Annotated in this window: 106 protein-coding genes and 1 pseudogene (1 of these 107 running past the window's edge); 29 read left to right on the top strand and 78 right to left on the bottom strand. The window is 34.5% G+C overall.

Annotation, left to right across the window (positions count from 1 at the left end; all coding sequences use genetic code 11):
* Nucleotides 1–1,574, top strand: partial view of a Na+/H+ antiporter gene (locus LAB100_RS10065; RefSeq protein WP_119327400.1) — the 3' portion only. Its footprint begins 451 nt before the window's first position; 1,574 of the gene's 2,025 nt are visible here — the last part of the coding sequence; its start codon lies off the left edge, out of view; the stop codon is at nucleotides 1,572–1,574.
* A 115-nt stretch (nucleotides 1,575–1,689) separates the two neighbouring features.
* On the opposite strand, the gene uvrA is transcribed toward LAB100_RS10065, so the two are convergent.
* From uvrA to LAB100_RS09945, 24 genes are all read right to left on the bottom strand, one after another.
* Complete coding sequence (uvrA, locus tag LAB100_RS10060) at nucleotides 1,690–4,542, bottom strand: excinuclease ABC subunit UvrA (protein WP_119327399.1); 2,853 nt, start codon at nucleotides 4,540–4,542, stop codon at nucleotides 1,690–1,692.
* 2 nt (nucleotides 4,543–4,544) lie between these two features.
* Nucleotides 4,545–6,554 (bottom strand): excinuclease ABC subunit UvrB, encoded by a 2,010-nt coding sequence (gene uvrB / locus LAB100_RS10055; RefSeq protein ID WP_119327398.1) that lies wholly within the window; start codon nucleotides 6,552–6,554, stop codon nucleotides 4,545–4,547.
* 123 nt (nucleotides 6,555–6,677) lie between these two features.
* Entirely contained in the window at nucleotides 6,678–7,922 is a 1,245-nt protein-coding gene (locus LAB100_RS10050) for an MFS transporter (protein WP_119327397.1), read from the bottom strand.
* A 15-nt stretch (nucleotides 7,923–7,937) separates the two neighbouring features.
* Nucleotides 7,938–9,230 carry an alkaline phosphatase family protein gene (locus tag LAB100_RS10045; protein ID WP_119327396.1) on the bottom strand — a complete coding sequence of 431 codons (1,293 nt, stop codon included), beginning with the start codon at nucleotides 9,228–9,230 and terminating at the stop codon, nucleotides 7,938–7,940.
* Between the two features lie 373 nt (nucleotides 9,231–9,603).
* Entirely contained in the window at nucleotides 9,604–11,322 is a 1,719-nt protein-coding gene (locus LAB100_RS10040; protein WP_119327395.1) for a phospho-sugar mutase, read from the bottom strand.
* 132 nt (nucleotides 11,323–11,454) lie between these two features.
* Nucleotides 11,455–11,709 (bottom strand): helix-turn-helix domain-containing protein, encoded by a 255-nt coding sequence (locus LAB100_RS10035; protein WP_119327394.1) that lies wholly within the window; start codon nucleotides 11,707–11,709, stop codon nucleotides 11,455–11,457.
* 187 nt (nucleotides 11,710–11,896) lie between these two features.
* Entirely contained in the window at nucleotides 11,897–12,838 is a 942-nt protein-coding gene (gene trxB / locus LAB100_RS10030) for a thioredoxin-disulfide reductase (protein ID WP_119327393.1), read from the bottom strand.
* A 64-nt stretch (nucleotides 12,839–12,902) separates the two neighbouring features.
* Nucleotides 12,903–13,718, bottom strand: coding sequence for a prolipoprotein diacylglyceryl transferase (gene lgt / locus LAB100_RS10025; protein WP_119327392.1), 816 nt, complete (start codon nucleotides 13,716–13,718; stop codon nucleotides 12,903–12,905).
* Nucleotides 13,718–14,677: an HPr(Ser) kinase/phosphatase gene (gene hprK, locus LAB100_RS10020; RefSeq protein ID WP_119327391.1), complete on the bottom strand. Its 960-nt coding sequence runs from the start codon at nucleotides 14,675–14,677 to the stop codon at nucleotides 13,718–13,720. The genes lgt and hprK overlap by 1 nt, the downstream gene beginning before the upstream one ends.
* Nucleotides 14,678–14,741: 64 nt before the next feature.
* Nucleotides 14,742–15,107 (bottom strand): phage holin family protein, encoded by a 366-nt coding sequence (locus LAB100_RS10015; RefSeq protein ID WP_119327390.1) that lies wholly within the window; start codon nucleotides 15,105–15,107, stop codon nucleotides 14,742–14,744.
* A 30-nt stretch (nucleotides 15,108–15,137) separates the two neighbouring features.
* Nucleotides 15,138–15,389, bottom strand: coding sequence for a PspC domain-containing protein (locus tag LAB100_RS10010; protein ID WP_119327389.1), 252 nt, complete (start codon nucleotides 15,387–15,389; stop codon nucleotides 15,138–15,140).
* Nucleotides 15,390–15,444: 55 nt separating this feature from the next.
* Nucleotides 15,445–16,125: a phosphate signaling complex protein PhoU gene (gene phoU, locus LAB100_RS10005; protein ID WP_119327388.1), complete on the bottom strand. Its 681-nt coding sequence runs from the start codon at nucleotides 16,123–16,125 to the stop codon at nucleotides 15,445–15,447.
* Between the two features lie 12 nt (nucleotides 16,126–16,137).
* Nucleotides 16,138–16,896 (bottom strand): phosphate ABC transporter ATP-binding protein PstB, encoded by a 759-nt coding sequence (gene pstB / locus LAB100_RS10000; RefSeq protein WP_119327387.1) that lies wholly within the window; start codon nucleotides 16,894–16,896, stop codon nucleotides 16,138–16,140.
* An 11-nt stretch (nucleotides 16,897–16,907) separates the two neighbouring features.
* Nucleotides 16,908–17,714 (bottom strand): phosphate ABC transporter ATP-binding protein PstB, encoded by an 807-nt coding sequence (gene pstB, locus LAB100_RS09995; RefSeq protein ID WP_119327386.1) that lies wholly within the window; start codon nucleotides 17,712–17,714, stop codon nucleotides 16,908–16,910.
* A 1-nt stretch (nucleotide 17,715) separates the two neighbouring features.
* A complete protein-coding gene (gene pstA / locus LAB100_RS09990; RefSeq protein ID WP_119327385.1) occupies nucleotides 17,716–18,603 on the bottom strand; it encodes a phosphate ABC transporter permease PstA in 888 nt (295 codons plus the stop codon).
* Nucleotides 18,603–19,523, bottom strand: coding sequence for a phosphate ABC transporter permease subunit PstC (pstC, locus tag LAB100_RS09985; RefSeq protein WP_119327384.1), 921 nt, complete (start codon nucleotides 19,521–19,523; stop codon nucleotides 18,603–18,605). Before pstC ends, pstA begins: the two co-directional genes overlap by 1 nt.
* Before the next feature lies 1 nt (nucleotide 19,524).
* Nucleotides 19,525–20,367, bottom strand: a complete 843-nt coding sequence (locus LAB100_RS09980) for a phosphate ABC transporter substrate-binding protein (RefSeq protein ID WP_371851220.1) — start codon at nucleotides 20,365–20,367, stop codon at nucleotides 19,525–19,527.
* Between the two features lie 131 nt (nucleotides 20,368–20,498).
* Entirely contained in the window at nucleotides 20,499–22,148 is a 1,650-nt protein-coding gene (locus LAB100_RS09975; protein WP_119327382.1) for a sensor histidine kinase, read from the bottom strand.
* Nucleotides 22,149–22,150: 2 nt separating this feature from the next.
* A complete protein-coding gene (locus tag LAB100_RS09970; protein ID WP_119327381.1) occupies nucleotides 22,151–22,816 on the bottom strand; it encodes a response regulator transcription factor in 666 nt (221 codons plus the stop codon).
* Nucleotides 22,816–23,926 (bottom strand): peptide chain release factor 2 gene (gene prfB, locus LAB100_RS09965; protein ID WP_119327380.1). Its coding sequence is split into 2 segments (ribosomal slippage): nucleotides 22,816–23,853 and nucleotides 23,855–23,926, totalling 1,110 coding nucleotides; the frame shifts between segments, so codons are not numbered across the junction. The genes LAB100_RS09970 and prfB overlap by 1 nt, the downstream gene beginning before the upstream one ends.
* 41 nt (nucleotides 23,927–23,967) lie before the next feature.
* Nucleotides 23,968–26,328 (bottom strand): preprotein translocase subunit SecA, encoded by a 2,361-nt coding sequence (gene secA / locus LAB100_RS09960; protein WP_119327379.1) that lies wholly within the window; start codon nucleotides 26,326–26,328, stop codon nucleotides 23,968–23,970.
* Between the two features lie 772 nt (nucleotides 26,329–27,100).
* The gene (gene hpf, locus LAB100_RS09955; protein WP_119327377.1) at nucleotides 27,101–27,649 is read right to left on the bottom strand and encodes a ribosome hibernation-promoting factor, HPF/YfiA family; all 549 of its coding nucleotides are present in this window, start codon (nucleotides 27,647–27,649) and stop codon (nucleotides 27,101–27,103) included.
* A gap of 97 nt (nucleotides 27,650–27,746) precedes the next feature.
* The gene (locus LAB100_RS11720; RefSeq protein ID WP_246001334.1) at nucleotides 27,747–28,130 is read right to left on the bottom strand and encodes a ComF family protein; all 384 of its coding nucleotides are present in this window, start codon (nucleotides 28,128–28,130) and stop codon (nucleotides 27,747–27,749) included.
* Nucleotides 28,131–28,423: 293 nt separating this feature from the next.
* The gene (locus tag LAB100_RS09945; RefSeq protein WP_119327375.1) at nucleotides 28,424–29,734 is read right to left on the bottom strand and encodes a DEAD/DEAH box helicase family protein; all 1,311 of its coding nucleotides are present in this window, start codon (nucleotides 29,732–29,734) and stop codon (nucleotides 28,424–28,426) included.
* A gap of 29 nt (nucleotides 29,735–29,763) precedes the next feature.
* Here LAB100_RS09945 and LAB100_RS09940 point away from each other — a divergent pair, with 29 nt between their 5' ends.
* A complete protein-coding gene (locus tag LAB100_RS09940; protein ID WP_119327374.1) occupies nucleotides 29,764–30,402 on the top strand; it encodes a YigZ family protein in 639 nt (212 codons plus the stop codon).
* Nucleotides 30,403–30,438: 36 nt separating this feature from the next.
* Here the strand turns inward: LAB100_RS09940 and LAB100_RS09935 are convergent, their stop codons facing one another.
* The 14 genes from LAB100_RS09935 to LAB100_RS09870 form a co-directional block, all read right to left on the bottom strand.
* A complete protein-coding gene (locus LAB100_RS09935; RefSeq protein WP_119327373.1) occupies nucleotides 30,439–31,212 on the bottom strand; it encodes a helix-turn-helix transcriptional regulator in 774 nt (257 codons plus the stop codon).
* Between the two features lie 141 nt (nucleotides 31,213–31,353).
* The gene (locus LAB100_RS09930) at nucleotides 31,354–32,439 is read right to left on the bottom strand and encodes a glycosyltransferase family 4 protein (protein WP_162894269.1); all 1,086 of its coding nucleotides are present in this window, start codon (nucleotides 32,437–32,439) and stop codon (nucleotides 31,354–31,356) included.
* 117 nt (nucleotides 32,440–32,556) lie between these two features.
* Nucleotides 32,557–34,122, bottom strand: coding sequence for a ribonuclease Y (rny, locus tag LAB100_RS09925; protein ID WP_119327371.1), 1,566 nt, complete (start codon nucleotides 34,120–34,122; stop codon nucleotides 32,557–32,559).
* Between the two features lie 149 nt (nucleotides 34,123–34,271).
* Nucleotides 34,272–35,378: a recombinase RecA gene (recA, locus tag LAB100_RS09920; protein WP_119327370.1), complete on the bottom strand. Its 1,107-nt coding sequence runs from the start codon at nucleotides 35,376–35,378 to the stop codon at nucleotides 34,272–34,274.
* A gap of 88 nt (nucleotides 35,379–35,466) precedes the next feature.
* Complete coding sequence (locus LAB100_RS09915; RefSeq protein ID WP_119327369.1) at nucleotides 35,467–36,009, bottom strand: CinA family protein; 543 nt, start codon at nucleotides 36,007–36,009, stop codon at nucleotides 35,467–35,469.
* 23 nt (nucleotides 36,010–36,032) lie between these two features.
* Nucleotides 36,033–36,617: a CDP-diacylglycerol--glycerol-3-phosphate 3-phosphatidyltransferase gene (pgsA, locus tag LAB100_RS09910; protein ID WP_119327368.1), complete on the bottom strand. Its 585-nt coding sequence runs from the start codon at nucleotides 36,615–36,617 to the stop codon at nucleotides 36,033–36,035.
* Nucleotides 36,618–36,698: 81 nt separating this feature from the next.
* Entirely contained in the window at nucleotides 36,699–37,544 is an 846-nt protein-coding gene (locus LAB100_RS09905) for a helix-turn-helix domain-containing protein (RefSeq protein ID WP_119327367.1), read from the bottom strand.
* 65 nt (nucleotides 37,545–37,609) lie between these two features.
* Nucleotides 37,610–38,332, bottom strand: a complete 723-nt coding sequence (gene ymfI / locus LAB100_RS09900; RefSeq protein ID WP_119327366.1) for an elongation factor P 5-aminopentanone reductase — start codon at nucleotides 38,330–38,332, stop codon at nucleotides 37,610–37,612.
* A gap of 3 nt (nucleotides 38,333–38,335) precedes the next feature.
* On the bottom strand, nucleotides 38,336–39,574 hold the full coding sequence (yfmH, locus tag LAB100_RS09895; protein ID WP_119327365.1) for an EF-P 5-aminopentanol modification-associated protein YfmH: 1,239 nt from the start codon (nucleotides 39,572–39,574) through the stop codon (nucleotides 38,336–38,338).
* Nucleotide 39,575: 1 nt separating this feature from the next.
* Complete coding sequence (yfmF, locus tag LAB100_RS09890) at nucleotides 39,576–40,850, bottom strand: EF-P 5-aminopentanol modification-associated protein YfmF (RefSeq protein ID WP_119327364.1); 1,275 nt, start codon at nucleotides 40,848–40,850, stop codon at nucleotides 39,576–39,578.
* On the bottom strand, nucleotides 40,847–43,234 hold the full coding sequence (locus tag LAB100_RS09885; RefSeq protein ID WP_119327363.1) for a DNA translocase FtsK: 2,388 nt from the start codon (nucleotides 43,232–43,234) through the stop codon (nucleotides 40,847–40,849). The genes yfmF and LAB100_RS09885 overlap by 4 nt, the downstream gene beginning before the upstream one ends.
* Nucleotides 43,235–43,316: 82 nt before the next feature.
* Complete coding sequence (locus LAB100_RS09880; RefSeq protein WP_119327362.1) at nucleotides 43,317–43,760, bottom strand: DUF1149 family protein; 444 nt, start codon at nucleotides 43,758–43,760, stop codon at nucleotides 43,317–43,319.
* A gap of 10 nt (nucleotides 43,761–43,770) precedes the next feature.
* Complete coding sequence (gene trmL, locus LAB100_RS09875; protein ID WP_119327361.1) at nucleotides 43,771–44,280, bottom strand: tRNA (uridine(34)/cytosine(34)/5-carboxymethylaminomethyluridine(34)-2'-O)-methyltransferase TrmL; 510 nt, start codon at nucleotides 44,278–44,280, stop codon at nucleotides 43,771–43,773.
* 186 nt (nucleotides 44,281–44,466) lie between these two features.
* Nucleotides 44,467–45,675: an AI-2E family transporter gene (locus LAB100_RS09870; protein ID WP_119327360.1), complete on the bottom strand. Its 1,209-nt coding sequence runs from the start codon at nucleotides 45,673–45,675 to the stop codon at nucleotides 44,467–44,469.
* A 75-nt stretch (nucleotides 45,676–45,750) separates the two neighbouring features.
* On the opposite strand from LAB100_RS09870, the gene LAB100_RS09865 reads away from it, so the two are divergent.
* From LAB100_RS09865 to LAB100_RS09855, 3 genes are all read left to right on the top strand, one after another.
* Nucleotides 45,751–46,770 carry a lactonase family protein gene (locus tag LAB100_RS09865; RefSeq protein WP_119327359.1) on the top strand — a complete coding sequence of 340 codons (1,020 nt, stop codon included), beginning with the start codon at nucleotides 45,751–45,753 and terminating at the stop codon, nucleotides 46,768–46,770.
* Between the two features lie 33 nt (nucleotides 46,771–46,803).
* Nucleotides 46,804–47,643: an undecaprenyl-diphosphate phosphatase gene (locus LAB100_RS09860; protein WP_119327358.1), complete on the top strand. Its 840-nt coding sequence runs from the start codon at nucleotides 46,804–46,806 to the stop codon at nucleotides 47,641–47,643.
* A 230-nt stretch (nucleotides 47,644–47,873) separates the two neighbouring features.
* Nucleotides 47,874–48,518, top strand: coding sequence for a copper homeostasis protein CutC (locus LAB100_RS09855; RefSeq protein WP_119327432.1), 645 nt, complete (start codon nucleotides 47,874–47,876; stop codon nucleotides 48,516–48,518).
* A gap of 52 nt (nucleotides 48,519–48,570) precedes the next feature.
* Here the strand turns inward: LAB100_RS09855 and LAB100_RS09850 are convergent, their stop codons facing one another.
* On the bottom strand, nucleotides 48,571–49,680 hold the full coding sequence (locus LAB100_RS09850; RefSeq protein WP_119327357.1) for an alpha/beta fold hydrolase: 1,110 nt from the start codon (nucleotides 49,678–49,680) through the stop codon (nucleotides 48,571–48,573).
* A 106-nt stretch (nucleotides 49,681–49,786) separates the two neighbouring features.
* On the opposite strand from LAB100_RS09850, the gene LAB100_RS09845 reads away from it, so the two are divergent.
* On the top strand, nucleotides 49,787–50,314 hold the full coding sequence (locus tag LAB100_RS09845; RefSeq protein ID WP_119327356.1) for a TetR/AcrR family transcriptional regulator: 528 nt from the start codon (nucleotides 49,787–49,789) through the stop codon (nucleotides 50,312–50,314).
* 91 nt (nucleotides 50,315–50,405) lie between these two features.
* Here the strand turns inward: LAB100_RS09845 and mgtE are convergent, their stop codons facing one another.
* From mgtE to yjbM, 4 genes are read right to left on the bottom strand one after another with little or no spacing between them, the layout of a single operon-like run.
* The gene (mgtE, locus tag LAB100_RS09840; protein WP_119327355.1) at nucleotides 50,406–51,779 is read right to left on the bottom strand and encodes a magnesium transporter; all 1,374 of its coding nucleotides are present in this window, start codon (nucleotides 51,777–51,779) and stop codon (nucleotides 50,406–50,408) included.
* Nucleotides 51,772–52,692, bottom strand: a complete 921-nt coding sequence (locus LAB100_RS09835) for an RluA family pseudouridine synthase (protein WP_119327354.1) — start codon at nucleotides 52,690–52,692, stop codon at nucleotides 51,772–51,774. The genes mgtE and LAB100_RS09835 overlap by 8 nt, the downstream gene beginning before the upstream one ends.
* Nucleotides 52,679–53,491 (bottom strand): NAD kinase, encoded by an 813-nt coding sequence (locus tag LAB100_RS09830; RefSeq protein ID WP_119327353.1) that lies wholly within the window; start codon nucleotides 53,489–53,491, stop codon nucleotides 52,679–52,681. The genes LAB100_RS09835 and LAB100_RS09830 overlap by 14 nt, the downstream gene beginning before the upstream one ends.
* Nucleotides 53,491–54,144 (bottom strand): GTP diphosphokinase, encoded by a 654-nt coding sequence (yjbM, locus tag LAB100_RS09825; RefSeq protein ID WP_119327352.1) that lies wholly within the window; start codon nucleotides 54,142–54,144, stop codon nucleotides 53,491–53,493. The genes LAB100_RS09830 and yjbM overlap by 1 nt, the downstream gene beginning before the upstream one ends.
* Nucleotides 54,145–54,346: 202 nt before the next feature.
* Here yjbM and LAB100_RS09820 point away from each other — a divergent pair, with 202 nt between their 5' ends.
* A complete protein-coding gene (locus LAB100_RS09820) occupies nucleotides 54,347–54,994 on the top strand; it encodes a DsbA family protein (protein ID WP_119327351.1) in 648 nt (215 codons plus the stop codon).
* Nucleotides 54,995–55,353: 359 nt separating this feature from the next.
* On the opposite strand, the pseudogene LAB100_RS11810 reads toward LAB100_RS09820, so the two are convergent.
* The 5 genes and pseudogenes from LAB100_RS11810 to LAB100_RS09795 form a co-directional block, all read right to left on the bottom strand.
* Nucleotides 55,354–55,914 (bottom strand): annotated as a pseudogene (locus LAB100_RS11810) (competence protein CoiA); the annotation flags it as partial.
* A 44-nt stretch (nucleotides 55,915–55,958) separates the two neighbouring features.
* Entirely contained in the window at nucleotides 55,959–56,243 is a 285-nt protein-coding gene (locus tag LAB100_RS09810; RefSeq protein WP_119327349.1) for a hypothetical protein, read from the bottom strand.
* A gap of 177 nt (nucleotides 56,244–56,420) precedes the next feature.
* A complete protein-coding gene (locus LAB100_RS09805) occupies nucleotides 56,421–57,095 on the bottom strand; it encodes an adaptor protein MecA (protein WP_119327348.1) in 675 nt (224 codons plus the stop codon).
* A 227-nt stretch (nucleotides 57,096–57,322) separates the two neighbouring features.
* Complete coding sequence (gene spxA / locus LAB100_RS09800) at nucleotides 57,323–57,721, bottom strand: transcriptional regulator SpxA (RefSeq protein WP_057892338.1); 399 nt, start codon at nucleotides 57,719–57,721, stop codon at nucleotides 57,323–57,325.
* Nucleotides 57,722–57,979: 258 nt separating this feature from the next.
* Nucleotides 57,980–58,705, bottom strand: coding sequence for an MBL fold metallo-hydrolase (locus LAB100_RS09795; protein WP_119327347.1), 726 nt, complete (start codon nucleotides 58,703–58,705; stop codon nucleotides 57,980–57,982).
* A gap of 44 nt (nucleotides 58,706–58,749) precedes the next feature.
* Between LAB100_RS09795 and LAB100_RS09790 the strand changes: the two genes are divergently transcribed.
* A complete protein-coding gene (locus LAB100_RS09790; protein WP_119327346.1) occupies nucleotides 58,750–59,202 on the top strand; it encodes a hypothetical protein in 453 nt (150 codons plus the stop codon).
* Here the strand turns inward: LAB100_RS09790 and LAB100_RS09785 are convergent.
* A complete protein-coding gene (locus LAB100_RS09785) occupies nucleotides 59,192–61,192 on the bottom strand; it encodes an ABC transporter permease (RefSeq protein WP_119327345.1) in 2,001 nt (666 codons plus the stop codon). The two genes, LAB100_RS09790 and LAB100_RS09785, sit on opposite strands and share 11 nt — an antisense overlap.
* Nucleotides 61,173–61,943 carry an ABC transporter ATP-binding protein gene (locus tag LAB100_RS09780; RefSeq protein ID WP_371851219.1) on the bottom strand — a complete coding sequence of 257 codons (771 nt, stop codon included), beginning with the start codon at nucleotides 61,941–61,943 and terminating at the stop codon, nucleotides 61,173–61,175. Before LAB100_RS09780 ends, LAB100_RS09785 begins: the two co-directional genes overlap by 20 nt.
* A 78-nt stretch (nucleotides 61,944–62,021) precedes the next feature.
* Here LAB100_RS09780 and LAB100_RS09775 point away from each other — a divergent pair, with 78 nt between their 5' ends.
* Both LAB100_RS09775 and LAB100_RS09770 read left to right on the top strand, forming a co-directional pair.
* A complete protein-coding gene (locus tag LAB100_RS09775; RefSeq protein WP_119327343.1) occupies nucleotides 62,022–62,696 on the top strand; it encodes a response regulator transcription factor in 675 nt (224 codons plus the stop codon).
* A gap of 11 nt (nucleotides 62,697–62,707) precedes the next feature.
* Nucleotides 62,708–63,700: a sensor histidine kinase gene (locus LAB100_RS09770; RefSeq protein ID WP_119327342.1), complete on the top strand. Its 993-nt coding sequence runs from the start codon at nucleotides 62,708–62,710 to the stop codon at nucleotides 63,698–63,700.
* Between the two features lie 64 nt (nucleotides 63,701–63,764).
* Here LAB100_RS09770 and relB read toward each other — a convergent pair whose 3' ends face one another.
* From relB to LAB100_RS09745, 5 genes are all read right to left on the bottom strand, one after another.
* A complete protein-coding gene (relB, locus tag LAB100_RS09765; protein WP_119327341.1) occupies nucleotides 63,765–63,992 on the bottom strand; it encodes a type II toxin-antitoxin system RelB family antitoxin in 228 nt (75 codons plus the stop codon).
* Nucleotides 63,993–64,279: 287 nt separating this feature from the next.
* A complete protein-coding gene (locus LAB100_RS09760; protein ID WP_119327340.1) occupies nucleotides 64,280–66,334 on the bottom strand; it encodes a heavy metal translocating P-type ATPase in 2,055 nt (684 codons plus the stop codon).
* Nucleotides 66,331–66,753 carry a CopY/TcrY family copper transport repressor gene (locus LAB100_RS09755; RefSeq protein WP_119327339.1) on the bottom strand — a complete coding sequence of 141 codons (423 nt, stop codon included), beginning with the start codon at nucleotides 66,751–66,753 and terminating at the stop codon, nucleotides 66,331–66,333. Before LAB100_RS09755 ends, LAB100_RS09760 begins: the two co-directional genes overlap by 4 nt.
* A 167-nt stretch (nucleotides 66,754–66,920) precedes the next feature.
* Entirely contained in the window at nucleotides 66,921–69,161 is a 2,241-nt protein-coding gene (nrdJ, locus tag LAB100_RS09750; RefSeq protein WP_119327338.1) for a ribonucleoside-triphosphate reductase, adenosylcobalamin-dependent, read from the bottom strand.
* A 440-nt stretch (nucleotides 69,162–69,601) separates the two neighbouring features.
* A complete protein-coding gene (locus tag LAB100_RS09745; RefSeq protein ID WP_119327337.1) occupies nucleotides 69,602–69,898 on the bottom strand; it encodes a hypothetical protein in 297 nt (98 codons plus the stop codon).
* 410 nt (nucleotides 69,899–70,308) lie between these two features.
* On the opposite strand from LAB100_RS09745, the gene LAB100_RS09740 reads away from it, so the two are divergent.
* A complete protein-coding gene (locus LAB100_RS09740) occupies nucleotides 70,309–71,571 on the top strand; it encodes an ArnT family glycosyltransferase (protein ID WP_246001332.1) in 1,263 nt (420 codons plus the stop codon).
* Between the two features lie 145 nt (nucleotides 71,572–71,716).
* Here the strand turns inward: LAB100_RS09740 and LAB100_RS09735 are convergent, their stop codons facing one another.
* Nucleotides 71,717–73,024, bottom strand: a complete 1,308-nt coding sequence (locus tag LAB100_RS09735; protein ID WP_246001330.1) for an SLAP domain-containing protein — start codon at nucleotides 73,022–73,024, stop codon at nucleotides 71,717–71,719.
* Between the two features lie 126 nt (nucleotides 73,025–73,150).
* Between LAB100_RS09735 and LAB100_RS09730 the strand changes: the two genes are divergently transcribed.
* The gene (locus tag LAB100_RS09730) at nucleotides 73,151–74,083 is read left to right on the top strand and encodes a peptidoglycan recognition protein family protein (protein WP_119327334.1); all 933 of its coding nucleotides are present in this window, start codon (nucleotides 73,151–73,153) and stop codon (nucleotides 74,081–74,083) included.
* Between the two features lie 130 nt (nucleotides 74,084–74,213).
* Here the strand turns inward: LAB100_RS09730 and LAB100_RS09725 are convergent, their stop codons facing one another.
* Entirely contained in the window at nucleotides 74,214–74,738 is a 525-nt protein-coding gene (locus tag LAB100_RS09725; protein WP_119327333.1) for a MarR family winged helix-turn-helix transcriptional regulator, read from the bottom strand.
* A gap of 142 nt (nucleotides 74,739–74,880) precedes the next feature.
* On the opposite strand from LAB100_RS09725, the gene LAB100_RS09720 reads away from it, so the two are divergent.
* On the top strand, nucleotides 74,881–75,816 hold the full coding sequence (locus LAB100_RS09720; protein WP_119327332.1) for an ATP-binding cassette domain-containing protein: 936 nt from the start codon (nucleotides 74,881–74,883) through the stop codon (nucleotides 75,814–75,816).
* A gap of 18 nt (nucleotides 75,817–75,834) precedes the next feature.
* Entirely contained in the window at nucleotides 75,835–76,605 is a 771-nt protein-coding gene (locus LAB100_RS09715; protein ID WP_119327331.1) for an ABC transporter permease, read from the top strand.
* Between the two features lie 122 nt (nucleotides 76,606–76,727).
* Here the strand turns inward: LAB100_RS09715 and LAB100_RS09710 are convergent, their stop codons facing one another.
* From LAB100_RS09710 to LAB100_RS09680, 8 genes are all read right to left on the bottom strand, one after another.
* Nucleotides 76,728–77,504 (bottom strand): hypothetical protein, encoded by a 777-nt coding sequence (locus LAB100_RS09710; RefSeq protein WP_164715448.1) that lies wholly within the window; start codon nucleotides 77,502–77,504, stop codon nucleotides 76,728–76,730.
* Between the two features lie 4 nt (nucleotides 77,505–77,508).
* Nucleotides 77,509–77,778 (bottom strand): DUF2976 domain-containing protein, encoded by a 270-nt coding sequence (locus LAB100_RS09705; RefSeq protein WP_119327329.1) that lies wholly within the window; start codon nucleotides 77,776–77,778, stop codon nucleotides 77,509–77,511.
* Nucleotides 77,775–78,110, bottom strand: coding sequence for a hypothetical protein (locus LAB100_RS09700; RefSeq protein ID WP_119327328.1), 336 nt, complete (start codon nucleotides 78,108–78,110; stop codon nucleotides 77,775–77,777). Before LAB100_RS09700 ends, LAB100_RS09705 begins: the two co-directional genes overlap by 4 nt.
* 43 nt (nucleotides 78,111–78,153) lie before the next feature.
* Nucleotides 78,154–78,489, bottom strand: a complete 336-nt coding sequence (locus LAB100_RS09695; RefSeq protein ID WP_119327327.1) for a hypothetical protein — start codon at nucleotides 78,487–78,489, stop codon at nucleotides 78,154–78,156.
* 181 nt (nucleotides 78,490–78,670) lie between these two features.
* A complete protein-coding gene (locus LAB100_RS09690) occupies nucleotides 78,671–78,868 on the bottom strand; it encodes a hypothetical protein (RefSeq protein ID WP_371851218.1) in 198 nt (65 codons plus the stop codon).
* Nucleotides 78,869–78,914: 46 nt separating this feature from the next.
* Nucleotides 78,915–79,070 carry a hypothetical protein gene (locus LAB100_RS11590; protein ID WP_162894267.1) on the bottom strand — a complete coding sequence of 52 codons (156 nt, stop codon included), beginning with the start codon at nucleotides 79,068–79,070 and terminating at the stop codon, nucleotides 78,915–78,917.
* Between the two features lie 223 nt (nucleotides 79,071–79,293).
* Complete coding sequence (gene ptsP, locus LAB100_RS09685; protein ID WP_119327325.1) at nucleotides 79,294–81,015, bottom strand: phosphoenolpyruvate--protein phosphotransferase; 1,722 nt, start codon at nucleotides 81,013–81,015, stop codon at nucleotides 79,294–79,296.
* A complete protein-coding gene (locus LAB100_RS09680; protein WP_057892306.1) occupies nucleotides 81,015–81,281 on the bottom strand; it encodes a phosphocarrier protein HPr in 267 nt (88 codons plus the stop codon). The genes ptsP and LAB100_RS09680 overlap by 1 nt, the downstream gene beginning before the upstream one ends.
* 326 nt (nucleotides 81,282–81,607) lie before the next feature.
* Here LAB100_RS09680 and LAB100_RS09675 point away from each other — a divergent pair, with 326 nt between their 5' ends.
* Nucleotides 81,608–83,806, top strand: coding sequence for an ATP-dependent Clp protease ATP-binding subunit (locus LAB100_RS09675; protein ID WP_119327324.1), 2,199 nt, complete (start codon nucleotides 81,608–81,610; stop codon nucleotides 83,804–83,806).
* 97 nt (nucleotides 83,807–83,903) lie between these two features.
* Here LAB100_RS09675 and LAB100_RS09670 read toward each other — a convergent pair whose 3' ends face one another.
* Nucleotides 83,904–84,455 carry a PepSY domain-containing protein gene (locus tag LAB100_RS09670; protein WP_119327323.1) on the bottom strand — a complete coding sequence of 184 codons (552 nt, stop codon included), beginning with the start codon at nucleotides 84,453–84,455 and terminating at the stop codon, nucleotides 83,904–83,906.
* Between the two features lie 73 nt (nucleotides 84,456–84,528).
* Nucleotides 84,529–86,496 carry a hypothetical protein gene (locus tag LAB100_RS09665; protein ID WP_119327322.1) on the bottom strand — a complete coding sequence of 656 codons (1,968 nt, stop codon included), beginning with the start codon at nucleotides 86,494–86,496 and terminating at the stop codon, nucleotides 84,529–84,531.
* Nucleotides 86,497–86,789: 293 nt separating this feature from the next.
* Here LAB100_RS09665 and LAB100_RS09660 point away from each other — a divergent pair, with 293 nt between their 5' ends.
* The 3 genes from LAB100_RS09660 to LAB100_RS09650 all read left to right on the top strand — a co-directional run bounded on the left by LAB100_RS09660 (nucleotide 86,790) and on the right by LAB100_RS09650 (nucleotide 88,886).
* Nucleotides 86,790–87,764, top strand: coding sequence for a MucBP domain-containing protein (locus LAB100_RS09660; RefSeq protein ID WP_246001327.1), 975 nt, complete (start codon nucleotides 86,790–86,792; stop codon nucleotides 87,762–87,764).
* Between the two features lie 169 nt (nucleotides 87,765–87,933).
* Entirely contained in the window at nucleotides 87,934–88,494 is a 561-nt protein-coding gene (locus LAB100_RS09655) for a cadmium resistance transporter (protein ID WP_119327320.1), read from the top strand.
* A 56-nt stretch (nucleotides 88,495–88,550) separates the two neighbouring features.
* Nucleotides 88,551–88,886: an ArsR/SmtB family transcription factor gene (locus LAB100_RS09650; protein ID WP_119327319.1), complete on the top strand. Its 336-nt coding sequence runs from the start codon at nucleotides 88,551–88,553 to the stop codon at nucleotides 88,884–88,886.
* A gap of 4 nt (nucleotides 88,887–88,890) precedes the next feature.
* Here LAB100_RS09650 and LAB100_RS09645 read toward each other — a convergent pair whose 3' ends face one another.
* The 3 genes from LAB100_RS09645 to LAB100_RS09635 form a co-directional block, all read right to left on the bottom strand.
* Nucleotides 88,891–89,823 carry an AEC family transporter gene (locus tag LAB100_RS09645; protein ID WP_119327318.1) on the bottom strand — a complete coding sequence of 311 codons (933 nt, stop codon included), beginning with the start codon at nucleotides 89,821–89,823 and terminating at the stop codon, nucleotides 88,891–88,893.
* Between the two features lie 114 nt (nucleotides 89,824–89,937).
* On the bottom strand, nucleotides 89,938–91,218 hold the full coding sequence (gene rpoN / locus LAB100_RS09640) for an RNA polymerase factor sigma-54 (RefSeq protein WP_119327317.1): 1,281 nt from the start codon (nucleotides 91,216–91,218) through the stop codon (nucleotides 89,938–89,940).
* Nucleotides 91,219–91,349: 131 nt separating this feature from the next.
* Complete coding sequence (locus LAB100_RS09635) at nucleotides 91,350–91,940, bottom strand: TetR/AcrR family transcriptional regulator (protein ID WP_119327316.1); 591 nt, start codon at nucleotides 91,938–91,940, stop codon at nucleotides 91,350–91,352.
* Between the two features lie 151 nt (nucleotides 91,941–92,091).
* Between LAB100_RS09635 and LAB100_RS09630 the strand changes: the two genes are divergently transcribed.
* The 5 genes from LAB100_RS09630 to LAB100_RS09610 all read left to right on the top strand — a co-directional run bounded on the left by LAB100_RS09630 (nucleotide 92,092) and on the right by LAB100_RS09610 (nucleotide 99,539).
* Nucleotides 92,092–94,650: a YhgE/Pip domain-containing protein gene (locus LAB100_RS09630; protein ID WP_119327315.1), complete on the top strand. Its 2,559-nt coding sequence runs from the start codon at nucleotides 92,092–92,094 to the stop codon at nucleotides 94,648–94,650.
* Nucleotides 94,651–94,924: 274 nt separating this feature from the next.
* On the top strand, nucleotides 94,925–97,507 hold the full coding sequence (locus LAB100_RS09625; protein ID WP_162894266.1) for a SpaA isopeptide-forming pilin-related protein: 2,583 nt from the start codon (nucleotides 94,925–94,927) through the stop codon (nucleotides 97,505–97,507).
* A 201-nt stretch (nucleotides 97,508–97,708) separates the two neighbouring features.
* Nucleotides 97,709–98,137 (top strand): hypothetical protein, encoded by a 429-nt coding sequence (locus tag LAB100_RS09620; protein WP_162894265.1) that lies wholly within the window; start codon nucleotides 97,709–97,711, stop codon nucleotides 98,135–98,137.
* A gap of 41 nt (nucleotides 98,138–98,178) precedes the next feature.
* Complete coding sequence (locus tag LAB100_RS09615) at nucleotides 98,179–98,478, top strand: SLAP domain-containing protein (protein WP_162894264.1); 300 nt, start codon at nucleotides 98,179–98,181, stop codon at nucleotides 98,476–98,478.
* A gap of 116 nt (nucleotides 98,479–98,594) precedes the next feature.
* Nucleotides 98,595–99,539, top strand: a complete 945-nt coding sequence (locus LAB100_RS09610; protein WP_119327311.1) for a sugar-binding transcriptional regulator — start codon at nucleotides 98,595–98,597, stop codon at nucleotides 99,537–99,539.
* A gap of 94 nt (nucleotides 99,540–99,633) precedes the next feature.
* Here LAB100_RS09610 and LAB100_RS09605 read toward each other — a convergent pair whose 3' ends face one another.
* The 6 genes from LAB100_RS09605 to LAB100_RS09580 form a co-directional block, all read right to left on the bottom strand.
* Nucleotides 99,634–100,383, bottom strand: a complete 750-nt coding sequence (locus LAB100_RS09605) for an HAD-IIB family hydrolase (protein WP_119327310.1) — start codon at nucleotides 100,381–100,383, stop codon at nucleotides 99,634–99,636.
* 9 nt (nucleotides 100,384–100,392) lie between these two features.
* Complete coding sequence (gene brnQ, locus LAB100_RS09600; RefSeq protein WP_119327309.1) at nucleotides 100,393–101,727, bottom strand: branched-chain amino acid transport system II carrier protein; 1,335 nt, start codon at nucleotides 101,725–101,727, stop codon at nucleotides 100,393–100,395.
* A 136-nt stretch (nucleotides 101,728–101,863) separates the two neighbouring features.
* Complete coding sequence (locus tag LAB100_RS09595; RefSeq protein ID WP_119327308.1) at nucleotides 101,864–104,365, bottom strand: lectin-like domain-containing protein; 2,502 nt, start codon at nucleotides 104,363–104,365, stop codon at nucleotides 101,864–101,866.
* 188 nt (nucleotides 104,366–104,553) lie between these two features.
* Nucleotides 104,554–105,558 carry a glycoside hydrolase family 73 protein gene (locus tag LAB100_RS09590; RefSeq protein WP_119327307.1) on the bottom strand — a complete coding sequence of 335 codons (1,005 nt, stop codon included), beginning with the start codon at nucleotides 105,556–105,558 and terminating at the stop codon, nucleotides 104,554–104,556.
* A gap of 407 nt (nucleotides 105,559–105,965) precedes the next feature.
* Complete coding sequence (locus LAB100_RS09585) at nucleotides 105,966–107,543, bottom strand: peptide chain release factor 3 (RefSeq protein ID WP_119327306.1); 1,578 nt, start codon at nucleotides 107,541–107,543, stop codon at nucleotides 105,966–105,968.
* Nucleotides 107,544–107,689: 146 nt separating this feature from the next.
* A complete protein-coding gene (locus LAB100_RS09580; RefSeq protein ID WP_119327305.1) occupies nucleotides 107,690–109,045 on the bottom strand; it encodes a hemolysin family protein in 1,356 nt (451 codons plus the stop codon).
* A gap of 130 nt (nucleotides 109,046–109,175) precedes the next feature.
* On the opposite strand from LAB100_RS09580, the gene LAB100_RS09575 reads away from it, so the two are divergent.
* From LAB100_RS09575 to LAB100_RS09550, 6 genes are all read left to right on the top strand, one after another.
* The gene (locus tag LAB100_RS09575; RefSeq protein ID WP_119327304.1) at nucleotides 109,176–109,637 is read left to right on the top strand and encodes a hypothetical protein; all 462 of its coding nucleotides are present in this window, start codon (nucleotides 109,176–109,178) and stop codon (nucleotides 109,635–109,637) included.
* A 256-nt stretch (nucleotides 109,638–109,893) separates the two neighbouring features.
* Nucleotides 109,894–110,688 (top strand): homoserine O-acetyltransferase/O-succinyltransferase family protein, encoded by a 795-nt coding sequence (locus LAB100_RS09570; protein ID WP_119327303.1) that lies wholly within the window; start codon nucleotides 109,894–109,896, stop codon nucleotides 110,686–110,688.
* Between the two features lie 13 nt (nucleotides 110,689–110,701).
* On the top strand, nucleotides 110,702–111,625 hold the full coding sequence (gene cysK / locus LAB100_RS09565; RefSeq protein ID WP_119327302.1) for a cysteine synthase A: 924 nt from the start codon (nucleotides 110,702–110,704) through the stop codon (nucleotides 111,623–111,625).
* 75 nt (nucleotides 111,626–111,700) lie between these two features.
* Nucleotides 111,701–112,483 (top strand): transporter substrate-binding domain-containing protein, encoded by a 783-nt coding sequence (locus LAB100_RS09560; RefSeq protein WP_119327301.1) that lies wholly within the window; start codon nucleotides 111,701–111,703, stop codon nucleotides 112,481–112,483.
* A gap of 33 nt (nucleotides 112,484–112,516) precedes the next feature.
* On the top strand, nucleotides 112,517–113,212 hold the full coding sequence (locus LAB100_RS09555; protein WP_119327300.1) for an amino acid ABC transporter permease: 696 nt from the start codon (nucleotides 112,517–112,519) through the stop codon (nucleotides 113,210–113,212).
* A complete protein-coding gene (locus LAB100_RS09550; protein WP_119327299.1) occupies nucleotides 113,212–113,967 on the top strand; it encodes an amino acid ABC transporter ATP-binding protein in 756 nt (251 codons plus the stop codon). The genes LAB100_RS09555 and LAB100_RS09550 overlap by 1 nt, the downstream gene beginning before the upstream one ends.
* 39 nt (nucleotides 113,968–114,006) lie before the next feature.
* Here LAB100_RS09550 and LAB100_RS09545 read toward each other — a convergent pair whose 3' ends face one another.
* Complete coding sequence (locus LAB100_RS09545) at nucleotides 114,007–114,339, bottom strand: hypothetical protein (RefSeq protein ID WP_126322037.1); 333 nt, start codon at nucleotides 114,337–114,339, stop codon at nucleotides 114,007–114,009.
* Nucleotides 114,340–114,629: 290 nt separating this feature from the next.
* On the bottom strand, nucleotides 114,630–115,163 hold the full coding sequence (gene ntdP, locus LAB100_RS09540) for a nucleoside tri-diphosphate phosphatase (protein WP_119327297.1): 534 nt from the start codon (nucleotides 115,161–115,163) through the stop codon (nucleotides 114,630–114,632).
* Nucleotides 115,164–115,343: the final 180 nt, after the last annotated feature.

Genomic DNA, 115,343 nt, shown 5'->3' with positions numbered 1-115,343 from the left:
CGCTTTTTAATGATGCTTCTGGAATCGTCGCTTTAAATCTAGCAATTGCTGCAGCAGTTACAGGTCAATTCTCTTTAATCAGTGGCATTGGCAATTTCTTATATGTTTTCTTTGGTGGCATTATTGTCGGAGGAATACTGGGTTCGATCATCGTATCGCTTCGACTACGCTTAATAAATATGCACGTTGATGCTCCATCAGTCATGGTGCCTTTTACACTTTTAACACCCTTTGTAGTTTATTTAATATCTGAAGCAATTGGTGTTTCTGGAATCTTGGCCGTAGTTGTAACTGGTCTGATCCATGGTATTCAACAAGATCGTCTACGTCTAACCAGTTCAAGACTACAAATTGTTATGACAAGTACTTGGTCAGTAGTTTCCAGTTTACTAAACGGAATTGTGTTCGTCCTACTAGGACTATCTTTACCATCAGTGATTATTAATCTACATAAACACGATACTAGTTCCGTTTTCATTCTCTTTGGCGTGGGAATTCTACTTTACATAGTCATGACCGTTATGCGATATCTTTGGACCAACTGGGATTTTGCCAGAATCAGGGCTTGGGACAAAAAAGAAAAACACGTTAATAGTACCGTAATGGCTTACAGTGGCGTGCATGGAACTATCACTTTAGCAATGGCCTTTTCATTGCCTCTAACTCTTAACGGTCAGGCTTTTCCTTATCGAAATGATATTATCTTTGTGGCTACTATTGTTATCCTAACCAGTTTATTAGTTCCTACTTTGATTTTACCTCGGCTCTTGCCACATCAAGTTTCTAAGTATACTGAAGCTGAACTTGCCGCTGCCAAAGCGAAAATGGTCGATGACGCTATTGTCACTTTACAAACTAGACATGGCAATTCTCCTAGTGCCAGTCAAGTCATCAATATCTTGGATGGACAAAGAACTGTTGAGGGTCACGTAAACAAAGCTAAATTGAATATTATCTTTGAAAATTGTTTTGAATTAGAGCAACAAACAGTTGACTCAATGCTAAAAAATAACGAAATTTCCGATCTCAACGCTGATCTTTATATGCGAGTTGCTCAAAGAACTACCTTACAATATCAACAAAATAACTGGCAAAGAATTTTATTATTCTTTCGTTTTAATGTCGTAGGTAAATTTTCTTTGACCAAACAAGCCCGTCAACGCCGTAAGACTTTTCATGATATGTCCCGTCATACAGGTGCCACAAAAAATGAAATGATTCAAAGAAACCGCCAAATGTGGCAAGAAATGGCTAAAGTCGAAAAGAAACCCTATCAAAAAATTATTAGTTATTTAAATCAAAGCTTAATCAACGATAGTAAAAATAATCGTGAAATCAATATTGTTAGACGTTCTTATGATGAAAGACACCGTCGTTTAACTCGTAGCTTTAAGGAACACGAAAATATTGAATCCGAGCAAAATGAACTGCTTATTGAAGCCTTTCAACAAGAAAATACTTATATTCAATCACGTATCACTTCTAAAGAATTCAGTACTGAGTTAGGTGGAGCTTTATATGAACAGATTTCTACCGATCAATTAGTATACTTACAATCAATAAATGAAGAATAATAAAAAAGAGCAGTATCTATTAAGAAATTCAGGCATATTTTCATACCTCGAATACTTAATAATAGATACTGTTCTTTTTTTATACTTAAAATTTAAAATTAAGCTATAGTTATTATTACTTTTCTGCTTCTTTAGTACGTTTAGTATCACGTTCCAAAATTGGTTTCAGATATTGTCCAGTATAACTTTCTTTGATTTTGGCAATTTCTTCAGGTGTTCCAGTGCCGACGATCTTACCACCGCCTTCTCCACCTTCAGGTCCAAGATCAATCAACCAGTCAGCTGATTTTACAACATCCAAATTATGTTCAATAACTAAAACTGTATTTCCTTCGTCTACTAAACGTTGCAAAACCCCTAAAAGACGTTTGATATCGTCAGTATGCAATCCGGTTGTTGGTTCATCAAGAATATAAAAGTTCTTACCATTCGACTTCTTATACAATTCAGAAGCCAATTTCATTCGTTGTGCTTCACCACCAGATAATTGTGTGGCTGATTGTCCCAAAGAAACATATCCCAAACCAACATCAACAATAGTTTGTAACTTACGTTTGATCTTAGGGATATTACTAAAGAATTCCAAAGCCTCTTTAACTTTCATATCCAAAACTTGGGCAATATTTTTGCCTTTATAAGTTACTTCTAAGGTTTCTGAATTATAACGTGTTCCATGACAAACTTCACAAGGAACATAAACATCAGGTAAAAAATTCATTTCAATCTTAATGATTCCATCACCACGGCAATTTTCGCAGCGACCACCTTTTACATTGAATGAAAATCTGCCTTTCTTATATCCACGTAACTTTGCTTCATTAGTTTGCGCAAAAAGATCACGTACATCATCAAAAACACCAGTATATGTTGCTGGATTACTTCTTGGTGTTCGGCCAATTGGACTTTGATCAATAGCAATCATTTTTTCCAAGTTCTCATAACCAGTTATCTTACGATATTTACCTGGCTTTTCAGAATTATGATTCATCTTTTGAGCCAAAGCTCGTTTTAAAATCATATTGACCAAAGTGGACTTCCCAGAGCCAGAAACTCCAGTTACAACAATAAATTTGCCTAAAGGAAATTTAACATTGAGCTTCTTTAAATTATTTTCAGCAGCTCCATAAACTTCAACAAAATCACCATTGCCCTTACGACGTTCTAAAGGAACTGGCACAAATTTTTTACCAGCCAAATATTGACCAGTTAACGATTTAGAATTTTTTTCAACTTCTTCTGGTGTACCAGCAGCAACGATTCTACCACCGGCTTCACCTGCTCCTGGACCCACATCAATCAAATAATCAGCAGAACGCATTGTATCTTCATCATGTTCAACCACAATCAAAGTATTACCGAGGTCACGCATCTTTTTCAAAGAATTGATCAAACGATCATTATCCCTTTGATGTAATCCAATTGAAGGTTCATCAAGAATATACATTACTCCTGACAAATTAGAACCAATTTGAGTAGCCAAACGAATTCTTTGTGCTTCACCACCAGAAAGCGTACCAGCTGATCTAGAAAGTGACAAATATTCCAAACCAACGTTGATTAAGAAAGTTAAACGATCTTTAACCTCTTTCAAAATTGGTTTAGCAATTATCGTATTTTGTTCACCAAATTTAACTGCTTTGAAGAATGGTAATTCGTCTTTAATAGACATATCTGAAACTTCAGCAATATCCTTACCTTCAACCTTGACGGCTAAAGCTTGACGATTCAATCTCTTACCATGACAAACAGGACATTTTAACTCGGTCATATATTTACGCATGACCTCACGTGTAAAATCACTGTTAGTTTCATGATAACGGCGATTGATATTTGGAATTACTCCTTCAAAAGGAACATCCACATCACGAACACTACCGAAATCATTCTCATAGTGGAAATGGAAAGTTTTACCATCAGAACCATTTAAAATAAGATCCTGATCTTTTTTAGGTAACTTTTCAAACGGTGTATCCATGTCAATCTTAAATTCTTTAGCTGCTTGAGATAGCATCTCTGGATAGTATTGTGAACTAATTGGATTCCAAGGTAAAATAGCCCCTTCTGCTAGGGTCTTACTTGGATCAGGAATAACCAAATCCATATCAACTTCCAACTTAACACCTAAACCATCACAGTTATCACAAGCTCCAAATGGAGCATTAAAAGAGAATAGACGAGGCTCTAATTCGCCAACTGTAAAGCCACAAATAGGACAAGCGTTCTTCTCCGAAAAGACCATCATATCTTGGCCAATAACATCAACATTCATATAACCGTCAGATAATCTTAAAGCAGCCTCTACTGAATCAAACAAACGTGACTTAATGTGATCATTGATAACAATTCGATCAACAACAACATCAATGTCATGCTTTTTATTCTTATCTAATTCAATATTTTCTGCCACGTCACGAGTTTCACCATCAACTCTGATTCTGACATAACCTTGTTTTTTGATTTGATTCAAGGCTTTTTTATGTTGACCTCTTTTGGCACGAACAACTGGAGACAATACTTGTAATTTAGTACCATCTTCTAATTTTAAAATGGCATCAACCATCTGTTGGGCTGATTGACTAGTGATTTTTGTGCCATCATTAGGACAAATTGGTGTTCCGACACGAGCCCACAGCAAACGCAAATAATCATTGATTTCCGTTACTGTTCCCACCGTAGAACGTGGATTCTTAGAAGTCGTCTTCTGATCAATCGAAATTGCTGGACTTAAACCGTCAATTGAATCAACATCGGGTTTATCCATCTGTCCCAAAAATTGACGCGCATACGAGGATAAACTTTCAACGTAACGTCTTTGTCCTTCAGCATAAAGAGTATCAAAAGCTAACGAGCTCTTTCCTGATCCAGATAAACCAGTTACAACTACTAATTTATCTCGAGGAATCGTTACATCAATATCCTTTAAATTATGTGCACGCGCACCATGAATAACAATTTTATCATTTAACATATTTATTTCATTTCCGCCTTTAATTCTAAAATCGAGTCACGCAAATTGGCAGCCGCTTCAAAGTCTAGCTTCTTAGCGGCACTTTCCATTTGTTCTTTTAGATTGGCAAGAAGTTCTTTTTGATCCTTCTTACTCATATCCTTAAAGTCAATATCATCGTTGATTTTCTCTGTTTCAGAAGATGTATTATCTACCTTTTGGAACATTGAAATAGCATCTCTGATTGGCTTAACGATCGTCTTAGGTGTAATTCCATGTTCCTCATTAAACTGCATTTGAATTTTACGACGACGAGCCGTTGCATCAATTGCACCACGCATTGAATCGGTAACGGAATCAGCATACATAATAACTTTACCATGCTCATTACGCGAGGCACGACCAATAATCTGTACTAACGAACGCTCAGCACGCAAAAATCCTTCTTTATCAGCATCCAAAATAGCAATTAAGGAAACTTCTGGAACATCAATTCCTTCACGTAGTAAATTGATACCAATTAAGACATCAAACTTACCCAAACGAAGATCACGAATAATTTTCGTACGTTCCAAAGTTTTAATATCACTATGCAAGTATCTGACCTTAATTCCCAAATCTTTAAAGTAATCCGTTAAATCTTCAGCCATTTTCTTAGTCAAAGTCGTTACGAACACTCTTTCATGTTTAGCAATACGATCATTAATTTCACCAACTAAATCATCAATCTGTCCCATAATTGGACGAACTTCAATTTTAGGATCTAGCAAACCAGTTGGACGAATAATCTGTTCAGCCTTATTATCAGTTCGATCTAACTCATAAGGACCTGGTGTAGCAGAAACATACAAAATACGATTAACATGTTTTTCAAATTCATCTAATTTTAGAGGGCGGTTATCCAAAGCACTTGGTAAACGGAATCCATAATCAACTAGTTGTTGCTTTCTAGCACGATCACCATTATACATTCCACGAATCTGTGGCATAGTAACGTGGGATTCATCAATCATAATATTGAAATCCTTTGGGAAGAAATCTAACAAAGTAAATGGTGGTTCACCCTCTGCTCGACCTTCCATATGGCGTGAATAGTTCTCAATTCCTGATGTATAACCCATCTCACGCATCATTTCGATATCATATTCTGTACGCTGTTTGATACGCTGTGCTTCTAGCAACTTACCTTCCTTGGTAAACTTAGCCACTTGTTGATCCATTTCATCTTTGATGCGTGTTAAAGCTTCGTCCATCTTGGCATCACTGATCATAAAGTGAGTTGCAGGGAAAATACCAATATGATCCATTGAACCTTTGATTTCACCAGTCAAAGCGTCCATTTCGATAATACGATCGATTTCGTCACCAAAAAATTCCACGCGAATAGCATTATCATCCCGTGAAGCTGGAAAGATATCAACAACATCTCCACGAACTCTAAAACGACCACGTTGAAAGTCAATATCATTTCGTTCAAACTGATTCTCAACTAATTCCTCTAAAAGAGTATCGCGCCCAATCTGTTGACCAACATGCAAAGAAATAATACTGTCAGCATATTCTCTAGGGTCACCTAACCCAAAAATACAAGAAACAGATGCCACAACGATTACATCATTTCGTTCTAGTAGAGAACTAGTTGCCGAGTGACGCAACTTATCAATTTCATCGTTGATACTGGAATCCTTTTCGATATAAGTATCACTAGAAGGCACATAGGCCTCTGGTTGGTAGTAATCATAATAACTGACGAAATATTCAACCGCATTGTTAGGGAAAAACTCCTTCATTTCACCATATAACTGACCAGCTAAAGTCTTATTGTGTGAAATAATCAATGTCGGTTTATTTAAATTCTTAATCACATTAGCCATCGTAAAGGTTTTACCAGTACCAGTAGCACCCTCAAGTATTACTTCCTTATCACCAGATTGAAAATCTTTAGTGATCGTATTAATAGCTTGAGCCTGATCTCCAGCAGGAGAATACTTTGACACAAGATCAAATTTATTATCATCAACTCTATCTATCACGGACTTACTTACCCCCTTTAAGCTAAAAAATACATCTAACTCTTACATGAATTAGATGTAACTAAATTCCGGCTTATTACGCTGGCTCTATATTACCATAGCGAACATATTTTCGCTATAAATTTACTTAGTCGTTGTTAAACGTGGCAACATTAAAAAAATTACCAAACCAATCAAGAATAAGATACTCAAAGAAGCTGCACCAATAGTTGATCTACCAGTTATTTGCGTCACAATACCAACCAGCACTGGACCCATAACAGCTGAAAATTTTCCTAAAATATTATAAAAGCCAAAGAACTCACTACCGGACTCTTTAGGAATCAATTTACCAAAATATGAACGACTCAATGCTTGAATTCCACCTTGGCTAGTCCCTACTAATACTGCCAAAATCCAAAAATCTTTCGTCGTATTAAGCTTCAACGCATAAAGGCAAATTCCAAAATATAAAATAATTGCTAAAAGAATTCCCTTACGGGCTGAAAAATGATTAGCAATCCAACCGTATAAAATTGAAAATGGAAAAGCAACCAACTGAACCACTAATAAAACCAACATCAAAGTTGTGGTCGTAATCCCCATATCCATACCAATTGAAGTTGCCATTGTAAAAATAGTATCAACCCCATCAATATAGAAGAAATATGCCACTAAAAACCAAGCAGCAGCTTTATATTTACGTAGATGAGTTACTGTTCCCCAAACTCGTTTAAAACTAGAAATCACAGGATGAGGATTCTCTGGTAAAGAATAAACCTGCTTAACATTTTTTAATAATGGTACAAAAAACACGATCCACCATATTGCTGCTAAAAGAAAACTAAATCTTGCCACACCGTAACTTGATAACATACCAAAACCACTGGTTAATTGTAATACCAAGAACAAAATAAATGCGATCACTCCACCTAAATAACCATAGGCATAACCATTTGACGACAAAGCATCCATATGTTCATTATCCGCTACATCGGTCAAAAAACTATCGTAAAATAAATTACCAGCCGAATAACCAATTATCGACAGGATATACACAGCTAACAATAACTGCCATTGATTCGGTGGCATGATTGCTAGACCCAAAGTCATAATTATTCCTAAGAAAGAAAAATAACTCAATAATCGTTTTTTATGATGTGGATAATCTGCCAAAGCACCCAAAACTGGTGCCAATATTGAGACAATCAATGTCCCAAAACTATTTGCATATCCCCAAAACGCCGTTGCATTAGCCTGCGATACACCTGCATTTTGTGCAACTGATTTAAAATAAACTGGTAATACAGCAGTCGTTACAATAATGCCATAACCCGAATTAGCCCAATCATAAAAGATCCAGCTCCACTGTTTCTTGTTAAATCCCATAAAATTCCCTCAATTCTAATTTAAAAAGACATCATCAATAGCTTGCCCTGCCAAAGGTTCTGGAAATTTCAAGCCTAATAGTTTAGCAAACGTTGGTGCTTCATCAACTAAGTTAGCTTTTTCAACCGTATGATTTGATTTAATCATTGGTCCATTAAAAATAACTGTCGTCTTATAACCAGATTTATTAGGATCATAGCCATGAACACCTTGATAACGGTCAGCGTCGCCCATCATTTCTGGCAAAACTTTCTCCACAACACTAGCTCGATCACTTTCATCTGTGAAATAATAACCAGCTTTGGCCTCAACCATCAATGTACATTTAGGATCAGCACCACGTTTGGCAGCCTCTTGAGCAGAATAAATCTTCTCTATTCCTTCAACCCCACTGATCAAATCTCGTAAACGCTCTAGTTGTCCAAAATTCTTAGTATAAATATATGTACAACCATCACATGTTTTAGCCATAACTTGCCAATTCTTTTTAAAAGTTTGGTCCGGCTTTGAAACTAACCAACCACGTTTAGCAAACATTGTATTCAAATGAATCATCTTATCAACATTGATTTGATAATGGTCACCTAATATAACAAAATTGGTATCCTCAAATGTTCCAGCTTCCTTAGTAGCTTCAACAACTTGAGAAACATGATGATCTAAACGATGTAAAGCATCTATCGCATCATCTGAACGAACGCCATAACGATGACGCATGCTATCCATATCGACCAAATGCAACAGAGTTAAATTGGGACGCTTATTTTTAATCGTATCAACCGCACATGCCGTTATAAAATCATCCAATTCAGGTTGTTTAATACCTTGACGTAATTTACCATATTTTTTATCCATCTCTAAAATAAATAATGGCGAACTAGCTTTTAATGAAACTAAAACTTGATTAGTCCAAATACGATTTGGAAAAATTTCCGCCAAATTATAATTAATTTTACTACCAGCCGTAACAGGCCATAAAAAAGCTGCTGTTTTTAAATTCTTTTGACGTGCTAAATCATACAACGTTGGCGATTTAACATCCTTTTGATACCAAAACCAATCTGGTGAACGGCGTTCTGGCTGAATTTTAGTATTATTAACAATTCCATGAACGCTTGGATATTGTCCCGTTATGATTGTTGTATGGGAAGGATAAGTCAGTGTTGGATAAATTCCCGTAACTTTTTTGACCCAAGTTCCACCTTTAACTAATTTGTTCAATGTTGGTAATTCACTTTGATGCTCATCAATATCTCTAAATCCCAGAGAATCAAGCGAAATAATAACTAAATGCTGATTATTAGACAAATTTATTTTCCCCTTTTCACAAACTACATGAAAATATTATATCGCAGTTGGCAAATGGGTGTAACGAGGAGAAAATTTAGTTTGAGACATAAATTTGATATTATCCCAATATTTGGTGGTTTAGGGTATTTAAGAATGCCATCCTCCGTAACAAGAAAATGGGCTCAGCTATGAAATTTGCCTTAGCAATTTGTTGCTTAGGCAAAGGCCGAGCTTTGAGATCGTTGGCGAGCTCAAAGTCGTGCTCATAGCGTTTCCAGCCCAATTTTCTTTGTTGTGGAGGGCGGCATAAAAAAAGCACCCATCTGGAATTAATTTTTCCAAATAGATGCTTATTTATATACACTGGAAAGTTACAAACTCTATTAAGAATTTATTCCCAGCTTTCAACTTCTTTACCGAAATCGGCCAACTTTTGAGCTGCTCCTTCTTCGGTATCGCTCTTAACACCAATGTAGAACTTCATCTTTGGTTCTGTACCAGAAGGTCTAGCTGCAACCCATGTATCATCAGCTAAAACATACTTCAATACGTTTGCCTTTGGTAACCCTGTTTCCTTAGTACCTTCAGCTGTAACGTCAGTATCATTCAAATAATCAATTGTTTCAACGACTTTTACACCATTGATCTCATCAATTCCTTCTTCACGAAGTGTCTTCATGATTTGAGCCATCTTATCTTTTCCAGAAATACCTTCAAAGGTCTTAGAGATAGTCTTTTCACGATAATAACCGAACTCTTTATAGAGATCCTCTAGTGCATCATAGATTGTCTTACCTTTTGATTCATAGTAAGCCGCTGCTTCAGCCAACAATAAGGTTGATTGCATAGCGTCCTTATCACGAACAAATGGTTTAACTAAATAGCCATAACTCTCTTCAAATCCAAAGAGAAATTCATTGCTACCAGTTTCTTCAAATTTTTCAATTTTTTCAGCAATATATTTAAAACCAGTTAAAACATCAAACATTTTAATATCATACTTATCAGCAATTGCCGTTGCCAATTCTGACGAAACGATTGATTTAACAACTGCTCCATTAGCAGGCAATTGATTGAGATTCTTCTTAGCTTGCAACAAATAATTCAAAAGCACTGAAGCAATTTGATTACCAGTCATTAATTTATAAGAACCATCTGGTTGTCTAACAGCTGCTCCCAAACGATCAGCATCTGGATCAGTCGCAATTAAGATATTAGCACCAATCTTTTTACCACGTTCAATAGCCAAATCAAATGTTTGAGCAAACTCTGGATTCGGGAAGGGTGTGGTAGCAAACTCTGGATCAAGAATAGCTTGTTCGGTTACCATATTAAAATTCTTAAATCCTAATTTTTGGAAAATACGTGGTGCAATCATCTTACCTGTTCCATGAAGTGGTGAATAAATGAATTTCATCTTATCACCAACATCTTGGATCAATTTAGGATTAACAATGACCGTTTCCAAATTCTTCATATAATCTAAATCAACATCTTCACCAATCAAAGTTAACAATTTTTCAGCACGTAATTGAGGCACTGACTTAACTTTAATTGCAAAGAGATCACTAGCCTTACGAGCAAAACTTGTAATATTGTCAGATTCGACTGGGGGCATTTGACCACCATCAGGACCATAAATTTTGAATCCATTATATTGTTTAGGATTATGGCTAGCTGTAATCATAATACCTGCATAAGTATGCAAGCTTCTTACAGCAAAAGATAATTCCGGAGTTGGTCTCAAACTATCAAACACAAAACTGTGAATACCATGGACACCAAGAACCTTGGCTGATTCATAAGCAAAATCTTGTGAATAATAACGTGAATCATAACTGATTGCTACACCTTGTGCTTTAGTAGCATCATCTAAAGTATCCATAAATGAGGCTAGTCCTTCGGTTGCTTGACGAACAGTATAAATATTCATTCTGTTGATACCAGGTCCAATCAAACCACGCATACCGGCAGTACCAAACTCCATAGGTTCATAAAATGCTTCTTCAGCTACTTTAGGATCTTTTTTTATTTCGTTTAGTTGCTCTTTCATATCAGGATCTAAGTCCTTATAATCGAGCCATTGTTGCATATTATCTTGCCAAGACATTAAATTGTCCTCCTAATTTGTAAGTACTTACAATCATTATAGCAATCATAGAGTACTATTAAAATTTGATTTACATAACTTTAACAATTAATCTTTAAAAGATTCTTAAAATCATGTTATCAAACCAACAAATTAGTCAATATCGTTACTGATAATTGTATTTATGTCAGTGTCATAATACTTTGCCAATGCAATGAGAGTATCAATATCCGGCATTCTAATGCCAGTTTCATAGTGAGACAAAGTTGTGACGTCGATATTCAAATGTTGAGCTACTTCCTTTTGAGTTACGTTCTTTTCTCTTCTAAGGATCTTGAGATTTTTGGCTATATTAAAGCCTGACTCGTGCATTAATTTGTTTAAGTTTTTATCTACAATTTCACGCATAAGAATCACTTCCTGACTGTTTATTCATATTATATGTTTAAACATGTACGAAATGAATTCAAATTTAAATATTTTATTTTTCCGCATTTAAATATTTACTGTTATTTCAAGTAATAAAAAAAGGCTATTCAAATAGATAATTTAATCTATTTGGATAACCCTCAATTAGTTTTTTATATTAAAAATATTATTTAGTAGTAACCTTGTCATCAGCAAGTTCTTGAATGTAATTATAAGCTTGTTGACCGGCAATTCCGCCTTCACCAACAGCAGTGGCAATTTGACGTAGATCTTTCTTTCTAACGTCACCTACCGCAAAGATTCCAGGAATCTTAGTTTCCATATGTTCATTAGTATTGATCCAGCCATCTTCATCCAAAACGCCAAGGCCCTTGAATGGAGTTGTCATTGGCTTAATACCAACATAGATAAATGCACCCTTAGCTGGAACAACATGTTCAGAACCAGTCTCTTTATCAACATATCTTACACCAGATACTTTGTCGTCCTCACTTGTGATTTCCTTGACATCGGCATTCCAAACAAATTTGATTTTATCATTCTTAAATGCACGATCTTGTAAAATCTGTTGAGCACGTAATTGATCACGACGGTGAATAATTGTTACTGATTTAGCTAATTGTGTTAAATAAATACCTTCTTCAACGGCAGAATCTCCGCCACCGATAACAGCAACGTCTTGTCCTTTGAAGAATGCTCCATCACAGACTGCACAATAAGAAACACCACGTCCTGATAATTCTTCCTCACCAGGTACACCGATTTTCTTATATTGCGAACCAGTTGCAATGATCAAAGCCTTAGTTTCGTAGTCCCCATCATCAGTATGAATGATTTTCACATCACCCTTATCCTCAACTGAATCAACGGCACCATAACCAAAGTCTGCTCCAAACTGTGTTGAAGACTTATACATCTTTTCACTTAGATCTGGTCCCAAAATTGAATCAAATCCAGGATAATTTTCAATTGCAGCGGTGTTATTCATTTGACCACCATAAATACCACGATCAAGAATCATCACTGATAAATTAGCACGTGAAGCGTACAAGGCGGCAGTCAAACCACCAGGACCCGCACCAATAACTACTACATCATATGTTTTCATCGTCGATTACCTCCTATTACTCAACAAATATTACCATTTTTTCTAAACTTAGCAATTAAATTGCTCACAATTCATTATACCAAGGCTCATTTAATTTCTTACGACGATAAATAAACAAACTAATCGCAACAATAAAGAGGACTAATGATAACATTTGTGAAACCCTAATGCCAGGCAAAAGATAAAGACTATCTGTCCTCATCCCTTCAACGAAAAATCTAACCGCTGGATACCAAATCAGATATGTTAAGAAAACTTCGCCACGCTTTAATAGGTGTTTTCTATTTCTTAAAACTAAAATCAAAATCAAACCCAACAAATTTCCCATTGATTCATATAGGAACGTTGGTTGACGAAAAGCGCCATTGATATACATTTGTTCAATAATAAAATGTGGCAAATGAAGCGACTGCAAAAAGTCTAAGCTTGTCTTTGCTCCAAAAGCTTCTTGATTCATAAAATTACCCCAACGACCTACGATTTGACCAAGTAGCACCGAAGGAGCAGCAATATCTAACATCAACCAAGGAGAAATATTTCTTTTTTTACATAAAACCAATAACACGATAAACGCTGCAATCAAGCCACCATAAATGGCAATGCCACCATGCCAGATCTTAATAATTTCACTTGGATTAGCTAAATAAAATGGTAGTTCAAATATTACGTAATACAATCTAGCACCAACTAATGCAATTGGTACTCCATATAAAACTAAGTCTAGAATGTTGTCAGGATCAAGATGTCTTCTTTTGGCCTCACGCATTGCCATGATGACACCAACCAGTGCTCCTAAAGCAATAATTATTCCATACCAGTGAATCTGCAATCCCCCGAGATCAAACGCAATCGGATTTAATGCTAATAAATCAAAATTCATTACTTACCTTCTCCATCTTGCTTAGCTTTATTTTCATTCTCTTTGATCAAGAGACCTAAATTGTCTTCAAATTTTTTAGTTGCATCGTAACCCATCTTCTTGGCACGATAGTTCATCGCAGCGACTTCGATGATAATAGAGATATTACGACCTACTTTAACTGGTACAGTAATTTGTGGTACATCAACATCAAAGAAAGTACGCTTGTCTTCTAAGGTACCAATACGATCATAGTTCTTATCAGCTGACCAATTTTCCAAATTAATAATCAATTGAATTTCACTTTGAGAACGAACTGCCCCAGCTCCAAAAAGATTCATGACATCAATGATTCCAATACCACGAATTTCCAATAGATGGTTCAAAATCTTGGGAGCTTCACCAACAATGGTTTTTTCATCACGTTGATAAACATCCACACGATCATCAGCAATCAAACGATGACCTCTTTTAACAAGTTCCAAAGCTGTTTCACTCTTACCAATACCAGAATGACCAGTCAATAAAATTCCAATTCCATACACATCAACTAAAACACCATGAATTGATTCTCTAGGAGCTAACTTTTCATCTAAATATTCAGTGATCATACTAGATAATCTAGTTGTTGGTAATTCTGAACCAATAACTGGAACACCATGCTTTTTGGCGGCCTTTAAAATTTCCTTACTAGGTTGGATATTTCTAGAAATAAGTAAAGCCGGAGTATCCTCACGACACAATTCCAACATAACTTTATAACGATTATTAGCAGTCATTGAACGAGAATACGCTGACTCAGTTTGTCCAAATAATTGAATACGCTCACTTGGATAGTAGTCAAAATACCCTGTTAACTCAATTCCTGGACGGGAAATATCACTAGTTGTAATCTTCTTTTCTGATAACAAATCTTCGCCATTATAAACCTTTAATTCATTATCTTTAACCATTTGCGATACAGTAACGTAATTTGTCATAACCAACCCTCACTAATTCTTTTTTATAATTAGTTTATCATTATTAGAACAAAAAAAACGCGTTCTAGACGCGTCTTTGAAAATTATCCATGGTATAGCTGTTAATAATAGAATTACAAATTGCCAAGATAACGGCTACGATCAAAGCTGATCCAAAACCATTAAAGTGGAAACTAGCTGACCCTACTAATGCAGAAGTTAATTCCAAGGTGACTGCATTTATAACGAAAGAAAATAGTCCAAACGTGATAAAGGTGATCGGTAGAGAAATGATATGCAACAGTGGTTTGATTGTCCAATTCAAAATTACCAGTACCAAACTGGCTAAAATTGCGGTCCCTAGACTATCAATTTGAAACATACCTGGTAGTACTCGCGCGATTGCTAGAAACAACAGCGTCTGTATAACCAATCTGATTAATAACTTCATTTCATACCCTCATTTTAACTCTTTTTTGAATCAGTAATATTTCTTCGATGCTTTAGGCCGACGACGTCTCTTTTTAAAATCCGTTTCTTGTATATTACGTTTTTCGGGAAAAGAAAAGACGCAAACTACATAAACTACAATTGTTAGAAAGTAAGTCAACGGTGTCAAAAAGATAAAGGCCAAGCGAATCCAAGTTGAGTCAATTCCAAAATACTCACCCAATCCTCCGCAAACACCTGCAAGCATTCGATCAGTACTAGATCTTGTGATTCTTTTTCTCATAAAGTTTCACCTCAACTTGTTCAGAAAATATACTACACATTGCTAAAAATTTCAATTATTCATCTATTTCAGCAATATGCTTCCGATTCAGTTCTACCACATGTCCGGTATTCAAGTAAACAACCCATTCACAAATATTGGTTGCATAATCACCGACACGTTCCAAATAACTGGCAACTAGCATGTATGAAGATCCACTCAAAACGTTCTCAACTGTCTTTTGCATATCTTTAATACACATCTCATTGATCAAAGCACTCTTCGCATCAATTTCAATATCACGATGAGCTACTTCTTCTGCCATTTTGCTGTCCTTTTTAAGATAAGCTTCAAGGGAATCTTCTACGATACTAGTTCCCATATCACCCATTTCAGCAATCAACTTTTCAATTTCAGGGATTCTTGTTTCACCCTTAACTCGAATAGTTTCTTGAGCAATACTTACCGCGTGATCACCCATTCTCTCTAAATCTGAACTTGCTTTCAAAACAGTCACAATCATTCTCAAATCAGTTGTAACTGGTTGTTGTAAAGCAATCATTTCGAAAGATTCTTTTTCAAGGTCCATTTCACGTTTATTAATGACGTGATCGTTCTTAATAACTTCTTTAGCCAAAGCTTTATCATGATCAATATAAGCCTTAACTGACTTCATAATGGCTTCACTGGCCATCATACCCATTTCTGAGAACCGTAGATGTAAATTATTTAATTGTTCTTCAAAAGTAGTACGCATCTTTCTTTTCTCCTAACCGAATTTTCCAGAAATATAATCTTCCGTCTGTTTTTCTTTTGGATTTAAGAAAATATTCTTTGTCTTATCTGCCTCAATAAGTTCTCCATTTAAGAAGAAAGCGGTTTGATCAGATATTCTCGATGCCTGTTGCATATTGTGTGTAACAGTAATAATCGTATAATCCTCACGTAAAGCTAACATAGTCTCTTCAACTTTAGCCGATGAAATAGGGTCCAAAGCCGAGGTTGGTTCGTCTAATAAAATAATATCAGGTTTCACCGCTAAAACTCTAGCAATACACACTCTTTGTTGTTGTCCACCAGACAATGACAAGGCACTTTGATGTAATTTGTCCTTAACATCATCCCAGACCGCAGCATTTTGTAAACTAGTTTCAACAGCTTCATCCAATACAGCCTTATTCTTTACACCAGCCAATCTTAATCCATATACTACATTATCATAAATTGAGAAAGGAAACGGATTAGGTTGTTGAAAAACCATCCCAACTTGTTTTCTCAATTCAACCGTATCAATATTAGGCGCATAAATATTTTTGCCATTAAGAGAAATCGTCCCAGTTATCGTTACATTAGGAATCAAATCATTCATTCGATTCAAGCATCTAAGATATGTTGATTTTCCGCATCCTGATGGTCCGATCAAAGCTGTAATTTCATTCTTATTAAAATCAAGATTGATTCCTTTAAGTGCTTCTTTTTTCCCATAAAATAAATGTACGTCTGAAGATGTTAAAATTTTTTCTGCCAATTTTAGTGCTCCTATCCAAAGTGTCCAGAAACATAATCTTCAGTTGTCTTAATCTTAGGACGTGTGAAGATTTTTCTAGTTTCGTTAAATTCAACAGCATGCCCCATATGGAAAAATGCTGTATAATCGCTGATTCTAGCTGCTTGCTGCATGTTGTGAGTAACGATAATAATTGTAAACTTATCCTTCAAACTCAACATTGTTTCTTCAACATTTGACGTTGATATTGGGTCCAATGCACTTGCAGGTTCATCCATCAATAAGATATCCGGTTTCATTGCAATTGCACGAGCAATACATAGTCTTTGTTGTTGACCCCCAGAGAGTGCTAATGCGCTTTTGCCAAGATCATCTTTAACTTGGTCCCACAGTGAAGCCTGTTTTAAAGTTGTCTCAACAATTTCATCTAATTTATCTTTGTCACGTACTCCATGACGTTTCAAAGCGAAAGTAATATTATCATAAATTGATTTAGAAAATGGATTGGGTCTTTGAAAAACCATTCCAATATGTTTTCTAACTTCATAAATATCAACATTATTCTTATTAATATCCAAACCACGATACATGATTTGTCCTTTAACTGAAGCACCAGGAATATTATCGTTCATTCGATTTAAAGAACGTAAATAAGTTGATTTACCTGATCCTGAAGCTCCGATCAAGGAAGTTATTTTATATCTTTCAAATTGAAGTGATGCTTTATGCATGGCTTCTTTTTCGCCATAAAAAACTTGAAGATCTTTTGTTTTCATGGCGATTTCATGTTTATCTTCATCCAAATGAAGGATGTATTGTTGATCATTTTGTTCTTCCATACTATTCACCCGTCATCTTTTTATAAACTAAATTGCCAATGTATCTTGAAAGCAAATTAAAGATCAATACAGCAATAATCAAAACTGCCGAAGCTCCGGCTGATACTTGCACAGCATCAGGAATCAATCCTTCAGAATTAACTTTCCAAATATGAACCGCCAAAGTTTCAGCTGGTCGCATTAAATTCAAAGGACTTGTAATACTGAAAACATTGAAGTTAGTAAAATCAAGTGGCGGAGCACTTTGACCTGCTGTATAAATCAAGGCAGCAGCTTCACCGAAAACTCTACCGGCACCGATGATCATACCAGTAATAATACCTGGCAATCCATCAGGAATAATAACGTGAATTACAGTCTCCCATTTAGAAAGGCCTAAAGCCAAACCAGCTTCACGTTGTGATTGAGGAACAGATCTTAAAGAGTCTTCAACATTTCTAGTCAAAATAGGTAAATTAAATACTGTTAATGTTAAAGCACCTGAAAGAATTGAAAAACCAAATTTAAAACTAATAACAAAAATCAAAAATCCGAATAGACCAACAACAATTGATGGCAAAGAACTTAAAACCTCAATTGATACACGAATCAATTCAACCAATTTGTTCTTTCCAGCGTACTCAGATAAATAAATTCCTGCACAAATTGATATAGGAATAGAAATTAGCATTGAAAGAATCAACAAGAAGAAGGAATTAAATAACTGAATTCCCACACCACTACCAGCTTGAAAGGCCTTTGAACCTGAAGTTAAAAAATGCCAATTTACGTAACGCAAACCGCTTCCTAGTATATAAATCAATAAACCAGCTAAGATGAGAACAATAATTCCTGACATCAAATAAATGATACCTGTTGCAATTTTGTCTTTGATTTTTTCATTAAACACTAGAATTCACCTCGCTTAGCAATTGATCTAATCACGAAATTGAATAATAGTGACATCAATAATAGTAGTAAAGCTAATGACCACAAGGCATTATTTGGAGTTGAACCCATAATTGTGTTCCCCATGTTCATAGTTAGAACACTGGTCAAAGTTGATGAAGGAGAAACTAAATTTTGAGGCAAGAGCATTGCATTACCAATAACCATTTGTACCGCTAAAGCCTCACCAAAAGCACGAGCCATTCCAAAAACTACCGCTGTCAATAAACCTGGCGTAGCAGCTCTCAGAACTACTTTAGAAATTGTTTGCCATCTAGTTGCACCTAAGGCTAAAGAAGCTTCACGATAATATCTTGGCACAGCCTTTAAGGCATCAACTGACATTGAAGTAATTGTTGGCAAAATCATAACAAACAGCACAAATGAACCTGCTAGAATACCAAAACCACTTCCACCAGCAATCTTTCTAACAAAAGGCACCACAATTGTTAATCCGATAAATCCATAAACAACTGATGGAATACCTACCAAAAGTTCGATTACCGGTTGAAGAATTTTTCTACCCCATTTAGGAGATATTTCAGTCATAAAAATAGCTGCTGCAATGGCAAATGGTGTTCCGATCAAAGCAGCAATCAAGGTAACCGAAAATGATCCTACGATCATTGGTGCAGCACCAACGATTGGATGCCCAGCACTATCCAATTTATTTGGTGACCAAACTGAATGTGTTAAGAAATCAATTGGATTAACCCCATCTTTAATAAAGATGATCAAACCTCGTGATGCAATAAAACCAATAATAGTAATAACTAATAACACAATGATGGCAGTAAAACTGAAAGATATAATCTTACCGCGCGTTTCACGTTTTGCGGAAACAGATTTTTTGGTTAAACTTTCTCTAATAGGATCTTTCAAATTATTTTACCCCCTTTGAAACAGGCGTAACATTGCCCTTATAATCCTTTTGATATTTCATTTCTTTAACGGGAACATAATTCATTTTTCTAACAACATTCTTTTGAACGCTATCAGTCATGATGTAATCAAGAAACTTCTTTGTCATCCCCGTAGGTTGGCCATTAGTATATAGATGTTCATATGACCAAATTTTCCATTTATTATTTTCAATATTTTCAATCGTTGGAGCAATTCCATTAACATTCAAAGTTTTAACTGTATCATTCAAATATGGCATTGCTAAGTAACTAATTGCTCCATCAGTGTTGTAGACAATTTGTCTAACCATTCCACTAGAATCTTGTTCTTGTGATCGAACAAATGGAGTTCCATTCATAACATCACTTTCAAAAGATGCTCTAGTACCACTTCCATCAGCACGATTGATAATAGTTATCTTCAAGTCCTGGCCACCAACCTGTTTCCAGTTAGTTACTTGTCCTGAAAAAATCTTTTTCAATTGTTTGATTGTCAGAGATTTTACTTCAACGTCTTTATTTACAATTGGAATCATTCCAACTGCGGCTATTCGATGATCAACTAGTTTGCTAGCGTCAATATCTTTTTTCTGTTCTGCGTAAAGATCAGAATTACCGATATTGACCGCACCCTGTTGAATTTGACTAAGTCCTGTACCAGTACCGCCACCTTGGACATTGACATATTGGTTAGGATTATCTTTAGTAAATTCTTCTCCGGCAAGTTCCACTAATGGTTGAGCAGCTGAAGATCCAACCGCTGTAATAGTTTCTTGGCTTCCGCTGCCTTTGCAACCACTTAGAATAAAAATCATTGGTATCATAATTGCAAATAATGCGACAAGTCTCTTCTTCAATGTTCTCACCTCTATCCACCTAGGATATTACAACAATGTATATTTTTTGTATAAAAAAAAGCCGTAACAAAATAAATTATTTTGTTGCGGCAATTTTTTTAAAGTGGTATATCAACTGTAAATTTAGTCCCTAAGCCTTGGTGGGATTCAATTCTAATATCACCATCAAGAGTATCAAGTGTTTCCTTAACGATAGCCAATCCTAAACCAGTTCCACCTGTTTCAAGACTTCTTGAACGATCAACTCGATAAAATCTTTCAAAAATCCGTCCCTGATCCTCTTCTGAAATTCCAATTCCAGTATCCTCGATCACGAACTTAATACGATTTTCAATCTCATCATGATGAACTTCAATATTAATCTCACCATTTTCTTTATTATACGAAATGGCATTTTTAATCAAATTACGGAAGACTAAATTAATCTTTTCTTTATTAGCTGTTACTTCAGGATTACCAAAGTAACGCTGCTTAACTTGTAAATTATGTTTTTTAATTGCTAAGCCCTGACGATCTAAAATATGGTCAATATCGTCATGCAAATTAATGACATCTGTCTTCTCGGTATCACGTTTAACTTTTGAAAGCGACAAGATATCCTGGATCAATTCAGACAAACGAACACTTTCACTATGAATAATTTTCAAGAAATGATCTAGTTTTTCAGGATCGTCCTTAGCTCCACTCAAAAGAGTTTCTGAAAATCCTTCAATAGAAGTTACAGGTGTTTTTAGCTCATGACTGACATTATTTACAAAATCAACTTGCATTCGCTCAATCTGACGACTCTCGGTCAAATCATAGAGAATAACTAATACTTGTTGATCAAAATCCTCACGTGAATGAATCAAACGAATCACATTAGCATCAACAAATTTCTGTGAATTACCAACCAATTGAATCTCACGATGATGATTCTTATTTTTCTTCAAAGTGTGTTCAATCATTCGACTTAAACTATAAGTCTTAACATCTTCAATAAATGGATGAATATCATTAGAAATATTCTCGTCTAAAAGGCTAGACATTGCTTGATTATGTAGTAGAACATCTCCTTGAGAATTTAATAACATAACTCCAATAGGCAAATGTCCAACTAATCCTCTAAAGCGACGTTCACGTAAGCGAACATCATCGCGAAGATCATTGATATCCATACTAATTTTATTAGTTTGCTCAACTAATCCATACAATTCATCATCTGGTGACAGAATCAATGATGACATTTCCTTATTTTTACGAACTCGACGTAAATTTTCAGTAACACTCTTAATATCATTACTCAATTGTTGACGTTTGCGATAGTAGAATAAAATTACTGAATCAGTAATTAGGAAGTACATCAAAGCCACAATAATAAATGTCATAGGACTTTGACTCCACAAACGATTATACCTTTTAGCAACAATATGACGATTAGACCCCGCCATAAAATACATCGTTCTGGTATTAAATGACGTATCAGTCACATAATCTTTTCCCGGAGCCGTACGACCATTGTGGTACATGTCATAGGCTTTCTTTTGCAAAGTCGTACTTTCCTTGCTGGCATCAATGTAATCCAAGCCGGCGATTTTTGCAGCATCAGCTGGTTCATGGTTTTTCTTTAATTCCTGGTAAGAAACTGTTTCATCGGTAAACATATCATTTTGTGAGTTTCCCAAAATACTATCGGAAAACGTTACTAAAATGATAAAGATAGCTATAGAAATCAAAATGGCAATTATTGGTCCTACTCTTCTTTTCATCGTCATACCTCTAAAATATAACCGAATCCATGTACGGTTTTTATTATTTGTGGGTTCTTTGTATCCTGTTCAATTTTATCACGGAGGTGGCTAATTTGGATATCAACCATTCGCATTTGTGAATTAGAATTTATTCCCCAAACATTATCAAAAATTTGTTCTCTAGAAACAACGATTCCCTTGTTTCTAAGCAAAAACTCTAATAATTCATACTCTTTTTTAGTTAAAGGTATTTCTTTGCCATCAATTATTAGTCCCTTAACATCGGTATTAAGTTGAAAGTTCTTTTCTTTTACTTGATTGGAAGTACGTCTTAAAACAACTTCAATTCTGGCCAAAAGTTCTTTAATACTGAACGGTTTAGTCACATAATCGTCAGCACCACTTATTAATCCCTCAATCTTGTTATCCTCAGAATCTACTGCCGTTAAAAATATTACCGGCGTTAAATTTCCAGATTTGCGCATCTTCTTTAAAACTTCAATTCCACTAAGTTTAGGCAACATTTGATCTAACAACATTAAATCAAACTCATCGGTACTGACTTTATCTAACGCCATTTGGCCATCAATTGCAGTAGAAACTTGATAATTATTATTCTCCAAGTTGTATTCTATAAGTTCTAAAATCGAAGGTTCGTCATCGACAACTAAGATTTTCTTTTTCATTATTTTGCTCCTTGTAATTTCCATTGAAGATAAGCATAAATAAATGGATCTAAATCGCCATCCATAACCGCTTGACCATTACTAGTTGAATAGTTAGAGCGATGATCCTTGACCATCGTATATGGATGGAATACATATGAACGGATTTGTGAACCCCAACCGATATCCAGTTGTTCTCCCTGAATCTCTGCATGTTTTTTGGCCTGCTCTTCTTGCTCTCTTTGAAACAATTTAGCCTTCAACATATTCATAGCTGTTTCTCTATTTTGAAGTTGAGAACGTTGTGCCTGTGAACTAACGACGATACCTGTTGGTAAATGAGTAATTCTAACCGCAGAAGAAGTTTTATTAATATGCTGACCACCAGCACCTGATGATCTGAAAACATCGACCCTTAAATCATCATCATTGATTTCAACATGAATACTATCATCCAACTCTGGCATTACATCAATCGATGCAAAAGAAGTATGACGTCTTCCAGCTGAATCAAATGGCGAAATTCTAACTAAACGGTGAACCCCACGTTCTGAGCGTAACAATCCATAAGCATTCTTGCCTCGAATCATTATTGAAACACTCTTGATCCCAGCCTCATCACCCGGTTGGTAATCTTCAATTTCCACTGAAAATCGGTGTTGATCTGCCCATCTTTGGTACATTCTCAACAACATCGAACCCCAATCTTGAGATTCAGTTCCACCAGCACCTGGATGAATTTCCAAAATAGCATTATGAGTATCGTATGGTTCAGACAACAACATCATTAACTCATAAGATCTCAATTTGTCAGCTAGTTTTGACGAATCGTCTACCAATTGTTGCATTAATTCATCTTCAGGATCTTCTTGATAAAGCTCAACCAAAACTTGTAGATTCTCTAAGCCTTCGCTCAATTCTTTGAAATTATCATATTTATCTTTTAAGCCATTAGTTTCATCAATCAGTTTTTGAGCCTTTTCATGATCATTCCAAAAACCATTTTGTGTCATCCTAGCTTCATTTTCTGCAATGCTTTCTTCAAGGTTCTCTAAGTCAAAGAGACCCCCTAAATTGAGTTATTTTGTTTTCCATGTCGGAAATTTTATTTTTAATTTCTCCGAGTTCCATGTAATCACCCTTATAAAAAAAGCAGGCCCGTTGGCCCGCTTTTATCTTTCCATATTTTGTCTGATTTCGGCCTTCATGAATAATCTTGTAACATCATATTCAATATCAGAAACCATTTCTTCAAACATACGATATCCTTCTTCTTGATACTCAACCAAAGGATTCAATTGTCCATAACCACGTAGACCAATTGATTGACGTAGTTGATCCATAGCATCGATATGATCAGTCCAATGTTCATCAACAACTCTTAGTATAACAACCTTTTCAAATTCTAGCATTTGTGAAGGGTCGCCAAGTTGTTCCTTCTTTTGTTCATAATTCTTATTAACAAAGTCCATCAAATACTTAACAATCTCATCAGGTGTTTTAAGTTGTAAATCAACAACACTGAGTTGATTTTCATTAACTAAGGCTGCCTTAGCAAAGTCAGCAATAGCTTCAAGTTCCCAATCTTCTTCTTTTCCTTGAGTATGAACATCAACTTGTGCCTTAATAGTACGTTTGATCATTGGAAGCAAGACACGATCAAGATCTTTATCTTCATCGATGACTTCTCTTCTTTCTTTATAAATGACCTCACGTTGTTCACGCATAACATCATCATATTGAAGAGTATTCTTACGAGTATCGTAGTTATTACCTTCAACACGTTTTTGAGCTGATTCAACTTGACGTGTCATCATCTTACTTTGAATAACAGCGTCGTCATCTTCGATCTTCAAAGTTTTAAGAACACGCTTGATTCTTTCAGAACCAAAACGCTTCATCAAATCATCCTCAAGTGACATGTAAAATTGTGTTTCACCAGGATCACCTTGACGACCAGAACGTCCACGAAGCTGATTATCAATACGACGTGATTCATGACGTTCTGTACCTAGAACACATAAACCACCTAGTTCTCTAACACCAGGTCCAAGTTTAATATCAGTACCACGACCAGCCATATTAGTAGCAATAGTTACAGCACCACGTTGGCCGGCATTCATAATAATTTCAGCTTCCTTAGCATGGTTCTTAGCATTCAAGACAGCATGTGGAATGCCTTCCTTATCAAGTAACTTAGATAGGTATTCTGAAGATTCAACCGCCACAGTACCAACCAATAATGGTTGGCCCTTTGCATGACGACGTTTGATGTCTTCAACAACTGCCGCAAACTTACTCTTCAAAGTTGGATACAAAACATCATCCTTATCATTACGGATAACAGGTTTGTTAGTTGGAATGGAAATAACTTCCATGTTGTAGATTTCTCTAAATTCTTCGGCTTCAGTCTTAGCAGTACCAGTCATACCAGATAACTTGTCATACATACGGAAGAAGTTTTGGTAAGTAATGTTAGCCATTGTCTTAGTTTCATCTTGGATCTCTACACCTTCTTTAGCTTCAATAGCTTGGTGTAGTCCATCAGAGTAACGACGACCATCCATAACACGACCAGTAAATTGATCAACGATCTTTACTTCGCCTTCTTGAACCACATAATCAATGTTCAAACTCATAATGTAGTTAGCACGCAAAGCCTGATCCAAATGGTGATTCAAAACAGTATTATCAATATCGTATAAGTTATCAAGACCAAAGTAATCTTCAGCCTTTCTAATACCTGTTTCTGTCAAACTGATTGACTTTGTAGGCCAATCAATCTTGTAATCATCTTTTTCCAAAGTCTTAGCAAAACGGTCAGCACGAACGTACATTGCAGTTGATTTTTCAGCAGCTCCTGAAATGATCAAAGGTGTTCTAGCCTCATCAATCAAAATGGAGTCAACTTCATCGACAATTGCGAAGTGAAGTGGACGTTGTACCATTTGCTCTTTGTAAACAACCATGTTATCACGCAAATAATCAAAACCTAACTCACTGTTAGTTGAGTAAGTGATATCACAATTATAGGCAGCACGTTTTTCTTCTGAATCCATGCTGTTGATGTTTAAGCCAACTGTAAGACCTAACCAGTTATACAATTCGCCCATTTGTTTAGCATCACGACCAGATAGATATTCGTTAACTGTAACAACGTGAACACCTTGTCCATCCAAGGCATTTAAATAAACTGGCAATGTAGCTGTTAAAGTTTTACCTTCACCAGTTTTCATTTCAGCAATATTACCTTCATGTAAAGTAATACCACCAATTATTTGCACTCTAAATGGATATAATCCAAGAACTCTTTTAGCACCCTCACGGGCTGTAGCAAAAGCTTCAGGCAAAATATCATCAAGCGTTTCACCTTTAGCTAGTCTTTCTTTAAATTGTGGAGTCTTAGCTTGAAGTTCTTCATCAGAAAGCTTGCTGTATTCATCAGCATAACTCTCTACCTTATCGGCAATCTTGCCCATACGTTTAACTTCTCTTTTGTCGCTTTCGACCCATCTTCTTAGTGGATTTGCCATATTAATATATCTCTCCTAAGTGTTATAAACATACTCTTAATAGTAGCATTTTTTTTTAGACTTTTAAACTTAATATAAATTAAACAGACTTTCAGAGTTACAATGATACACCATTTTTCATATCTTTGTGTTAAGAATACTTTACAAAACTTTCTTTTAGCGTAGAAGACAGTGAAAGTTTGCCGTCCTCCACAACAAAGAAAATTGGGCTGGAACGTAGTGGGCACGACTTGGAGCCTTTTAGCTTCGCCAACAGTCTTCAAGCTCGGTCTTCTACTGAACTCATTTTCTTTGTTGCTCCAGACTAGTGAATTACTTTACTAATTGGTTATTTTCAAATCCAAATAATATAAATTATGAATTTTTATCTGATTAATTGAAACAGACCAATCGACACAAAATGATTCCAAATACTGCAACTTCAATTAACAACACTAGAAATCAGAAAATAGTCGGGAGTGAAATCTCTGTGGACGCTCAGTAGTGAAATTGTCCTTAGTGGGTATTCCACTTAGGACAAGGCCAGCATTTCATTAGCTCAAATCTGTGCCCACTACGTTCCAGCGTCCACAGAGATTTTACGGACGACGGCATCCTTCAACATACTCAGTTAACTTTAGTTATAACTGAATTTGAGTAAGAACCATAAATAATTTTTCTCATACAAAAAAATTCCAGTGCAACGACTAGCCAGTCATCACATTGGAATTTTATATTGTTCAATAATATTAAAATGAGTTGCACAAGTCAATTTTGAGCTTGCCCTGCTCTTTTATTCGTTTGTTTCGATCAAGCCATATCTGCCATCGTTACGTTTGTATACGATGCTGGCTCCGTTTGTTTCTGAATCTTCAAAGATGAAGAATTCATGGCCAAGCATTTCCATTTGTAGAACAGCCTCTTCAGCATCCATTGGCTTTAATGATAGACGCTTTGTTCTAACGATTTCTGACTTATCCTCTTCTGTGTCATCAGGCTTAACATCATTCAAAGGAATATCTTTTAGACTACCTTTTTCACGGCTCTTACGATTTACACGAGTCTTGAACTTCTTGATTTGTCTCTCTAGTTTATCAACCACGAGATCAATTCCGGCATACAAGTCATCGTTAACCTCTTCGGCTCTTAGTGTGATATATGGTAATGGAATCGTTACTTCAACCTTTGTACCTTTTGAAGGGTATGTTTTCAAGTTTACATGAGCAATTGGGTTGCTTTCATCACTAAAATACTTTTCCATCTTGGAAATTCTTTTTTCGACATATTCGCGAATTGATGAAGTTACTTCAATATTTTCACCACGTACATTAATAGTTAACATAATAATCTCTCCTTCCGACGAGTAGGAAATTAAAGAGTGTTCTTACATCTCTTTAATGCAATTATAATATTCTTAAGCCAATATGACAACGTTTCCATTACCTAGATAATGAAAATGTGGAAATGTTTTGGAAACCAGCCCTTAGAAATATATCATGAGCATACATCAAAGTTCGTCCAGTTGTATAAATGTCATCTAGAATTAAAATTCTTTTATCTTTTTGAATCTCGGTTAACTCTGGTATTGCAGAAAAAGTCTGAGGCGTCTGTAATCTCTCCCAACGATTTTTTTGAGCCTGAGGTTTATCAGCATCACTTTTTATCAAAAGTGGCACAAGATCAAAAATATCTGAATACAATTCATAAACTGGATCAAAACCACGTGCTTGTAAATGACTTGGACTAGCTGGAATATATGTAACAACATCAAATTGATTTGTTAAAGCCCAACTCTTTATATCTTGGTAGAACAAACGAGCCAATAAGACATCTCCATATCTCTTATACAGCTTGAAGTAGCTGTGTATGAATTGATTATACTCAAACAAAGACTGATGGCAATTAATAATTTGATATTTTTCTTCCCACATAAGACAATCGGCACAAATTTCTCCAACATCAGGTTTTTGACATCGTGGACAATTATTATGCCCTTTCAACGGCGCTAACTGTTCTCGACATAAATTGCATATATAACTTGGAATAATTTCTTTAAATAAAAATATTTCTTTAATTTTCAAATTATTTGTAATGGGGTTGCCACAATTTAAACATTTCATTTTTTTGCTTGTTGATTCAAATAGCTGATCTCAGCACATGCTAAATGAATCTGTCGATTATAGTATCGATAATAAAAATACACCGGATCATCATATGAATCCTTGCCCCTTCCTGCTCGACCGGCAATTTGAATCAACGATGTTTTAGAAAACTCTTTGGCATCGGCATCCAAAACAATCACTGAAATTTTTTTAAAAGTCACCCCACGCTCAAGGATCGTCGTCGTTAAAATTGCTTGAACCTTTTTATCCCTAAACTGTTGTACCTTTGTCAATCGTTCCTTGTCCTTGGAACTGACATCAACAAAGGTTAATTTTGGATATAAATTTTTCAATTCTTGAGCAAATGATTTCATTATAGGTATTTGTGGGAAAAACAACATAAATCGCTGATGATTTTTTATAAGTTTACGTAGATGAATTCTCAAACGTGGATTGACTCCTAAAAAATTAATTTCTTTTAATAGCAAACGACATTGAGGCTCTGGTAAAGGATGTCTATGGAATCTTTGATACAATTTAGTCATTGTTATTTGTTGTTTTTTCACTTTGAACAATAATTCTTTAGGCGGAGTTGCCGACAAATAAACAATCATGCCACTTTTCTTACGAGATTTTTTGATAGCTTGATGTAGCATTTGATTTCCAGCTAAAGGATAAGAATCAACCTCATCGATAATCAAAACATCAAAAGCTTCTTCAAATCTAATCAACTGATGAACTGTTGCTATCATAATTTGGGTCAAATGGTATTTTTCATCACTTTTTCCATGAAATAATCCTATGGTAGTTGTTGGGAAAACCTTTTGTAAACGTGGAAATAATTCAATACAAACGTCTACTCTTGGCGAACAAATGGCAATTCGTTGTTTGTTCAACAAGGCTTGCTCTATCAATGGGAAAATCATTTCTGTTTTTCCAGCGCCGGTTACAGCCCAAATAAGATGATCTTGCTTTTTCTTAAAAGCCATCAGAAGCTCTCTAACCCCTTTTTGTTGAATTACTGTTAATTCCCCACTCCAGGACAAATAGCTTTGCTGTATTGGATATAGTACGTCTGATGATGTAATAAGCAATTGATCACTGGCTTGTATTTTTCCTAAATTAATACAACTACGACAATACTTCAGATTCTTGGTTAATGGTTTTAGTTCCATAAGACAACGACGACAAAATAGTTTATTATCTTTCTTAAAAGTTGCTGGAACTATTTTTCCGCCACAATTTTTGAGATAATTGATTTCATCATAAGCTAAGTCTACGGTGTTAAAAATCCGGCCACCTAAATATTCATTAATTTTAATCATGAATAAAATTACGTAAAGGAGATATTTTTTTGCAAAATTATAAAACAATTGCCAAAACTGGCAGCCATGAAAAAGACATCAAAAAATCACGTTTCATTGCTCATATTGCTCAAACATTTTCTGAAGCCGAAGCTAATGAATTCATCGAAAAAATTCGTCAACAAGAATCCGGAGCAACTCATAACTGTACCGCTTTTATTGTCATGGAAAATGTTAAGATAGAACGAATGTCTGATGATGGCGAACCAAGTGGTACTGCAGGCTCTCCCATCCTCAACGTCTTACAGCAACAAGACCTCCAAAATGTGACTGTTGTGGTGACTAGATACTTTGGCGGTATCAAGCTTGGAGCCGGTGGACTGATCAGAGCCTACTCCTCTACTACTGCTGAAGCTGTGAAAGAAATCGGCTTAGCCGAAAATCGGATTCAACAAGGTTATGAATTGACGATTCCTTATCATATGTTCGATAAATTTGAAAACTATGCCCGCAATGAAAAGATCACTTTAGAAAATAAACAATTTACTGCAGATGTTAAGTGTGATATCTACCTGGACTTGGATAACTCAAAGAAAGTAGTTCAAAATATTAAAGATCTTTTCCAAAATCAAATTACGTTAAAAGAAACTGAAAAAACTTATAAACAAGTACCAGTTGAAGCAAATTAAAAATGGCACCTTCCAAAATCTGGAAGGTGTCATTTTTTAGTATGTCCCTGTCATCACTGTAAACACTTTAGGTTCTTTATAACCTTTAAATGCCGGCATTTTGGGTGCATTCTTTTCCATCTCATACATGTCTCGATACTTCGAATAATCTTTGAACATACTATTCCTAATTGACTTGGGAATTGTTTCCCAGTCTACAAAATTAATTCGAGAAACGTAAATTCCCTTATGTTCAACCATTGCATAACCTTTATCCCTTGGAGCAAGACCACCATAAAAGTTCAAATACAAAGATTTACCCCAAGCGTCATCAGTTACGACCATATGCTTATATGGACTTCCTAAAGTCTTCTTATATTTCTTTTTCTTTGAATCGACTAATACCTTGGAATAATCCGAGTCTTTAGCATTTTCCTCAGTCGGCAATGCAGCATAACCCACTTTAGTCTGCAGTAAAGGATTAAACCGATCGACTGTTTCATTTTCATATTGATATTTAGACAAAAAAATAAATCCTCCACCAATCGCAACGAAAATGGTAATCACACTAATGAGCCATCTTTTATATATCTTCTTCAGCCTTAAATCCTTATCAATCTTTTCCACTGTTCCAGTATCTCCCTTTAAAAATTCATCTAAGGATACTTTTAAAATAGAACTAAGATTTATTAACAAAGAAATATCTGGATAAGTTCTTCCAGTTTCCCAACTTGAAATTGTCTTATCTGAAACATTTAACTTCAATGCTAAATCCCTTTGGGTTAAATTATTCTGTTTACGATATTTCTTCAATTGTTCACATAGTTCCATTTCTTTTCTCCTCGAATTTAATTTAAAAGGTGATGTGATATATATACCATCCTTCAAATGTGGAACTCAATAGATTGGTTATCTATCAATTGTAGAATTAAATCTAAGTACAAAAAAAGCAGGCGCTATAACGGCACTTGCTTAATCTTTCTTTTCTAATCGCTTAACAAATTTTTGAATTGCTTTCAATAATGGCTGGCGATTGTCACCCAACAGACCAATTGATTCAATAAATAATTCCAGTCCAATCAATACTCCGATTGTCAATAAAATACTACCCCAAAGAGTTGATAATGGATATAGCAAAGCAATAAAGGCAAACACTAATGACAAACCATATATAACTAAAACTGTTTGACGATGTGATAGACCTAATTGCATCAATCTATGATGCAAATGATGTTTATCAGCTTGCATAATTGGTTTTTTATTCAGCAATCTTCTTAAGATAGCATAAACCGTATCAGTAATTGGAACCCCCATAATGACCACAGGCATTAAAAGCGTCACAAAAGTAACGTTCTTCAATCCCTTCAAAGAGAATATAGCCATCATAAAACCAATAAAGAGCGATCCTGTATCTCCTAGGAAAATACTGGCAGGATGGAAATTGTGGGGTAAGAAGCCCATTAACGCTGCTACTAAAACAAAAATCCAAATTGCAACATAAACATTAGTCCAATTCAAGAAGAAGTACGCCATAATACCCATTGTAAATAAGGCAATAATTGAAACCCCTGTCGCTAGACCATCCAATCCATCAATTAAATTAACCGCATTAGTAATCGCAATGATCCAAATAATCGTAATTGGGAAACTCCACCAGCCTAATTCGAACGATCCAATAATCGGCAAGGTTACTTGATTCATTCTAATTCCCGCTAGGAAATAAATAACTAATGAAGCCGCAAATATCCCCGCTAATTTAGCTTTGGGAGACAGCTCACGAATATCATCAATAATACCCGTTAAAATAATAATACATTCAGCTAAGAAGACACTGAACAACTCATGTGTTGGGAATTGTTCACGCAACAAGACAAAAGTTGAAAAATTAAATGCCAGAAAAATAGCCAATCCACCCATTGTAGGCATCGGCTTAATATTTACACGACGAGCATTAGGTTTATCAACTGCTCCCAAAATATAGGCTAACTTAACTACAAAGGGAGTTATCGCCGCCGATATTATCATTGTTAAAAATAACTTTACTATTACACTAAACATACCCGACATATTTAGAAAAACTCACTTTCCATTAATAGAACAATTATACAATACCTATAGCCTATTCCAAAAAGAAATTAAAAAAGAGCATATCAATAAGATACGCCCCCTTAATAATTATTTTGCTAATTCAACTTTTCTAATTTCACGAACAACTGTAACTTTAATATGACCTGGATACTCAAGGTTCTCTTCAATCTCACCTTTCATATCACGAGCTAAAATTGCAGCTTGATCATCAGAAATCTGTTCTGGTTTAACCATAACACGAATTTCATGACCAGCTTGAATTGCATAACTATGATCAACGCCTTCATGCTTGTTGGCGATTGCTTCCAACTTTTCAAGACGATGAATATAGTTCTCCATCGACTCAGATCTTGCTCCAGGACGTGATGCCGAAATAGCATCAGCTGCAGCAACAATTGTTGCAATGAGCGATGTTGGTTCCACATCCCCATGATGTGAAGCAATTGTATTAATAACTACTTCTGGTTCTTTATACTTAGTGGCAATATCAACACCTATTTCTACGTGTGATCCGTCCACTTCACGATCGATAGCTTTACCGATATCGTGTAATAAACCTGCTCGTTTTGCTAGCATAACATCTTCACCCATCTCAGCAGCCATTACAGCGGATAATTTAGCCACCTCAATTGAGTGATTCAAAACATTTTGACCGTAACTCGTACGATATTCCATGCGTCCAATGATCTTGATCAAATCTGGATTGACCGAGCTAATTCCCAAACTATAAACAGTTTGTTCACCAACTTCACGAATATGATCATCCATTTCTTTTCTAGACTTGTCGACCATCTCTTCAATACGTGCTGGATGGATACGGCCGTCTTCAATCAATTTCTCCAAAGCCATTCGAGCGATTTCTCTTCTGACAGGATCATAAGCACTAAGAGCCACAGCTTCAGGAGTATCATCAATAATCAAATCAACACCTGTTAGAGCTTCAATAGTACGAATGTTTCTACCCTCACGACCAATAATTCTGCCCTTCATATCTTCATTAGGCAATGTAACGGTAGTAACAGTTGATTCTGAAACAGTATCAGCTGCACTTCTTTGGATTGCAGCGACAATCAAAGCTTTAGCATCTTTATCAGCGCTTTGCTTAGCTTGTTCATCACTTTCTTTAATCATTTTGGCACGTTCATGGACCAATTCTTTATTTAATTTATCAAGAATGATCTTTCTTGCTTGTTCACGAGTTAAATTACTTACTCTTACCAGCTCCGCTTGCTGTTCTTTAAGAGTATCAGTCAATTGTTTATCTTTTTCATCAAGTTTATGTTGTCGTGCTGAGATATTGTTCTCGTTATTCTCGATATTTTCCTCACGCTTTTCAAGCGATTGGTCTTTTTTATCCAAAATGTCTTGTCTTTCGAGAACTCTATTCTCTTGTTTCTGAATATCTTTACGACGTTCTTTCAATTCATCCTCTTGCTTTTCGCGATAACGATGAACTTCATCTTTGGCCTCAAGTAAAGTTTCCTTTTTCAAGGACTTAGCGGCCTTCTTGGCGTCTGAAACAATATCTTCAGCAGTTTGCTTGGCTTGTGAAAGTTTCTTCTCATAGGCATCTTTACAGAGAGCATATCCGAAAAGAACACCTACGATTAATGTTACTAGAGCGAAAGAGAAGGTTATGATAGCAGGATACATGCCATCACCTCCATATTTGCTTTTAAAAAATTTGTTTGTAAAACTACATGTTACAGTTTATTTACATACAACTTAATATTATAGAATAAATATGACCTGTCAACCAAATAAAAAGAAAAAAAGAGACACAATTGGTCTCTTTTTTCTTTTTATTTCGTATCTTTTTTATCAGAATCAAGATTTAAGTCAATATTATCGGCGTCTTTTGCATCTGGTTTCTCAGATTTATCATCATCAGATGAATCTTCTTCATCTTCAGGTTTTCCATCCATACCATAAGCAGCACGAACTTTTTGCTTAATTTCTTCCATCTTCTCAGGATTTTCTGCCAAATAAGTCTTAGCATTCTCTCGTCCTTGACCGATACGCTCATCACCGTATGAATACCATGATCCTGATTTGTCGATAATATCCTTATCAACCGCCATATCTACTAATTCACCAGTTTGAGAAATACCATGACCATACATGATATCAACCAAGGCAATCTTAAATGGTGGCGCAACCTTGTTCTTTACAACTTTAATCTTAGTACGGTTACCAATTACATCAGTACCGTCTTTAATTTGTTCAGCACGACGCACTTCTAGTCTGATTGTAGAATAGAACTTCAAAGCACGGCCACCAGGAGTTGTTTCAGGGTTACCGAACATGATACCAACTTTTTCACGAATTTGATTAATAAACAAAGCAATTGTCTTAGTTTTATTAATAGAACCAGACAACTTACGCAAAGCCTGTGACATCAATCTTGCTTGTAGACCAACATGGGAATCCCCCATGTCACCTTCGATTTCAGCACGTGGAACCAAGGCGGCAACGGAATCAACAACAACAATATCAACGGCACCACTAGATACCAAAGCGTCTGCAATTTCAAGACCCTGTTCACCAGTATCAGGTTGTGATAGCAATAAGTCATCAATATTTACACCCAAAGCAGTTGCATAGGCAGGATCCATCGCATTTTCAGCATCAATATAAGCAGCTGTACCACCTTGCTTTTGTACTTCAGCAACAGCATGCAAAGCTACAGTTGTTTTACCAGAACTTTCAGGTCCATAGATTTCAACGATTCTTCCACGTGGAAAGCCACCAACACCAAGAGCGTTATCAAGGGCTAAAGAACCAGTAGAAACAGTTGAGATTTGAGTGTTGAGATCATCACCCATTCTCATAATGGCACCTTTACCAAAATCCTTTTCAATCTTTTTTAAGGCTACGTCTAAAGCCTTTTGTCGTTCATCTTTAGCCAAATTGCTTTCCTCCTAATGCATTCATCACTAGATATATTATTAGTAATTCACCAAAAAAGCAAGAAAAAAGCGAACAAATGTTTGTTCGTTATATTATTTCTTGAACGAGAACAAAGCCACAAAGAACTGACTTTTCACGAATTGCTTGTCTAGAGCCTGAAAAATGAAATTCTTTGACGATCTTTTCATTATTTGTAGCGTTATAAGCGCTGATAAAAACTGTTCCAACAGGATTGCCCTCCAAAGGATCAGGACCAGCAACACCAGTAAAACCAACACCAATATCGGCCGTCAATTTCTCTGCTGATAGTTTAGCCATCGCAAAAGCAACTGGAGAACTAACAACAGTATACTTTTCAATCAAATTAGGATCCATACCCAATAGTTGAATCTTAACCTCATCAGCATAAGTTACAAATCCGCCATCAAAAACATTTGATGCTCCAGGAATAGAGGCTACTTTTGCTTGAAACATCCCCGCTGTTAAACTTTCAGCAGCAGTTATCTTAAGATGCTTTTGTTTTAACTTTTCAACAACCTGTTTAGGAAATTCTTGCCAATCATTAGGAATACCTTGTTCATAGTCTGCTTGTTCAATTATTTTAAAAAAATCAGCTACTTTATCAGTCATTGTTCTCTCTTTCAAATTACGTATTAAGATTTGAAAATTTCTCTACTTTGATAGAAATAATCAGCACCAGAGTAAATAGTGAAAATCAAACAAATATATAAGAAGATTTCTCCAATCGGAATATTGATAGCGGAGAAGAAAATGTTATGCATTAATAAGAAAATAATTGCCAACATTTGTGTTGTAGTTTTAATCTTACCGGGCATTTGTGCTGCCATTACTTTGCCACCAACTTCTAAAACAATCGTTCTCAAACCAGTTACAGCTAGTTCACGACAAACAATAATAGCTACGACCCATGCTGGAGCCATTTTAAAACTTACTAAGAAAATAAAAGCTGTCATAACTAACATCTTATCAGCTAAAGTATCAGCAAATTTACCAAAATTAGACACTAAGTGATACTTTCGAGCAATCTTACCGTCCAATAGATCAGTTAGAGAAGCAATAATAAAGACGACCGTTGCTAAAACATGATTCATAGGAATCAAATCATTGGCAACATAAATATCTCCCAGATTAGTCCAATTAAAGGCTAATAAAATAATAAATACCGGAATCAAAATAATACGAAGCATTGTTAATTTATTTGGTACATTCCAAACCATTTAAATTTCCTCCAAAAATAAATAATTACTATACTGACAAAATAATGGTGTCTACCCCTTTTAAGATTAGACACCATTATTTTATTTTTCAATATTAAATGTCAAAGTTTTAACGATTGTACTACCACTTTGAGACTTAGATAGATCAACCGACTTACCATCGATTGTAATCTTAGTATTTTTAACATTACCAGTTTGTACTGTAAATGTTGTTGTATCACTAGGTACTGTTGTTGACTTCTTTTCATTAGCACTCAAGGCCTGTTGCCAAGTAGTATTTGAGCCTTCACTAAATTGAATCCAAGCTTGACCGTCATTACCTTCAACTACTACCTTCACACCATCTGATGGAGCATTAGTAATAGTGTAAGTACCTGTTGTATCAGATTCCTTAACTGTAGCACCAGTCGCTTTAGTCTCAGTTTTTTCCTCAGTCTTAGCCTTTTTAGGAGTTTTCTTCTTAGAAGACTTTTTGGTTGTCTGTGTTGTATTTTCCTTTGGAATAGTTACACTTGAAGCACTTTGATTACGATGAACCATACCAAAGGCAATTACGCCAATGATAACCAAAATAATAATTCCTACTACAATTTGAGGAATATAGTTACCTAGATTTGAAAGGAATGAATTTGATTCTTCCTTGATTGTTCTTGTTTTAGTTTCTTCGGGCTTTGCTTCTTGAGTTGGTTGAGAATTAGGAATCTCTGCTTTATATTCTTCCAACAGATCATCGCTTGAAATTCCAACGGCATCAGAATATTGCTTAATAAAAGCTCGAACATAAAAATCACCAGGAAGATGATCAAATTGACCTTCTTCGATTGCAATCAAATATCTCTTTTGAATCTTTGTGATTTGTTGCAAATCATCGATTGTATATCCTTTTTTAATACGTGCATTTCTTAACTTTTGGCCAATTTCGTCCATTATTTACCACCGATTAACTAATTTTTCTAAGTATAACATATATTATTATCTAACTACTAGCGTACCTATAACAACCAGCCACCAGCAAAATATATCGTTTGTCCGGTTAGATAATTTGATTCAATATTAACAAGATAACTGACTAAATCAGCAATCTCATCGGGATTTGCCAGCCTGTCAGCTGGGATCTCATCTCGAACGCTTTCCAAATCTTCATTCGAAAATTCTTGAGTATTCATCTTGGTATTCACTGCCCCGGGAGCAACAACATTCACAGAAATACCTAATGAAGCTACTTCCTTAGCATATGCATCTGCAAACGAGGACATAGCTCCCTTAACGGTACTGTATACCACTTCCATTGCAGAACCAATTTTTCCATAGATTGAACCAATGAAAACTACTCGTCCATGATGGGTATTCGCTAACTTATCCTGTAATTGTTTCAAAATCAAAATTGGCAATTTAACATGTATATTCCATAAAGAATCAATTTCTGATTCAGAAATATCGACCAGCAACTTATAATAGGTATTTCCTTGAGCAAAAACAATTGCATCTAATCCAAAGATTTGTTTGGTTAGATCTTCAACTTTGTCATGTTCCATATCAAATTTTATTGGTATGAAGTCTTGTTTAGGATATTTTTCTACAAGCTCTGTTCGTAACTTTTCGATTCGCTCTCGATTGCGATTATAGTGCAGGTACAACGACCAGCCTTTTTCTGCCAATTTCTTAGCACTACTCGTTCCAATATCACCGGAACTTCCCATAACTAATGCGTACATATCTTACTTCCTATTTGGTAAAAGATTGTAGTAGGTACAATTATTATCTTTTAAGAATTTCTCAGATATTTCTAAAACATCATCCTTCTTAATGGAATCGATCATATGAATCAATTGTAAATAATCAACATCATAAAAATACAATTCAGCCATTTGATTAGCAATCGCTTCTGGAGAATTTTGTGCAAATAAGTAAGAACCAATTGCATCACGTTTAATACGTTCAAATTTAGCATCCGATAAGACTTCTTTTAAAGTTTTATAAGAAAGATGATTGAGTAAATATTCTTGAAATTTTTCAGGATTATTAGTCGACCCACTAATAATGATAAAACAATAGTTATTTTCTGCAACAACATTATAAGAAAAACTATCATCAATTAAATTCAAGCGGCTCATTTCTTGGTAATTAGTTGACGATTCACCAATTAATGTTTCCATAATCATGTTCAGTTCAAATTGTTTTTTAACTAAGTCATATCCCGTCATTTTCGTATCAATTCTAATTCCAAAAGCTGATCGAGCCTGACTAATATCCATTGACTCTTGACCACCTTGACCGATCGGTTGAAATTGATTAAAAGCTTTTTTCAACGGTGTTGCAATTGGATGAAAATCAGAATTTCCAACAATATTTTCAATTTTTTCAAAATCAACATCACCAACCACAACTAGATCCATATTGTCGGGACGATAATTCTGTTGATATGTTGTTAATAAGTTATCACGATTGATCTGTTGTAAAGACTTACTCGATCCAGCAATATCTTCAGCAATTGGATCATTAGGATAAAGCTGACCTAAAATTCTTTGTTCCAAAACCCATTCGGGCATATCCAAATACATTTGAATCTCTTGGTCAATAATGCCTCTTTCAGATGCTACATTTTCCTCTGTAAAATAAGGATTCTGAATCAGATCTAATAGTACTTTTAAATTATCATAAGGATTTTCTAAGGTCTGAAAAAGATAAGCCGTCTTAGTATAACTCGTATAGGCATTAGAATTAGCCCCATATTTGGCAAATTTCTCAGAAACATCATATCCTGGTTTAGCAAATAACTTATGTTCAATAAAATGAGCAATCCCTGAAGGTAAAAGTCCCTTTTCTGTACGTGTATCTACTGACCCAAAGTTAGCCATGGCAACACCATAAACTTGATTAAATCCAGTCATCGGTACGACACTAATTTGAAAACCATTACCTAATGTTTTGGTCTGTTTTACTAATTTTTCCGTCATACTAATCTCCAATCAATTGATACTGAGCAATGGCATGTAAGTTTTGAGCCACGCTCGCTATATGTGTTCGATCCATGTTCTCCAATTCAGCTTGGAACTGTTCATCATTTAGAAGTGTCTTAGGATAAACTGTTTGCCAAATACTTTGCATTATATAGTATTGAATTGAATCAGTCGCAATTTTACGACGCGTCAACATTACTTTTTGCGCATGCTTCACTTGCTCATCAGTAAACTTGCCTTGTTTAATAAAATCAATTTGTTGATCAATTAAGTCCATTGCTTTATTAACTGAATCAGAATCCAAACCTGCTTGAATCATCATTAAATGGCTAAGCGGTTGATAGGTACTAGAAACTGAGTATGCCAAGCTATTTTTTTCTCTCACTTGTTGGAACAATTGTGACTGATCATCGCCACCTAAAATCAAATTCATTATCTGCGGAGCTAGACGATTAAATTTCTTTGAAACACCCTCTGTTGCATATGCCAAAGCAATTCGACTTTGATTTAAATGTTTATGATCAATTTGAATAGCCGGCTTTTTGATCAATTCTTCAAATCGGTCAAACTTAATCTGTAGATCAGTTCGATCATTACTCATTTCTTGATAAAAATCACTAGCTTGTAGTGCTTGAAGAAATTCTTCTTCATTAACATTTCCAACAACATTAATCACGATCGAATCATTTTTAATAACATCCTGATAAACTGCTAATAATTTCTCATTAGTCAAATCATTGAGCTGCTCAATATTCCCAAAGATAGGTACTTGACGATCTGGATTATTTTGATAGATCAATTTTGCTAGTCCTAAGGAACTGACCAAATCTTGATTATCTTGAATCGAAACCAAATTAGACATCAAATTTCTTTTTTCAGTTTCAAAAGCAGTCTCATCAAACCTTTTACCTTCCAAATTGGGTTTAAAGATTATTTCACCCAAAAGATCCAAATTATCCTTAACTTGTGTCTGACCATCAATTAAGAAACTAGGATCAGCAAATTCAACACTAAAGGCCAAATCATTAAAATTCAATAGATTGCGCGTAAAGACATTTATCTCTGAACCATAGAGCTCCATTTCACGGTCATTTATCGCTTGAAAACTGGGATAATCTTTAGTCGAATTCGACATAACATTTGCCAAAAGACGACGACTAGTTGTTTCTTCTTTATGTAACGGACGTAAAAAATCTACTTGAATTTTAATAGTTCGAAATTTTTTAATTGGATTAATATTTAAGAAAATATTCTTTGCTAATGTTTTTCTCAATTTTTCACCTGATTTTTTTTAATTGTTTCTAGTTGTTCGGGAGTAATTAAGACCTTACGTGGCTTACTACCTTCAGAAGGACCAACAATCCCTCTATTTTCCATTTCATCAACCATTCTTGCAGCTCGATTATAACCGATAGCAAATCTTCTTTGAAGCATAGAAACGCTGGCAGATTGTCCTTTAACAATCATTTCAACCGCATCGTCCCAATACTCATCTTCTGGTTTATCAGAATCTGAAGTTCCTTCTTCTACATCAGTCGGTATCATGTCTTCGTCATAATCGGCTGATTGTTGGTTGCTAACGAACTTAACAACATTCTCAACTTCGGATTCAGAAATATAAGCACCTTGTAGTCTTACCGGTTTACTTTTACCAATTGGTTGAAAGAGCATATCTCCTCGTCCCAAAAGCTTCTCAGCACCAACGGAATCGAGAATTGTTCTAGAATCGACCCCACTAGATACAGCAAAAGCAATTCTTGAAGGAATATTAGCCTTGATCAAACCAGTAATAACATCAACTGAAGGACGTTGAGTTGCAATTATAATATGTAACCCAGCCGCACGTGCCATCTGTGCTAAACGGACAATAGCAGCTTCAACTTCGTGTCCAGCCACCATCATTAAATCAGATAATTCATCTACTATAACGACGATATAAGGCAAACGTTCCATTTGATCTTCATCACTAGCAGTTTTATTAAATTCATCAACATCATCGTTATATTCGCCAATATTACGATGACTTGTTTCAGCAAATAATTTATAACGACGTTCCATTTCCTTAACAGCTTTTTGCAAAGCTCCAGCAGCTCTTCTGGCGTCGGTAACAACGGGAATTAATAATTGCGGAATCCCATTATAAACATTCAACTCAACCATTTTGGGATCAATCAGTATCAACTTAACCTCATTAGGCTTAGCTTTCATCAAGATACCAGTAATAATAGTATTAATAGCAACCGATTTACCACTACCAGTTGAACCAGCAATCAATAAATGGGGCATTTTAGTAATATTGGCTTCAATGATATTTCCTGAAACATCTTTACCCAATGGCACTACCAACGGATGTGTCTTATCTTTTTGATTCTCAGTAATATCTCTAAATGAAACTGTTGAAATGGTCTTATTGGGAACCTCAATACCAACAAATGGTTTACCAGGTATAGGTGCCTCAATACGAATATCTTTAGCTGCCAAAGCTAAGGCCAAATCATCAGCCAAATTTACTATCTTACTTACCTTAACACCGACTGCCGGTTGTACTTCATACTTAGTAATAGTAGGTCCTAGACTAGCCTTTTTGACTTCAACGTCAACTCCAAAACTTTTAAACGTTTGGCGAAGTTTATCCTTATTCTCCTCTATTAAATGAACTTCAGAAGTCTGATCTGTTTGTGGAACCTGTTTCAATAGATCAGTAGTTGGTAATTCATATCCATCATCATTATTAGTAACTTCCGATTTTTTAGTACTGATTGGATCTGGTAAGTCTTTATCCTTAGTTCCATCAATACCATAAGGTTTAGATACCACCTCAGCTGTTTTATCCTCCCTCTCAGGTTGAACTTTAGAAGATAAAGTTGGAGCTCCTTCAATTTGAAAATCTTCTTTTGGCTGTGCTTTGGGTGTCATAAAACTATTAAAGCCATCTTGAGTTTTATCTTCATCACGTTTAACTTCTGGTATAGGAGTAACTGTTTTAGGGCGTTCTTTTTTCTCATTAACTTTTTGATCTACATAATTATTGTAATGTCCTGAAATAACGTCTTTGATTTTAATAGCCAAATGCTTTAGATAAACTAAAATATCCGTCGTTACGATAGATACTTGTTTCATCGTAACGTTTAACATCATCAAAACTCCGATAAAAATTATTAAAGCTGTAACAAAATAAGTACCAACTGTTGAAAACATTGGCATAAAGAAACTATAAAGATAAGAGCCAATCATTCCTCCACCAACTGAACCATCAACTGACACTTGTGTCATATCAGCAGCCAAAGTATTCCAAGTAACTAAATTATAATTATGATAAAGCGACATGCTGGAGAAGAAAATTCCATGCAATATAATCAATGTTCCTAAATAAATAAATAGGAATCCAAAATTTCGTTTAGGCGTCATAACGGGTATTCGCCCAGTCGCAATAATAACTGCCGCCACAACAATACTGATAATTAATAGAACTGGATAACTATCCCCTACTAAAATTCGATAAAGATTATCGAAAGTTTTACCAACAATTCCAAACTTGAAAAGTCCTAAAATTGAAAGGATTATCCAAACTAAACTGACTAATGATCTAATCAGTCGAGAATTATCAACCGTTTTTTTACTCTTTCTAGGCTTTGAACTTGCCCTTTTTTTAACCATAAGTACCTCACATGAATTTAAAAGTAATCATCTAAAATTATACCTTTTTTGAACCTTAAAAAAAACAGCCCTACTGGACTGTTTACTTATCTTCTTTATCTTTTAAATCATTCATCGCTTGATTAGGCTTTATTTCTGCATTATTAGTAAAATTCAATGAAACACCGTGATTCAATGTAACGGCTGTTACTTGATATGTCAAAGTTTCAATATATTCTACAACGGGTCGTGATAATTGTTGAACCTGTTTAGCATCTAAATCTTGAACCTCGCCTTGAAAACCAACTGGCTGAACAACTTGACCAATCAAACCAGATACCTTGAAGGGAGCATCCTTCATATGAATTTCAAAAGGAACAACGACTTGTAAAACCTTACCTTCATCTTCATTTAATGGTTGACCATTCTCATCTTTCAAATCAGGATGTTCAATATTAATATTTAAATCTGTCTTTTCATCAGCTGTTGGAGCCTCTACATCGTAATGAAATGATTGTACGGTAACTACACCTTTATTAATTTTCATAGTATCTCTCCTAATCTAATTTATCGTGTTCATAATGATGACTTAATTCTAGACCCGCAAAATGTTGTTGTCTAACAGCCTCATAAATAACCAAGGCAGCACTATTTGATAAATTCAACGCACGAATATTGTCACTCATAGGAATACGAAGACATTTTTCTGGGTTACGACGCATAAAGTCTTCTGGTAATCCAGTTGTTTCCTTACCAAACAAGAAATAATGATCAACTGATGTATCACTAAAATCCTGATCACTATATATCTTATCAGAGAACTTAGTAATCAAATATAAATACTTATCATCTGGAATAGACTTGAGAAATTCATCTAGATTATCATGATAAGTTATATCGACCTTATTCCAATAATCCAAGCCAGCACGTTTCATATGAGCATCGTCAGTATTAAAACCTAATGGACGAATCAAGTGTAATTTAGTGTTAGTACCAGCGCAAGTTCTAGCAATGTTACCAGTATTGGCTGGCATTAATGGTTCATAAAGTGCAATATGATTAGTCATTTATTATTTCTCCTTTATATTAACAAAAAAGCGCATACCCTCGGTGAAAACCACAGCAAGGACATGCGCTAGTATAGCCTCTTGTTTACTTGCTTTTGTCAAAATCGCTTCTGAGAAAAACAAATAACCACAAAACTCAAAGAACATTATATACGATATGCCCGGTCTAGACAATAAAAAATTGAATTATTTATGAATTTTTTCTGAAGAATCAGTATCTTTTTCTAACTCCTCTGTATTATCCTCTAATAACTCTTCCTCACTGTACCAACTCGAATTACGTTTGAACCAATTAAAAATTCTGGTAAAAATAATTTTTAAAATGGCAAAAATTGGAATACCAGCAATCATACCGATTAGACCATACATTCCAGCTGATACCAACAATACTAGAATCGTTGTAACAGGATGCATCTGCATCTTATTACCAACAATAATTGGTGATATCACACGCGTTTCTACAGTCTGCTCTACCACAAAAACTATCAAAACTTTAAGAACCATTGATGGTGCTATGAAAGCCGCAATAACTAACGATGGAATCAAAGCTAAGGTCGAACCAATATAAGGAATCAAATTTAAAATTCCAGCTACGATACCCAAAATCAAAGCGTACCGTTGGCCAATAATCAAATACCCAACAAAAAACATTACTGCAACCCAAAAAGCAACCGTTAGCTGCCCTGTAATGTAAGAACTCAAAGACTGACTAATTTCTGATAACATGTCTCCGACGGATTTCTTTAAACGATCAGGCATAAATTTGATCACTGATTCTTTGAATTTCTTATCGTCCTTTAACATAAAAAATAAGATGAACGGTGCCGTCATTAAAATTACTACTACATTAGTCAAAACACTGACAGCTGAACTAATATTATTCATTGTTTGTGGTAAAATCTGATCCATCGACTTTTCAAAACTCTTAGTTACACTAGCATTTGTTTGTATTAAACGTTCCTTGAAAATATGTAATTTAGGATCTGAAAACATATTTTGTAAACTCTTATTCAAAGAATTCCAGTACTGTGGCCAATTCTTGACTAGGGAATCAATTTGACTTTGAACAAAGGGAATCAAGGACATTACTCCCCAAATTAATAATGCCAAAATAATGATGAAAACAAATGTAATTGAGATGATCCGATTAACATGAAACTTACTTTCCAAAACATTGATCAAGGGATTGATCAAATAATATAACACCAACGCCAGAATGACTGGTGGCATTGTAATCCCCAAAATCTGACTAAGTGGACTGAAAACAAAACTTATTTTAGAAAATAAGAAAATAATCAAAAATAACAAAAAAATGTTAATTAAAATCACCGTTAGTTGATTATTTAAGAACCATTTGTAAAACCAACTCTTTTTTCCTTCCGGTGTTTCTTTCATAAACTGCTCCCCAAAAATTTTTTACTAAGATTATACTGTATATTATAATACTATACATTATTTGGAGGAATTGTAATGATTGAAAAGGTTCTCTTTAGTGGATACACCAAAAAGACTGGTCAAGGCGTTTATTCAGCCGAATTTGATTCAGACAATGGTAAATTATCTACACCCAAAGTATTGGTAGAAGTCAACGGACCTACCTATATTGATGTAACAAACGACTTAAAATTGATTGCTTTAGCAAAAAAAGATGATCGTGGCGGTATCGTTGTCTACGATATCAGTGGTGAAAAGCCACAATTATTGGACGAAGATTTTTCAGAAGAAACTTCTCCTTCTTATGTTAAATTCGATCCTAGTCGCAATTTGATTTTCAGTGCTTATTTTCATCTTAGCAAGGTTAAAATCGATCATTTAACTACCGATGGCAAAATCGAACATTATTCTGAAGTTAAATTTGAAGGTCATGGTCCAAGAATCGAACAAGACCAATCTAAGCCTCATTACAGCGCACTAACTCCAGATGGAAAGTTGATTATCTGTGATTATGGTGCTGATCGAATCTATATTTATGATATTGAAGATCCTAAAGAACCAAAATTGATGAACAATTATATTGCTCCAGCTGGCTATGCTCCTAGACATTTAGTATTTCATCCAACTAAGCCATACGCCTACGTTGCCTGCGAATTATCATCAAAGGTATTAGTAATGGAATATGATTCAGAAACTGCTGGCCTAACTTTGGTTGATGAAGTTGACGCTGCCAAAGATGAGCAAAAAAATACCACAGCAGCTATTCGTATTAGTAAAGACGGTAAATTCTTATATGCTTCAACTCGTGGTGCTAACACTATTGCTACATTTAGCGTTGATAAAAATGGCGACCGTCTCAAGAAAATCAACACTACATCTACTAATGGCAAAGGACCACGTGATTTCGACATTGATCCATCAGAAAAATACGTCATTGCTGCTAATCAAGATACCGATGATGTAGCTATTTTCAAACGTAACCCTAACAAGGGAATATTAACTAATTTGGGAAATAATATTTCCATTCCTGAGTGTACTTGTGTACACTTTATCTAGTTCCAAATTTAATCAGGAGAATAATTATTAATTATGTTCATTGAAATTATTAAAACCATCATTCTTGGTATTATTGAAGGTTTTACTGAATTTCTACCAATTAGTTCAACTGGACATTTGTATTTAGCTGATGAATTCGTTAAGTTAAATGAACCAACAGCTTTTATCAACATGTTCATGGTAGTTATTCAATTCGGAGCGATTTTGGCCGTTATCCTTATTTACTTCCATAAGTTGAATCCTTTCTCACCTAAAAAGAATCAAGTTGAGAAAAAACAAACTTGGAGTATTTGGTTCAAAGTCATCGTTGCCATCTTGCCTTCAGTAATTATCGGACTTCCACTAAACGATTGGATGGATAAACACCTAACTAGCTGGCAAGTTATCTCAGCTACATTATTAATCTATGGTATTTTATTCATCGTTGTTGAAAATTGGCTCAAGAACAAGCAACCTCAAACAGCCGATCTTGAAAGCCTTTCTTACAAAACTGCCTTTCAAATTGGACTTTTCCAAGTCTTATCATTAGTTCCTGGTACATCACGTTCCGGTGCAACTATCTTAGGTGGTATGACAGTCGGTACTTCTAGATTCGTTGCTACTGAATTCTCATTCTTCTTAGCCATTCCTACTATGTTTGGTGCCAGTCTATTGAAGATCTTTAAATACTTCAAACATGGTAATAGCTTTACTGGAGATCAAACAATAATTCTTCTCGTTGGTACGCTTGTATCATTTATCGTGGCCTACGCATCAATTAAATTCTTGCTAGACTACATCAAGCGTAATGATTTCAAAGCCTTTGGTTGGTATCGAATTATCTTAGCAATCATCGTTATTGCTTACTTCGGTTTCAAATCAATCATGGCTTAGTTTATTTAAGGATATCGTCCTAGCAAAGAACTTGGGCTTGTATATCCGTCGATTTGCTAAATTAAATTCAAAATTAGCATCTATTAAGATGATTCATGTATATTTTTTATATACTTTGAAATCTTAACAGATGCTATTTATTTTCAATTATAATTAGAACAATAAAGATGTTCTTTTTTGTTTCAAAATTGTTAGAATATAGACACATTAATAAAGAGGGGCTGAAAATTATTTATAAAGAAGTTGCAGTAGAAAACTTTACTAAGATTCCCACCGCTGTTCTAAAGGGTGCTAATCGTATTGAACTAAATGACAATCTAGCTGTCGGTGGTACTACGCCTAGTTTAGGTGTCTTAACTGAAACCACTAAGTATCTTCAAGAAAAATCTATTCCGGTTATTGAAATGATTCGTCCACGTGGCGGTGACTTTGTTTACAACGATCTTGAAATCAAGATGATGGAAGCTGATCTTTTTGAAGCTCAAAAACTAGGTGTCGATGGTGTCGCTTTTGGTGCTTTGACTCAAGATGGCGAATTGGATGAAGACGCCATGGAAGAATTGATTGCCGCTTCAAGTGGTATGCAAATTGTTTTCCATATGGCTTTTGATGCCTTAGCTGAGGATAATAAAAAAGATGCAATTGACTGGTTGGTTGACCACGATGTCGATCGTATCTTGACACACGGTGGACCACTTACAACACCAATTGATCAAACGCTCGATAACATCAAAAAGTACATTGATTACGCTGACGGTAGAATCGTTATTTTACCTGGTGGCGGTATTAACTATCAAAATGTAGATGAGATTGCTGAAAAGCTTAGCGTCAAAGAACTACATGGCACTAAGATTATTGACGGTATTAATAACTAAAAAAAGCTAGTATAATCAACGAGTAATTTGTCGTTTGCTTATACTAGCCTTTTTATTTGTCCAAAAAGTTAATTATTCTTTCAAATGCTAAATCCATATGACCAATTTGACAATGCTTTTCACCACCTGTTGTTGAATCAAATATCTTACTTTCGATTCTCGATGAACTAATAAGGCCCTTTTTGATAGTCTTCAAGCGACTTACCGGTACATAAATATCTTCTCTTCCAGCCAATAATAGACAATCTTGATTAACTAATGGCAAAATATTTTTAACATTATGTCGCTTAAGATTTTTGATCAAATCAAACGGTGTCTTCTCTTCTGTTAATTGATAACCATTTGTTAACTTCCAAGTAAGATCAATATTTTCTTTAGCTAATTTATCGAATAAGTTATTTACCAATTTAATCTGATTATATTTTAATAAAATATTTAAGATACCATATCTCATTAAACCAACGTTCATTTTTACTGTATCCATCGGTGAATAAAAAATATCCATTGCGATAACTTTGGTTATTCTCTTCTCAAAAGCAGCAGCCCTCATTACTAAATATCCACCCCAAGAAAGACCGATTGCTGCAACATTTTCTAAATTATAGTAATCTAAAATAGCTCCAACTGGTTTTTCAAAATTAGGAACAAACTTTAGTCCTTGATAGCTAGTATTTCCCTGACCTGGACCATCAAAAATCAACATATTATAATTAGTCCCTCTCATATACTTAAAAAACGTTGCGACTTCTTCCAAATAGCTATCAAATCCACCAATAACTAATAAAGTCTTAGTGGCATTCTTATTTTTCAAATACAAGGTGGGTAGAAAACCATTCTCATACGGAACTTCTCCACGTTCATAATCAAAATCATCATAATATTGATAAAAACAACGAATGAAACTCTGATATAGCTTTTGCCTCTGTGAAGAAGCAATTAAATAAAACATAGCGGCTTTATAATAGTTCGCTGCTATTTCAAATTCCCCTAATTGTTCATATTCCAAAGCCTTTTTTGACCACCATTTATTCCAATCCTCTACACTTTTTATCTTATACGACATATCTTGAATATCTTGTTGTACTCTTTTATCATCCTTAAAGTTCATTGTAAAACGATTGATTTGAAAGTCTAATTGTTCATTACCTGTTATTTTCTTCATGAAATTTTCCTCCAGATCAGATATTACTAAGTAATAGATTTATTCTGAAGTACAAAAAAATACGATTGCACGATATCGTACAATCAGTTAGAAAGTGTCCACTAATATGACCGATAAAAGAATCGTCAAAACTAAATTTAATCTTAGAAATTCTTTATCAATCTTACTAGCATCCAAAAACTATTCAGATATTTCTGTTGAAATGATATGCCAACAAGCCCTCTGTAGTCGCTCGACCTTTTATGTTTATTACAACGGCAAAGATGAATTAGTTCAAACGTTAGTTGAAGAATACATAAATGAATTCTCGAAATATTTAAATAATCGATTAAAAGTAAGCAAATCTACTGACTTCATAGATATAATGCATCTCATTTCTCAAGAATTTCTACAGCCCAGAAGAAATTCTATTTTGAATCTATTAAAATCAGCTGAAATTGCCAATTATTTTTTAGGCAAACTAGAATATATTTTCCAGCAAAGTTTTAATCAACGATATCCTAATAAACCAAGTATCGTCGGTAAATTATATGCGATAAATGCTGCTTCAATTTTAAAAATGCTTATCAAAAATGAAATATCAGCTGATGACTTGAAAACAATTGCCCAAATACAAGAAAACATTCTAGAATAAAAAATAAAAGCAGTATCTATCAAGAGAACCGATATATTTTATATCATGATCTCTTGATAGATACTGCTTTTACTTTATTAATCTGTTCATTTCATACTGATACGAAATATTGCATAAACATTCCGGCAATGCTGAAATAAATCAGTACACTGGTTAAATCACTCAAAGTAGAGATAAATGGTCCACTGGCAACTGCTGGGTCAAAACCAAAGCTAGACATCAACATTGGAATGAAACTACCAGCCAAATTAGCAACTGTAATAGCAGCACACATTGCCAAGCCTATTACCATTCCCAAAACAAAATTATGCTTCCAAATTCCAACTAACAAGCAAACTGCCACTCCTGTTACCAATCCGGTAACAAACCCTGTAATCAGTTCCTTGCCAATCAGTTTCAAGAATTCATGGCGATTAATTTCTTCAACCGCCAAACGCCTAACTGCCACAGCCAAACTTTGAGTACCCGCGTTACCGGCAGTACCAGTAATGGTTGAAATAAAAACAGCTAAGATACTTGCTTCAGCTAACAATCCTTCAAAATGATTGATAAGTGTAGCGGTAATCATACTCAACAACAGCAGTGTTATCAACCAAGGTAGACGTTTTGAAGCCGCTTTGAATGGACCATCGTTATTAGATTCGTCCATACTAACACCGGCCAAACCAGAGTAATCTTGTTGAGCTTCGTCATCAATAACTTCAATAACATCATCAACTGTAACGATACCAACTAGTTTATTAGAATGATCAACAACTGGTACAGCTAAGAACTCGTAATCTCTAAAGACTTGAGCAACTTCAGCCTGTTCGGCATCTACATTGACCGTTATAATATCGCTATTCATTTTTTCACTTAAAGTATCGTTATCATCAAGTAAAATCAGATCACGTAACGACATTACTCCAACCAAATCATCATGATGATCCAAAATATAAATGTAATAAATTGTTTCCGCAGTTTTAGCAAACTGTTTTAGAGCTTTAATTGCCTCAGCAGCGGTCTGTTCCTCATGGAATTCAACATAGTCGGTCGTCATAATACCACCGGCAGTTTCCGTATCATAATGCAATAATCCGCGAAGATTATTAGCATCATTCTTAGGCATTTGCTCTAGAAAACGATCAACATCAACTTTATCTAAATGTTCCAAAACATCAGCGGCATTATCATCGTACATGTCATTTAACATTTTTGAAGCATAATCTAGATCCATTTCTTTCAAAAGCTCGGGAATCAATGGGTTATCATCCTCGATCGTATCAAACATATCGCCCATTTCATCCGGTTCCAAAATTGAATACAGTGTTAATCTCTCAGTCTTATTCAACGTGAGGTAAAAAGTACTCTGGTCATAAAAATGCATATCCAAATAGGTTTTTCGGAATCTCTTTTTATCACCACTATCAAGATAATCTTTTAATTGTGAAAATTTATCTTGGAGTCTTTTTTCATTTTCATCCATTCTTCTCACCCCTTAGCACACTATTTAACATTACCATATCTTCTGGTAATGGTGCTTTTAATTTTAGCAGTTGCTTCGTAACTGGATGAACGATGTTCAATTGATAACAGTGCAAAGCCTGACGTGACATTCTTCGATCAACTTTACCACTATACATATCATCGCCAATTATCGGATGACCAATGGCCGTCAAGTGCACCCGAATCTGATGTGTTCTTCCTGTTAATAACTTTAGTTTTAACAGACTAGCATTAGAATACTTTTCCACTGTCTCATAAAGTGTTTTAGATTCCTTACCTGTATCATAATCAATATTTCGCATGTAAAAAGCCTTTGGATCAATACCAATCGGCAAATCTATTAAACCTGATTCAGGTATTACTTGACCATAAACCATGGCTAAATAAAACTTCTGAAAGTCTTCTGTATGTAGTATTTGATCCAACAATGAATGTGAATAGGAAGTTTTAGCAAACACCATTAATCCTGAAGTATTACGATCTAATCGTGTTACTAAATGAATGGAACTATTTTCTTTTTTATCGATCAAATAAGACTTGACCAAATTTGCCATAGTCTGACTATCTTTAGCCTTTGCAGGTAAACTTGCTATCCTAGGTGGTTTATTCACAACTAATAAGTAACTATCCTCATAAACAACATCGATCTTACCTGGCATCGGAATAATCAAATCTGAGGGTTCTTCCGAATTCAAAATTATCAAAATCTGATCGCCATTTTTCATTTTAAAATTAAAATGACGTTGTTTATGATTAACAAAAATCAATCCGCCCTTATTTTTTAGATTATGCAGCTGACTAGAGGAAAACTTATGCTGAACTAAAAATTTACGGATAATTTTTTTATCTTCATCACCAATTGTGAACTTTAAAAAACGATTATTTTTGTTCATCTTGACCTAAGAAAGCTGTTTCTACTCTAGTCCAGAAGTGACGATGACGATATTGAGCAAATTGGGCTCTTTGATAATTTAACTTAATAGTTATTTTACGAACATTCTTTAATTTAGTTGTAATACCGTCACAACTAACCACGTAATCATCAGCCGTCTGTGGATAAAGATCAACTTGTTGATTGTGTGGAATAATTATTGGTGAAGAAATTGTTCGATAAACTCGGTTATTGATCGAAGCAATCTCAATCATCTGAAAGACACTGATCTTAGGATGAATCAATGCCCCACCGACTGATTTGGAATAGGCTGTTGACCCTGTTGGTGTAGAGAAACACAAACCATCCCCACGAAAACTTTCAAAAAATTCTTTATCCAAATCAACTCGTGCTTTCATTGTCAAAGAAGACAGTCTTCTAACCACAGCTTCATTAATAGCAATCCCATGGAACAACGAACCTTCTTTATTTTCGACCATTACATCTAAAAGTGGATAACTTGTGGAAGGAATATTATCTTTACAATCAATAATACGTTTGGCTAGATCATCAATTTCTGTATCGGTCCAGTCAGAATAAAATCCCAAATGCCCAGTGTGAAGAGCTAAAAATTTAACTTTATCCAAATGAGCTGCATAGGCGTGAAAAGTACTCAAAAGAGTTCCATCTCCACCAACACTGATAACTAATTGCGGATCACGGCGATCCAGAATCAAACCAGCATCTAATAATTTGCCACGTAATTTATTAGCAGCACGTACTGACTTTTCTTTACTATTATTATTAATCCATAATTTCATTATTTATTGTGCTCCGTAGGGTTATTTAAATCGCGTTTTCGATCAGTAAAATATTGCTGAGCATCTTGTATCTCTTCTCGTATCTTAGACATTTCCTCATCCAACATAAAAGAGGCTTCAGCAGCACGTTTCAAACGTTCATTTATTTCTTCTGGAAAATCGCCCTTATATTTATAATTAAGCGAATGTTCAATCGTTGACCAAAAGTTCATTGCCAAAGTTCTGATCTGAATTTCAGCCAAAATATTTTTTTGACCACTGGAAGTTTGAATCGGGTATTCAATCACTACATGATAAGAACGATAACCACTAGGCTTACTGTTAGCGATATAATCACGTTCCTCAATAACACGCATATCCTCACGAATATGTAACAACTTAGCTACATCATAAATATCTTCCACAAACTGACATTGAATTCTAATACCAGCAATATCTTGCATATCTTGTTCCAATAATTCACGACTGATAAAACGTCGACGCATCTTTTCTTTGATACTATCGACTGTTTTAACACGACCGGTCACAAATTCAATCGGAGAGTGTTCATTTTTTTCCAAAAATTCTTTTCGTAAATTTCTAAACTTAATTTTTAGTTCATCAACTGCTTGTGAATATGGTATCAAAAATTCATTCCATTTAATTTCTGACATAATAACCTCGCTTTACTTATTTAATATATCGTATATTCATGAAAGATTCACTTAATTCCGAATATTAAGTTATATCTTGTTATGATTCCGTCCTTAATAATTCAAGGAAACAATGCCAACTATCATCATCATGAGTTTATAATTTTACCTTTTTATAATTTGTTGGTAGAATGACTATGCAATAGAGATGGAGGGAAACACAATGTGGGAAGTATTCTTATATATTAATCCCTTATGTTCGTATTGTTTACATGTGGAACAAGCAATCATCGATTTCACTAGAAAACATGACATTGAAACACAATATCATTTCGTAACAAATTATAATATGGCTACAATTAATGATTATATGCAATTAAAAGGTTTCAAAATTACTGATATTGAGGAACGTAACAACGCATCACAAGAAGTCGTTGAAGCTGCTAAATTATACAAGGCTGCTTCATGTCAAGGCAACAAAAAGGCCCGTAACTTTTTGATGAATCTTCAAGAACAAGTAAATGTTTTAAACAATCCCTTTGATGATACCACTATCAAATGTGCAATTAACAATAGTGGGCTCGATTATAAATCAATCATGGCTGATAAAGACAGTCAATGCGTCGTACAAGGATTGAAACGTGATCAACAGTTATCAATGGAAATGAACATTTATAAAGCTCCTACAGCTGTTGTCTTCGATTGTGAAAATGAATCTAAACCTGGCGTTATGATTACTGACTTCGGTGATTCATCTTCCCAAGAAGACATTAGTAATAGCATTAATGCAATGTTAGAACGTGAACTTCCTCGTACAGAAAAATATGTCAATTCTAGTACTGTTATCAGTTTGGATAAATTCAGAAGATAACGTTGATAGTCTGCAAACAATAGCATAAGTAAAAAGAGCTTCCACAACTGTGGAGGCTCTTTTGGTTTCTTATAATTTAATAATGGCTGTACTAATAATGTTTTAGACTGTCCACAAGCCATTTGCCAGGCGGGATGAATATAAATTGGTTTTTGAGGATAAAACACCCTATTTTCTAAATACTCCTCAACTGTTAATTGATTTCGTAAATAAAATTCTAGTTTGAATTGTTGAGATTTATGATCATTCTTTTGACGCAATTTTTTTAACATTTGACCATTTATCTGCTGACTACCCACTGGATTATGCTTGGGGCTAAATGTAAATAAATTTAAAAAATTATCTTTTGAAAAAATTATTTTTTCCGCAAAAATTCGATTAAACGGACCTAAAAATTTTATATGATGAAAAAGGATTAACCTTTTTTGGATTGAATCTAACATCAATAAGTAGAATCCCCAATCACAATTAAAGTTCAAAAATTTTAAATGTTCACGCTGAATTTTTTTAGTTAAGTAACTTCCACCTAAGATCCAAAAACTTTCCATACCTATCCTTCTATAACCTTCAACCCGTTGTTGAAAAGTTTCTAGATTAATTTTGGCACATTGATATTCAATTGCAGTCTGATGATTTATCAAAATATCAGGACGTTGTTGTATTTTTGATAAATAAACTTCTGATTCTAAACTTTTTAGTTTAAATTTTTCTAAAAGATCTAACAGCATACTTTTCCCTTGGACATGAATCTGGCGTTCATTGATTGAATTATCAGTTTTATTAATATGCCTGAAATAATTTCTCGAATCAGTCGCTACTAATTTGACCAAACTACTACACCGACAACAATAATAACTTTTATTTTTTTGAGCATTCTGTGCATAAATTAGGACGCCATTTTTATCTAACGCAGCATACATCTTCATCACCTCATACCCAAATTACGCAATAAAAATTATTTCAATTATAAACTCGCTCCCCAGAGATTATTTCCCAATTCAACAAAAGAGGATAACTCTTTCCAATAACGTTTTTCACTTTCATTAAACTTGATTCCGTCAGATAATTTAACTACTAGCACACGATTAAAAAAATATTGTAACTTTCCGGTAAAGGCAACTCCCTCACTCTTTTTTAATTCCAATAAAGTTTCTTGAACATATTTTGTGGTTTCAAAATTGGGATGGTACTTTTTTAATTCATTAGCAAACTTTTCCATTACTTCAATAACTTTTACCTTGTTCTCCATATTTCTCTCCTCCACTTTATGTATTCGCTTACATTAAAATTATGCTATTCATAAGCGTTCTTCGTCAACGGTCTTTTTTAAAGCATAAAAAATCCTCATGTGACAACCATCAAAAATGGTCACTACATGAGGATTCCTTATTATATGAGAATCAAATAATACTCTATCTCACTATTTTTATTTGCCAAAGTAATATCTTGTTAACTCTAAAGCAGTCTTAGACATAACTTGCTTACCATATTCTGATAAAACTGCAGCTGTGACTTTAGTCTTGAAACTATATTCACTAAGTAATGCCAAAACATCACTATAAGTCATTTCATGCATCTCATCTGTGAAAAGAATTAATTGTAAATAATACTTATTTTCATACTCCCAGAGATTGGAAATTCCACTTTCTAAGTGGAGTAAATTAGCCAATTGGACGTAATCTTCAAAGTCCTTAAATTCAACAATAATTGTTTTTGTAGGTGTATCTGGGTCATTCAAATATGGAGCAGTATCACTGTCATATTCTTCAGTTCCAACTTTCTCATCATCCAAATCATTACCATTGTTATCAGCAACTGAATTCTGTAGCCCATTTAATGGCAATGAACCTGTACCCTCAGAATCATCACTCTTGCTAATTAATAATTCCAAACCTGACTTGTTTGGCATTATTTGGAAAGTAACAGGTTCATTATTCGTAAAAACATGATCCTTATCAACTTCATCCAAAATACTATAAAAGAACGATTCAATTTGCTTCTTATTACCAAGCAAGTCTAAAACAGTAACCCCACGCTCTTGTAAATCTTCTGTACTAAGAATGACTCTGATTGTATTCTCATTAAGTCGATCCATTTCCATCATAGTCACCTCAATTCTGTATCTACATTTTAACAGTCTGAAAAACTATTTCAACTATCATATACCGATAATTCTAGTCATTCAAACAATATACTAAACGTCGTTATACTAGTCAAAAATAATGACTTAGATATTATATTTCTCAAGTACATCGTCTTTTACAACAAGAAAATGTACTTGAAGACAAAAAAAAGACCACTCTCTAAAAGAAAGTGATCGGATAATTTTTAAAGTCCAGCCATTAATTGAGCCTTTTGAAGTTCCATAGTTCTGACACTTCTTGGCAAGAATCTTCTAATTTCGTCTTCATTGAAACCAACTTGGAGACGTTTGTCATCCATGATGATTGGACGCTTCAACAAACCAGGATTTGTTTGAACCAAATCCAACAATTGATCAATTGTTAAATCGTCAAGATCAACCTTAAGGTTTTGGAATGCTTTTGAACGAGTAGAAATGATTTCTTCTGTCCCGTTTTCAGTCATTTGAAGTACTTGTTTGATTTCTTGCTTATTTAAAGGTTCTGAGTAAATGTTTCTTTCTTTGTAAGGAATGTCATGTTGTTCAAGCCAAGCCTTGGCTTTACGACATGAAGTGCAACTTGGAGATGTATAAATGGTTACCATATATAATCTCTCCTTTCCTGTGTAGTATCAAACTCTTTAAACACAATAACATTGTAACTTAATATATTTATAAAATCTATAGTTTTTCAATAAAAAATTACGAATGTTTGTTCTTAAATTGTTAAATTGTGAAAACATGTACCCGTTAAATAGCCACCTATGTAAAATGTTCACAAATTACATAAATATTAGTTTATTTATTTCATTAGTTATAATTTATGTTACTTTCAATGTAAACTAATCATTCTATTACCAAACCTAGATATTGATTTCTAATCCTTGGAATGCATTAACAACCGGAATATCTTCAGCATATTTTTGTGATTGCTTTAACATAATCTCTGCATCTACCGTCTGAGGTAAGTGACTAATCATTAAACGCTTTACATTAGCTTCTTTAGCTAACGTCCCGGCCTCTTTTGTATTAAGATGAGCTTTGCGACCAGTAACGTCTTCAGGAAAATTAGTGTCAGCAATCAATAGATCAGCATCTTTGGAAAAATCGACTAAGCCATCGAAGTATGTAGTATCAGCTGTATAAACTAATACTTTACCTTCCTTATCAGTGATACGCATGGCATACGCTGGAACGGGATGTACCGTTCTAAGAAATTCAAACTTAAGATTACCAATTTGTGTAGGTTCGTAATCGTTATAAGCAATTCCTTTAGTAGCATTTTCAACTGATAATTGCGCATAGTTGACAAAATCCTGAGTATGACCATAAATAGGTAGTAGATTTTCTTTTTTAGCAGCAAGCCATTCGTACTGCAAAACACCAACATCTGCTGTATGATCATGGTGATAGTGAGATAGGACTACTGCATCCAAGTCGGTTGGTTTCATGTAATTAGATAGTGCATTCAAAACGCCACTACCACAATCAATCAACAAATTCTTGTCGTCATCTTGTAAAAGATAACCGGATGTACCTATCCCATTGTGGGGATAACCGCCATAAAAACCTAAAACTGTAACTAACATAGAAAACCTCCAAAAAAATTTAAGTTGAAAGGATTTCAATAATTATGAACATAACATTAAAGCTAGGCACATATAATTTTTTAAAGAGTCAGCTAACTTCTGCTGATACTTTATTAAAACCCTTATTTCATGCTAACGCAGACCATCTTTTAATAAAAAATTTATCAACATTTGCACAATATCGTAGTATTAGTGGGGTTTACGACCCATCAAAAAATTTATATTCTTTGACTTATTTAAAACTAAATGCCGATCAAGCCAAGTTATTTGAAGATAAATTATTTGGACCCCATCAATACTCCTTTAATTCTACATCAACCGCTGTCCTTCAAAAAAGGGAAAGTCCACGAGAATATTTAATTATTAGAACCTTCACTGAAACAAGTCAAATCAAAGCTTGGCAAAAAATGCTACAAGAAGAGATCCAAAAACAAATTCAAGGTACGACTGAAGAGGACTTCGGTTTCTTCTCCAAAGCTTATTCGCTTATAGATTAAATTTCTGCTTGACGCCACGCCAAGACACTTGAAAACTAATCAACCCGAACAAACCATAAAGTACAATATAACCACCATAAATTAAAATAATATTTTTAGAAATATGGCGGCCAAAATCAAACATTGCAATTGCCACAAATGATTGAATTAAAGCAAAAATTATCGGTATCAAGAAAGTCAATGTATTTTCACGTCGGATAATTCCCTTGATCTCACTTTCTTCTACTCCAATCTTTTGTAAAGTCCGTAATTGTCTTGATTGATAGTCATCGCGTAATAGTATTCTCAAAGTCAAAACACTGCCTAAGGCAATTAATAGGGCCACGCTGAACAACGCTACAATAAAGAGGTAAAATCCCCCACCTTGCTTGAAACGTTTCTTCACCCCGCCCTGACGTAGGAATCCAGCTTGAGTATAGGTTGCCGCCTCATACTTGTTGGGTTCTTTTTTCATGACTTCAATACTGGATTTAGCCAACGTCGACTTGAAATTGACCTTCATATAATAAGCATCCCGATAACTATTTAATTTTTGCATTTGTGCATGACTTAAACGATCGCCCTTTTTGAAATCCCAACCGTAAAAAGTATCCTTAACTTCGGCCGGCATTTTCTCATAATACTTATTAGGAACAATCATCATCGGTCCAAAATGCATCGAACTTCCATAAGGAAACGAATACCCTAATTTAGCAGTTGGAATCATTGGTGCGTCTTTAACTTGAATATCATGTTCTTTTTCATGATTGTTATACATAACTGAAGAACTAAAACCTATTTTCAAAAATTGATGCGAATTAATTTTACTATTACCTTTACGCATTCTCTTGGGTAATGACATATAGTCAGAATAAGACATAAAAGTCATCGGTTGACGGTTATATGATTGTTCAGCCTTACTATAATAAGAAACTAAATTAATTTTGACATCAGTTCGATAGCTGCCTTTGACCTTGGCATCATTCTTTTTAAGTTCTTCACGAATAACCTTGACCGTATTCTTATTAGCTGCTAATTCAAATGGATAGGCACTATTATAGTTCTGATGAACCGCTTGATAACCAAAATAGCAAAACGTCAATAATGCTAAAGCCATTGCAGATAATTCTGTTACAAACCAAAGAATCGAAATGTTTTGAAACAATCTTTCTTTCATATATTTAAAAGAAAAGATATTTACTCCTGAATATGCGACTGAATGGATTCTTTGCATTATATTTAAAATTGATGGTAAGAATCCAAAATAGACCAAGTAGGTTCCAAAAATATCAGCCCCCATAATGTACATTATTTCCGTTAAAGGTTTTGCGGAATAACTGATAGTATGCATATCCTTGAACAAATATAAAGTACAAACTTGCGCTGTTAGCAACAAAATAATTCCAAAAAGTCCTGCCGGGATACGTAACCACCATCGTGTTTTGATTAAGGGTCTTCTTTTTTTCTTTTGTAAGATTCTAATTGTCTTAATGGCATTGATAATACTTAAAATCAATGTGGAAATAAAAAACACTCTAATTAAAAGCCAGATACTGCTCAGACTAATATGCATTTCAAAGTTAAATCGAACTCGCATTAAATAAAATAACAACATTCCCATAAATTTTTGAAAAATCAGCATCAACGTTATGCCAATAACCCAAGCAATTGCTTGAACAATAATAGTTTGAAAAAAACTAATTGCCACAATAACCCAGCGTTGCATTCCCAACTTTTCAAAAGTTAAAAATTCATTTCTCTGTTGTTTGATGAAAAAACCACCGACATAAATCATGTAGATGAAAGCACAAAAAGCAAAAATACTACTCATAATCATGGTAGTGTCATTAATAAATGATCCCCAAAATCTTAAAGCAAAATGTAAAGAGGGATTGTCCCCCATTGATAAAAGAATTCCATAAACTCCAATAGCAAAACTACAAGCTAAAATATAAATTAAATAGCTATCTCGCATATTGGACAAACTACGTTTAATAATTTTGCGATACATTGAAGTAATCTCCTCCTCCAATAGTTCGTTGCATGTTAATTATTTGTTCAAAAAACTTATCACGATTACCCGGATTAACAACTTCTGAAAAAACTACACCATCTTTGATAAAAACAACTCGACTGCAATAGCTAGCTGTGAACGCATCATGAGTTGCCATAATGATCGTTGTTTTTTCCTTTTGATTGATCAATTGCATATAATTCAACAAAATCGTAGCTGACTTAGAATCCAAACTTCCAGTTGGCTCATCTGCAAACAGAATTTCAGGATTATTGATCAACGCTCTAGCAGCGGCTACAATTTGACGTTGCCCCAAAGATAGCTCATCAACCGACCGATCTGATAACTTTTCAATGTTCAAAAGTTGCATCATATGATTAAAACGTTCTTCAATCAATTTTTTATTGGAACGATTTAAGGCTAATGGTAAAATGACATTTTCCTTAACATTTAGTGAATCTAATAATTCAAAGCTTTGGTAAATAAAGCCCATCTTATTTCGACGATATTTAGCCTGATCTCGGTCATGAAATTGTGTCAGATCTAAACCATCAATAATAATTTGTCCATGATCAGGACGTTGATTAGTCGATATCATATTTAAGAGTGTTGTCTTTCCCGCACCAGAAGGTCCCATGATGCCTAAGAATTCCCCATGGTCTACTTCTAAACTGATATCTTTAATGGCATGGACGGCGTTACGTTTCTTACCAAAATCTTTTGAAATATTCTTTACAGCAATTTGCACAGTAATTTCTCCATATTTAATTAATTATTGTTATCATACTATATAGTGTCTTTATTCTAGCACGGAGGAAAATTTATCATGGCTAAAATTATGATTATTGAGGACGATCCTTCTATCTCCCAACTGATCAGTGAAAATCTTAAAAAGTGGCAAATGAGTTCTTATATTACCAAAGACTTCAATAATATTATTGAACAGTTCAACGAATATCAACCTGACTTAGTTTTACTTGATATCAATCTGCCGGTTTATGACGGTTATTACTGGAACCAAGAGATTAGAAAAATCTCTAAAATTCCGATTATCATTATTTCATCTCGTAATTCCAACATGGACCAAATCATGTCTATGAATATGGGTGCAGATGATTTTGTAGAAAAACCATTTTCCGTTGATATTTTGATTGCTAAAATCAATGCACTCCTACGTCGAACTTATGATTTCACTAAAAATACTAGTGACACAATTGAACATAATGGTTTAAAGTTGAATCTTTCTAGTGGAAACGTTGAAATTGATGATAACAAAATCGATCTTTCCAAAAATGAATACAAATTATTACAACGTTTACTCAAAGATCAAGGTAAAATCGTTACTCGTGAACAATTACTAAATTTCATGTGGGATGATGAACGATTCGTTGATGATAATACTTTGACCGTTAACATCAATCGTCTCCGCAGCAAAATAGAAAAGTATGGTCTTAAAGATTATATTGTAACTAAAGTTGGACAAGGATACATTATTCCCTAACGAGGTAAAAGATGACATTCTTTAAATATTTACGTGACCATATTTATTCCATTCTTATTGTTTTAGTGGGGATGACTTTCGTTGAATTAGTACTCTTCTTAGATCCAAGAGTCAATTTTCACATGGGTACATTGATCTACACTTGGGTCTTGGCAATGGTTTTTTTAGTTGCTAATTTAAGCATCTCCTATTTGCATAAACGTACTTGGTACAAACAATTAGAAAGTTACCAGGAAGATTTATCTAAAGAATTATTTGGAGCACGCAATAACGAGCAAAGATTTATTCAAAATAAAATCAACAATATTTCATTAGAGTATCGTAACGAATTGACTGAGTTATATCAAAATCAAAAAGATCAACGCGAATATACTGAATCTTGGGTTCACGATATTAAGGTTCCTCTAGCGGCCTTAAAATTATCACAAGATGATGAACTGGACAAAAAATTAATTGCTGAAGAATTAGATCAAATTGATTACTTGGTCGATCAAGCTTTATATTTTGCCCGCTTAAATAACTTTTCGAATGATTACTTGATTCAAGAGCAAGATTTAAACGATATCGTCAAATCTTGTATCCGAACTAATAAAAGACTTTTTATCAGTAAACGAATTGGCATTAATTTGGACGTTACTGATAAAAAGGTTCTTACTGACGAAAAATGGTTAAGTTTTATTATTAATCAGATCGTTTCTAACAGTCTCAAATATACCGATCAAGGTGGTAAAATTAACATTTTTACTACCACGACAAATAACAATATTGAACTGCATATTAAAGATAATGGTATCGGAATTACTGAGCAAGATATCAGTCGTATTTTTAACAAGGGCTTCACCGGCAGTAATGGTCGTCGTTCCGGAAGCAAGTCGACTGGTATGGGATTATATCTAGTCAAAAAAATGGCTGACAAGCTTGGTCATACTATTCAAGTCAAATCCCATCCTAATTCCGGTACAGAAACAATTATTACTTTTTTAGATTTGCCTTATTATAAATAAAACAAATAAATACCCGTAAGCTCATCGCTTACGGGTATTTATTCTTTATCGTTACTACGAGTACTCAACAATATAAACTCAGCTCTTTTCTCATTGCTTCTAGCGAAACATCTTGAGGGTTTTCTTTAAATTCACGAATTGCTTTTTCATATAGTTGATTATCAATATCATCCTCGATTTTTTCGACCGCAATCGAACGAAGAAAGTCTGAGACACTCATATTCTTGGATTTAGCATAATTTTTAATCAATTTTTCATCTTTGCCATCCAAATAGAGAGAGATTGTAGCCATTTCTCGTCACCTACCCTTATTATCACCTACAGTCTATTATGTCGAACACATTTTTTCAATTGTAAACACTTTCACAAAACAAAATTGTATAAAAAATATTCTAACATTTGATTATGAATCATCTCAAAATAATATACCATTTTGGCATAATACTTTTGTATGCAGTCATTATTGAATGATAACGTCCATTAAATATGGCTTTTACATGACCACAAAAAAATCCGTTTGGCTTAACTGTAAATACAGTATTTTACCAAATCGGATTTTTTATAAATGATGATAATCTTTTACATTTTTAGAGTTAAAGCATTCAAAGCTACAACAACTGTTGATAGTGACATGACCACTGCCCCGACAGCTGGACTAAGTACAAACCCTACTCCAGCTAGAATACCGGCAGCTAATGGAATAGCGATAATATTGTAACCGGCACCCCACCAGAGATTTTCAACCGTCTTGCGATAAGTATTATGTGATAGTTTTAAGAATTTAATGATGTCACTAGGATCGCTGTTATATAAAACAACGTCCGCTGAATCAATCGCAACATCAGTTCCGGCACCAATAGCTACACCGATAGTAGCAGTTGCCAAACTAGGTGCATCATTAATACCATCACCAACCATCAAAACATGATGACCGTCTAATTCTAACTGTTTAATAACCTGATGTTTGTCCTCAGGCAACAGCTCAGCTCTAAACTCATCAATCCCCATCTGTTTAGCCATTATAGCAGCAGCTTCTTTATTATCACCAGTCAACATGATTGGCTTAATATTTCTAGCCTTTAATTCTTTAATAAACTCAATGGTATTCTTCTTGATACGATCACCTAAAGCTACGAATCCTAATACTTTTTGATCAGTTACTAAATAACTAATAGTATTACCTTCGTCTAAATATGTTTGAACATATTTTTTATCTAATGAAATATTCTTTTCATTCAAATACTTCATGTTAACTAAATAATATTTATGATTATCGTAACTTCCGCTCATACCGTAACCCTTAATTGCCTGAATATCATCAAGAGCAACTGGTGCTACTTTTTTATCTTTAGCATAAGAAACAATACTACTTGCAATGGGATGACTTGAACCGCCCTCAATACCAGCAATAATTGCCAAAAGGTTCTTATCATCAATTGATCCATCAACACTCTTTAAACCATTGACTGTAAACTTACCCTCAGTTAAAGTACCAGTTTTATCCATTGCTACATAATCGATTTTACGACTATTCTCCATTGCCTGATTATCACGAACGATCAAACCATTAGTAGCCGCAATTGAAGTACTACGTGACATTACCAAAGGAATAGCAAGTCCTAATGCATGTGGACAAGCAATAACTAAAACAGCCACCAAACGATTCAAGGCAGTATTCATATCACCAAAGATCAACCAATAAACAAAAGCAATAATTCCAACTGTCAAAGCGGCATAGAACAACCAACTAGAAACCTTGTCAGCCAACATTTGCGACTTAGAGCGATTATTCTGAGCATCAGAAACTAACTTACTGATTTGAGATAAATAACCTTCACCAGCTGATTTATCGACTTTGATTCTAATCGTACCCTCACCATTGATTGAACCACCGACAACTTTAGAATCCAATTGCTTTTTAACTGCTTTTGATTCACCAGTAATTAAAGATTCATTGACGTAACTTTCACCACTGACAATATGACCATCAAGTGGAACTGATTCTCCGGCACGAATCTCAACGATATCGCCAGCTTTTACCATGGAAATATCATGATCCATTGTGGTATCACCGTGAACCATATGAACTTGGTTAGGAACAAGTGAAGCAATCTTTTGTAAAGCATTACCGGCACTCATGGTAGACTTCATTTCAATCCAATGACCTAAAAGCATGATCACGATCAAAGAAGCTAGTTCCCAGAAGAAATCCATTATATGCGTTGAGGAATGAAGTAAATTATTCTCAACAAAAGCATATAAACTATAAATATAAGCAACACTGATACCCATGGTGATCAAAGTCATCATCGCAGGTTTTTTCTCAGCTAATTCTCCACGTGCTCCAGTGATAAATGGTTTACCACCATAAAAGTAAAGAAAAGTTGCTAAAACTAAAACTATCCAATCAGATCCAGGAAATTGAACTTGAAATGGTAGATTCAATCCCATGAAAGGTGAAAGAATAAAAACTGGTATTGCTAAAACAAGTGAGATCCAAAACTTCTTTCTCAAGTCCCCCATATCCATCATATGACCACCGTGCATCATCATATGACTGTTGGACATATCGCCATCAGACATATCCATTTTTGAATGATCCATATTCATATCTTTCATATTCTCATTTTTCATTTCAAATCCGCCTCCAAACAATCGCATTCGACTTCTTTAGGAGCCGTCTTTGCCTTCTCAGTTAGAGTTTGAATAATTGTGGCAATATCATTCTGCGAGATTTCTGAATTTTCGATTAAATCATTGATGGCATAACCTTTACGCATACAGCAAAGATTATCGAATAGATCAGTGACACTTTCATGAATTGCTGAATCCTCTGCAATCAATGGCTTGTAAACATATGGACGTTTAGTTTCATCCGCAGCAAGAAAACCTTTCTTTTGCAATCGACCAATCAGAGTTTTAATTGTGGCAGCCTTCCAATCAGTCTTTCTTTCAAGAATATCAATAACTTCCTTACTTGTAGTTTGACCTAATGTCCAAATGATCCTCATTACTTGCCATTCAGCTCGACTCATTGATTCTACTTCTTTCATGTCATCCTCTCCTCTCAAAGTTTACATCTGTAATCCTTCTTAACAAAGAACAGTTTACAACCGTAAACATAATATGTAAAGTTTTAACTCTACAAAATTTAGAAACAAAAAGAATATCCTTTCAGAGATAGACATCTACTGAAAAGATATTCTTTTTCATTACCATTTTATCTAATTGGACAAGCACCACCGGCACAGTCAGATTGATCGACTAATTCGATATCCTTCTTGTCGTGGTTGTCATTTTGTTGTGCGAATACTTTAGCAACATTCTCATCTACTTCAGATTCACGTTCTTGATAAACTTTCTTATCAATTGGTTCTTTAGGTGCTTGTTTGAAATCAGCACCACTATATGGCAATAGTGAAGTTGACTTCGTAATATGTCTGTATTGATACATTAATGGAGCAATTTGATCTGCTTCATTTGGTTGGAATGTAATAGTACAGCTGACCGCATTATCTGACCAATATGTTTGTAAAAATGCTTGTGTAGCAAATTGCTCAGCGATTGAAACTGAACCTGCAGAAGCAAAGTTAGGATTGTCAGCGTTAGCAGCCTTAACTGGAAATTCAACGCACATCGTGTGCTTTGTATAGACATCAGGTTCAATCTTATATCCACAAGCCTTTAGAGCTGGCAACAATGGATCTGAATCTTGGAATCTGATTCTTTGAATTAAGTAACCTGCATAATGGAAATGCATACCTTCAGAAACACCAGCCAATTTAGCAACAGTACCTGATGGTTTAACCGTTGTATGCTTGATTGATGCCTTACATCCTAGAGCTTTAGAGTACTCCTTGTCAGCTTCAACAACTGTCTTGTACAAGTCATCGAATTTCTCAACAACGCGTTGATCGTAGATAGGTTTTTGAACAGTTTCTCCTGTTTCAGGATCTGTGGTAGGTTCAAAACCAGTCACAACACGATTACCAAAGGTTGTCAGAATCCAATCTTGGATACCGGACATTGAGACTCCGATACGACGATTCTTTTGAATAACATTACGTGAAACTTCCCAATCGTAATTGCTGAATGTAACACGTTTTGTATAACGAGCAGCTAAACCAAAAGCTTCTTCAAGACTCCAACCTTGTTGAGTTGCAATCAATGGAAAAATTTCAAATAAGTTACATGGTTCACCATTACTTAGAGAAATTTCACCACAAGGGTTAGTTCCTTCTACCCCATCGTCAATTCCTGGTTGATAGCCATCAATTACACGTCCATAATTACGTGACAATTCAAGGTTAACAATACCAGGTTCACCATTATGAGTGATTGAATCAGCAATTGGAGCATACTTATTAAATTTAGAATCAACTGCCACACTATTATTTGAAGCCCAGCGGTGATGATAAAGTTGTTTTTGGTCTTGTTTCATAGTGATGAAATCATCATCAGTTGCGCCACCAAGTGCCAACTCAGCAGAACGACGAACATTACCAGCTACAACAGTTTTACCAATCAAGTTACCCATATCAGTACAATCAACCGAAGTTAACTTTCTGCCAATAGCATTGTTCAAAACATTGTTGATATCAAAGAACATTTCAATCAAAGGAACAGGACCTGAAGCAGTTCCACCGAAACCTTTGATTTTTTCACCCTTAGCACGGATATCTGTAATATCTAAGACAACGTCTTTTAGACCATCGTTAGTATCATTAAAATGAGCATCGATCATATTGGCATTACCAATAACCCAGCCCTCACGTGTATCAGGTAATTCATAATGACGAGTTGCTGAAATATCATTCTTAGCTAACCAATCATCACGATCAGTTGCCCCAGCAGCGATAGAATCTTTATATGAAGCACTTTCTTTACCGATAAGTACAGTCAAATTAACTTTGTTATCAACTTTAGGCATCAATTTCATATTTGAAGGAACAACGGAAAAACCAACGCCGCCACCCTTCATTAATTGATCAAACATAAATGAAAATGGCATTGAAACAGCTAATTGATCTTTTTGAAGATATGAAGGAACAATATGACTGTCACCATACTTTTGTGGTCTGATGGCAACAAACCAGCAATTATTTAGAGCATCCCCATTACGGTGTTGATACTCAGTCCCTGAGATCCAAAGATTACGTCCTGAAGGAGTGGCAGCTAATCCATAGACCAATTTATATAAATTCTGAGCTTCTTTAACTAATCCGGCATATTGTTCATCAGTTAAATTGTCGTCCTTCAAACGAGGATCAAGATTTATATTACCTTCAACCACACGTTTGACAGTTTCAGACCAGTTTTCAGTTCGACCAAGTTCATCAATGTAACGAGCATAAGTTCGTTTGTATGTGACCCAGCCTAATTCACCCCAGTGGGGTTTAATTGTTTTCTTAACTTCATCGACAAATTCGTCAGACAAAATAATTTTATTAATAACATCCATTAATAATCACTCCACATTTTTTAAATAACACAATATATAGTACCTTGATTCTTTTTTAATAACAACATCTAGTGAGCAACTATTTCTATTGACATTTAGAAATCATCTTTGCGTATTGTTATTTCGGCAATTTAAAATCAAAAAAAATACATATCGTATCTTGAAGACCCTTTATAAATCATAAGCGATAATTCAAAGTCGCAATTACTATTCTAATATCAATTTCGAGAGGTAAGCAATGATTTTTTTAATTTAAACTATGGCTAAAATTTCAAGTGGCTAAAGGCAAATTTTTAGCTTGACACGAACATATGGTTGTCATATCAGTAGTTCCACAGGATAAATAATTTTTTACTATTCTTATAACTATCAAGTAGACCAATTAACTAATCAGAGAAAAATAAAAAGACTGCCAACTATCAGTCGACAATCCTTTTATTTTAAGCCTTTTTCATATGAACTGTATTTCGTTGAGATCTGTACTGCATTAAAGGACCAAGCTCATGTTCTTTTCTATAATGATTCCAATCCATTTTTCGAACCCAAAGCTTAGTACTTTTATCCCCAATATCAGATACTAATATTTTAGACTGACTGAATGGATGAACGACAATTAGTAATAAAGAAAGTATAAAACCTCTTTCAAAGAACAATAATCCAATTATCAATAAGATAGTAATAATATCTAAACTAGTTATTCTACGATAATAAAACTTCTCTTGGTCTAGTGTTTGCATTTTAAAAGTCCCCTTTTACAAGATCTCTTAATACAAATTCACTATACTATACGTCCTCTATTTCAGTTAGGACCTTATAGGAATCTTAACTAATGCTTTAAAAAACTTTATTTAATACTAACTAGACAATTCTTATACATGCATAAGGTTTCTTATAAATTCCTATTTTCAATATATCTTTTGTAGTAATATATCATATGTCTTTAATATGTTTATAAGGGGGAATTACTATCAACAAAGTTCAAAAATTTATCGATAAATTTATTCTTGTATGTTTGGCCATTTTCACAACAGCTTCACTTTTGTTAATGATGACATTCTACTTCAAGAACTTTGCTCTTACTAATTCATTAAGAAATTTATTTTTATTAATAATTTTTCTAGTTTTAGTTTTAGTCGTCGGATATATTTTGACAAAAATAAAAACTGACGATAAAAAGATCAATACTTTTGTATTGTTAGGTTTACTTTTAATCTTCATCATTGTAGCTACTACTTGGATTCTCAATGTTCCTAATCAGCAATTAAGCGACTTTGGTAACTTTTGGAGCCGAGCCCCAGGAATTCTTAACGGAACTAAGATATATGCTCGAGATACTGATTATTTTGCCAAATACGCTTATCAAACTGGATTCATTATTTACGTCGCGGCAGTTATTAAAGTTTTTGGCTATAATATCTTTGCTATTCAATTTCTCAATGTTATTTATCAAGCACTAATTTTACTGTTTACTTATCTTTTGACTCTCAAAGCTTTTAACAAGGTTATTGTTGCCAGATTATCTGTACTATTATTGATGATCAACTTAGACTGGTTTGCTTTAAACAGTCAAACTAGCAATCAGTACTTAGGCTCACTGCTATATCTAATAACTTTTTATCTACTAATGAATGACAAGTTATGGAGTTATCTCTTAGCAGGTGTGACTTTAACTGCTGGTTGTCTTATTAGACCAATTGGTCCCGTCATTATTGCGGGTATAGTTGTTTTTGCCATTATCTACGTTTGGCTAAAGCATCATAATTTCAAATCAGCCTTAAAAATTATTCTTTCACTTTTAGTCTACCTATTACTATTTAGTCTTGCCGGCTGGGGACTAAAAGCTTCTGGTATTAATACCTATGGTTTGTCGAATCACGATCCTGAATGGAAATTTATGACTGGTTTACATTACCAATCAACTGGGACATATTCACCAGACATGAATGACTTTATTGACGATAACAAGCCTCGCTCTGTTACTAAAAAGATTGAACAAAAACAGATCAAACATGAAATCCATTATTTAAATAATAATCACTTGTGGCTTAAATTCTTTATTAACAAAACACAATTACTCTGGTCGACACCAACAATGGCAACTGACTTTACTAATTACGGGGCCAATCATTCTCCTAATACCGTCCAGAAGATTAACTTCTTAGCTTATCTAGGATCGGTCTTCATGATTATTTTCTCTTGGATCGGTTCATTGGATCTCTTCAAGCATAAGTTCAATGATAATTTATACTTATTGATCTTACCTTTAATGGCTTTTGCAGTAGCACAACTTATTATTGAAGTACAAGGACGCTATCGAATTGAATTCTTGCCAATAATTGCAATTCTTGCCGGATTAGGTCTATATCAGTGTTTTAATTTTTTCAAACGTAACAAATTAAAATCTATTTAACTGTTATTTTAATTAATTTCTTCATTTCAAAATTGCTGAATTTAATTTTTTACATTTACATAAAAAGAGATCCTAATGGCTTACAAAAAGTCATTAGGATTTCTTTTTAATATATATTCAAAAAATATCTTATTCGATACAAATATTATAATTTAAGACTGCTTGCCTTAACCCATTCATTTGTAGCAACTTGATAATATGTTTCACCTTTTAAGGTCATCTTATTAGCTGTTTGCCAGTCAGAATTTGCTGCTAAACCACGGCCTGTAATTGCTTGTCCATCTTTTGTATATAATGTAGCAACTTGATTCTTTGTAGTTACAACACCAACTGCTGGTGTTACATTTGAACTTGTTGATGGAAGTGTTACATCATCTGCCTTGACCCACTCATTAGTGGCAACTTGGTAATATGTTGTTCCATTTAGAACCATCTTATTAGCTGTTTGCCAACCACTATTGGCTCTCAAACCACGGCCAGTGATTGCTTGTCCATCTTTTGTATATAACGTAGTTGCTTTATCTTTAGTTGTTACAACACCTGTAAATGGTGTTACATTTTCAGTATCAGCATTAGCAATAGTTACTGCACTAGCTGGAACCCATTCATTTGTAGCAACACGATAGTATGTTTGACCTTTGATTACTTTAGTTTCAAAGACCTTCCATGAAGTATTGGCTTTTAAATTACGACCTGTAATAACATTTCCATAGACTGTATACAATGGTGTGTCTTTACCATTTACAGTAACGGTACCAGTTGCAGCATCTTCTGCTTTAGTAACTGTTACAAATTGAGTATTATTATCAGTTTGTAATGTTAATGATGTTGTTTGAGCCTTGTAACCACTTGGTACTTGATCACTTGTCAAATTAATAGCATCGCCAACTTTATCACCGTAAACTTCAGTCTTGCCGACTTCAGTATCATCAGCTGTCTTAAAGATAACTGTATTAAAGACCTTCTTGTTAACAGGAACATTGTATTCCTTACCGTTAACTAAAGTAATCTTTTGTTCTTTATCATTAATCCAGCTGCAACCAGCAGGAATATCTGTCAATGTATAGTCAGTACCGTCTCCACCATTAACAACTTCTGAATTAACCAAATTGCCATTTTGATCAACATAATTTACCTTTACAGAAATCATTGAGGTAACTTTAACACTGACACTATCTTGGTCATTACCAAAAGTTGGATTAGAATCTTTAGCCAATGCATAGCCATCTGGAACGTAAGTAATTGCAGAACCCTTAGTTCCTTCTAAATTGGACTTTTGTCCAACTTCTTTACCAGATTGATCATAATATGTAACATTATTAGTTACGTTTGTTGTTGCTTGGGTAGTAGCTGTATTATCATCAGCATGGACAGTCGTTGGTGTACTTGCAGCGCCAAGAACCATACCTGAAACTAAAAGTCCGCTAAATAACAATGATGTGCTCTTTTTCAAAATAAACCCCTCCATACTTTTATTTCTAAACTATTTCATTATAAAAGGATATATACTCAAATTTTGATTTTTTCACAAGACTTAAAACTATTTTAAATAAATCATCTTGTAACAGTTCTGTAAAATTTGCTTTGTATCGCTTGTGCTACTCTTATAAATGGGATTTATAAGGGGGAAAATATTATTACTAAAAAAAGATTATTTTCATTTTTTATACTGTTATTTTCAATTATCTTAACTGCAAACCATGCGCAAACAGTTAAAGCTAATTCTAAGATCAACGATTATATTATTCAAAATAAGATTCAACCAGCACAAATCCAAAATCAAGAAGGAACTTTTAGTGTCTGGCAAGGGTATCGCTATGGTGTCGGTCAACCTGAAGGAATCGTCGTCCATGAAACTTCAGAAGCTAACGTTACAGCTCAACAATTTACTGACCGTTTCAACAGTCAATGGCCAACGTTAGAAACTTACGTACATGCCTTTGTTGATAATAATCAAATTCTTAATATCCACAATACTGACTACACAGTTTGGGGAGCTGGCCCCACTGCCAATGCCCGTTACATTCAGGTCGAACTCTGTCGAGTTGATTCTTATGATGCATTTGCACATTCATTAGCTAACGACGCATATTATATTGCTGAAAAATTGATTCAATATAATATGCCTGATGTAGCTGGACAAACTGTTTTATCTCACGCTCAAGTCAGCAACCTTTGGCATGAAACAAAACATCAAGATCCTACGTATTACTTCAGCACTTGGGGTTATGATATGGACCAATTCAATGCTTTAATTGCAACTTACTACAACAACTTGAAAACTTATGGTAATGTCAATGAAGACAATCCCAACATTATCAAAGTTCGTAATTCTAATGGACTAGCCGTTCCTATCGTTGGTTTCAACGGTGACGGTTCACTACATGATATTACTAGTCCCGAATTAGCCAACGACTCCGTTTGGTACACTGACCAATCTAAAGAAGTAAATGGCGTTACTTATCGTCGAATCGCTACCAACGAATGGGTCGCTGAAACATATAAGATCTAACAAATAAATCTAGACAATAAAAGAAAGCAACATTTATTAAGTATTTAAGGTATTTAAATATACCCAAATTTCTTAATAAATGTTGCTTTTTTAGTTTAAAATTCAGAATTTTTATTTGATTATATTCATACTAAGATTTTGTTTCATCAGTATGAATCTTGGTCAATACATGATTAAGCATCAGTTTATGATACTTATTATGCAAAGTTGGATCAGCGTCTTTAATATCAAGATACATTTGTTGATTTATCTTATCTAATATTTTATTGAATTGGTTAAGTTCTTCATCATTTAAAACTCTTAAATACTTAGGGATCACTTGAGTTCTTTTTTCAGTTTCTAAACGACCTTCTTCGGTCAAACTAACAATAATCACCCGTTTATCCGTCGAGGATTTTTTTCGTGAAACCAAGCCTCTTTTTTCGAGTTTGCGAACGAATTCGGCCATCGATTGAGGAGTCATATTAACTCTTTCTGCCAGAGCTTTTTGTGACATATTGTCATTGTCAGATAAGGCTAATAGTATTTTCCCTTGTCCTTGAAACAACGTTTTGTAGTCATTTTTATGTTGAGAATCATCTTCGGCAATATTTTGCAACATGCCAAATTCAACTAATTTACTCGCCGTTTTTCCCTGGCCCATTAAATTTGTCATAGATCATCGACCTCCAAGTTTTATTATACTCGCATATTTACTTTATTTCAGACGTGATGAAATAGTTCTTGACATTTAATCAGGTAGACCTTATTATCTAAATCGTCAGGTACACCTGATTATATAAAAAGAGGCTATTAAAATGCAAAAAAAATTCGCTATTAAAGTAAATCATCTTTCTAAAACATTTGGCAATCAAAAAGTTGTCGATGATATCTCGTTTACAGTTAACAAAGGTGAAGTATTTGGGCTATTAGGACCCAATGGAGCCGGTAAAACCACTATTCTTAGAATACTAACTACCTTACTAAAACCTACTGCTGGAGATGTAAATATTTTTGGCTATGACATAAAAAAAGAAAGCAAACTGGCCCGATCAATGTTTGGTGTAACTAATCAATACGCTGCCGTTGACGAAGATATTTCCGCTAGAGAAAATTTAATGATATTTTCAAGATTGAACGGTCTTTCAAAAAATGCATCCAAAGCTAGAACAAACGAATTATTAAAAGAATTTTCACTGGAAAATAGTGCTGATAAGACAGCCAAAAACTTTTCAGGTGGTATGCGTCGTCGTTTGGATTTAGCAATCAGTCTAATTACTCGCCCAAAAATCATTTTTTTAGATGAACCTACAACTGGATTAGACCCTCGTACCCGTACTCAAATGTGGGATACAATCAGAAATCTAGTTAAAGACGGATCAACTATTTTTTTAACTACACAATACCTTGAGGAAGCAGATACGTTAGCAAACCGTGTAGCCATCATCGATCATGGAAAATTAATCAAAATTGGTACTCCCGATGAATTAAAACACAACTTAGGTGATCTAACTTTGTCTTTAAAAGTTACCAACGACAACGACATTACTCGAGCTATAGAAATACTACAAGCGTCTTTAAATACTGAACCTAAATTAACAAATAACATCATTACCACAAAATGCAAAAGTACTGAACAAGCCATCGAAGGCTTATCCCACTTAAAGGATACTCAAATAAGTATTTCTGATCTATCTATCCAAGAACCTTCCTTAGACGATGTATTTATGAATTTAACAGTGGGTAAAAACTAGAAGCGAGGCAATATTACAATGAATATCAAAAGAAATCACATCAGTACAATTCAAAATATTTTTACTATGGCATATCGCAATCTACTAAAAACTTTTCATAATCCCGATCATTTTATGGATGTTTTAATTCAACCGATTATGTTTATGATATTGTTCGGTTACTTATTTGGAGGAGCCATTGCCGGCGGTGTTCAAGCATACCTACCAATAATTGTTCCCGGAATATTGATTCAAACGATTCTTTCAGCTGCTTCAGGATCTGGCACCCAAATTAAAGAAGATATGGAAACGGGTGTCTTTGATAGATTTAAATCACTCCCTATTGCACATATCGCTCCACTTGCTGGTCAGCTACTTGCCGATATTTTAAGACTAACGATTGCAACTACTGCCTCTCTTACAACTGGCTATCTAATGGGCTGGCGACCTACTGTTAACTTCGGCTGGATCATTGTCGTCGCCCTGATTTCAATTTTTACTGGTTGGGCAATTTCTTGGATATATGCACTTATTGGTTTATTGGCAAAACGCGCTACCATGGTCGAAAGTATTTCCTTAATGACTATGTTATTATTATCATTTCTATCAAATGCCTTTGTGCCAATCAATACGCTTCCTAAAATTCTACAAATCATCGCCAAACTTAATCCCATGACCTACGTAATTGATGCCATCCGTCAAATTCTAGCAACTGGCTCTTTCCCACCTGTTGCTTGGATTGTTTTACTATTTGGCTTAGGAATTGTTTTAATCTTTGCACCACTAACTGTCTTGGCATACAACAAATAAGGCTAATAGTAATCTGCAGAAATTTATATAATAAAAAACAACATTTATTAAGTATTCACGGTTTATAAATATACCTGAATTTCTTAATAAATGTTGTTTTCCTTTCAGTTGAAAGTTCAGAATCAACTGTTTTCTTTATTTAACTTTGCAGTCAACTTCATCATATTCTTAACTTTAGTTTTATTCTCTTTCAAATAAAAAGCTGGATTATTAACTCTGTATTTTCCGTTTTCTTTAACCCACATAGTTGCCTCAGGATTTTGGATCACGTAAAAATTTTTTGTTGTTAATCCATTCTTCTTTAACATGGCTTGACGATATTTATTCTCGGGCTGATAACGCTTTAATCCTAAAATAATTCTTTGTCCAATCTTAGGCATTGGTTTAGTAGCGGTTGTCGTATAAATACTAGTTTTCTTGTTAGGAAAACCAACTTGGTCTCCTTCATAATTTCCTTCAACACTAATAAAGTAATTTCCAGCCGTTGTTAAACCACCAGTAAATTCAGTTTTTATAGTTTTTCCTTGCAGTTCTTTATTCCCGGTCAACACTTTTTCAATCAAAATCGTCGCCTTAGTTTGAGTGTTCAGCAATCGATCAACCTCTGGCTGTAAGTTAAGTACTCTTGCTTTGACAGCTAATTGGTTGCCGCTTTTAAAACGTTTTAATGACATATCTTCATCATTGTACCCTTGAGGGATTACGGTCACATATTGATCGTAATTAGGATTGTCAATGTTTTGGGCAGCCCGAATTTTTTCATTCCAAATCTTTTGATTATGTTTAATTAATTTGGACTGTTGTTGCTGAGTCATCTTTGTACTTTGACTTTGTTTTAGGCTGCAACCACTTACCAATATTACAGATAAAAAAGATAGCACCAGTAAAACCTTTTTCATTCGATTATTGTTCCTTTGATATACTCATTTTTATTTTCAAGAAAAGATAATACCCAATTCCACCAATCAATGAAACTACTAGCCAAATCAAAATTATCATTACCAGAACAGCTGCCACAACTAATATCTTCTGATCTGTTGTCATAAATTGGTTCTTTAATTCTACAAGTTCATTAAATTTAAAAATAGCCTTTCGTACAACATGTAAAATCATAAAAGCAAGAACAACTAAGGCTGATTTTTTTAAACAATCAAATAATCTCACTTGCTTCATTTCACATGTTCTCCTTTTTTAAATTGAACACTAATAAAGTACGTAATTGCCGTCATAAATGCAGAAGACCCGGCAAAAATTATTAAAGAAGTCCAATTATAATAGCCACCATTTATCAACATGTAAATGTAAAAGACCACAAAATCTATTATTATTGCTGCTTTCTTACTCAAATTCGTAATAACGAGCAATAGTGACAAGAAGAATATCAACAGTATTTCCCAAGGAAAATTGTAAAAAATTGCTCGTTGATTATAGATATTTAGACCAATTGTTATTAGCATCCAAAATCCTACAAACATTAAAAAGTTTTTGATAACTCGATTCTTCATACTTCCCCCTCATAAAATGATATTTTAAGGTTAACATATCTGATCATCTCTTGTTGGACTTGGAACCGGATTTAATAGCTTTTCCCAGATAATAAGACCCTAAAGTTCCTATAACTCCAGCACTCAACAAAAATATCCATCCAAATTTTTGATAGCCTAGTGCTAGAGAGAATATTTCGATGAGAAAAAAGCTGACTACTAGATTCAGATATCGGTTTTGACGAGAGTAAGCAAACAAGAGTGAAAGGAAAAATACGCTCCAAAGAATTATTAATTGTCTAAAATCAAATACATAATTGTTGTACCAAATCATAAAAATATTAAGTAAAGTCCCAACTGTGTAAATAATCAATATTGATTGTAAATTTCTATTTTTCATTTTGTTCCCCCCTCTACTAAAAAGTCTATCAAACTTTGTCTTGTCTCACTTTCAGGGGAACTGTGAAAACATCATTTTAAATTTGGCATAAAAAAAGATCTGCTTCTGCAGATCTATCTTTAATATAAAATTAGTATCTAATCGTTGTTAACTTTCTTGCAAGAATTCAAGTTATCCTAAACTATTTTTTCAAGAAAGCAAGCACGTTCTTCTCATCTGGTTTCATATTTCCTGCTAAGAACGCAATTATGATCGCAACAATAGCAAACAAGAATTCCCATACTGACCATTTAAAAACTAGTGTTAAAACTAACATAATAAAAGCTGAAATCAACATGACTCCATCTCTGGGACCTAATTTCAAATATGAAAAGATCATCAGATGTCACTTCCCTCACTATTTAATATAAGCATTTAATATAAGCTCAATTAGGACTTGATTGTGTATGTAGAATTTTTAGGTAGCCTTTGTTTCCTTCTAATCGTAGCTTTATCGAAGCCTTAGGATAACCAGGCGCATAGCCCATTGCAAATTGTGCACCTATCTCTGGTAGGAAGAAGTCTAGGAATAATCCAAACATCCATTTAAATCCTAAGAACAGTATAACACTGTCTTTGTTTTTGTGAAAACGCTTTTACAAAAATACTCAGGTGAATACAAATTGAACCTGACCAAGCTCGAAAACTTTCAATGACAGTCTTGTTTAATGTCTTTGAAAAGCACTTGGATTATTGTTCAACTCATAAGAACATAAAAAAAGAACCATCCCAATTAAGGTATGGCTCTTAGTAAGATTTCTTAGATTACTTGTTCAAGTATTCTTCAACAAGCTTCTTGTTATCTTCGTTAGTAATTGATTCGTTAACGGCACGATCAGCCAATGTAGCAAGATCCTTTGTGCTCAACTTCTTCATCAAACTTCTTACACGAAGTACTGATGTAGCACTCATTGAGTATTCATCAAGACCCATGCTTAAAAGCAATGGAAGCATTGTGTTATCACCAGCGGCTTCACCACACATACCAGCCCACTTACCTTCTTTATGAGCTGATTCAATAACATGCTTGATCAATCTCAAAATTGAAGGATTATATGGTTGATATAGGTATGAAACATGTTCATTACCACGATCAGCAGCCATTGTGTATTGAATCAAATCGTTAGTACCAATACTGAAGAAGTCAACTTCTTTGGCAAATTGGTCTGCAAGAACGGCAGCGGCTGGAACTTCCATCATCATTCCTAATTGAATGTCATCAGAAACCTTAACGCCGTCTTTAACTAATTTAGCCTTTTCTTCTTCAAAGACCTTCTTAGCATCTCTAAATTCTTGCAAAGTACCGATCATTGGGAACATGATACGTAAGTTACCAAAAGCAGATGCACGTAGCAATGCTCTTAGTTGAGTTCTGAAGATTTCTTGTCTATCCAAACTAATACGGATAGCACGGTAGCCCAAGAATGGGTTCATTTCTTCAGGAAGTGGCAAGTAAGGAAGATGCTTGTCACCACCGATATCCATAGTACGGACAACGACTGGCTTACCCTTCATACCTTCAAGAACCTTCTTGTAGGCCTTGAATTGATCTTCTTCGGTTGGAAGGCTTTCTGATTGCATGTACAAGAATTCTGTACGGTACAAACCGATACCTTCAGCACCATTATCAACAACACCTTGTAAATCATCTGGTGTACCGATATTAGCGGCAATATCAAAGTGCTTGCCATCAGCAGTAACTGATGCCTCGTCCTTCAATTTTTCCCATTCTGCTTTTTCAGCAGCAAAGTCTTTTGCCTTTTGAGTATAACTCTTGATATCTTCATCAGAAGGATCAACAATAGCAGCACCATTCAAACCATCAATGATAACTGTTTCTCCTTCTTTAACATCTTTAGTGATTGTGTCAGTACCAACAACAGCTGGCAATTCAAGTGAACGTGCCATGATAGCTGAGTGAGCTGTACGACCACCGATATCAGTAACAAATCCCTTAACATAACTGTTCAATTGAGCTGTATCACTAGGTGTCAAATCATGAGCAACGATAACGACATCATGGTCGATCAATGCTGGATTTGGAAGTGTTACACCCAACAAGTGAGCCATAACACGCTTTGTTACATCACGTACATCAGCGGCTCTTTCTTGCATGTAAGGATTGTCTGTCATTCCTTCAAAAATGGCAATAAAGTTTTCAGATACATCGTGCAATGCTTGTTCTGCATTTACTTTCTTATCTGTAACTTCTTGTTCAACTGCACCTGTAAATTCTGGATCAGCCAAAATCATCTTATGTGCATCAAAAACTTGAGCTTCTTCTTCACCAAGAGACTCTTTAGCAATATCTCTGATCTTTGTTAACTCATCATCTGATGTTGAAATAGCATCTTTAAGACGACTGACTTCTGAATCAGCATCTGAAATACTTTTCTTTGTAAAAGACAAATCTGGTTGAACTAAAAGGTATGCTTCAGCAGTAGCGATACCATCACTAGCTGCGATTCCTTTAATAGTTTTAACCATTATTCTGCCAAACCTTCTTTTGTCATTGTGTCTGCAATAGCTGCAACTGCATCAGCAGCGTCGTCACCATCAGCAGTAATTGTAACGTCAGCACCTTGGCCAACACCAAGTGACATAACACCCATGATTGACTTCAAGTTTACTGATTTACCAGAGAATTCAATATTGATGTCTGAGCTAAATTTACTTGCTGTTTGTACCAACATAGTAGCTGGACGTGCGTGGATTCCTGTTTCTGCAATAATGTGAAATTCTTTCTTTTCCATAATAAATACCTCACCATATAATTATAAAATTCTGTAGTAAACCTACAAATATTCACTAATTAATTTACCATTATATCTTAATTTTCACAAGGGTTTAGTTTAAAAAATGTTGAGATAAGCCAGCTGTGATAAGACGTTTAACGCTTACAACACTAGAGCCTGAAAGCGTTTATATTATCAAACTTTTTCATAGAACTTTGAAAAAATATTATTTTTCTTCCATAGAATAACGAAAAAATAATTTTTCAAGACTTAGCACTTGCAATCACCGAGTGCTAATTATATACTACCGTTGTATCCTGTATCAAAGGAAAGGTGGGGTGCGAATGTTATGTCAGAATTGTCATAAGAATGAAGCAACGATTCATTTGTACACAAGTGTTAATGGTCAGAGGACGGAAATCAATCTCTGCCAAGACTGTTATCAAAAGTTAAGAAATCAAGCTAACGAAGGTATGAATAATATGGCACAAAATCCAAATGGTGGATTTTCTAGTTTTGAAGACTTGTTCAACGCCTTAAATGGCGGACAACAACCTAATGCTTTCGAGCAACAAGGTCCCCAAACTCAAACAGGTAATGGTGGCGGAAACGGCCGCAGACCCAGAGGTAATGGAGTCTTAGATCAATATGGTGTTGATCTTACTGCCCTTGCTAAAAAAGGACAAATTGATCCAGTCATTGGTCGTGACAAGGAAATCAACCGAGTAATTGAAATTTTAAATAGAAGAACTAAAAATAATCCTGTTCTAATTGGTGAAGCAGGTGTTGGTAAAACAGCTGTTGTTGAAGGTCTTGCTCAAAAGATCGTCGATGGTGATGTACCTGAAAAACTTCAACACAAACGTGTTGTTCGTCTAGATGTTGTATCTCTTGTTCAAGGTACTGGTGTTCGTGGTCAATTTGAACAAAGAATGCAACAACTAATTAATGAACTACAAAAGAATAAAGATATCATCCTCTTCATTGATGAAATTCATGAAATTGTTGGTGCTGGTAATGCCGAAGGTGGCATGGATGCTGGTAACGTTTTGAAACCTGCCCTAGCCCGTGGCGATATTCAATTAGTTGGTGCAACAACCTTAAATGAATATCGGACAATTGAAAAAGATTCTGCTTTGGAACGTCGTCTACAACCAGTTCAAGTTAACGAACCAACTGTTGACGAAACCGTTCAAATTCTAAAGGGGCTTCAACCTAAGTACGAAGACTATCATCATGTAAAGTATTCTAATGAAGCTATTAAAGCTGCTGCTGAATTATCAGCTCGTTACATTCAAGATAGATTCTTACCTGATAAGGCTATCGACTTGATTGATGAGGCCGGCTCAAAGAAGAACTTACAAATCAATCATGTTGATATGGCTGACCTTGATAACAAGATCTCTGATGCTGAAGTTCAAAAGCAAGCCGCTCTTCGTAATGAAGATTACGAAAAAGCTGCCTACTATCGTGATCAAGTTACTAAATTCCAAGATATGAAGAACAGCAACAAGGATGAACCTGCTGGTCAAAATATCGTTACTGATAAAGAGATTGAAAAGATAATTGAAGAAAAAACAAATATTCCTGTCGGTGAACTTCAATCAAACGAACAAGCTCAATTGAAGAACTTGGAGTCAGATTTGAAGGGTCACATTATTGGACAAGATAAAGCTGTTGGTGACGTAGCTAGAGCTATTCGTCGTAACAGAGTTGGATTCAACAAGTCTGGTCGTCCAATCGGTTCCTTCCTATTCGTTGGACCTACTGGTGTTGGTAAAACGGAACTTGCTAAACAACTTGCTCGTGAACTATTTGGTTCTGAGGATTCAATGATCAGATTTGATATGTCTGAGTACATGGAGAAACATTCAGTTTCTAAATTGATCGGTTCGCCTCCAGGGTATGTTGGTTACGAAGAAGCTGGTCAATTAACTGAACAAGTTCGTCGTAATCCATACAGTTTGATCTTGTTAGATGAAATTGAAAAGGCTCATCCCGATGTTATGCATATGTTCTTGCAGATCCTCGATGATGGTCGTTTAACTGATTCTCAAGGTAGAACTGTCAGCTTCAAGGATACTATTATCATCATGACTTCAAATGCTGGACAAGGCATGCAAGAAGCTAATGTTGGTTTTGGTGCTGAATCTAATGGTACAACTAACTCAGTTATGAATAGATTGTCAGAATTCTTCAAACCTGAATTCTTGAATAGATTTGACGGTATCGTCGAATTCAATTCACTAAGTAAGGATAATCTTCTCCATATCGTTGATTTAATGTTAAACGATACTAATAAGATGATTGCTGACCAAGGTTTAAGTATCCATGTAACAAAGGATGCTAAGAATAAATTAGTCGATTTGGGATACAATCCAAAGATGGGTGCTCGTCCACTACGTCGTGTGATTGAAGAACAAATTGAAGATAAGGTTGCTGACTACTTCTTGGATCATCCCAAGGATAAGCAACTAGAAGCTCATGTAACAAAAGATGAAATTCAAATTTCTAAGTATAGTGCACCTGATACCGAAGAATAATTAGTGGTGCTTTTGAGAAACTATCAATCGATAGTTTCTCTTTTTTTGTCTAAAAAAAATACAGTGCAGCAACAAAAAAGTTACTACACTGCATATATTAATCATTTTCAATCTTTAGAACTTTTCCATTTTGAGCATCAAGTGTTACTTCTTTACCATTGATATTAACTTCCCAAGTAGTAATATCATGATCTTTTTCTAACTTAAATTCAGTTCCTTGACCACCCTTGGCAGCCTTGCTGGCTAAATTATTGGCTTTTTCAAGGCTAATAACATTCTTAAAATCTAGTTTCTTTGTTTGAGCTTCATTCATATCGTCCTCATCCAAAGGTTCTTGAGACTTCTGTCTGATCTTCTTGTTAGCCGCATTGATATTTAATTGGTATTCCGTTGTACTATCAGCACCTTCGACTATATAAATTGGCTTACCAAGATGCTTTTCCAATTCCACCGAGACTACATTCGTTTTAGGAAAATGTTTCTGATAAATAGCCACTGCTTCATTAACAGTAATTTTAATCGTATCTTTCAAAGACTTTGTCGTTGGTGCATTTTCCGAATTATTATTGACCTTATTCTCTGATGAACAGCCGGCCATCAATCCTCCGGTTAACAGCAATACACTTATTCCCAATAAGTATTTTTTCATAAATGCCACATCCCCACTTGGTTGATTTATTTTAATTATATTGAATATAAGTGATTTTTACTAAAAATAAGGGTTATAAGCTATCTGTAAATTGCCAATTTAATTTTGTTTCATACTTGCCAGTTGCATTCATTTTATTATTATCTAATTCTAAGAGAATTCCTTTATCTGCATTCCAACTCAAGGAACTCATTTCTTGTCCACTCTTGCTTTGATAAACAACAGCTTCTCCAGCTAACAAATCTTGCTCATAGTCATCATCGAAATATTTCAAATGACCTTGGAGAGTGTTCTTCTTATCTTCACTAATAAAATCATGATCTTGGGAGACTGTTAAAACAATCGGTGTCTTATTTCTTCTCATATCATCAACATCAATTATATTATCTGGCCAATTGCTTTCATTATTTTGACGATAAATCACTTTATCATTACCGATTGGTTTAATTGAGCCATAGTCAATATCTTTGATTTTATACTCTAATTTATTAGTTGTTAAATTAAGATACCTAGGCGTACCAATCTTTTGAATTTTACTACCAGAATCATCGGTTCCATTGAGGTATCCTATTGACTTATAGGCTTCACGCTTATTTACATCCCCAATATTTGTGTCAACTGATAAATCACGACTTTGATTAATCCCTAAATTTATATTTTTAATACTAAGTATAATTTCACCTGTATCGTCGTCTTTAATGACATCATAACTATCATCTTCCAACTCTTTACCATCTAAGCTAACTGAATTGATAGTAGTTCCTACCCTTAAAAGTAAAGTATACGTAGCGTCCTTTAATTGACCTCCACTACTGTTATTTGTGATTTTAGTGTTATAAATTATATTGTCACCTTTATTGACATCGTATAAAATCGTATCATTATCACTCTCATCACTATAAGTATCATTTTTTAGTGTATCTTCCAAAGAAATATCTGGACCACCATCAGGTAAAACATTCAACCTAGCCTCATTAGTCGAATATTCATATGTTTTACCATTGGCTTTGACAGTAATATCTGCAAAAAATAATGTTCCATCGTCATCTAAGGTTGTTTCTGAAGTAGTATGCCCAACAGAATTATTTCCCACCTCAATTTCTGATTGTTTATGTGTTATTGGATCTTCTTTGAACCAGCGAATGCTATAATTCATATCCTCTTGATCTTCAAATTCACCAATATTACCCATTAATTTGAAAGTTGCTTTCTCACCGGCATTAACTGTCTGATCTTCCAAACCTCCACCAATTGTGACTTCTTTATGTCCTTTAACGACGGAACCATCATTATTAATGGCTGTTGCAGTGACAATCACTTTACCAGATTTAGTTCTAGTATTTGCGGTAATAAGTCCTGATTCTTCATCAATTGTAGCTAACTCAGTGTTATCAATGCTCCATTTTAATGTTCCAGTAAAGTTAGCTGGCGTGATCTTTGCATGCGCATATGTTGTTGTAGTAGTTATATCAGATTCATAATTATATAGATAATCATCATCAACTGAAACTTCAACATTAGTAGCTGAAACGTGCTTATCCAGAGCATGAATAGCTGCAACTTTTGAATAGACCGTTGGTGCCAATGGGTTCCAAGCTAGATACCATGATGTTTGTTGCTGATAATATTTAGTGCCAACACTTGTTGGTGTAACCGTTAAGTTCTTTTTTTGTCCGCCATTCTTTTTAGATACCTCAGCCCATTTGGAACCATCCGTTGTTTCATACCATTGATAATGCGGTAATGCAAAAGGCGTAACTAAGGCAGTTATGAAAGCTCTCCCCTGGTCAGTATGCAAAGTTACAGGACTATCCACTATTGTATAATTATCTGTTTTAGGTTGTAGTGAATAACCTGATGACATCCAAATACCTAAAAACTTTCTTACATCACCAGTTGGTTTCTTATATGGATTTATATCTTCAGTAGAAATTTCATCATCGGCACGAACTTCACGATGAATTTTGTCTGTGAAAAGACTTCCCGCTACAAACGTTAACATGGCTATCAATAATACCCATTTAACCTTTATCTTTTTCATGATGAAAACCCTTTCTATCTTATTAGCGTAACGATTATATCACGATACATTCTGTACTTAATCTCATATTTAATAATATTTATTTTATGAATTTGATTTATTTTTAAAATAAAACATTTATATTATTTTGGACTATTCAAAGTTTAAAATTTCCTTTAAATATATTTAAGATACCTATATAAAGGGAATTACTTCATTTTTTTCATGTTAGAATTACACTAATTTAATGTTAGAAGGGAATTACTATGGGAAAGAAAAATAATAAACACTTTTCCCATAACGGGGAAAGAACTATGGAAAATGATCTACTCTCACCTAAAGTAAAAAAAATAGCTCGCGATGATGTTGAAATCAAGGTCCATTATGTTGACTCTTTAGGCAAAGATATCACCCAACCAACCACCATCAAAGGACATTATTTGGATAAGCTGGATATTCCTTGGAAAGAAATTCCAGGATATGTTTTGTCATCAGTTACTAACTTTCAACAAACATTCATCCCCAATTCTGACGGAATTTACTTAGTTTATGCTAATCAATTGTCAGCTCCAGTAATTGTTTACCATCGTAATGCTGAAGGTAATTTAATTTCCGATCCACAATATCTAGATGGTGAATTGAATCGTAAGTTTGATACTCATCCACTTGACGAGGCTAATCACTTTCTGATTCAGTCACCTAGAAGATCAAATGGTCAATTTACCTCACGCGTTCAAGAGCAAGAGTACGTTTACAATGTTCTACCAATCAAAAACTATAAGATAAACAAAAACTTGTTTGTAGAAACCTCAAACAATGTGAATGTTTATAGCCAGCCGCTCAACAATGTGCCTTTGGAAAAGACTCTACCTTATGGGACAACTTGGAAAGTTTATCGAGCAGTTCAAGAAACCTACAATAATACTGTTTGGTATAATTTAGGTGGAAATACTTGGATTCCAAGTACCGAAAGCATTTCTACTAAAATTATTAAACAAACTACCCCAAGACAGGAAATGTTAAATAGTCCATTGGCGGAAACTGCTAATAATATCAGCTATACTTACTCAGTTATCGATAGTATGGACATCAACAAATCGGTCACCGTTCTTTATTACAAGGATCAATACATCACTGCTTGGAAGACTCCTTACGGTGATATGGATAATCAACGTTATCGTGGTGGTCAGTCTGTTTTCGTCAACAAGATTGTTCAGTTAGACAATTACAGTGTTTGGGCTGAATTAAAAGATGGTTATTACATTGAAAGTAAATATCTAAATCTTTAATTTTAGATAATATAAAAGAACGGCGTCTATTAAGAAATTCAGGCATTTTACATACCTTGAATATTTCTTAGCAGATGTCGTTTTTTTATATTCTTAAAATGATTATTGATACATTATATATGTTATAGTTAACATATGTTTTGAAGAACATATGTATGGAGGAATAATAGTGAACTATTGGATTTTATTTTTAACTTTTCTAAGTGTTAATTTGGATTTTTTCTTTATGTTAATTTTCTTATTAAAGAAATATAAACTATCAAAGGTCATCATAGGTTATTTACTGGGTAATATTATTCTACTAACAATCAGTTTTGTTATTGGAAAAGCTTTAACATCATTTTTACCTGAGTGGATCTTAGGAACACTAGGTATCTTACCCATTTACTTGGCCTTTCACGACGACGATGATAAACAAACATCTACACACAAATCACCTATTATTAGTGTTCTAGTTACTTATCTATCAGTTTGCGCTGGTTGTAATTTATCGATTTTTTTACCTATTTTGGTTGGAGAGAGTTTAAACAGCTTTTTGATAACCTTAGTCTTTATCGGTTCCCTAACTATTTTAGTAGTTTTTATTATCAAACTAATTGCTGACATCCCTGCAGTTTCTACAGTTATGGAAAATCATGGCGAAAAACTCATGAAAATTTGTTATGTTTTAATCGGATTATATGTCTTTTGGGACAGTGGTCTAATAACACATTTGCTTGCCTTACTTTAAATTCAAAAACCGATGCTATAATATAGTAGAAATTTACTAAAAAGGATCAGATAATCATGAACAAGCAGACTGCCAATCAGTTAATCAATTCCAAACAATTAATTGAATCTGAACGCATCTTTAAATTACTAAGTAATCCTAATCGACTTCAAATGTTAAAACTTTTGGAAAACAATACTCTCAGTGTTAATGAAATTGGACAAATGCTAGACATTGAGCAGTCCGTTGTTTCTCACCAATTATCTATTCTCAAAAAACATCAACTGGTCAGTTCTCAAAAGGAGGGCAAATTTAACTATTATCAACTTGATGACCCCCATATTCTCGATGTTATCAATGAAATGCTTGAGCATGCCGATCATGTTATTAGAGGTAAAAAACACGGCGAATAAATTATTAAAGAATACTACCTAATGCAAAAACTACAGGGATAGTAATCAAACTCAAAATAGTTGATAAGCTCATCAAGGAAATGGCCGGTGCTGCGTCCCCATCTACTTGCAATGTAAATAAGACGACCAATCCTGCAACTGGACAGGCTGCCATCACAATTGTGGTATAAAAGGCTATTCCACTGACTCCTATCAATTTCAAAATAAATATTCCAATAATAGGAAAAATTAAATTCCGTAATAAAATAGTGAATCCAATTTCTTTATTTAACATTTCACGACTGAATTTGATATTAGCCAAACTATTTCCAATAACAATCATAGATAGAGGAGTATTGACTGATCCAACATATTTAATAATTTGATTGGGAATACTTGGTATTTTTACAGAACAGACAAAAAGAATGATACCTAAAAATATTGCGACGATATTAGGATTCAATAACACTTGACGCCAATCAGCTTTTTCCACTGTTCCACTATTGTTATCACGAAATAAAGCTACCCCTTGGGTCCAACTGAATATATTAAAGGCCGCCAAAGAGACAACCGCATAGAACACTCCTTGTGATCCAAACAAAGCGCTAATTAGAGGTATTCCCATGAAGCCGGCATTAGAATAAATACTGCCATACTGGGCTATCCGTCGAAGATTTTGATTTTTTAAATGTCCAAAAAATAATTTTGCTATAATGATCTCAATAATATAAAGTACAAATACTCCGGCAACTGCCAATAAAAATTGTTTGATTCGACTGCCTGAATACGGTTGTTCAAAAGCATTAATAATTAAGCACGGCGAAACAATGTACAACAAGACATTTGTTAAGTCGCTAGATGTCTGTCCATGCATAAACTTTAATTTATTTATCAAAACTCCCACTAACATTAAACAAAACATCAAAACAATTTGATTAATCAGTTGTCCTATATTCATTTGCGTAATCCCCTTTAGTTAATATATTATACAAATATTTCATGCCAAAAAGAAGATTATTAAAATTTGTATATAAAAAAGAGCAGTATCTATTAAGGATATTGCTCTTTTTCATTAGATTCTTCGACGACTTGTAGCTGGGAATCCTAATTGTTCACGATACTTAGCAACTGTTCTCCTAGCAATTTGTAAACCATCTTCAACCAACATTTCAGAAATCTTTTGATCACTAAGTGGTTTCTTTTTATCTTCGTTATTCAAAATATGTTTAATTTTCACTTTAACCTGATCAACTGATTGTTCTTCACCAACAGTTACCTTACTACGACGGGAGAAGAAGTTCTTTAACTCAAAAATTCCAAAATCAGTCTGAATATATTTGCCATTGATAGTCCGACTAACAGTAGACTCACTCATCTGCAGCTTCTGAGCAACATCCCGAATCAATAAAGGCTCCAAGGCCTGACTCTCTTGCATAAAGAACTTGTATTGTGCTTTTACGATGCATCTACCAATGATTGAAATAGTTTCAACCCTACGTTGCAAGTTATACTCCAAAGTCTTGTATTGACTGTATTTGTCACGAATATACTTTTCAACCTCAGCATCAGTTGATTTAGACAAACGATCATAAGTTTCTTCCGCAAAAATCAATTGTGGTTGACCATACTTTGTAATTGAAAGTGTCAACTTATCCTTATTTTTCTTCACTTGCAATTCAGGCACAACATACTGCTCATTTTGTGAAGTATAACGCTGACCTGGATTAGCTGACAAAGATTGAATAAAATCAACATCTTCTTGTAATTGGGCGTTTGATAATTTTAAAGCACGTTTGAGTTTCTTCCATTCATGTCTAGTAAATAACTCAAAGTTATCGCTCAACATTGACATAATAGCTTTATTAGCATTATCAGCTTCAGCTTGAAGGTATAAACACTCTTGTAAATCACGAGCTCCAATCCCTGGAGGATCTAATTGATGTAATAAGGTCTTAGCATCAAGCAACATTATTGGAGTTATATCAGGCAATTCAGAATAAATTTCCTCATCTGACATAGTCAAATACCCATTTGGATCTAATTGCTCAATTAAATAAATAACCAAATCACGTAATGGTGTTTTCCGCATTGTCAATTGAACTTGATCAAGTAAATATTCAAAAAGTGATTGTTGTTCATCCTTAATTTGATAAGATTTGCCACCCTCACTATCTATAAATGGCATATCTAAATTAACATGGACATCAAATAAGGGATTTTCCAAACTCTGTTCACTTAAATAATCTGCTAAATCAATAGCATCCGATTGCAAAATTAAAATTGATTGCCGCATTCCTTGCGTTAAAGACAACCCTTGAACTTGTTTTTGGTTTAAATTCTGTTTAAGTTCCATCAGGTTCCCTCCCCTCTATTAATTAATAAATTAGAACTTTTAGACTGAGATCAGTCTTAAAAGCGTTTCCAATATAATAACTAATACAATGATAGCGCTTTTTTTACGTTTTGTATTTACTCTCTGAAAATTTATTTACGAAGGTTTCTCTTAACATCAATGAATGAACTCAATCCACTAGAATTCAATCTAATCAAACGATCTCTGAATTCACCTTTATCCAAATTGACTTGATCACCATTATAAATTCGAAAAAGCATCAAAGTATTTCTAATCAAAAAACTAGCACAGATAAACGCATCCATTTTAGAAATATCAAAATCAGCATATAACGCACTAGCAAAGCCTTGAGCCACCTTAGCTTCTACCTTTCGAGATAAGAAACTGTAATCAATTGAAGTCATCATAAAAGTATAAAAATCCCTAGATTGTTGAAAAAAATCAAAGATTTTATCAAAGACATATCCTGGTTCAGACAAACTTTCACTTAAAGGTTTATCGGTAATAATGCTTAATAATTGCTCCGCAATTTCGTCAACAATTGTATTAGAAAAATCTTCAATCGAATCATAATGTAGATAAAATGTCTTGCGATTAATATGTGCTGCCTCAGTCAAAGCTTTAACCGTGATATTACGATAACTATTTGTACGTGCTAATTCCCTAAAGGCCAGCTTTAAAGCTTGATTCGTCTTTTGAACACGTAGATCAACTTTTTTCATTATTTTCTCTTTTCTATTATTTTCTTGAAAGATATTACACATATTGTGTATTTATGTTGTGGTTTTTAAATAATTTAGAGTTATTATTTAAGCCACAGTTGAGTATTATTTATCAACGCAACTATAACATATTTTACAAAGGGGCAAAACGATGATTAAAGAAGAATGGAAATATCTGCTTAAACATAAATTGATCATAATTGTCTTCGCTGTCATGATTTTTATTCCATCAATCTATTCCGTAACTTTTCTCAAGTCAATGTGGGATCCTTATGGCGAGCTCAAGTATTTACCAGTTGCAGTCGTAAACCACGACCAAACTGTTAAGTACCATGGTAGTAGCCTTAGCATTGGTAAAGATTTAAGTAAGAATTTGAAAAAATCTAAAGCAATGGATTTTCAACTCCAAAATTCCAATTCAGCTGATCAAGGATTAAAGAATGGTAAATATTATATGATAATTACCATTCCCAAAAATTTCTCCAAAAATGCTACAACTTTACTCAATAAAAAACCTAAGAAAATGATTTTAAATTACGAAACTAGTGCTGGCCATAATTTCACAGCTTCTAAAATGACAGCTTCAGCTGCTAAACAAGCGGCACAGTCAGTTTCCAATCAAATTACCAAGACTTACTCTAAAACGATGTTTAATGCCATTAAACAAGTTTCTCAAGGTATGGACTCAGCCGCCAAAGGCAGTGAAAAACTTGCTAATGGTGGTGCCAAAATTGAAAGTGCTAATCAACAAATAACTAGAGCTTTAAATACCCTAACCGATAGCACTTTAACTTTTTCAAACGGCGCTCAAACATTAAATCAAGGTTTGAATAAATATATTTCAGGTGTCGATCAGGCAGCAAAGGGTTCTAATAGCCTTACTACTGGAATGCAACAGTTAAATTCAAAGTCTAATATTCTCTCATCAGGTGTCGATCAATTAGCAACTGGTAGTAATAATTTGAATACTGGTATTAAAAATTACACTACCGGTGTTTCTAATCTTGATTCCGCCACAGGATCATTAAATTCTGGTGCTAGTACCTTAAGTAGTGGTACTTCACAGTTATCAAATAGTTCCAATAATTTGAATTCTGGACTTTTTCAATTACAAAATGCCAGTCAAGAATTAACTACTAATCTTCAAAATGTCAGTTCTAGTTTGAATGGCAATACTAGTCAATTAAGCAAATCACTTAATGATCTTAAAAATCAATTAAGTGACAATAATTCTACTCAAGCTGATTCCATCAAAACTGATTTGGTAAATTTGCAACAAGCTATTTCTGAACAAAATGCTCACAACAAGGATACTTACAATCAAATATCTCAAGTTGCCGATCAACAAGGTCTAACCGACAATCAAAAAAATGCCATTCTAAATACTCTCAGTAATTCCAATAACGACAACCTGGATAAAATCACTAATGCTTTGGCTACTGATTTAAATAATTTACTAACTGTTCAAACACAGGGTGCTAGTCAAATTGATGCCTTGCAAAACTCTTTAGCAACCTCTCAAAATAATTTATCCACAGTTATTTCACAATTAGCTGCTGGTTCCCAACAACTAACCACAAAACTAGGTACAGTTAATAACGGAATGAATCAATTAACCACGGGTATTAACCAAGTTAATGAGAATACAAGTAAACTAGCCCAAGGTATTAATCAATTGAATGTCGGTACTAATCAACTAACTAACAGTACTCTTACAAATGGTGCCGCCAGTTTAAATTCGGGAATAAATTCCATGAATTCACAAATGCCAACTTTAACTGGTGGTATTAATCAACTAGCAACAGATGCTCAAAGTCTTAATTCAGGTATTTCCCAACTAGTTAATAATGGCTCAAACTTAACTTCTGGAGCTAGTCAATTAGCCATTGGCGCCGACAAAATCACTAATGGTTCTCAAGCACTAGCACAAGGTTCCAACGATATGGATTCTGGTATCAATCAAATTACTTCTGGCAACAATACTTTAACCAAAAAGTTATCCGCCGGTGCTAAAAAATCCAATATTAAAGCTACTAATCTAACTTACGATCAAATCGCAAAGCCTACTACAACTAAACACAAAGAACGCGACACTGCTCCAAATAATGGAACCGGTATGGCGCCTTACATGCTGTCTGTTTCTCTATTTGTCGGTGCACTTGCTTTTAACTTAATGTTTGATATTTATACTCCTAGAAAATATCCTCACACTGGTGTTGCTTGGTGGGCTAGCAAATCAACCGTTACTGGTACTTTTGTTTTAGGAGAAAGTTTAGCCGTCTTTGCTCTACTATGTGGCATTGATGGACTTAAACCAGTTCAAACCTTTGCTACATTTATCATGTTGATTCTAACCGGTTTAACCTTCATGTCGATTGTTTACTGGTTAAATCTAGTTTTAGGAAAAGTTGGTTCTTTCTTGAGTATGATACTTTTAGTATTTCAACTAGGAGGCTCTGCTGGGACTTATCCTATTCAATTATCTAATGGCTTCTTTAACGCTATTCATCCCTGGTTACCAATGACTTACACCGTCAGCGGGCTCAGACAAACTCTAATGATTGGTGATTCGGCTATACCTCAGATGATAATCCTATTAGTAATTACATTAATATTCTCCGTTATGAGTATTCTCTTCTTTATTAGAAGAAAAACTCATATCAAAAAAATTGATTTTACCAAAGAAAGTACTGAGCACTCTCTAACCTAATTAACAAACAAAAGGATCTGTTAACGATGGATATTTTGTCTATTGTTAACAGATCTTTTTGTTTGCTTTTTGAAAATTGGTACATATTAAAAGTGCTATTAAAATAGTATTAAATAATAAATGGTCTAATTTATTTACTTAAATTTTATAATGCAATATACTCTGGTCGTAATTAGAATATAAAGAACTAAGTTACACCTTGAGCCGATTAAACATCTCAAAAAAGTTTGACTCACTTTGAATTTTTAAGCTCTTTAAAGTGGAGATGATCAATATGAAAATGAAAAAACCATTAATTTTTATATCTATCGTTGGTTTATTTCTAGCATTTCTATTTATTTTGTTTCCCAAGGCACTAACAGTTAGTGCTGCTACGGATTCACCACCTGTTTCTGGAGTTGAATCACCGCCAGGGACGACTACGACTTCAACAACGGCCTCAAATACCGCTACAAGTCCTGCAACAGTTGCATCTACTCCTTCAACTACTCAAACTACAACTGCTCAAACTCCTACAACAAATTCAACTGCAGCAAGTACCACTACTGCTAATACAGCTACCTCAACATCACCTACTACTACAACAGATAGAGTTGTTAGAAAAGACATCCCTCTCACTGGTGTTAATGGACCTGATGCTAAAGTAACTGATATGAATGGTCAACCTATTCAACCATCGGATAATTTATATACTTGGTTGAACTTTAATGTTAACTACAACTGGAGTATCGCCGATGGAGTAGTCATTGAAGCTGGCGACATGTCATCCTTCCAACTACCTGAAGGTCTTGTTGCTTCTGGGGATTTATCATTCCCTATTTACAATAGTAGTGGTAAAGAAATCGGTGTTGCTACTATCAAGAATGGTGAATCAACTGGTACTATTACTTTCAACGATGCTCTAGAAAGCACTGATACAAACCGTACAGGTACTTTATCACTCGTTGCTAAAGGTACTAATACTGGTGATAATAATGTTGGACAAAATTGGATGTTCAACAAAAACGGCTGGGTTGCAGGTTACGATCAAAATAATATTCCTGATGAATTAACTTGGAACATTGCTTTTAATCCTAACGAACACAACTTAAAAAATGTCGTTATTACCGACTTTCTTGGGCCTAACCAAGAATATATTCCTGGATCTTTAACTGCTATCGGTGGATCTTACGGACCTAATGGTTTTGTAAGTAATGGACAGCAATTAAATCCTACAGTTACAACTGACGGCAACAAAGTCATTATTAGTTTTCCTGACTACGTTACAACTGCAGTCGATATTTACTACAGAGTTAAAGTAACTGACACAAGTGAAAGCGGCATTACCACTTGGACCAACCACGCTACTATGGGTTCTAGTGAAGGCGATTATTCTATCGATTCCTCAACATCTTGGGGTGGTTCTGGTACTGGTAATGGTGAACAAAGTGTCGGTTCTGTAACACTTAAAAAGACTGATGCTACTGGTAAGCAAGGATTGGCCGGCGCTGAATACAAGCTTGTCGATAGTAAGGGTAACGTTATCATTTCCAATGGTACTACTGATGAAAATGGTGTCTTAGCCATTAAAAACTTGCCATACGGAACTTACACTTTAACTGAAGTAAAAGCTCCTGACGGTTATCAACTAAACACTGAACCTATTAGCTTCACAATTCCTAACGATGGAGTTATTGATCTCAACTTGAGTCAAGCCGATACTTCAGAATTAGGTGCTGTTATTTTAAAGAAACTTGATCCAGATTCTAAAGCAACTATTGCTGGAGCAACCTTCAATTTATTAGATAGCGCCGGTAATGTCATTCAAGAAGGTCTTGTTACTGACGGTAATGGTGAAATTGCCATTGATAATTTACCTGCTGGTGACTATTCATTTGTCGAAACACAACCAGCTGCTGGTTATGAATTGAATGAAACTCCTATCAACTTTACAGTTGTTGCTGGTCAAACAACCCCTGTTGAATTAGAGAAATTCAATGTTGCCACAACCGTCACACCTAACACTGGTAACATTCTTTTAACAAAGGTCGATTCTAAAACTGGTAACTTCTTACCTGGAGCTGTTTATAATCTCTTAGACAGTGAAGATAACATTCTTCAAAGTGATTTGATTACTGATGATAAAGGTCAAATCAGTATTCCAAACCTACCCGCTGGTACATATTCATTAGTTGAAACAAAAGCCCCTGAAGGCTATGAAATCAACATTGCACCTATTATCTTTACTGTTAAAGAAGGTCAAACTGATTCTTTGACAGCCAAGAATAATGAAACACCTACTAACCCTGGTGAACCCGGTGGTCCTGAAGCTCCCGGTGAACCTGAAGAACCCGGTACTACTGAACCTCCTACTACTGGACCCGAAGAACCTACTAACCCTGGTACTAAACCTCCCGTTACTGGTCCTGAAGAACCTACTAACCCTGGTACTAAGCCTCCTGTTACTGGTCCTGAAGAACCTAGTGAACCTGGTACTAAACCTCCTGTTACTGGTCCTGAAGAACCCAGCGAACCTGAAAACCCTGGTACTGTAGTTCCACCTGTATATCCAGAGATTCCTGGTACCGATGACAATAATGATGAAGAGGTACCTAGTCCTGAAAATCCTGGCGCTATTACACCAGCTCCAAGTCCTGATGAAGTATTACCACCTATCAATCCTGGTAATGTTGGTGGTGGATCATCTTCCGGAGTTGTTGGACTTCCTGGATCAAACTCAACGGCTTCTGGCAATGGTTACAATAAAGGTACATTCCCACAAACCGGTAATGAAAGTGGCTTATTCATGATGATCAGTGGTTTGTTCATTGCTTTATTTGCAATTCTCAAACACTTGATCAAAAAACTAAGTTACTAAAATCAAAAATGTCCATATAACGACCATCATTAGATAGTTGCTACATGGGCATTTTTATGTACAGAATGGCTACACTTTTGATAACAATTTTAAAATTAAATCGTCTATTATAATTTTTGATAACAAGATATTAATAAATATTCAGTTATCTAATAATTTCACCTTTTACTAATGCATGTTTCCTCAAAGGAGATAAATATTATGAAATTAATCCAAAAAAGTCTTTTATTTGCATCCTTAGTGGCTGTTGGAGCTAGTATCACAACCATTCCAATTATCAGTAGTAAAACTATTGAAGCAGCTTCCACAAGTTATGAAAATTTAAATACTACTGGTTTTTATTATCGTATAGCAAATGATAAATTGATCAAGGCATCAGATGTAAAAGTTATCACTGATGATACTCAAGAAGACAGCAACATGATTTCTACTGCCGTTGCCAATAATTTCCGTCTTGAAGTAACGGTTCCTAAAGCAAGCTTATATGATCTTAAAGGCAATAAACTAACTCATCATCTAACTAAAGATACAATTTGCCCTATTGGTAGCCGTGATGCCTTTTACAACAGTACTTATTACAAGGTTTCTAAGGATAAAATGATTCAAGTTAGTGATAGCACTTGGCTTTAACGAGTAAGCGTTATCTAATGTATTCTCAAGGAGATAATAATATGAAATTAATTCAAAAAGGTCTTTTATTCGTTTCATTATTTACCATAGGTACTGGTAGTATCAGTATTCCAGCCATTACATCTTCCCAAATCGTTCAAGCTAGCAAGATCAAATCTACTAAAATAACGGTTAAAGTTGCCAAAGCTCAACTCTATAATGAAAAAGGAAAAAAGATTTCAAAATGTTTAACTAAAGGAACAACTAAAAAAACTTCTGAAAAGAAATCTATTAAAAATTGTACTTACTATCAAATTGGCAAGGATCAATACGTCAAATCATCAAATGTCAGTTTAAAATAATTTTTATTAATTAAAACGTCGCAAAACATGTGACATTTTTTTAATTTCATAACTATCTTTAAAATTGAATTATAAACATAAATAAGGTAATTTATATATGCAAAGGAGACTTATTTATGGTTCATGGAGAAAGTACTTCATTATTAGTAGATTTAGCTCAAGAATATTACTTAAATCACCTAAATTTAGGTGATATCTCAAAAAAATATAAAATCAGTCGCTATAAAATATCTAAATATTTGCAAGAAGCAATCGACAAAAAAATCGTTACGATCAACATTAGTTCGCCTTTTTCACGTAGTCATAATTTGGAAGACAAACTCAGTTTGGCTTTTCCTAATGCTAATTTCTACATTCTGAAAAATACTGATGATATTGCTCACCAAAATGATCGGTTTTATTCCTTTGCAGCAAAATATCTTCAAGATTTGATTGATGGCAAAAAATTGATTGGTCTCACTTGGGGAGACACTATTTATCACGTAATTGATTCATTTCAAACAATTTCTAAAAACAATATGCTTTTTACTCAATTCATGGGTGGAAATGGCAAAAACAATTCTTTAGCAGGAACCATGCGAATGGTTCAAAAAGCAGCTAATAAATATAATAGTCAATATTTAACTATTGATGCCCCACTTTATATTCTCAATAGTGCGGTTCGCCAACAATTAGGTCTAGAACCGGCTATCAAACCAACTTTGACTGTTGCCCAAAAATTGGATTTGATTTTTGCCAGTATTGGAACAGTCGATTCAATCAATAGTATTGACACTTGGCGTGATAATAAAAATTTGCTTTTTCCAAACGTTGACTCCAATTCAATTGCTGCCTTAATCTATGGACGACCTATCAACAAAGATGGCAAACTGTTAATTACAGAAGATAATGACAAAGTATTTGGTATAAAATTAGCACAAGTTTTAGAGGTACCCACTCGAGTAGGTATCGTAAACGATAAATTTAAAACTAATTCTTTAAAAGCTGTTTTAAATGGTAACTACTTTACCGATGTTATTTTAAACGAACCAATTGCTCAAAAGTTAATTACAGAGTTATAAAATAAAGAAAGCGTCTATTAGGAGATATTCGAAGTATGTAAAATATACTTGAATCTCTTAATAGACGCTTTTTTAATACTCCCTGACGTATTTATTAAATAAAACTTCTTATCGTATTTGCAACTGCTTCTGGATCAGGTTTGCAAATTATGTCCATTTGCCGACTAAATTCTTGAAGATCTGGTTTACTATTGATCCAAACACTTCTAGTCGCACCTGCCAACATCTCTAAATCATTACAATCATTACCAAAAGCAACATAATCTTCAATTTCTAAATATTTCAAAGTTGAAAATTTATTAATCCCTGAAGCCGTAATATCGACTGTCCCTTCACCAGATAAACCAATAATGTTTAAAGATGTCTTTTCTTTAATTGTCGTGATCAACTGATGTTGAAGTTCATTATCAACATTCACAAAAATTGTTTTAATCGGTTCAATAATCTCATCCAAAGTAATTTTTTCAGCTAATTGAGCTGGATCAATCATTCTTTCAATAAAACTTGATTGTGTGATTCTACTTGCATAATTCCAACTACTATCCACGATATAATTCAATTCAAATTTATCAATTAAAATTTTTAAAAGCATAAAATCCTTATCAGGAATCTTAGATATTACTTTGATTTCCTCTGCCAATGAAATCATGGCTCCATTAGCTCCAATCAATTTATGATCCGTAAAACTTGGAATCATTGGCAATAAATCTCGAATTGGTCGTGCTGAGGCAAATATCACCTCATTATCCGCATCAATCAAATCTTTAATGGCCCGATTTATTAATGGAGAAATTGTTTTACCATCAAAGCTCAATGTTCCATCAACATCAAAAATATACTGCATTCTTTACTCCTAGGCTTTTTTAATTTTACTAATTAAACAACCTATTACCAAACCTATCAACGCTGGAACCATCCATCCTAAGCTGAGTTGTGCTAAAGGCAAATGACTATTCCAGATGAGAACTTGTTGGATCATATTACTAGTTTTCAATTCTTTAGGTAACGCTGCTAAACCAGCAAACAACGCTGGAATTACTGTAAATAACGTTGTCATACCATAAATCCATTTGGATTCACCAATTAAAGGTGTGAAAACAGCAATTATTATCAAAACTATCGCTAGAGGATATAGAAACATCAAAACCGGTGTCGAATAATTGATCAACTTTGTTAATCCAATATTGGCTACGACAAATGACAATCCACCAGCAAATAATAAAACAGCTTGATAATTAAATTTAGGAAACATTTCTGTTGCCGTTTCGCCAAACGCTGAAATAAGGCCAATTGAAGTCTTCAAACAAGCAATAATCGCTATCAATGCCAATAATAAACTACCAAATGAGCCGAAATAATAATTGAATACTTGCGCCAAAGTTACGCCACCATTTGAAGCTAATGGCAATTTATTTACACTCATAGTTCCAATTAAGGCTAAAAAAGCATAAATTATCCCCATTAAGACAACACTGATCAATCCTGATTTAATCGTATCTTTAGCAATCTGTCCCGGATGTTTGACACCTAAAGACTTGATAGTATCAATTACGACCACTCCAAAAGCCAATGATGCTAAAGCATCCATAGTATTATAGCCTTCAGTAAAACCAGTCAACACAGGATGTTTAACATATTGTCCATGCGGCAAGGTATTAATACTTCCCATTGGTTTAATAAAAGCTGTCACAACTAATATACCCAATAGAACTAAAAATATTGGTGTCAGCCATTTACCAACATACGTCATTAATTTGCTAGGTTTTCTTGAGAATAAGAAAGTTACTCCAAAAAAGATAGCTGAAAAAATCAATAAAACTAAGTTTTGATTACCTTTTTCTACAAACGGAGCAATCCCCAATTGAAAAGAAATCGTCGCTAACCGCGGAATCGCAAAAAACGGTCCCATCGTTAAATACAACAAAATTGTAAAAATATAAGCATAAGGCCGGTTAACCCTTCCTGCTAGATCAAAGACACTATTGCTACCAGTCATTCCCATACTGGCAACACCCAATAGTGGTAAACCAACCCCAGTTATCAACAATCCAATAATGGCATACACAACGTTACTACCAGCTTGTTGACCTAAAAATACTGGAAAAATCAGATTACCAGCACCAAAAAATAGTCCAAATAGCATTGAACCAATAAAAAACAAGTTTCTCCACGTTAATTTTTCATTCATTAATTTCACTCTCTTACCTAAAAGTCCATTTAAATATAATAAGCGAGTCTAGTCGTGAGAACAACTGTATAGAAGAAAAAATATACTTTTTAGCTCTCATTATTTACTTCTGAACACAATATATTCTCACAACGTATCATGAAACACTATCAATCAAATTCCACTTGATTACACCAGAATACTTTCCTGCTGGCTTTACAGTATTATTTTGCAACAAAATTCCGTCCTCATTGCCCCAATTTCCACTGACGTCAGTCGTCTTAGTTGCAGCCGAAGTATTGTCATCCGATGCAATGACTGGTGTTTGATTGGCCATTGAAAAATCATTATTATTCTTATCTCGATAAAAGAGTGGTCCAATAGTTTGGCTCTTGTCACCTTCCAAGGTTAAATCGGCTGCACTTGCCGTCAAAGTCCATGGCGTGTCAGCACTTAAAACAGAAACTTTCCAATCTCCATTTCTCTTTACAAAACCGGTACTGGATTTATAGTTAATGTTTTGGAAAGAATAAATATCGTCTACCAGTAATTTCAATTCCTTTCCTTTGACATTAACCGTATATACTATTGGATCACTAACTCTCTTCAAGGAATCTATCACATAAACCTTAATTTTATGATCACCCACACCCAAATAACTAGCACTGAACTGCGTTGAATTAGCTATATTATTTGCAATATCATAAGAACTCTTTCCATCAGACGTTGAGATATTACTTGTCGTCGGTGTTTTATCATCAATTTGAGTATATAAAGTTACGCCCTTAGTATCAAAACTAGAACCTCCAGCATAATTAGTCGTTAAATTTAAATCTACTTGATTATTATCCGTACTTTTAATATCAATCGAACCCAAATCTAGATTATCCTTAGTTGATAAATTCAACCGGTCGTTAATTAAAAAGGACGGACTCATGACATCATCAATAAAATGTAAACTCTTATAAGATACATGTTGTCCAAGTACCTTAGTTGGCGTTGTCGTAGCATTGGCTTTTCCAAACAACTCAATTTTAGCAATTTGACCTTCAGTATCCATCGTCTGTAAATTAAGATTCAAAACGTCATTTTCAATATCACTGGCTGATATCTTTACTGTTTTATTTTTCGAATCATCAGAGAATCCTGAATAAACTATCTGTCCGATGTTGTTATCCGCATCGGGTGTAAAATCAACACTTTTCGGTAAACTAATTGCTGTTGTAATTTCACCACCAGTTCCAGCAAAACCTGAGTTATAAGTTAAGTTATAATCAAACCTCAAGTTATCACCATTAGCGACATTATATTCCGGATTTTTAGTTGCTGGGTCAATTGCTTCAAGAGTTTCTTTTTTATCTAGATCACTAATCTCACGCCCCAAATTACCATTACTGTCATACTGTGACAAATCATATAATTTTGTCGTCGTATCGATATTAGCGGTATTCGGCATTTCTTGCATAATGGCCGCAAAAGTTGATGGAGCAGAATTAGGAGAACCAGTTGAAGCTGTGAACCCCCAACGTACTTTAGTATTCCCATTTTTCATAAAACGAGCAATATCAATTTGACGATTATTTTTCTTATTATATTGCGTATATGGTTTAATCTTTCCATCATAAGTTTTGTCATTGAAAACATATGATATCGTAGCCACCGTACTTCCTGAAGCTGGTGGAGTATACGTTAACCTAAAGTGTTGCCAAGAATCAGCAACCGTGTACTGTCCAGTTAAATCAATATTTTGTAAAGAATCACGATGTACTAATCCGTAATAATAAGGAGATATTAAACCCAATGAATAATAATTACTCATATAGGTATAAGGTACATCAACGTTATTATTAGGACTTGGTGTCAAAGTATCCCCTGACCATATTTCGGTACTAGCAGGATAATTCCAAGCGATATGTTGACCCTTAGCCATCTGTGAACCGTTATAATAACCACCATCAAAGAAATCATCTTTTCCTAAAATAGAAGTAATCGGTGTATTATTTTGCAAGGTATCAAATTCCAAAGCAAAACTATTTTGAATTGCCGTTAAACCTAAATTCCGAGAAATCGTTGAGTTATTACCACTTTGACCTGAGCTTCCCCAGACACCAAGAGTTTCTCCAAAGGCAGATTCTCCACTATTAGTTGTAGCAATCGCTCTACTCCCTCGAGCATCATCTTGAAGTACAAAAGCTAAGCCATCCGGCAAACTCTTGGCTGTATCATTATTAGCTGTTCCACTTGGGTATCCATCTTTATCACCTAAATAAATCCAGGCTGAAACTGTTTGTTTTTTTGATAGATCAAAATAATTGTCTATTTTATCATCAGTCGATCCGGGATCATCTGGTCGTTTACCCCAAATTGACGATAACTGTTTACTGCTAGCTCCACTTTGATCAGTCATGAGTTGAATGATATCCGATTTATTGCCATAACTTGATCCTGATTTATATATTTTCACATTATTTATAGTACCGTCATTATATTTTTCTACACCCGTCATATAATCGCTGATATTCAAACCATCTGGTGCAGCATTATAGACCTGAGAAACAGTCGGTGCAGCTATCGTTGACGTCGCCGTAAAAAGAAAAGCAACGAAAGATAATAAAAACAGCAAAGCTATTCTAAAAATATTTCTATTATTTTTTAACATGACAGCCCCCTCCTGAAAGCACAAAATAGTAATAGATTTAATAAAATTTACTTATTATGAGTAATATAATTTTATAATATTTTTTCAAAATTATAATCCATATTCTATAAATAAATATCGTATAAATTGGATTTGAACAAAAAAAAGACATTCTCCAATGAGAATGTCTTTTAAAATTATCCGTATTATTATGCCAAATAAGTATCTTGAACCCATTCGTTTGTAGCAACACGGTAATATGTATGACCATTGTATGTCTTAGTTTGGTCAGTATACCAAGGTGTATTGTTTGCAAGTGCTCTATTAGTAACTGGTGATGCTTCGCCGTTACTATTGAAAGATACAATACTTACGTAATCACCATTTTTGTTATTTACATTAATAACATTGTTGTCTGTTTGTGATCCACCGTTTGTTTCTGGTGTACCGTCATACTGAGTTAAATTATAAGTTTGAATCAAATTATTTAATGATGAAGCATAGTTAGGAGCGGTAGCGTATCTACCTTGTAACCAAGCAGTTGCATCCTTGTATGAACTTGTATTTTCTTTCCATGTACCACTATAGAAGCTAGTATTCCAAGAAACACCATTACGTAATTTATTACCATTATCAGCAAATGATTCATAGTAACTTGGGTACTTTCTGAAGTTAGCATTGATTGTATACCAACCTTGTGAAGCACTCCATTCTGAAGTTGGCATTGTTACGTAGGCACCATTGTAATCACCCTTAATACCAAATAAGTTGTAACCTTGTGTAGCTAAAGTTGAAGTGCCCCATGCACTTTCAAGAATAGCTTGAGCTAACATAACAGATGTGTAAAGGCCATATTGACTAGCAGCCTTTTGAGCCATAGGAACAGCTTGATTTAAGAAAGCTTGTTGTTGAGCTGTTGTAACACCAGTAGCTGCTTGAATAACAGCGGTTGTATTTAATGCATTATTAATTGATTCACTGGCAGCTTGAACAGTAGCTGAAGTAGCAACTGTTGTATCAGCTTTTTTTACCTTTGAACCGGCAATGATATTTGATGTATTGTCTTCTGATTTGTTATTTACTTGTTCTGTACTTGTTTGAGATGTTGCAGAATCTGCATCGTTTGTTGTTGCAGCTGACACGACAGAAGGTGTCGCAGTTGCAGCTAATGTGCCAAGTACCAAAGCACTAGTGAGTAGATTTTTTTTAGACATAGAATGGTTTCCCCTTAATAAATAATCTAGTTATAGACTACTATTTAAAAAAAGTAGTTTCAATAAAACTCGAATTTTGTAACAAGAATTAAACATTCGAAAATAAATTGTAATTTTTTGTGACTTGACTTTAAGAAATCCTTAAGAATCTAAAGAATTCTTATACTCACTTTAGGAAAATAATCTTATTTTAAATAATATTCCGTAAAAATTAACAATTTTATTATTGCTAGTAATCAAGAAAAATAATCGGTAGTTAGAATTATAATTTTTGACTATTTGATTCAAATCCCCTCATATTACGCTTTTCGAGCATTATTGAACGTCCTCTTTGGCCTCCTTTATTTGTGAATTTTTGTACTACCATTAAAATTTTACAATAAAAAAAACCGCTATTCAGCGATTTTCTATAATTTTGAAGTTAACTTAACATCTGGATATTTATTAGCAAACCAGTTTTCTGCAAATCTATTTTCGAAGAGGAACAATGGTTTGTCATCTAAATCTTTCACCAACATATTTCTAGTTGATGACATAGATTGATCCAATTGTTCCGGATCGACCCATCTAGCAATTCGAGAACCAATTGGTTTCATTACTACATCACAATTATATTCGTTCTTCATTCTAAATTGGAAAACTTCAAATTGAAGTTGACCAACGGCACCCAAGATATAATCGTTTGTTGTATATTTCTTATATAGTTGAACGGCACCTTCTTGAACCAACTGTTGCATTCCCTTATGGAAGGACTTTTGCTTCATAACATTCTTAGCTTGAACTTCCATGAACATTTCAGGTGTAAATTGTGGCAAGTCTTCAAATTGTACTGACTTCTTACCTGTATAAATCGTATCACCGATTTGGAAGTTACCAGTATCGTATAAACCAACAATATCACCAGCAACAGCTGTTTTAACAGTTTCTCTTTGGTCAGACATAAATTCAGTCGCATTGTTTAAACGCATAACTTTACCAGTTCTTTGCAATTTAACATCCATACCACGTACAAACTCGCCCGAACAAATTCTAACGAAAGCAATTCTATCACGATGATTAGGATTCATATTAGCTTGAATTTTAAAGACGAATCCTGAAAATTCTGAATCATCAGGCTTAACGATTTCATCGCTATCTTTTTCTTTATGTTCGCTTGGTGCTGGAGCCATATCCAAAAATGTATTCAAGAATGTTTCTACACCAAAGTTAGTCAAAGCTGATCCGAAGAAGACTGGTGTTTGATTACCAGCAAGCACTTTATCGATATCAAACTGATTACCAGCTTCTTTAATCAAATCAACTTCCCCGAGTGCTTGATCATAGACACCCGTGTCTTCAATTGGATTATGCTCTGCCAATTTTCCATCTTCACCTAATGGTAAGAAACGGTCATCCCCATCTTTTCGGTAAAGTTCCAAACGACTATTACGAATATCATAAAGTCCTTTCAGTTCCTTACCCATACCGATTGGCCAATTCATTGCACAGCCCTCAATATTCAAAAGATCTTCCAATTCAGCGATTAAATCTAAAGGATCACGTCCATCACGATCTAACTTATTCATAAATGTAAAAATAGGAATTCCACGTTTCTTAACAACTTTAAACAATTTCTTAGTCTGTGGTTCAATACCCTTAGCTGAATCAATAACCATGACTGCAGCATCAACTGCCATCAAAGTACGATAAGTATCTTCAGAAAAATCCTCATGTCCTGGAGTATCCAAGATATTAATATCCTTATCACGATAATGAAATTGCATTACTGAACTGGTAACAGAAATACCACGTTTCTTTTCGATTTCCATCCAATCAGAAGTTGCAAATTGACCTGATTTTTTAGCCTTAACTGTACCAGCAGAACGAATAACACCACCAAAATAAAGCATTTGTTCAGTAATGGTAGTTTTACCAGCATCCGGGTGAGAGATAATCGCAAAGGTTCTACGTTTGTTTACTTCTTGTTCTAATTCTTTTTGATCCATATTATATTAGAGCACAAAATCAAAAGTTATCTAATTTTTGTGCATTCCTTCCTATTAGTTAGTTATAAAACCCATAAAATTTTAATTATTGGATATATCAGTAATATATTTACAACATAATTTTCCTCGAAAAAAAAGAAATACAATTAGTATTTCTCTTTGTACATGTTAGTAGTTACATTTTTTAGTTTACTATCAGGAACCGTAACAATAACATTTTCAATTCTTGATCCATTCAGTTCCCCAGATGTTATCACTGTTCCGTCACTCAGTTTGAATGACTTAGGGTGCTTGGAGTCAGGAATCTCACCAAGATTCATGATCAAGTATCCAGCAATTGTGTCAACATCCTCAACATGAATGTCTTCTTCAAAGATTTCATCAAAGTCCTCAATCGTCATTAAACCAACCACTGAAAACTTATTAGCACCTAACCTTTGAAAATTCTTAGTTACAGGATCGTACTCATCATCAATTTCACCAACAATCTCTTCCAAAATATCTTCGATTGTGGCTAAACCAACGATTCCACCATACTCATCTACAACCATGGCAATTTGAGTTTGAGTGCTACGCATTTTTAGCAATAAACTATCAATATTAGTTGCTTCAGGAACAAATAATGGCTCTTTCATAATTGATTTCAAACTAATATTATCAAAACCAATTTCACGAGATTTCTTTAACAAGTCTTTGATATGAATAATACCAATAATATTATCCTTATCTCCACCATAGACTGGAATTCTTGAATAAGGTTGAGCCAAAATAGAATCAATATTCTCATCAACTGAATCATTGATATCAATCATAAAGGTATCTGTTCTAGGAACCATTATCTCACGGGCAGTTTTGTCGCCAAAGCGAATAATTCCTTGTAACATTTGGTATTCATCTGAATTGATCGTACCGTTGTTTCTCGACTTTTTAAGAGTCGCAATCATTTCATTACGAGTGATTGGCTCGCCCTGTTTATTAAAATCCATCGGTGTGATTTTCATCAATAAACCAATTGTCGCATCCAACAACCATACAAAGGGCTTCAAGATCCAACCAAAAAAACTGATCAACGGTTGTGTAAAACTAGCCGTTTCATACGGACGTTGTAACGCTATCCTTTTAGGATACAATTCTCCTAAAACTAAAGTAATGAACGACAAAACTATCGTTACGATTACTATTGAAACTTCCCGGCTACCAGGAAAACTTCCAATCAGCCCTTCCATCCTTGAACTCAAGGTCGTTGCTGCACTAGCTGAGGACAAGAATCCTGCTAATGTAATTGCTACTTGAATCGTAGATAAGAACTTATTAGGTTGATTGATAAATTGGAGAATTTTCTTAGCTCCATGATTGCCATTCTTGGCCTTTTCCTCAACAGACGCCTTATTTACGGAAACAATCGCCATCTCACCTGCTGCAAAAAAAGCATTTAAAATTGTCAAAACAATTATTAAAATCAGCTGCCCGGAAAGCGACGCTCCAGAAGAGTCACCACTCATTTAACTCGCACTCTCTTTCATATGTAAACTTTGAATATAAACAAAACAATTATAACAGGTGTTAATGTATTCAACAATAAACCTTTTTAATGATAAAATAAGACTATCAGTATATAGGGAGTTTTCAAAAATGTCTAATAAAAAAATTGCGATCATCTACTTATTCTTCTTCATAATCCCTTACATCCTTTGTTTGGCAATTATTGGTGTGTCTTATAATTCATTGGTCTTACACGCTCTGACCTGGAGGATAATTCTGGGTGGAATCGTAGGTGCCTTTGGAATGTTTGCGGTCAAAGTAATTGCGCAACGACCTGTGTTAATTATGTATCGCAGTTCAACTAGAAAAGTTCTTAAAGAATTGCTTAACTTTTTTATTCTAGAAAGAAGTAAAACTGTTATCAGCGCCAATTTGGCTGTCGATTTCTGTCTTTCAATAGCTAGCATCTATCTGGTTGCCAAATTATTGCCACTAACAATTATTTTAGGTAGAACCCTTGGCTGGTTAGTACTGGCCCTTGTCATATCACTAACTTTGGCCTCATATCTAGAATTTGAGTCATTATCGATTTATACTGAAAAAAAGAAATAGTGCTTGACTTATTAAATTTTTAATTGTAAATTTGAGACATCTTAATTGCAGGAGGAGTTGGACATGTTGAATTTTAATCAAAAACAAGTTGAATCATGTTGTTGTGTAGTAATGAATGAACATTACTATACTTTTTCAACATGTCTAATACCACTCAATTGATAATCAAGTAGTGCAAACTAAAAACTATCAAGCGGAGTTGACATTAGTCAGCTCCGCTTTTTTGTGTTCTTAGCTACTTAGAAAGGAGTTACTTGTGGAACATATCAAAATTGGAATCTTGAATCTTATGCAAAACAAACTCGAAACTATGGCTAATTTTAAAATAGCTTTAGGTGACGAGGTTGAATTGAAGTTTTATTATTCAGCCACTCGTTATGTTGACCGAAATCTTGACGAACATATTACCGAAAACATGCAACCATTAGATTTGAATGAAATTAAAGACCTAGATGGTTTTATTATTACTGGTAGTCCCGTTGAAAAATTAGATTTTCCTCAAGTTAGCTACTTTGATGAAATCAACGAGTTGCTTGATCTACTAGATCAAATAAATATCCCTCAACTCTATGTCTGTTGGGGCGCAATGGCTGCCCTTAATCGTTTATACAACATTGACAAAAAAATCTTGCCTCACAAAGCATTTGGGATTTTTCAGAATCAAATTTTAAAAAATTCACTACTTTTGGAAAATATCAGTGATAATTTTCCAGCACCGCATGCTCGCTATGCTGAAATGAATCATGAACAAATCATTAATAATCCTGAATTAAAGGTTGAAGCAATTAGTGAAAATGGTTTATTGACATTAATTGAATCAAACAAAAAAAATCAAACTTTTATCTTTTCACATTTGGAATATCAAAAAGATGGATTAGATAAGGAATATCATCGTGAACTTAATAGTCCTAAAATTAAACATCCCTTACCCGCCTTAAATTACTATTCTTCCCTTGATCACAAACCAATGTTTTCTTGGAGACAAACACAACGAAACTTTTATCAAAACTGGCTACAAACAGTCAGTTCACACAAATTAACTACTTGCTAAGGAGAAAATTATTATGACAAAAATTGCTCAAAATATTACTGAACTTATCGGAGATACTCCTATCGTTAAATTAAATAAAATCGTGCCTGATGACGCCGCCGACGTTTACGTTAAATTGGAATTCTTCAATCCTGGTAGTTCAATTAAAGATCGTATTGCTCTTTCAATGATTGAGGCTGCTGAAAAGGCCGGTAAAATCAAACCAGGTGACACTTTAGTTGAACCCACTTCTGGTAATACTGGTATTGGACTATCGCTTGTTGCAGCCGCTAAAGGTTATCATCTAATTATCACTATGCCAGAAACAATGAGTATTGAACGTCGCAAATTAATGCAAGGCTATGGTACTGAATTAATTTTGACGCCTGGTAAAGATGGTATGGGTGGAGCTATAAAAAAGGCTACTGACTTATCTGAAAAAAATGGCTACTTTATGCCTATGCAATTTCAAAATCCTGCTAATCCTGCCATTCATGAAGCTACAACCGGCAAAGAACTTGTTGATGCTTTCAAAGACACACCAATTGATGGTTTTGTTGCTGGCGTTGGTACTGGTGGTACTCTCTCAGGTGTTAGTCACGCCTTGACTAAGAAGTATCCCAACGTTAAAGTTTATGCTCTTGAAGCTGCTGAGTCTCCTCTACTTAAAGAAGGAAAAGCCGGAGCACATAAAATTCAAGGTATCAGTGCTGGCTTCATTCCTGATACGCTCGATAAAAATGCTTACTCAGATATAATAGAAGTAACTAGCAATCAAGCTATTCAAACCGCTCAAGAAGTAAGCCAAAAAGAAGGTTTCCTTCCAGGCATCTCAGCTGGAGCTAATATCTTTGGTGCAATTGAAATCGCCAAGAAATTAGGCAAAGGCAAAACAGTCGTAACTGTGGCACCTGATAACGGTGAAAGATACCTTTCTACTGATTTATTTAATTTTTAAAGTCATATTCTTTCTAACCGGCTTTAATTTATGCGAAAATAGAAAATGATGATTTTTAATAGGGGGATTTAAAAAATGAAAAAACGAATTGCTTTAATTTTAACTACACTTGTGGCCTTGATTTTGGTACTAACTGGCTGCTCAAGTAATAAGAATGCTAGTGATACCAAAACAAAGGGTACATTAACAATTGGTTTGGAAGGAACATACGCTCCATATTCATATCGTGAGGACGGAAAGCTTAAAGGGTTTGAAGTTGATTATGGTAAGGCTATTGCCAAAAAGCTTGGTCTTAAAGCTAAATTTGTTCCTACAAAATGGGATTCATTAATTGCTGGTCTAAATTCAAATACATTTGACGTTGTTATCAATAACGTAGCTGAGAATGCTTCACGTAAGAAACAATACCTATTCTCAACACCTTACATCTATTCAAGATCCGTAGTTATTACTAAGGATGGTTCTGGTATTAACTCCGTTGACGACATTAAGGGTCAAAAGATTGCTGCCGGTACTGGTACTGATAATTTCAATGATGCTAAGAAGTTCAAGGCTGATGTCGTTCCTTCAAGTGATTTCCAAACTTCAATGTCAATGATCGATCAAGGTCGTGTCAAAGGTGCCTTTAATTCTAAAGAAGCTTTCCTAACATGGAAGAAAGATCATAAGAATACTGATCTTAAATACATCACTATTCCTGAAAGTAAACTTCCAGCATCAAAAATTGCTCCAATCTTCAATAAGAAGTCAACTAAGTTAAGCAAAGATGTTACAAAAGCTACCAACGAATTGTACAAAGATGGCACAATGACAAAGCTTTCTAACAAGTACTTTGGCGAAGACATTACCAAAAAATAATTTTTAAAACTCACTGAGGAGGGCTTTTATTTCATGTGGCATATAATCATTACGTCATTACCGGAAATGATATCTGCAATGTTGCAATATACAATTCCATTAGCAATCATTTCATTTATCTTTGGATTGATTCTAGCTGTTTTAACAGCATTAATTAAATTTATTCAACCTAGTGAAAACAAACTTATCAAATATCCTTGGTTGGCACTACGGGCAGTTGCTAACTTCTATGTTTGGGTCTTTCGTTCTACACCATTGCTAGTTCAATTATTTATTATTTTCTTTGGTCTACCAAGTGCCGGCGTACAACTATCACCATTTATTGCCGCCGTAATTGGTTTTTCAATGAATACCGGAGCTTATGCTTCTGAAACAATCCGTTCAGCATTGTTATCAGTTCCTCAAGATCAATGGGACGCTGCTTTTACATTGAACTTCACAACAAAGCAAACTTTGATGAAGATCGTTTTACCACAAGCTATCAGAATTGCTTTGCCACCATTATCTAATTCCTTTATCAGTTTGGTTAAGGATACATCTTTGGCTAGTTCAATCACTATCTTGGAAATGTTCCAAGTCAGTCAACAGATTACTGCCAAAAACTATCAACCACTATTGATGTACACATTGGCCGCTTTCCTATATGCTGTCGTCTGCACGTTGCTTACTTTCTTGCAACATTATCTCGAACGCAGAACTTCAAAATATGTTAAAGGAAGTGAAGCTTAATGATAACTTTAAAGAATGTTATTAAAAAATATGGTGGTAAAGAGGTTTTAAAAGACCTCAGCGTTGATTTTCCAGATGGTAAAACAACTGTTATCTTAGGACCTTCTGGTTCTGGTAAATCTACTTTGCTTCGTTCACTTGATCTCTTAGTTCGTCCTGAAAGTGGAACTCTAGATTTTGGTGATATCAAATTAAATTATGCTGAACCAGTCTCCAAAAAACTTAGTTTTGATATTAGAAAGAAAACTAGCATGGTTTTTCAAAATTGGAATCTCTTTCCTAATTTAACCGTGCTACAAAACATTACGACTGCTCCAATGACAGTTCTAAAAAAATCTAAACAAGAAACTGAAGAACGTGCTCGTCAACTATTGGGACAAGTTGGACTAGCTGAATATGCTGATCGTTATCCTAGCCAATTGTCTGGTGGTCAACAACAGCGTATCTCTATCTGCCGTGCTTTAGCTATGGATCCAGAATATGTTTTGCTAGATGAACCAACTAGTGCTCTAGATCCAGAGTTAGAAACCCAAGTTCTCTTGATTTTGGAAGAATTGAGTAAAATGGGACAATCAATGATTATCGTGACACATAATATGGAATTTGCCCGTTCAGTTGCCGACAAGATCGTCTTCGTAGAAAATGGTGACATTCTCTTTGATGGCACTCCTGATGATTTCTTCAATCATCCGACAACAAGAATTAAAGATTTCTTATCCGGTATTACTTTTGATGATAGTAAAACTTTGAAATAAAACCTCAAAAAGCAGCTAACAATTACGTTAGCTGCTTTTTTATTCATTCAATAAAACAATTATTCGATAAACAACTAAAATCAAAATGTAAGATAAAACAATTACCATATATACAACCGGTGCATACTTTAAATTAATTGAAAATATAATTGCTATTAATACAAAAAACAGTACGAACCTCCACACTCCTAGCCATTTTCGGACTTCTTTTTGAAAACTTTTGGCAGTTTTATTCAAACCAATATATGCTATCAATAAGAAATTGAAATAAGGACCAAGTATTTCGTAATTGTGCCATTCATTATTGATGATAATTTCAGAAAAGATACCTAAAATAATTATCAAATAGGACAACCATTCGCTATACTCCATTAACCTGCCATGTTTTCTAAAATTAAGATACAGAATCATTACTATACACAAGTATGGTATAAACTGGCTCCACGGTATAAGCATTGGATCTCCTCTTCGTATTCTCTTTAAGCTCAGTTTAACAATGGTATGTAAAATTTTAGTTAACTTGATGTAAAAGTTTCCTAGCATTATCCATATTACTTAGGTTATTTAAACTCACAATGTTCATCAATCTCGTAGTTCCATTTCTTTCTCTTTGATACAAAAAAAGACTACCTAAACGGTAGCCTAATCAGGATATAGCAATCCTAATGGTGTGACAGTTCATTATACCTTTGCATCCATAGATCAACATAGGCTTGTGAAAACGGTCCTTTGCCCTTGTCGATCCAATCAATTAAAACGTCGACATTATCATGTAAAATCGTGTCTATTTCAGGTGGATAATTCCACATTTTACTGTGTGCGGCGTACTCATCCACATCCAGTAATCTTTTTTCTCCATCTGGAAAAACTTTAACATCTAAATCGTAATCAATATATTTGATGGCCTCTTTGTCTAAAGCAAATGGTGTCGCCAAATTACAGTAATAAGATACACCATTATCTCTAATCATAGCGATAATATTGAACCAATATTTCTTATGAAAATAGACCAATGCAGGTTCTCTTGTTACCCAGCGACGTCCATCAGCTTCTGTGACAAGAGTATTCTCATTACAACCTATAATTTCGTTTTCACTTGTCTTTAACACCATTGTTTCACGCCAAGTACGATGTAAATGACCATCATGCTTATAACTCTGGATTGCTACGTAATCCCCTTCTCTAGGAATCTGCATAACTTACCAGCTTTCTATAATCTAAATCTTATCCAAAAAAAGTATACCAGAGCTGTGAAACTATTGAAAGATATCCCTATTAATTAGTTACAGTATAAATTTGCCGTCTTCCACAACAAAGCCGATTGGGCTGGAACGTAGTGGGCACGAATTTGAACCGATTGAAGTTCACAATCGTTT

This window comes from Companilactobacillus musae (assembly GCF_003967595.1).
GTDB classification, from domain to species: domain Bacteria; phylum Bacillota; class Bacilli; order Lactobacillales; family Lactobacillaceae; genus Companilactobacillus; species Companilactobacillus musae.
This window is presented reverse-complemented; position numbering and strand designations above follow the sequence as displayed.

Coding starts and splice junctions, on each gene's coding strand:
- LAB100_RS09850 (WP_119327357.1), bottom strand. CDS start 49,680: ATGAAGAAAATAACAGGTAATGAACAATTAGACTTTCAAATCAATCGT.
- LAB100_RS09805 (WP_119327348.1), bottom strand. CDS start 57,095: ATGGAAATGGATCGACTTAATGAGAATACAATCAGAGTCATTCTTAGT.
- LAB100_RS09845 (WP_119327356.1), top strand. CDS start 49,787: ATGACCGATAAAAGAATCGTCAAAACTAAATTTAATCTTAGAAATTCT.
- yfmH (WP_119327365.1), bottom strand. CDS start 39,574: ATGACGGAAAAATTAGTAAAACAGACCAAAACATTAGGTAATGGTTTT.
- LAB100_RS09870 (WP_119327360.1), bottom strand. CDS start 45,675: ATGAAAGAAACACCGGAAGGAAAAAAGAGTTGGTTTTACAAATGGTTC.
- LAB100_RS09770 (WP_119327342.1), top strand. CDS start 62,708: ATGACATTCTTTAAATATTTACGTGACCATATTTATTCCATTCTTATT.
- uvrA (WP_119327399.1), bottom strand. CDS start 4,542: ATGTTAAATGATAAAATTGTTATTCATGGTGCGCGTGCACATAATTTA.
- brnQ (WP_119327309.1), bottom strand. CDS start 101,727: ATGAATGAAAAATTAACGTGGAGAAACTTGTTTTTTATTGGTTCAATG.
- LAB100_RS09975 (WP_119327382.1), bottom strand. CDS start 22,148: ATGAAAAGAAGAGTAGGACCAATAATTGCCATTTTGATTTCTATAGCT.
- phoU (WP_119327388.1), bottom strand. CDS start 16,125: ATGCGTACTACTTTTGAAGAACAATTAAATAATTTACATCTACGGTTC.
- LAB100_RS09605 (WP_119327310.1), bottom strand. CDS start 100,383: ATGCAGTATATTTTTGATGTTGATGGAACATTGAGCTTTGATGGTAAA.
- LAB100_RS10015 (WP_119327390.1), bottom strand. CDS start 15,107: ATGAAGTTATTAATCAGATTGGTTATACAGACGCTGTTGTTTCTAGCA.
- pstB (WP_119327386.1), bottom strand. CDS start 17,714: ATGGAAGAACAAAATGATCAACAATACATCCTTCATTTGGATGAAGAT.
- LAB100_RS09885 (WP_119327363.1), bottom strand. CDS start 43,234: ATGGTTAAAAAAAGGGCAAGTTCAAAGCCTAGAAAGAGTAAAAAAACG.
- LAB100_RS09970 (WP_119327381.1), bottom strand. CDS start 22,816: ATGAAAAAGAAAATCTTAGTTGTCGATGACGAACCTTCGATTTTAGAA.
- ymfI (WP_119327366.1), bottom strand. CDS start 38,332: ATGTACGCATTAGTTATGGGAAGTTCCGGTGATATTGGAACGAGTAGT.
- rpoN (WP_119327317.1), bottom strand. CDS start 91,218: ATGGAACTTAAACAGAATTTAAACCAAAAACAAGTTCAAGGGTTGTCT.
- LAB100_RS09545 (WP_126322037.1), bottom strand. CDS start 114,339: ATGGAGTATAGCGAATGGTTGTCCTATTTGATAATTATTTTAGGTATC.
- lgt (WP_119327392.1), bottom strand. CDS start 13,718: ATGAATTTTGATTTATTAGCATTAAATCCGATTGCGTTTGATCTCGGG.
- LAB100_RS09745 (WP_119327337.1), bottom strand. CDS start 69,898: ATGCAAACACTAGACCAAGAGAAGTTTTATTATCGTAGAATAACTAGT.
- rny (WP_119327371.1), bottom strand. CDS start 34,122: ATGTATCCTGCTATCATAACCTTCTCTTTCGCTCTAGTAACATTAATC.
- LAB100_RS09555 (WP_119327300.1), top strand. CDS start 112,517: ATGTGGCATATAATCATTACGTCATTACCGGAAATGATATCTGCAATG.
- LAB100_RS10010 (WP_119327389.1), bottom strand. CDS start 15,389: ATGAGAAAAAGAATCACAAGATCTAGTACTGATCGAATGCTTGCAGGT.
- LAB100_RS09980 (WP_371851220.1), bottom strand. CDS start 20,367: ATGATACCAATGATTTTTATTCTAAGTGGTTGCAAAGGCAGCGGAAGC.
- LAB100_RS10040 (WP_119327395.1), bottom strand. CDS start 11,322: ATGTCTTGGCAAGATAATATGCAACAATGGCTCGATTATAAGGACTTA.
- LAB100_RS09795 (WP_119327347.1), bottom strand. CDS start 58,705: ATGTTAGTTACAGTTTTAGGTTTTTATGGCGGTTATCCCCACAATGGG.
- LAB100_RS09760 (WP_119327340.1), bottom strand. CDS start 66,334: ATGAAAAATGAGAATATGAAAGATATGAATATGGATCATTCAAAAATG.
- LAB100_RS09630 (WP_119327315.1), top strand. CDS start 92,092: ATGATTAAAGAAGAATGGAAATATCTGCTTAAACATAAATTGATCATA.
- LAB100_RS09665 (WP_119327322.1), bottom strand. CDS start 86,496: ATGAAAAAGATAAAGGTTAAATGGGTATTATTGATAGCCATGTTAACG.
- LAB100_RS09790 (WP_119327346.1), top strand. CDS start 58,750: ATGAACATAACATTAAAGCTAGGCACATATAATTTTTTAAAGAGTCAG.
- LAB100_RS09775 (WP_119327343.1), top strand. CDS start 62,022: ATGGCTAAAATTATGATTATTGAGGACGATCCTTCTATCTCCCAACTG.
- trxB (WP_119327393.1), bottom strand. CDS start 12,838: ATGAAAACATATGATGTAGTAGTTATTGGTGCGGGTCCTGGTGGTTTG.
- LAB100_RS09610 (WP_119327311.1), top strand. CDS start 98,595: ATGGTTCATGGAGAAAGTACTTCATTATTAGTAGATTTAGCTCAAGAA.
- LAB100_RS09660 (WP_246001327.1), top strand. CDS start 86,790: ATGGAAAATGATCTACTCTCACCTAAAGTAAAAAAAATAGCTCGCGAT.
- LAB100_RS09695 (WP_119327327.1), bottom strand. CDS start 78,489: ATGAAAAATAGAAATTTACAATCAATATTGATTATTTACACAGTTGGG.
- LAB100_RS10035 (WP_119327394.1), bottom strand. CDS start 11,709: ATGCGTGAAATTGTAGATAAAAACTTAAACAAATTAATGCACGAGTCA.
- LAB100_RS09560 (WP_119327301.1), top strand. CDS start 111,701: ATGAAAAAACGAATTGCTTTAATTTTAACTACACTTGTGGCCTTGATT.
- LAB100_RS09880 (WP_119327362.1), bottom strand. CDS start 43,760: ATGAAAATTAATAAAGGTGTAGTTACCGTACAATCATTTCATTACGAT.
- trmL (WP_119327361.1), bottom strand. CDS start 44,280: ATGACTAATCATATTGCACTTTATGAACCATTAATGCCAGCCAATACT.
- LAB100_RS09550 (WP_119327299.1), top strand. CDS start 113,212: ATGATAACTTTAAAGAATGTTATTAAAAAATATGGTGGTAAAGAGGTT.
- LAB100_RS09700 (WP_119327328.1), bottom strand. CDS start 78,110: ATGAAGAATCGAGTTATCAAAAACTTTTTAATGTTTGTAGGATTTTGG.
- LAB100_RS09715 (WP_119327331.1), top strand. CDS start 75,835: ATGAATATCAAAAGAAATCACATCAGTACAATTCAAAATATTTTTACT.
- LAB100_RS09945 (WP_119327375.1), bottom strand. CDS start 29,734: ATGATTAAAATTAATGAATATTTAGGTGGCCGGATTTTTAACACCGTA.
- LAB100_RS09620 (WP_162894265.1), top strand. CDS start 97,709: ATGAAATTAATCCAAAAAAGTCTTTTATTTGCATCCTTAGTGGCTGTT.
- hprK (WP_119327391.1), bottom strand. CDS start 14,677: ATGACAAATTACGTTACTGTATCGCAAATGGTTAAAGATAATGAATTA.
- mgtE (WP_119327355.1), bottom strand. CDS start 51,779: ATGGATGAAAATGAAAAAAGACTCCAAGATAAATTTTCACAATTAAAA.
- LAB100_RS09755 (WP_119327339.1), bottom strand. CDS start 66,753: ATGAAAGAAGTAGAATCAATGAGTCGAGCTGAATGGCAAGTAATGAGG.
- LAB100_RS09595 (WP_119327308.1), bottom strand. CDS start 104,365: ATGTTAAAAAATAATAGAAATATTTTTAGAATAGCTTTGCTGTTTTTA.
- LAB100_RS09820 (WP_119327351.1), top strand. CDS start 54,347: ATGTGGGAAGTATTCTTATATATTAATCCCTTATGTTCGTATTGTTTA.
- LAB100_RS09720 (WP_119327332.1), top strand. CDS start 74,881: ATGCAAAAAAAATTCGCTATTAAAGTAAATCATCTTTCTAAAACATTT.
- LAB100_RS09575 (WP_119327304.1), top strand. CDS start 109,176: ATGTCTAATAAAAAAATTGCGATCATCTACTTATTCTTCTTCATAATC.
- LAB100_RS09710 (WP_164715448.1), bottom strand. CDS start 77,504: ATGAAAAAGGTTTTACTGGTGCTATCTTTTTTATCTGTAATATTGGTA.
- LAB100_RS09725 (WP_119327333.1), bottom strand. CDS start 74,738: ATGACAAATTTAATGGGCCAGGGAAAAACGGCGAGTAAATTAGTTGAA.
- ptsP (WP_119327325.1), bottom strand. CDS start 81,015: ATGGTTAAAACTATTAAAGGAATCGCAGCTAGTGATGGTATCGCTACT.
- nrdJ (WP_119327338.1), bottom strand. CDS start 69,161: ATGGATGTTATTAATAAAATTATTTTGTCTGACGAATTTGTCGATGAA.
- cysK (WP_119327302.1), top strand. CDS start 110,702: ATGACAAAAATTGCTCAAAATATTACTGAACTTATCGGAGATACTCCT.
- LAB100_RS09810 (WP_119327349.1), bottom strand. CDS start 56,243: ATGGAGAACAAGGTAAAAGTTATTGAAGTAATGGAAAAGTTTGCTAAT.
- LAB100_RS09690 (WP_371851218.1), bottom strand. CDS start 78,868: ATGATCTTTTCATATTTGAAATTAGGTCCCAGAGATGGAGTCATGTTG.
- LAB100_RS09835 (WP_119327354.1), bottom strand. CDS start 52,692: ATGAACAAAAATAATCGTTTTTTAAAGTTCACAATTGGTGATGAAGAT.
- LAB100_RS09830 (WP_119327353.1), bottom strand. CDS start 53,491: ATGAAATTATGGATTAATAATAATAGTAAAGAAAAGTCAGTACGTGCT.
- LAB100_RS09675 (WP_119327324.1), top strand. CDS start 81,608: ATGTTATGTCAGAATTGTCATAAGAATGAAGCAACGATTCATTTGTAC.
- LAB100_RS11590 (WP_162894267.1), bottom strand. CDS start 79,070: ATGTTTGGATTATTCCTAGACTTCTTCCTACCAGAGATAGGTGCACAA.
- spxA (WP_057892338.1), bottom strand. CDS start 57,721: ATGGTAACCATTTATACATCTCCAAGTTGCACTTCATGTCGTAAAGCC.
- LAB100_RS09645 (WP_119327318.1), bottom strand. CDS start 89,823: ATGAATATAGGACAACTGATTAATCAAATTGTTTTGATGTTTTGTTTA.
- relB (WP_119327341.1), bottom strand. CDS start 63,992: ATGGCTACAATCTCTCTCTATTTGGATGGCAAAGATGAAAAATTGATT.
- LAB100_RS09580 (WP_119327305.1), bottom strand. CDS start 109,045: ATGAGTGGTGACTCTTCTGGAGCGTCGCTTTCCGGGCAGCTGATTTTA.
- LAB100_RS09680 (WP_057892306.1), bottom strand. CDS start 81,281: ATGGAAAAGAAAGAATTTCACATTATTGCAGAAACAGGAATCCACGCA.
- LAB100_RS09785 (WP_119327345.1), bottom strand. CDS start 61,192: ATGTATCGCAAAATTATTAAACGTAGTTTGTCCAATATGCGAGATAGC.
- LAB100_RS09860 (WP_119327358.1), top strand. CDS start 46,804: ATGTTCATTGAAATTATTAAAACCATCATTCTTGGTATTATTGAAGGT.
- yjbM (WP_119327352.1), bottom strand. CDS start 54,144: ATGTCAGAAATTAAATGGAATGAATTTTTGATACCATATTCACAAGCA.
- LAB100_RS09615 (WP_162894264.1), top strand. CDS start 98,179: ATGAAATTAATTCAAAAAGGTCTTTTATTCGTTTCATTATTTACCATA.
- LAB100_RS09670 (WP_119327323.1), bottom strand. CDS start 84,455: ATGAAAAAATACTTATTGGGAATAAGTGTATTGCTGTTAACCGGAGGA.
- hpf (WP_119327377.1), bottom strand. CDS start 27,649: ATGTTAACTATTAATGTACGTGGTGAAAATATTGAAGTAACTTCATCA.
- LAB100_RS09930 (WP_162894269.1), bottom strand. CDS start 32,439: ATGTTTAGTGTAATAGTAAAGTTATTTTTAACAATGATAATATCGGCG.
- LAB100_RS09935 (WP_119327373.1), bottom strand. CDS start 31,212: ATGGAACTATGTGAACAATTGAAGAAATATCGTAAACAGAATAATTTA.
- LAB100_RS09705 (WP_119327329.1), bottom strand. CDS start 77,778: ATGAAGCAAGTGAGATTATTTGATTGTTTAAAAAAATCAGCCTTAGTT.
- LAB100_RS09905 (WP_119327367.1), bottom strand. CDS start 37,544: ATGGACGAAATTGGCCAAAAGTTAAGAAATGCACGTATTAAAAAAGGA.
- pgsA (WP_119327368.1), bottom strand. CDS start 36,617: ATGGTTTGGAATGTACCAAATAAATTAACAATGCTTCGTATTATTTTG.
- LAB100_RS09585 (WP_119327306.1), bottom strand. CDS start 107,543: ATGGATCAAAAAGAATTAGAACAAGAAGTAAACAAACGTAGAACCTTT.
- LAB100_RS09865 (WP_119327359.1), top strand. CDS start 45,751: ATGATTGAAAAGGTTCTCTTTAGTGGATACACCAAAAAGACTGGTCAA.
- LAB100_RS09625 (WP_162894266.1), top strand. CDS start 94,925: ATGAAAATGAAAAAACCATTAATTTTTATATCTATCGTTGGTTTATTT.
- LAB100_RS10050 (WP_119327397.1), bottom strand. CDS start 7,922: ATGGGATTTAACAAGAAACAGTGGAGCTGGATCTTTTATGATTGGGCT.
- LAB100_RS09590 (WP_119327307.1), bottom strand. CDS start 105,558: ATGTCTAAAAAAAATCTACTCACTAGTGCTTTGGTACTTGGCACATTA.
- LAB100_RS09635 (WP_119327316.1), bottom strand. CDS start 91,940: ATGAAAAAAGTTGATCTACGTGTTCAAAAGACGAATCAAGCTTTAAAG.
- ntdP (WP_119327297.1), bottom strand. CDS start 115,163: ATGCAGATTCCTAGAGAAGGGGATTACGTAGCAATCCAGAGTTATAAG.
- LAB100_RS09915 (WP_119327369.1), bottom strand. CDS start 36,009: ATGACTGATAAAGTAGCTGATTTTTTTAAAATAATTGAACAAGCAGAC.
- secA (WP_119327379.1), bottom strand. CDS start 26,328: ATGGCAAATCCACTAAGAAGATGGGTCGAAAGCGACAAAAGAGAAGTT.
- LAB100_RS09650 (WP_119327319.1), top strand. CDS start 88,551: ATGAACAAGCAGACTGCCAATCAGTTAATCAATTCCAAACAATTAATT.